75 protein-coding genes and 1 other annotated feature are annotated in these 86,092 nt (G+C 34.5%); of the genes, 15 read left to right on the top strand and 60 right to left on the bottom strand.

Annotation, left to right across the window (positions count from 1 at the left end):
• On the top strand, positions 1-535 hold a 535-nt coding region (locus BTM19_RS11495; RefSeq protein ID WP_142378981.1), incomplete at its 5' end, for an LPXTG cell wall anchor domain-containing protein.
• A gap of 230 nt (positions 536-765) precedes the next feature.
• On the opposite strand, the gene mmuM is transcribed toward BTM19_RS11495, so the two are convergent.
• Positions 766-1,674, bottom strand: a complete 909-nt coding sequence (gene mmuM / locus BTM19_RS11490; protein ID WP_029377884.1) for a homocysteine S-methyltransferase — start codon at positions 1,672-1,674, stop codon at positions 766-768.
• Between the two features lie 9 nt (positions 1,675-1,683).
• The gene (locus BTM19_RS11485) at positions 1,684-3,012 is read right to left on the bottom strand and encodes an amino acid permease (RefSeq protein WP_037557097.1); all 1,329 of its coding nucleotides are present in this window, start codon (positions 3,010-3,012) and stop codon (positions 1,684-1,686) included.
• A gap of 275 nt (positions 3,013-3,287) precedes the next feature.
• On the opposite strand from BTM19_RS11485, the gene BTM19_RS11480 reads away from it, so the two are divergent.
• The 4 genes from BTM19_RS11480 (at position 3,288) to BTM19_RS11465 (ending at position 8,700) form a co-directional block, all read left to right on the top strand.
• Positions 3,288-4,532, top strand: a complete 1,245-nt coding sequence (locus tag BTM19_RS11480) for a Glu/Leu/Phe/Val family dehydrogenase (RefSeq protein ID WP_029377885.1) — start codon at positions 3,288-3,290, stop codon at positions 4,530-4,532.
• A 289-nt stretch (positions 4,533-4,821) separates the two neighbouring features.
• A complete protein-coding gene (locus BTM19_RS11475; RefSeq protein ID WP_029377886.1) occupies positions 4,822-5,766 on the top strand; it encodes an agmatinase family protein in 945 nt (314 codons plus the stop codon).
• Positions 5,767-5,783: 17 nt separating this feature from the next.
• On the top strand, positions 5,784-7,004 hold the full coding sequence (locus BTM19_RS11470) for an Nramp family divalent metal transporter (RefSeq protein ID WP_029377887.1): 1,221 nt from the start codon (positions 5,784-5,786) through the stop codon (positions 7,002-7,004).
• Positions 7,005-7,413: 409 nt separating this feature from the next.
• Positions 7,414-8,700 carry a condensation domain-containing protein gene (locus tag BTM19_RS11465; RefSeq protein ID WP_099265866.1) on the top strand — a complete coding sequence of 429 codons (1,287 nt, stop codon included), beginning with the start codon at positions 7,414-7,416 and terminating at the stop codon, positions 8,698-8,700.
• Positions 8,701-8,839: 139 nt separating this feature from the next.
• Here BTM19_RS11465 and BTM19_RS11460 read toward each other — a convergent pair whose 3' ends face one another.
• On the bottom strand, positions 8,840-9,319 hold the full coding sequence (locus BTM19_RS11460; protein WP_225489292.1) for an SRPBCC family protein: 480 nt from the start codon (positions 9,317-9,319) through the stop codon (positions 8,840-8,842).
• A 115-nt stretch (positions 9,320-9,434) separates the two neighbouring features.
• Positions 9,435-11,063, bottom strand: coding sequence for a ribulokinase (locus BTM19_RS11455; protein ID WP_029377890.1), 1,629 nt, complete (start codon positions 11,061-11,063; stop codon positions 9,435-9,437).
• A gap of 203 nt (positions 11,064-11,266) precedes the next feature.
• Here BTM19_RS11455 and BTM19_RS11450 point away from each other — a divergent pair, with 203 nt between their 5' ends.
• From BTM19_RS11450 to BTM19_RS11440, 3 genes are read left to right on the top strand one after another with little or no spacing between them, the layout of a single operon-like run.
• Entirely contained in the window at positions 11,267-12,340 is a 1,074-nt protein-coding gene (locus BTM19_RS11450) for an alcohol dehydrogenase catalytic domain-containing protein (RefSeq protein ID WP_029377891.1), read from the top strand.
• Positions 12,341-12,356: 16 nt separating this feature from the next.
• On the top strand, positions 12,357-13,595 hold the full coding sequence (locus BTM19_RS11445; protein ID WP_029377892.1) for an MFS transporter: 1,239 nt from the start codon (positions 12,357-12,359) through the stop codon (positions 13,593-13,595).
• 40 nt (positions 13,596-13,635) lie between these two features.
• Positions 13,636-14,424, top strand: a complete 789-nt coding sequence (locus BTM19_RS11440; protein WP_038678020.1) for a DeoR/GlpR family DNA-binding transcription regulator — start codon at positions 13,636-13,638, stop codon at positions 14,422-14,424.
• A 109-nt stretch (positions 14,425-14,533) separates the two neighbouring features.
• Here the strand turns inward: BTM19_RS11440 and BTM19_RS11435 are convergent, their stop codons facing one another.
• The 9 genes from BTM19_RS11435 to eda all read right to left on the bottom strand — a co-directional run bounded on the left by BTM19_RS11435 (position 14,534) and on the right by eda (position 24,405).
• The gene (locus BTM19_RS11435; RefSeq protein ID WP_029377894.1) at positions 14,534-16,255 is read right to left on the bottom strand and encodes an ABC transporter ATP-binding protein; all 1,722 of its coding nucleotides are present in this window, start codon (positions 16,253-16,255) and stop codon (positions 14,534-14,536) included.
• 439 nt (positions 16,256-16,694) lie between these two features.
• Positions 16,695-17,516 (bottom strand): SDR family oxidoreductase, encoded by an 822-nt coding sequence (locus BTM19_RS11430; protein WP_038678019.1) that lies wholly within the window; start codon positions 17,514-17,516, stop codon positions 16,695-16,697.
• Positions 17,516-18,547 carry a mannonate dehydratase gene (locus BTM19_RS11425; RefSeq protein WP_038678017.1) on the bottom strand — a complete coding sequence of 344 codons (1,032 nt, stop codon included), beginning with the start codon at positions 18,545-18,547 and terminating at the stop codon, positions 17,516-17,518. Before BTM19_RS11425 ends, BTM19_RS11430 begins: the two co-directional genes overlap by 1 nt.
• 2 nt (positions 18,548-18,549) lie before the next feature.
• The gene (gene uxaC / locus BTM19_RS11420) at positions 18,550-19,956 is read right to left on the bottom strand and encodes a glucuronate isomerase (RefSeq protein ID WP_029377897.1); all 1,407 of its coding nucleotides are present in this window, start codon (positions 19,954-19,956) and stop codon (positions 18,550-18,552) included.
• 17 nt (positions 19,957-19,973) lie between these two features.
• Positions 19,974-21,269, bottom strand: coding sequence for a TRAP transporter large permease (locus BTM19_RS11415; RefSeq protein WP_029377898.1), 1,296 nt, complete (start codon positions 21,267-21,269; stop codon positions 19,974-19,976).
• On the bottom strand, positions 21,266-21,775 hold the full coding sequence (locus BTM19_RS11410; RefSeq protein WP_029377899.1) for a TRAP transporter small permease: 510 nt from the start codon (positions 21,773-21,775) through the stop codon (positions 21,266-21,268). The genes BTM19_RS11415 and BTM19_RS11410 overlap by 4 nt, the downstream gene beginning before the upstream one ends.
• Positions 21,750-22,787: a TRAP transporter substrate-binding protein gene (locus BTM19_RS11405; protein WP_038678013.1), complete on the bottom strand. Its 1,038-nt coding sequence runs from the start codon at positions 22,785-22,787 to the stop codon at positions 21,750-21,752. The genes BTM19_RS11410 and BTM19_RS11405 overlap by 26 nt, the downstream gene beginning before the upstream one ends.
• A gap of 25 nt (positions 22,788-22,812) precedes the next feature.
• The gene (locus BTM19_RS11400) at positions 22,813-23,784 is read right to left on the bottom strand and encodes a sugar kinase (RefSeq protein WP_029377901.1); all 972 of its coding nucleotides are present in this window, start codon (positions 23,782-23,784) and stop codon (positions 22,813-22,815) included.
• A 3-nt stretch (positions 23,785-23,787) separates the two neighbouring features.
• Positions 23,788-24,405, bottom strand: a complete 618-nt coding sequence (gene eda / locus BTM19_RS11395) for a bifunctional 4-hydroxy-2-oxoglutarate aldolase/2-dehydro-3-deoxy-phosphogluconate aldolase (RefSeq protein ID WP_069796867.1) — start codon at positions 24,403-24,405, stop codon at positions 23,788-23,790.
• Between the two features lie 136 nt (positions 24,406-24,541).
• Here eda and BTM19_RS11390 point away from each other — a divergent pair, with 136 nt between their 5' ends.
• Positions 24,542-25,486, top strand: coding sequence for a LacI family DNA-binding transcriptional regulator (locus tag BTM19_RS11390; protein WP_029377903.1), 945 nt, complete (start codon positions 24,542-24,544; stop codon positions 25,484-25,486).
• 819 nt (positions 25,487-26,305) lie between these two features.
• Here the strand turns inward: BTM19_RS11390 and cidR are convergent.
• The 3 genes from cidR to isaB all read right to left on the bottom strand — a co-directional run bounded on the left by cidR (position 26,306) and on the right by isaB (position 29,323).
• Positions 26,306-27,181: a cidABC operon transcriptional activator CidR gene (cidR, locus tag BTM19_RS11385; protein ID WP_029377904.1), complete on the bottom strand. Its 876-nt coding sequence runs from the start codon at positions 27,179-27,181 to the stop codon at positions 26,306-26,308.
• A 72-nt stretch (positions 27,182-27,253) separates the two neighbouring features.
• Complete coding sequence (gene bla / locus BTM19_RS11380) at positions 27,254-28,114, bottom strand: class A beta-lactamase (RefSeq protein WP_029377905.1); 861 nt, start codon at positions 28,112-28,114, stop codon at positions 27,254-27,256.
• Positions 28,115-28,738: 624 nt separating this feature from the next.
• Complete coding sequence (isaB, locus tag BTM19_RS11375; RefSeq protein WP_038678004.1) at positions 28,739-29,323, bottom strand: immunodominant staphylococcal antigen IsaB family protein; 585 nt, start codon at positions 29,321-29,323, stop codon at positions 28,739-28,741.
• A 692-nt stretch (positions 29,324-30,015) separates the two neighbouring features.
• On the opposite strand from isaB, the gene BTM19_RS11370 reads away from it, so the two are divergent.
• Positions 30,016-31,407, top strand: a complete 1,392-nt coding sequence (locus BTM19_RS11370) for a GntT/GntP/DsdX family permease (protein ID WP_029377908.1) — start codon at positions 30,016-30,018, stop codon at positions 31,405-31,407.
• Between the two features lie 75 nt (positions 31,408-31,482).
• Here the strand turns inward: BTM19_RS11370 and BTM19_RS11365 are convergent, their stop codons facing one another.
• Entirely contained in the window at positions 31,483-32,562 is a 1,080-nt protein-coding gene (locus tag BTM19_RS11365; RefSeq protein ID WP_029377909.1) for an aldo/keto reductase, read from the bottom strand.
• Between the two features lie 221 nt (positions 32,563-32,783).
• On the opposite strand from BTM19_RS11365, the gene BTM19_RS11360 reads away from it, so the two are divergent.
• On the top strand, positions 32,784-33,089 hold the full coding sequence (locus BTM19_RS11360) for a monooxygenase (RefSeq protein WP_029377910.1): 306 nt from the start codon (positions 32,784-32,786) through the stop codon (positions 33,087-33,089).
• Between the two features lie 217 nt (positions 33,090-33,306).
• Here the strand turns inward: BTM19_RS11360 and BTM19_RS11355 are convergent, their stop codons facing one another.
• The 11 genes from BTM19_RS11355 to BTM19_RS11305 form a co-directional block, all read right to left on the bottom strand.
• Positions 33,307-34,146: a sialate O-acetylesterase gene (locus BTM19_RS11355; protein WP_058625832.1), complete on the bottom strand. Its 840-nt coding sequence runs from the start codon at positions 34,144-34,146 to the stop codon at positions 33,307-33,309.
• Positions 34,147-34,525: 379 nt separating this feature from the next.
• Positions 34,526-35,791, bottom strand: coding sequence for a DUF1958 domain-containing protein (locus tag BTM19_RS11350; protein WP_158227723.1), 1,266 nt, complete (start codon positions 35,789-35,791; stop codon positions 34,526-34,528).
• Between the two features lie 239 nt (positions 35,792-36,030).
• A complete protein-coding gene (locus BTM19_RS11345) occupies positions 36,031-36,984 on the bottom strand; it encodes an ornithine cyclodeaminase family protein (RefSeq protein ID WP_038677983.1) in 954 nt (317 codons plus the stop codon).
• Positions 36,985-36,993: 9 nt separating this feature from the next.
• A complete protein-coding gene (locus BTM19_RS11340) occupies positions 36,994-37,413 on the bottom strand; it encodes a hypothetical protein (protein ID WP_058625835.1) in 420 nt (139 codons plus the stop codon).
• A gap of 102 nt (positions 37,414-37,515) precedes the next feature.
• Positions 37,516-38,292, bottom strand: coding sequence for a 3-hydroxybutyrate dehydrogenase (locus BTM19_RS11335; RefSeq protein WP_069796844.1), 777 nt, complete (start codon positions 38,290-38,292; stop codon positions 37,516-37,518).
• 9 nt (positions 38,293-38,301) lie between these two features.
• Entirely contained in the window at positions 38,302-38,949 is a 648-nt protein-coding gene (locus tag BTM19_RS11330; RefSeq protein WP_038677977.1) for a 3-oxoacid CoA-transferase subunit B, read from the bottom strand.
• Positions 38,942-39,646: a CoA transferase subunit A gene (locus tag BTM19_RS11325; protein ID WP_029377917.1), complete on the bottom strand. Its 705-nt coding sequence runs from the start codon at positions 39,644-39,646 to the stop codon at positions 38,942-38,944. Before BTM19_RS11325 ends, BTM19_RS11330 begins: the two co-directional genes overlap by 8 nt.
• Before the next feature lie 175 nt (positions 39,647-39,821).
• On the bottom strand, positions 39,822-40,775 hold the full coding sequence (locus BTM19_RS11320; RefSeq protein WP_037557100.1) for an accessory Sec system protein Asp2: 954 nt from the start codon (positions 40,773-40,775) through the stop codon (positions 39,822-39,824).
• Position 40,776: 1 nt separating this feature from the next.
• Positions 40,777-43,122 carry a CDP-glycerol glycerophosphotransferase family protein gene (locus BTM19_RS11315; RefSeq protein ID WP_038677975.1) on the bottom strand — a complete coding sequence of 782 codons (2,346 nt, stop codon included), beginning with the start codon at positions 43,120-43,122 and terminating at the stop codon, positions 40,777-40,779.
• Positions 43,123-43,503: 381 nt separating this feature from the next.
• Positions 43,504-44,007, bottom strand: coding sequence for a GNAT family N-acetyltransferase (locus BTM19_RS11310; RefSeq protein WP_029377920.1), 504 nt, complete (start codon positions 44,005-44,007; stop codon positions 43,504-43,506).
• Between the two features lie 24 nt (positions 44,008-44,031).
• Complete coding sequence (locus tag BTM19_RS11305) at positions 44,032-44,604, bottom strand: GNAT family N-acetyltransferase (RefSeq protein WP_069796837.1); 573 nt, start codon at positions 44,602-44,604, stop codon at positions 44,032-44,034.
• A 251-nt stretch (positions 44,605-44,855) separates the two neighbouring features.
• Between BTM19_RS11305 and BTM19_RS11300 the strand changes: the two genes are divergently transcribed.
• Complete coding sequence (locus tag BTM19_RS11300) at positions 44,856-45,311, top strand: hypothetical protein (RefSeq protein ID WP_038677971.1); 456 nt, start codon at positions 44,856-44,858, stop codon at positions 45,309-45,311.
• Between the two features lie 322 nt (positions 45,312-45,633).
• Here the strand turns inward: BTM19_RS11300 and BTM19_RS11295 are convergent, their stop codons facing one another.
• Positions 45,634-46,125 carry a kinase gene (locus BTM19_RS11295; RefSeq protein WP_081324839.1) on the bottom strand — a complete coding sequence of 164 codons (492 nt, stop codon included), beginning with the start codon at positions 46,123-46,125 and terminating at the stop codon, positions 45,634-45,636.
• A gap of 540 nt (positions 46,126-46,665) precedes the next feature.
• Positions 46,666-47,856 carry a glycine C-acetyltransferase gene (locus BTM19_RS11290; protein ID WP_029377923.1) on the bottom strand — a complete coding sequence of 397 codons (1,191 nt, stop codon included), beginning with the start codon at positions 47,854-47,856 and terminating at the stop codon, positions 46,666-46,668.
• Between the two features lie 192 nt (positions 47,857-48,048).
• On the opposite strand from BTM19_RS11290, the gene BTM19_RS11285 reads away from it, so the two are divergent.
• Positions 48,049-49,227 carry a M20 family metallopeptidase gene (locus BTM19_RS11285; RefSeq protein ID WP_038677967.1) on the top strand — a complete coding sequence of 393 codons (1,179 nt, stop codon included), beginning with the start codon at positions 48,049-48,051 and terminating at the stop codon, positions 49,225-49,227.
• 402 nt (positions 49,228-49,629) lie between these two features.
• Here BTM19_RS11285 and tuf read toward each other — a convergent pair whose 3' ends face one another.
• The 28 genes from tuf to BTM19_RS11140 all read right to left on the bottom strand — a co-directional run bounded on the left by tuf (position 49,630) and on the right by BTM19_RS11140 (position 81,188).
• Entirely contained in the window at positions 49,630-50,817 is a 1,188-nt protein-coding gene (gene tuf, locus BTM19_RS11280; RefSeq protein ID WP_029377925.1) for an elongation factor Tu, read from the bottom strand.
• 216 nt (positions 50,818-51,033) lie between these two features.
• Positions 51,034-53,124: an elongation factor G gene (fusA, locus tag BTM19_RS11275; RefSeq protein ID WP_029377926.1), complete on the bottom strand. Its 2,091-nt coding sequence runs from the start codon at positions 53,122-53,124 to the stop codon at positions 51,034-51,036.
• A gap of 119 nt (positions 53,125-53,243) precedes the next feature.
• The gene (rpsG, locus tag BTM19_RS11270) at positions 53,244-53,714 is read right to left on the bottom strand and encodes a 30S ribosomal protein S7 (protein ID WP_002484155.1); all 471 of its coding nucleotides are present in this window, start codon (positions 53,712-53,714) and stop codon (positions 53,244-53,246) included.
• Between the two features lie 70 nt (positions 53,715-53,784).
• The gene (rpsL, locus tag BTM19_RS11265; RefSeq protein ID WP_002484156.1) at positions 53,785-54,198 is read right to left on the bottom strand and encodes a 30S ribosomal protein S12; all 414 of its coding nucleotides are present in this window, start codon (positions 54,196-54,198) and stop codon (positions 53,785-53,787) included.
• Positions 54,199-54,292: 94 nt separating this feature from the next.
• Positions 54,293-54,547, bottom strand: coding sequence for a ribosomal L7Ae/L30e/S12e/Gadd45 family protein (locus BTM19_RS11260; RefSeq protein ID WP_038677964.1), 255 nt, complete (start codon positions 54,545-54,547; stop codon positions 54,293-54,295).
• A 233-nt stretch (positions 54,548-54,780) separates the two neighbouring features.
• On the bottom strand, positions 54,781-58,377 hold the full coding sequence (rpoC, locus tag BTM19_RS11255; RefSeq protein WP_162471898.1) for a DNA-directed RNA polymerase subunit beta': 3,597 nt from the start codon (positions 58,375-58,377) through the stop codon (positions 54,781-54,783).
• A gap of 169 nt (positions 58,378-58,546) precedes the next feature.
• Complete coding sequence (gene rpoB, locus BTM19_RS11250; RefSeq protein WP_029377929.1) at positions 58,547-62,098, bottom strand: DNA-directed RNA polymerase subunit beta; 3,552 nt, start codon at positions 62,096-62,098, stop codon at positions 58,547-58,549.
• A gap of 198 nt (positions 62,099-62,296) precedes the next feature.
• Positions 62,297-62,905, bottom strand: a complete 609-nt coding sequence (locus BTM19_RS11245) for a class I SAM-dependent methyltransferase (protein ID WP_058625506.1) — start codon at positions 62,903-62,905, stop codon at positions 62,297-62,299.
• A gap of 267 nt (positions 62,906-63,172) precedes the next feature.
• Entirely contained in the window at positions 63,173-63,541 is a 369-nt protein-coding gene (gene rplL, locus BTM19_RS11240; protein ID WP_038677959.1) for a 50S ribosomal protein L7/L12, read from the bottom strand.
• A 41-nt stretch (positions 63,542-63,582) separates the two neighbouring features.
• Positions 63,583-64,092: a 50S ribosomal protein L10 gene (gene rplJ, locus BTM19_RS11235; RefSeq protein WP_017723038.1), complete on the bottom strand. Its 510-nt coding sequence runs from the start codon at positions 64,090-64,092 to the stop codon at positions 63,583-63,585.
• 76 nt (positions 64,093-64,168) lie between these two features.
• Positions 64,169-64,317, bottom strand: a sequence feature (ribosomal protein L10 leader region).
• An 88-nt stretch (positions 64,318-64,405) separates the two neighbouring features.
• Entirely contained in the window at positions 64,406-65,101 is a 696-nt protein-coding gene (gene rplA, locus BTM19_RS11225) for a 50S ribosomal protein L1 (protein ID WP_017723039.1), read from the bottom strand.
• A 229-nt stretch (positions 65,102-65,330) separates the two neighbouring features.
• Positions 65,331-65,753 carry a 50S ribosomal protein L11 gene (gene rplK, locus BTM19_RS11220; RefSeq protein WP_017723040.1) on the bottom strand — a complete coding sequence of 141 codons (423 nt, stop codon included), beginning with the start codon at positions 65,751-65,753 and terminating at the stop codon, positions 65,331-65,333.
• Between the two features lie 374 nt (positions 65,754-66,127).
• Complete coding sequence (gene nusG, locus BTM19_RS11215; protein ID WP_029377932.1) at positions 66,128-66,676, bottom strand: transcription termination/antitermination protein NusG; 549 nt, start codon at positions 66,674-66,676, stop codon at positions 66,128-66,130.
• Between the two features lie 14 nt (positions 66,677-66,690).
• On the bottom strand, positions 66,691-66,870 hold the full coding sequence (gene secE / locus BTM19_RS11210) for a preprotein translocase subunit SecE (protein ID WP_002484168.1): 180 nt from the start codon (positions 66,868-66,870) through the stop codon (positions 66,691-66,693).
• Positions 66,871-67,000: 130 nt separating this feature from the next.
• A complete protein-coding gene (gene rpmG, locus BTM19_RS11205) occupies positions 67,001-67,144 on the bottom strand; it encodes a 50S ribosomal protein L33 (protein ID WP_080661263.1) in 144 nt (47 codons plus the stop codon).
• A gap of 113 nt (positions 67,145-67,257) precedes the next feature.
• Positions 67,258-67,833 carry a sigma-70 family RNA polymerase sigma factor gene (locus BTM19_RS11200; RefSeq protein WP_029377933.1) on the bottom strand — a complete coding sequence of 192 codons (576 nt, stop codon included), beginning with the start codon at positions 67,831-67,833 and terminating at the stop codon, positions 67,258-67,260.
• A gap of 72 nt (positions 67,834-67,905) precedes the next feature.
• Complete coding sequence (locus BTM19_RS11195) at positions 67,906-68,430, bottom strand: NYN domain-containing protein (protein WP_029377934.1); 525 nt, start codon at positions 68,428-68,430, stop codon at positions 67,906-67,908.
• Positions 68,427-69,176 carry a 23S rRNA (guanosine(2251)-2'-O)-methyltransferase RlmB gene (gene rlmB / locus BTM19_RS11190; protein ID WP_029377935.1) on the bottom strand — a complete coding sequence of 250 codons (750 nt, stop codon included), beginning with the start codon at positions 69,174-69,176 and terminating at the stop codon, positions 68,427-68,429. The genes BTM19_RS11195 and rlmB overlap by 4 nt, the downstream gene beginning before the upstream one ends.
• A 7-nt stretch (positions 69,177-69,183) precedes the next feature.
• On the bottom strand, positions 69,184-69,531 hold the full coding sequence (locus BTM19_RS11185; protein ID WP_162471897.1) for a Mini-ribonuclease 3: 348 nt from the start codon (positions 69,529-69,531) through the stop codon (positions 69,184-69,186).
• A 40-nt stretch (positions 69,532-69,571) separates the two neighbouring features.
• A complete protein-coding gene (gene cysS / locus BTM19_RS11180) occupies positions 69,572-70,972 on the bottom strand; it encodes a cysteine--tRNA ligase (protein WP_038677953.1) in 1,401 nt (466 codons plus the stop codon).
• The gene (cysE, locus tag BTM19_RS11175; protein WP_037557109.1) at positions 70,956-71,606 is read right to left on the bottom strand and encodes a serine O-acetyltransferase; all 651 of its coding nucleotides are present in this window, start codon (positions 71,604-71,606) and stop codon (positions 70,956-70,958) included. The genes cysS and cysE overlap by 17 nt, the downstream gene beginning before the upstream one ends.
• Before the next feature lie 343 nt (positions 71,607-71,949).
• Positions 71,950-73,404, bottom strand: coding sequence for a glutamate--tRNA ligase (gene gltX, locus BTM19_RS11170; protein ID WP_099265864.1), 1,455 nt, complete (start codon positions 73,402-73,404; stop codon positions 71,950-71,952).
• Between the two features lie 423 nt (positions 73,405-73,827).
• On the bottom strand, positions 73,828-74,886 hold the full coding sequence (locus BTM19_RS11165) for a PIN/TRAM domain-containing protein (protein WP_029377940.1): 1,059 nt from the start codon (positions 74,884-74,886) through the stop codon (positions 73,828-73,830).
• An 80-nt stretch (positions 74,887-74,966) separates the two neighbouring features.
• Positions 74,967-76,337, bottom strand: a complete 1,371-nt coding sequence (radA, locus tag BTM19_RS11160) for a DNA repair protein RadA (protein WP_029377941.1) — start codon at positions 76,335-76,337, stop codon at positions 74,967-74,969.
• 342 nt (positions 76,338-76,679) lie between these two features.
• The gene (locus tag BTM19_RS11155) at positions 76,680-79,142 is read right to left on the bottom strand and encodes an ATP-dependent Clp protease ATP-binding subunit (protein ID WP_029377942.1); all 2,463 of its coding nucleotides are present in this window, start codon (positions 79,140-79,142) and stop codon (positions 76,680-76,682) included.
• A 13-nt stretch (positions 79,143-79,155) separates the two neighbouring features.
• Entirely contained in the window at positions 79,156-80,166 is a 1,011-nt protein-coding gene (locus tag BTM19_RS11150; RefSeq protein ID WP_058625503.1) for a protein arginine kinase, read from the bottom strand.
• Positions 80,159-80,710, bottom strand: coding sequence for a UvrB/UvrC motif-containing protein (locus tag BTM19_RS11145; protein WP_029377944.1), 552 nt, complete (start codon positions 80,708-80,710; stop codon positions 80,159-80,161). Before BTM19_RS11145 ends, BTM19_RS11150 begins: the two co-directional genes overlap by 8 nt.
• A 16-nt stretch (positions 80,711-80,726) precedes the next feature.
• Positions 80,727-81,188 (bottom strand): CtsR family transcriptional regulator, encoded by a 462-nt coding sequence (locus tag BTM19_RS11140; protein WP_029377945.1) that lies wholly within the window; start codon positions 81,186-81,188, stop codon positions 80,727-80,729.
• A gap of 156 nt (positions 81,189-81,344) precedes the next feature.
• Here BTM19_RS11140 and BTM19_RS11135 point away from each other — a divergent pair, with 156 nt between their 5' ends.
• Positions 81,345-82,559, top strand: coding sequence for a NupC/NupG family nucleoside CNT transporter (locus BTM19_RS11135; protein WP_029377946.1), 1,215 nt, complete (start codon positions 81,345-81,347; stop codon positions 82,557-82,559).
• Between the two features lie 381 nt (positions 82,560-82,940).
• Here the strand turns inward: BTM19_RS11135 and pdxT are convergent, their stop codons facing one another.
• Both pdxT and pdxS read right to left on the bottom strand, forming a co-directional pair.
• Positions 82,941-83,522 carry a pyridoxal 5'-phosphate synthase glutaminase subunit PdxT gene (gene pdxT / locus BTM19_RS11130; protein WP_029377947.1) on the bottom strand — a complete coding sequence of 194 codons (582 nt, stop codon included), beginning with the start codon at positions 83,520-83,522 and terminating at the stop codon, positions 82,941-82,943.
• Position 83,523: 1 nt separating this feature from the next.
• The gene (gene pdxS, locus BTM19_RS11125) at positions 83,524-84,411 is read right to left on the bottom strand and encodes a pyridoxal 5'-phosphate synthase lyase subunit PdxS (protein WP_029377948.1); all 888 of its coding nucleotides are present in this window, start codon (positions 84,409-84,411) and stop codon (positions 83,524-83,526) included.
• Between the two features lie 97 nt (positions 84,412-84,508).
• On the opposite strand from pdxS, the gene pdxR reads away from it, so the two are divergent.
• The gene (gene pdxR, locus BTM19_RS11120) at positions 84,509-85,882 is read left to right on the top strand and encodes a MocR-like pyridoxine biosynthesis transcription factor PdxR (protein WP_029377949.1); all 1,374 of its coding nucleotides are present in this window, start codon (positions 84,509-84,511) and stop codon (positions 85,880-85,882) included.
• The last annotated feature ends 210 nt before the right edge of the window (positions 85,883-86,092 follow it).

Below are 86,092 nucleotides of genomic sequence, written 5' to 3'. Positions count from 1 at the left end.
CCCTGAGCCAACGCCGGATCCTGAACCAACGCCGGATCCTGAACCAACACCTGATCCTGAGCCAACTCCGGACCCTGAACCAACTCCGGAACCTGAACCAATGCCGGACCCTGAACCAATACCTGATCCTGAGCCAACTCCGGATCCTGAGCCAACACCGGAACCAGAACCAACTCCGGATCCTGAGCCAACTTCGGATACTGAACCAAATATAGACCCATCATCTAAGGATAATGAAATTCAATTTTCATCTAATAATCGCAATAATGTGGTTAAACTTGAATCACAAGAAGATACAAACTTAAATATAAAAGCTATCAATGCTAGTACGGCGGTAAAATCTAGTCAAATCGCAACAGATACAGAAGCAGTAAATTCACTTGCAAAAACAAATACTTCACAGCATACAAATGAAAAGAAACAATTACCTAATACTGGTGAAAAAGAACGCAGTACAACTATGTGGAGTAGCTTCTTACTATTATTAGGATCTACACTACTCTTTTTTAGAAAAAAGAAACAAGAAGAAAAATAAAACTTCTCTATAAACAAAAACTAGAATGACTTATTTACTGCCATTAAGTGCATTTTAAAACCTAAATGTATTGAACTTTACAATTTTTATGAGTTATATCTAAAATTAATAGCTGAATCAACTTAAATAGTTTTGTTAGCACCTTAGTTACCGCTTCGTATTAAAATACGCTTCAAGAAATAACCTAAAAAGTTATTTTCTTGAAGCGTATTTTTTCATAAATATTATAATTAAACTGATAAATTTAATTTATCGTGAATATTTTCAATGTCTTCTGGTGTCGTTTGACAGCAACCACCAATTATTTTAACATTATGCTTTAACCAATCTGGTATTTGTTCAATAATTAAGTGGCTATCCCCCATACTCTCCCACTGTTTTGTTTCCGCATTGTATTTTGCGCCACCATTAGGATAAAGTGCAATTGTCTGTGGCAAATCAGCAAGTCCTTTAACTATAGCTTGATTTATACCCTCTACAGATGAACAATTAATACCAAAAACCGGAATTTCTTTTTTATAATTTTTGATAAACTCACATAAGTATTCAAATTTAGTACCATCAGATAAATCACCTGAATCATCTACCGTTACAGATAACCAAAATGTCTGGTCTTTATAATGTGGCACAATATACTCAATAATAGCTTTAACCTCATCAAAGTTAGGCACCGTTTCAAAAACAAAATCATGTATCCCTCTTGTAATCAATGCATCTATACGGGCACGATGAAATTCAAAATAGTCCTCGTTGCTTAATTGATAATCACCTGTGTACTCAGAACCATCACTTAAATATGCACCATAAGGTCCTAAACTACCAACGATTACTTGCGTAGCAATGCTCGAATCCATGATTTGATCAACTGCCGTAGTAAATAATTGTTCTATTTCAACATTTTTTAGTCCAATATCTGAAAAAGTTTGATAACTTGCTTGATATGTACTCGTAAGTAATATATCTGCGCCTGCATCTGTAAATGATTGATGCGCTTCTTTTATTTTAACTGGATTATTTTTTAATACTTCACTCGACCATAATGATGAATTTAAATTACATCCAGCTTGTTCCAATGTTGTTGCTAATCCACCATCTAACACTAGTGGTGATTGACTTTCTAACTTTTCTAGTAACCTCATTTATTTGCCTCATTTCTTGTGATACTTAATAAAATAGTATAATAATGCTATCGCTGCAAAAGGCACACCGAAATAAAGCGCTGGTGCTTGATTAGAGTCAAAAACCATACCGATACACGATACTAAGCACAAAATAAATCCAATAATAGGTACCGATTGATGTATTTTCAAACTATGATCGACTCTTTTAGCATTAAAGTAAGAAACACATATACTCATCCAAACAATTACTACGGCTAATCCAGCAATAGAAACAAGTACTACATATAGCGAATCCGCTGCATAAATACTTGAAAATAAAGCTAACAAACCACCTATCATACTAAATAACGTTGCATTTACAGGCATACGATATTTATTTAAATGTCCAAACCATTTAGGAAACACACCTTCGTTTGATAAACTCCATATCATCCTGCTTGCAGCATATAACCCTGAATTGGCTGCAGATAATAAAGCAGTAATAATCACTAAATTCATAATGTCTCCAGCATATGGGATTCCCATTTTTTGAAAAATCACCACGAAAGGACTTTCTAGTGATTTCCCTTGATAACTAGGAATTAATATCGAGATAATAACCATCGTTCCGATAAAAAAGATAATAAGTCTCCATAAAGTTGCGCGTATCGCCTTAGGAATAACTTGTTTAGGATTTTCAGTTTCACCAGCTGCAATTCCTATTAACTCCGTTCCACTAAAAGCATAATTCACAGCCAACATTGTTAAAAATACTGCCCCTATACCATTAGGAAAAGTCGGATTAGTGTATCTCTGTGTAATTGTATTTATGCCTTCATATCCATTGTAATGGATTATACCTAAGATGACGCAAATACCTAAAATAATAAATACAATAATCGTAATCACTTTTACCATCGAAAAATAAAATTCAACTTCTGCATAAAACCTTGTCGATATGATATTAAAGATCAATACCAATATAATCGCACTAGCAGCAAATATGTATTCTGGTATTTCAGGAAACCACCTTTGCATCAAAATACCTACTGCAGTAAATTCAGATCCTAATGCTACCGTCCACGTTAACCAATAAAACCATGCAACAATGTACCCCACAGAAGGGTGAATATATTTACTGGCATATGTATGAAAGCCCCCTGTTACAGGATGTTTAATAGCTAATTGCCCTAAACAAAGCATGACTAAGTATACGAGAATTGAACCTACTAAGTAAGACAATACAGTTCCCAGTGGACCTGCTTGCTGTAGTGTATATCCAGAACTTAAAAATAAACCTGTACCAATGACACCGCCAAAACTTAATAACATAAGGTGACGTTGTTTCATAGCACGTTTGAATGTCGTTTGTTCCATTTTATGTGCTCCTAATCTTTAAGTGCTAAATATATAATTTTTTATATTATTATTCATTCTATTGATTTCTGAAAATTTAGTCAATATAAAGTTACAAAATATACTACTCAAAATTTACCGCTATTTGTGCATATAGCAGTAAATTAGATAAAAAAGTAAGCGCTATCTTTTTTAACTGAATTTTCTAACTTTTATAAAAATTCAGTTTTTAGTATTGATTTTCATTCTTCACAGCCTTAACATGAAATATAAGTAACAGATAAAGGAGATATGTAATGACAGAACATAATGATTTAGTAACTTCAACACAAGAAATTACGAAAGAAGCTTTACATAAATTAGGTTTTGACGATGGCATGTATGAACTTATCAAAGAACCTTTAAGATTTTTAGAAGTACGTATCCCTATCCGTATGGATGACGGTACGGTTAAAACATTTACTGGTTATCGTGCACAGCACAATCATGCTGTCGGTCCTACTAAAGGTGGCATCCGTTTCCATCCCGATGTAAATAAAGAGGAAGTTAAAGCGTTATCTATGTGGATGACTTTAAAATGCGGCATCACCAACCTACCATTTGGTGGTGGTAAAGGCGGCATCATTTGTGATCCTAGACAAATGAGCAATCAAGAGTTAGAACGTTTATCTCGTGGTTATGTTAAAGCCATTTCACAATTTGTTGGTCCTGAGAGTGATATTCCGGCACCGGATGTTTATACTAATCCACAAATTATGTCTTGGATGATGGATGAATATAGTAAGATTAACCGTTCCAATGCTTTTGCATTTATTACGGGCAAACCTCTTTCTTTAGGCGGTTCACAAGGACGTAACCGTGCCACTGCGCTAGGTGCAGTCATCACAATTGAAGAAGCAACAAAGCGTAGAAATATTGATATTAAAGGGTCTCGTGTTGCGATTCAAGGCTTTGGTAATGCTGGAAGCTTTATCGCAAAAATCCTACATGATATGGGCGCTAAAATTGTAGCCATATCTGAAAGTTTTAAAGCGTTACATGATCCGAATGGTTTAGATGTTGATCATTTAGTTGAACTTAAAGAGCAGCATGGTAGAGTCACAAATTTATTTGATGATGCTATACCTAAAGAACAATTATTTGAGGTTGATTGTGATATCTTAGTACCTGCCGCACTATCTAATCAAATCACTGAGGATAATGCGCATCAAATCAAAGCAAAAATTATAGCTGAAGCAGCTAATGGACCGACAACTCCAGAAGCGACACGTATTTTAACTGAGCGTGACGTCTTGATTATTCCTGATGTCTTAGCTAGTGCTGGTGGCGTAACCGTCTCTTACTTTGAATGGGTACAAAATAATCAAGGTTACTATTGGCCTGAAGCTGAAGTTAATATGAAGCTACGTGAAAAAATGGTAGAAGCGTTTAATACAATATATGACTTAGCAGAAGATAGAAAAATGGATATGCGTTTAGCTGCTTATGTCTTAGGAATCAAGCGTACTGCTGAAGCATCACGTTTCCGCGGTTGGGCTTAATGCTTAATACGTATCACGCAAGTTTATAAATCATTTAAATAGAGATTGCTTATAACATCCACTAGCGTTAAATGACGCTAGTGGATGTTTTATTTTATCACTAACCTACCACTAAATATGCACTACTTAATCTCTTGAAATTAGCTTTCTATCTTAAAAATCATTATTATAACAGTGTATATCATATAGCTAATACTTCCACCTTCTAAAAATTCGAATTTTCAGATTTATTTGAAATACAAAATAATAATCTATATACTTATTTACAATAAAGGGGATGATATACATTATGAAAAATAATATCTACGGTAATGTTCCATGTTTTTTAAATAGTAAGAACCTAACTCAAAAAAACACTTTAGACACAGATGTCATCGTTTATGGTGCGCCGTTTGAAGGTGAAAGTACTTGGGGTGATTATACTGGTGTTGAATTAGGCCCAAAACAAATACGTGTTTGTTCGGCACGTTACAGTCAATATTTACCCGAGTTAAATCATATTGATATCAGTGAACACTTAACTATTGGAGATGTCGGCGATGTTCCATTTGTAGCACACGACAATAAACAAAGCTATGATAATATTGCTAATTTCACTAAACCTCTTTGGGAAAGCGGAAAATTCTTAGTAGGGTTTGGCGGTGAACACGGTGTTACATATCCTATCCTTAAATCTTTAACAGAAACTGGTAAAAAAGTAGGCATCATACATTTAGACGCCCACTATGATAATATGCCGGACTATGAAGGTGAACCTTATGCACGTAATACACCTTTTATGCATCTTTACAATACCGATGGCATACGAAATGAAAGTATTATTCACACAGGTATTCACGGACCTCGAAACCAACCTGCTACAGGTCGTTATGCTCAACAAGCTGGGGCTGTTACTTTAACAATTAATGATATTCGTGAAGCTCAGGATTTAAAAAAATATGCACACGATATTTATGAACAAGCGAGTCAAGATGTTGATGTTGTGTATTTAACAATTTGCAGTGATGTATTAGACTTTGCATTTAATCCAGGAGGACCAGTAGATGGTAACGGCATCACCTCTTATGAATTATTAACAATGATTCATGAATTTGGTAAATTAGGTCTTTGTGGCATGGATTATGTAGAAGTATATCCAATGATGGATGCCAACCAAAACTCAGCTCACTTTGTCTCTACAGCAGTACTATATGTGCTTGCTGGCCACGTCGCTTATTTAAATCAATCAAAATAATTTGAGGAGTGGTTTAATTGCTAAAAGGTGCTAAGAAAGTTTTACGTTCGCTTGGTCCAGGAATGATTATTACTGCCTCTTTTATTGGTCCAGGTACTGTGACGACCATGACTCAAAGTGGCGCAGGATTTGGATATAGTTTACTTTGGGCGGTAGTATTTTCCATCATCGCCACAATCGTACTGCAAGAGATGATTATTCGTTTATCTCTTGTCACCCGTGAAGGTTTGGGTGAGGCCATCCAAGACTTATTTAAACATAAAATTGGTAAGCTGATTATAGTTTGGTTCACTTTAATTGCTGTCACCATTGGTTGTGCAGCATATATCAGTGGTGACTTGATTGGCACCTCACTCGGAGCTTCATATTTACTGAATTTACCTGAACATTGGGTAGCGCCCGTAATTGGGATCATTATATTACTAATCGGCTTATTTGGTAACTATCGTTTTTTAGAAAAAATAATGATTTTACTCATGGTTATTATGGGCATTATATTCATTACTACTATGATTGTTATTAAGCCAGATGTTATAGGTATCTTAAAAGGGGTTTTTGTTCCTACAATACCAAATGGTTCAATCCTAACTGTCATTGCACTTATTGGTACAACGGTTGTACCCTACAATTTCTTCATTCATTCTACTGCAGTCCATGAAAGATTTGGTCACATAAAAGAACTAAAATTTGCCCGTTGGGATACAATTATTTCCATCTCAGTTGGTGGTGTTATTTCCGCAGCGATATTAATCTCTGCTGCCACTTTAATCCAAGGTAAAGAGATCACAAGTGTGATCCAACTCGCAGGGCCACTGGAACCCGTGTTAGGTGATGCGGCTCCAATCGCAATCAGTGTAGGTTTATTTGCTGCAGGTCTATCATCAGCTATCGCTTCACCCACAGGCGCTGCTGCTACTATCAGTAGCCTACTTGGCTGGCAAGGTGGTATGAAAAGTAAAAAGTACAAAGCAGTATTTACCATTATCATAATTATAGGTATTATCACTTCAGCCTTAGGCTTTGAACCTCTTCAAGTATTACTCATTGCTCAAGCCTTAAATGGTATTATCTTACCTATTGTTGCTATTTTAATTTTTATTATTATTAATAAGAAAAACTTAATGGGTCACTTTGCAAATACCATTTGGCTTAATATTATTGGGGGCATCGTAGTTTTAGTCGTAAGCTTTTTAGGCATTTATAGTTTGATAGATGCTATTAATACTTTTATGTCATAATCTTTTATCATTTAGTTCCATAGCCTAATTGTCTCTCGCCTCCCTATATAAAACTTTTCAAGCTACTAATCATCTGTATTCATAGGAGATTAGTAGCTCTTTTATTTTTTAGGGTAAATTATAACTTCTCTATTTTCTTTCTCTCTTATTACAAAAAATTGTTACAATAACTTCATTTTTCTACATTCATATTTATAAATAGTAAAGCAAAATAACATTTTAATAATAATTAAATTGACTGCTTAAGTCATAAGGTCAAAACACTATGTTAACTTTGTAGCACTATAAATAACATAGTAATACAAATATTTTTATTCAATAAAATATTGTGACACAAACTTATTTTTAATTGTTTTTAATAATATTTATGTTAATATTTATACTAACTATATAATAAGGGAGATAAATAATGAAGAAATATAAGATGTCTACAGTTCAAGATGAATTTATTCGTATTGAAGAACGTCACGAAAATACAAGTATTAATAATATAGCTGGTATTATTCATATAAAGAAACAACTTAACTACCAACAAATTAACGACGCCTTCAATAAAGTGATTGAACAACACGACACACTTAGAATTAGATTCACTAAAGAAGATAGCGAATATAGGCAGTATGTTGCTGACTATGAGGAGCAACATTTTGAATTCTTAAATTTTCACGATGATCAAGTGAACTATGATAAGTGGCTTAAAAATAATACGAATAGAAATTTATTTATCTCAGATGAAAACTTGTACCATGTAAAAGTAGTAAAATGTCCGGATGGGCATATGGGAATTTTTATAATATTACACCACTTGATAATCGATATTTGGGGAATTACTATCATTATAGATAATTTTGTAAAAAAATTAATAGGTAAAAAGAACGAAATGATATCAAATTCAACTTACTTAGAAATAATTACAAATGAACAAGATTATAAATCATCTAAAAGATTTATTAAGGATCAAGCTTTTCGGCTTAAAAAAACTAAATATTTTGAAAATAACTCTCTTTTTGAAGATAACAGATTAAATAGTATAGTTGGAGAAAGACTTCGCATTGATTTATCAGATAAATTAAGTGCAAAAATCAATCATTTTTGTACTAAAAATGCAATTAGTGTAAGTAACCTTTTTACAGCAATCATGCATATTATTAAACATAAAAAAACACGCGCAAAAACCACGTCAATTGGAATGGTGATACATAATAGAAATGGTCAAAATGAAAAACAATCAACTGGATTGTTTGCAAAATACTTACCAATGATAGTCGAAATAAATAATGACTTATCTATAACAGACTTTTTATACATAGTAAAATTGGAAAGTCTTAATTTATTAAAATACAGACACTATCCATTTAGATATATTGTTAAAAATTGTAAAAATAGAAAAGGATTAAAAGATTGTTTTATTTCCTTTCAAAATGCAAAATATGATGCAGAATTTATAAAAGATGGGTTTACTGATGAGTGGTTGAGCAATGGTACAAATGTCGCTCCACTGGGTATAAACATTTGTAATAGAAGTAACAAAAATAATTTAGAGTTTGATTATGCCTATCAAACAGATGTATTGGATAAAGCGGGAATCTATCGCTTACACGAAACAATTCTAAATGTATTTAATAAAATATCAGAAAATCCCGAACAAAAAATTAGTGAAATGAATATAAGTTTAGAGGAAGTCTTAATACATTAATAACTTCTATAGGAAGATGATAGAAAATGTAACTTCGAATTACATAAAATAGTTAACTAAAAGACATATTAAACCCCTCACTACTTTCATTACGTAGCGAGAGGTTTATATACATATGATAATAGCTTTACGTCTAATTTTAATCTAGTATTTGCTTTAGTTTTTCAAACATTTCATTATATCCTTCTTCTGTTTGCTTTTTAGCAGCTTCCTTTGTTTGTTCATATGATTGCTTATTAATTGTGTCATTTAAGGAAACTTTTAAACCTTGATTAAATTTAACTTGTGTTTCATTTTCTAAACCTATAAATTCAACAGTTATGATATCTTCTAAATCACTAAATTGAGGCATTTTAAATGAATACATCAATTTATATGGTTCTACAATATCCATATATGTACCTGTCGCTCTATATGTTTCACCCCTTCTTTCATCAACTATCTCCCAATCACCATTAATTTCAAACTGATTCTGTGCGACTTTATTTGTTTCTTTAGAGGTATACAACCATTGTTTAAAAATCTTTGGTTCTGTCCACGCCTCAAACACTTTTTCAACCGAAGCGTTCACTTTAAATTCTATATCTAAATTTACAATTTCCCATTCCACAACAGTCATCCCCTTAGCATTATGAGTTACTATATCATTTCCCCTTTTTATACCTATAAATCACAAATACCTAGTATTTTCAGTTGCATAGTTAACTATTTCAAATTGTATTAGAACTATAAATTTACATCAATGCACTAACATTACGCATAATACGTGCTTTTTTGTAACCATGTAAATCATGCAATTCTTTATAAGCGCTGAATAATTTTTTATAAATACGTGCTTGTTGAGGGTCTGGTTCTACTTGATAAAGTACTGGTTCTTTCATCGCTTCTATAGCTGAATTGAAATCAGAATGCGCACCTCCACAAATAGCACCTAAGATTGCTGCACCGATGGCTGGTGCATATTCACTATCAATTACAGTAATCTTCTTATTCAATATATTGGCATAGATTTCCATGAGCAAACCATTCTTTTTAGGAATACCCCCACAAGCAAATACATGATCAACTTCCATTTGCCATCCTTGGTATTGCTGCATAATCATTTTTGCACCAAACGCAGTTGCTTCTAAATATGCACGATAAATTTCCTCATGTCTTGTCTGCAAAGTCATACCAAAGAGGCTACCTTTTAAGTTACTATCACTTAATACGCTACGATTACCGTTATGCCAATCTAGAGCAATAAGGCCACTTTCTCCTGGATAAAGTTGGGCAGCCTTTTCATTAAGTAAATCAAATATGGAAATACCACGTGATTCTGCTGCTTTAACATAATCATAAGGCGCTTGCTTCGCGACATATTCAAATAAATCACCCACTGCCGTTTGACCCGCCTCATAAGCATACAAGTCCGGAATGATGGCTCCTTTAACTGATCCAGAAATACCAGGCACTTTATGTTGTTCTTTATTAAGCATTAAATGACATGTGCTAGTCCCCATAACCATAGTCATTTCTTTATCTTTTTCTGAACCAATACCTAATAAACTTGCATGTGCATCAATGATAAACGGACTGACTTGTGTATCTGGAGACAAACCTAGTTTTTCTGCCATCTCCTTGCATAAAGTACCTACACTATCACCTATACTGACTACTGGTGCATCAACCTTTGTACGTACAATATCTGATAAATCTGAGTCTACTTTATCAAATAAATCATAATGAAATCCTGTCTCTGCTTCCCAAAATGATTTGAAACCCAAACCACAATTAGACCTTACATTTTGACCAGTAAGTCGATTTACAATCCAGTCGCCTGCTTCCATAATATTTGCTGTAACAGCCATAACTTCAGGCGCTTTATTGTTAACTTCCATGATTTTAGGAATCATCCATTCACTACTAACGTTAAATCCGTAGTAACCCAACCATCTATTTTTACCTTCTAATGCCGTCTTAAATAATAAATCTGCTTCATCTTGTGCGCCATGGTGTTTCCACAACTTTACATAAGCATGCGGATTATCTTGAAAACCTGATTTATTGTGTATGGGTTCCATTTGTTCATCTACAAATATAACTGTTGAAGATGTAAAATCAATACCTATACCAACGATTTCAGATACTGAAATATTGGCTTTTTCAATAATGGTAGGAATACCTATCTCAATAATTTCCATATAATCATTGGCATTTTGGAGAGCAAAGTTTTGGGGGAGTTTTTCTCCACCTAATTCACCTTCTATAGTGCCATGTGTATAGTTTCTTATATATTGCTCTTCAATTTCCCCATTTTCAGTATTAATCAAAAATGCTCTGCCTGAACCTGTACCAAAATCAATACCTATGCTGTAAGTCATTGTGTAATCCCCCATTCAATTCTCTATAAGAAAACGCTTTCTTAAAGCATAATTAAGTTTAAAGTAAAAATCAACATAAAAAATCATAAAACAACAAACAACTGCATAATAGAACAAAATTAGTTTGACAAATACAAGTGTAAGCGTTTACTATTGGCGATATAAACATATATAAACAAATATTATCAAGGAGATGCGCAAATATGAAAATTCAATCGAATGCTTTCCGATTAACTGAACCTGGTCAATTCGAACAGGCTACACTTATTCATGACTATGATGAAAGAGATATTATTATTAGACCAACTAAAGCAAGTGTCTGTCATGCAGATTTACGCTATTACACAGGTAATCGTCGTCCCGAAGCACTCGCAAAAAAATTACCTATGGCACTCTTTCATGAAGGAATTGGCATCGTTGAAGATTCCAAGCATCCTGATTTTATCCAAGGTGACAAAGTTGTAATTGTTCCAAACATTCCATCTTACCTACGTAAACAAACTTTTGCACCTTCTCCCTATCAAGATAATTATGATGAGCATGCTTTATTTATGGGAAGCGGCTTTGATGGTATATGCCAAGATCAACTTGTTGTACCTGGAGATAATGTAGTTAAAGTACCTGATACTTTAGATGAAGACGTCGCTTTGTTAGCAGAGTTATGTTCTGTGTCATTATTCCCTATCAATCAACTTGAACATATAACTACAGATAATTCTCCTCAAGTTGCCATATTCGGTGATGGTCCAGTTGGTTACTTAGCAGCTACAGCATTACATTATATTTATGGTATTAAACAAGAACAATTGTTAGTGTTTGGAGCTATCGCAGAAAAATTAGCTGCTTTTGAGAATTTTGCAACGACGCATTTAGTGTTTGACTATGATTTCAAACAACATCGTGGTGTACATACTGTCTTTGAATGTGCTGGAGGTAAATTCTCTGAATCCGCCATTAACCAAGCCATAGACTTAATTGATAGACAAGGTCATATTGTATTAATGGGTGTCACTGAAGATCGTGTTGGTATTAATACGAGAGATGTGCTTGAAAAAGGGTTAACATTTTCAGGGAGTTCTCGTAGTACAAAACGTGAATTCGAACAGCTTATAGATGCTTTTAGTAACAAACAATACCAAAAAGCATTAAGAAAGTTAATCCCTGATACTTATTATGATATTTATGACACAAATGATTTAAAAATAGCGTTAGATGATACAACCGCACACAAAGGATGGAAGAAAACTTATTTACAATATCATTGGAAAAATGACTAAAAAGGGTGGTTTATAAATGAATAATTCAAGTTCTATTCTAGGCATGCCTCGACAAATCATTTGGGGCTATATTGGTATCATCGTCTTTATGATGGGCGATGGCTTAGAGATTGGTTGGCTAAGTCCTTGGTTACATGGACATGGTTTCTCAGTACAAGAAACAAGCTTACTCTTCTCTGCATACGGTGTAACAGTTGCTGTAGCAAGCTGGCTCAGTGGTGTGTTTGCAGAAGCACTCGGTGGTAAACGTACCATGTTGTTAGGCTTAATCTTTTATATTATCGGTACAATTTTCTTTGTTGGCTTTGCAATTCCATCTCAAAACTTAGCACTAATGTTGCCAGCATATGCATTAAGAGGTTTGGGTTATCCCTTATTTGCTTATTCATTCTTAGTATGGATATCATATCGTTCCGAACAAAAGACCCTCGGTGCAGCTGTAGGTTGGTTCTGGTTTGTCTTCACAGGTGGTTTAAACGTTCTTGGTGCACTCTATTCTATTTGGGCAATCGAATATTTAGGACATATAAATACACTATGGAGCTCATTAATATGGGTTATTCTAGGTGCTTTCTTTACTATAATATTAAATAAAGACACACTACCTTCAAACCAAGGTAGTGCTTTAGAAAAACTTAAAGAAGTATTTAAAGGTGTTACCATTGTTGGCGAAGAACCAAAAGTGTTATTGGGTGGTATTGTTCGTGTAATTAATACTACGGCACAATTCGCTTTCCCAGTCTTTTTACCTATCTATTTATCATCTTTTGGTATCCCTACCTCTAAATGGTTGGCGGTATGGTCCACTATTTTTGTTGGTAATATCTTGTTCAACCTTATCTTCGGTGTTGTTGGAGACAAGATTGGTTGGCGTAATACCGTAATGTATTTCGGTGGTATTGGAAGCGGTATTTCGGTACTATTGATGGGCTATGTCCCTATTTGGACAGATGGCAATTTAGCCTTATTAACAATAGTTGGTTTCTGCTGGGGGGCATTTATTGCAGCCTATGTACCACTTTCTGCATTAATACCATCGCTTGTTAAAAAAGATAAGGGTGCGGCTTTATCCGTGCTTAATTTAGGTGCTGGTTTACCTGTATTTGTCGGTCCAATGATTGTTTATCTATTCATTGGTAGTATAGATGCAATTGGTGTCATTTGGGTCCTCGCCATTTTATACTTTATCAGTACGTTCCTAACTTACTTTATTAAAATGCCAAAACATATGCAAAATGATGAATATACCGCATAATTAACAATAGCTAAACAATATAATTAGGAGGTAGTCGTCGATGTTACCAGCAGAACGAGAACAGCATATTATTACATTTTTGAAAGCTAATAAAAAAGCCACAATACACACGTTAGCTAAAGAATTCAATGTCCACGAAGCAACGATTCGTCGTGACTTAAATAAATTAGAACAGTACAACCACATCAAGCGGACACATGGTGGTGTCGTTTTAAATGACACTGAGGTGTGGGATGAATTAAATTTTGATGATCGTGAAACAAGTTATTATTATGAGAAAGTAGCTATAGGTCAAAAAGCTGCCGAATTCATTGAAGCGAACGACACATTGTTTATTGATTCTGGATCGACGACATTACATTTTGCGCGTGCACTTGCACAAAAAAGCAATTTAACAATTATTACAAATGATATACATATTGCTTCTATTTTAAAATCAACATCTAACCAAGTAATCGTTACTGGTGGCACTTTGTATAAAGATAATTACTTGTTAAATGGCATGATGACAAACGAAGCAATTAAACAATTTAACCCTTCTAAATTATTTCTCGCAACACCTGCAATTGATTTAGAAAAAGGGATTACGCATTTTAATGACACACTGGCTTCAACAAAAATACAAATGGTTAAACAAGCCAAAGAAATTTATGTACTTACCGACAGTTCTAAATTTGATAAAGTGTCTCTCCATCATGTTTGTCCAAATGACGCAATTGATGTATTGATAACGGACCAAACTAACTCAAAAATTGATTGGCAAAGTTATCATAATTGTTTTAATCAAATTATTACTGTAACTGTAAACACACAATCTGAATCACCTTAATGTCATTCCCAATATATAAACACCATTTACTATTTGTGAGAACAATAAAGCGTGCATCATTAGGTACTAAACCTAGTGGTGCACGCTTTTTATTTAATTCACTTTAAAATTAAAAAGTTTCAGCTTCCGCAAATTGTGATGTGTAAAGTTGTTTATATGGACCGTCCTGTTGCATGAGGGTTTCATGACTTCCTTCTTCCAAAATTTGGCCATCCTTTATAAATATTATGCGATCTACATCTTTAATCGTTGATAACCTGTGCGCAATAATTAAAGATGTTCGATCTTCTGAAAGTTTCTTAAATGCTTTTTGAATTTTATTTTCTGTTTCAATATCTAGTGCACTTGTTGCTTCATCTAAAATAATAATCGATGGATCTTTCAAAAACATTCTCGCAATCGATATACGTTGTTTTTGTCCACCGGATAATTTTGTACCTCGTTCTCCTACGAGCGTATCAAGTCCAAATGGTAATTCGCTTATAAATGTTTCAAGTTGCGCGTTACGGATGGCATTCCATATCTGTGTTTCATCGGCATCTAAATGGCCATAAACAATATTATCTCTTAGTGTACCAGAGAATAAGAAAACATCTTGTTGGACGACTCCAATTCCTGAACGTAATGATGCTAATTGGATAGAGCGAATACTTTGTCCATCTATTAAAATATCACCTTTATCTACTTCATAAAAACGTGGTAATAACGAACTAATTGTAGTCTTACCACTACCGCTCGGACCGACTAATGCGATCTTCTCACCTTGATGAATCGTTAAATTCATATGATTTAAAATAGGTGTCTCTCCATAGCCAAATGACACATCTTTATACTCAATCGTCTTAGGCTTTGCCGGCATCTTAGTAGCATGTGGATCATCTTGTATTTCGGGGTCTAATGATAAGATTTCTCTAAAATTATTGAATCCTGCAATAGCTTTTGGAAATAATTCGATAATCATGTTAATTTGTTCTAAAGGTTTAAACAATACATTCGTAATCATAATAAATGCTATGATGCCGCCGTAACTTAAGTCCCCATGTAATACGAAATAACTACCTACGATTAACACGATAACTAGCGTTAATTTTTGAGCGATATGACTAATCGTAATATTCCATGACATGTAATTATAAGCCTTTAATTTCGTAGCTCTAAAATTATCATTAATACCATTGAATTTCTGTTGTTCATGACGCTCATTAGTAAATGCTTGAACTAATCTAATACCCCCAACATTATCTGCTATCAATTCATTAAAGCGAGACACATTCGCGAATAGCCCTTTAAACGCTCGAGACATTTTTTGACTGAAATATATAGCTAGTATAAAAACAATTGGCACAACACAAAATGTAATAAGCGCTAATTTCACATCAATCGTCAACATAATTACAAAAGCACCGATTAAAGTCATAATCGAAAGGAATATATCTTCTGGCCCATGATGGGCTGCTTCGCCAATGTCCATTAAATCATTGGTTAGTCGTCCTATTAATTTCCCAGACTTTTGATTATCAAAATACTTAAAATTTAATTTTTGAATATGACCGTATAAATCATTACGCATATCTCGCTCTATATTAGTGCCTAACTTATGCCCCCAGTAGGTAACAACAAATTTAAGCACCGATTCAATAGCAAAAACACCTAGTAATAGTAATCCAAAGATCACAATAAGATTCCAATTATTCGTTGGTAATAGACGATCTATGTATATACTCGTTATGAGTGGAAAGATTAACTCTAATAATCCAACAACTATGGCAGAACCAAAATCTATAAAAAATAATCCTTTATATGGCTTATAATATTTCAAAAATGATTTCACAACATCCCACCCAATCTATAATTTTTAAATGCGCATATGCCATTCATTATGGATTAAGTGATAATTATTATCAATGTTTTTCATAATTAAACTACATTCATTTTGTAATAATGATAGCTACTTACTCTCACTTTCAATATTTTATTAAATCTAAGATACTACATACTTTTACAATAAAAATAAGAGTGGATCAGAAACCAATTTTGTTTACATTGATTTCGTATCACACTCTCTCCATAATAATTACCCATTAATACATTTGTTACAATATTTACTTCGCCATTTTTGACAATGATAATATATGTGGTTAAAGGTATAAAACAATACAACATAACGATTTTGGTTCATTACTGAAACTGGTGTAAGCCATGCAGTCATTTGCTTATTTTCTCCTTCGACCTGTCAATTTACTGATGCCTCAATCAGTTACGAACCCTTTCTAAACTCCAGAATATGATGAGAATCCACCATCGACAGGTACAACTATACCAGTAACAAATCCACTCATATCATGATCCATTAACCAATAAAGTGTACCTAAAATTTCTTCAGGTTCGCCAAAACGATTCATTGGTGTTTGAGATAAAATTTTCGAAGCACGTTCAGAATATGAGCCATCTTCATTACGCAATAGCGCTTTATTTTGGTTTGTTTCAAAGAAACCTGGTGCAATTGCGTTTACACGAATACGACCTGCAAAGTAAGTGCTTAACCACTGTGTAAAGTTACTCACTGATGCTTTAGCACCACTATATGCTGGAATCTTCGTTAATGGTGTAAAAGCATTCATAGATGATATGTTAATAATCGTTCCTGTTTCAACTTCTACCACGTCTTCACCAAATACTTGTGATGGTAAGAATGTACCTGTGTAGTTTAATTTAAACACTTTATCTACGCCTTCTTCAGTTAAATCGAAGAATGTTTTGTCACCGTCTTCATCATACATTTCATCATTCGTTGTAGCATTTGGATTATTACCACCTGCGCCATTAATAAGTACTGAAATTTTTCCAAATTTATCGTTAAACGTTTGTTTGGCTTGTTGCAACGACGATTTATCTAATACGTTAGCTACCATTGCGACGGTTTGTGTTCTTTCTTTATCAATTTCATTTTGTAAGTCTACAATTTTCTCTTCGGAACGTCCTAAAATCCCCACATTCGCACCTTTTTCTACAAGTGCTTTCACAAATGTTGAACCTATTACGCCTGTTGCTCCTGTAATAACGACATTAATGTCTTTAAATTGTGCAGTCATTATTTACTCACTCCTTCAATTAAACCATTAATATATGTTGCCCCTAATGCTCTATCGAACAATCCATAGCCTGCTTTCCCTGTTTCTCCCCAAATCATACGTCCATGATCTGGTCTGATTGTGCCTTTATAGTCTATATCTCTTAATGCTTCTACAACTGCTTTCATATCTACAGATCCATTTTTAGATAAGTGACCTGTTTCAACGAATGAAAATTCATCTAAGCGTTTCACATTACGCATATGCACAAAATGAATATGCTCACCAAATTCACGAATCATAGTTGGCAAATCATTCTCAGCTAATGATCCCAAAGATCCAGTACAGAAGCAGATACCGTTATGTTTATTATCATTTATTGCTAGTAATTGTCTGTAACTGTCATTGTTCTTGATAATACGAGGAATACCAAAAATTGACCATGGTGGATCATCCGGATGAATCGCTAAATCAATATCGTGCTCAATTGCAGTTGGTAAGACTGCGTCTAAGAAATACTTTAAGTTTGCCCACAATTGTTCATCTGACATTTCACGATATGTGGTAATGAGTTGATTCATCTCTGCTCTCGAATAACTTTCGTCCCATCCTGGTAAATTCAAATCTGTTGTTAAAGGATCGACGTCTTTCAACTGATCGTGTTTATAAATTAACGTGTTAGATCCATCATCAAGTTCGTAATCTAGCTGTGAACGTGTCCAATCAAATACAGGCATAAAATTATATGTGACTGTTTTAACGCCATTAGCAGCTAAATTTTTCAATGATGTTTTATAATTTTCAATTAAAGCGTCGCGTTCCGTCGTCCCCATTTTAATTTTTTCACTGACTGGAAGACTTTCTACTACTTCAAATTTTAAGCCTTCCGCTTCAATAGATTGTTTTAGCTGTGAAATTCTTTCGAATGTCCAAACTTCACCAACTGGTATATCGTAAATCGCCGTAACAATATGTTTCATATCTGGAATTTGTTTAATATTTTTTAAAGTTACGGGGTCATCTTCCCCGTACCAACGAAATGATAATTCCATAATTATTCCTCCTTAACTCCTTCAATTTTGAATAAATTAACTGCATTGTTATAACAAATGTCTCTCACCATTTGATCAATGGTTGAGGGTGATAATGCAATTTCTCCTTTTTCAATCTTTTCTCCCAAGAAATTACACAATATTCTTCTAAAATACTCGTGACGTGTATAAGAAATCATGCTACGAGAGTCTGTTAGCATGCCGACAAATTTAGACAATAAACCAACGTTGGCATAATCTACTAGGTGGCGTTCCATGCCTTCTTTCGTATCATTAAACCACCATGCTGCACCTAACTGTACTTTGTGCTTACTATTGGAAAAGTTACCGGCAGTCGCTTGAACCATTAAATGATCATTTCCATTGTTAGGGTAAATAATAGTGTCTGAAAGTGCTTGGTGTTGCTCAAGATGGTCTAACATAGCATTTAATCTCTTCGCGCTGAGTTGTTCTCCAACACTATCGAAACCACTGTCTGGACCCACTTTGTCATACATATTTGTATTATTATTTCTTGTAGGACCTAAGTGGAATTGAACTACCCAATTCAATTCGTGATAGACTTTACTAATCTCTGTTAAAATATAGCCTGCTAATTCATATTGTTCTGTTTCTGAAACACTTTGACCACTTACTAATGTTTCAAATATCGTATTAGCTTCTTCAGACGAAGCGGTCATTAATGGTGTTTTTTCAAAACTTTGATCCGAACTTCTAGCGCCTTGTCTATCAAAGTAATGTACGCGTGCTTTCAATGCTTCGATATAATTATTTAAGCTATTAACGTCACAATCAGTCGCTTCATCCAATTTAGTTATTTTTTCTTGTACTGTTGTACTACTTAAAAACACATAGCTATCAGGTCTGAATGTAGGACACACCTTAAATGTTACATTTTTATCTTCATTTAATAATTGATGATATTTCAAATCGTCACATGGATCATCTGTCGTACATACAACTTTCACATTACTTTGCTTTATTAAATTCTGTGGTGTGTGTGATGTCTTAGCTAATTTACGGTTTAATGATTTATAAAGTTTTTTTATATTTACTTTATCTAAATCAGTACCCTCATTAAAATAACGTTTTAATTCAAGCGCACACCAATGGTACATCGGATTAACGATTGAATATGGCAACATATGCATAAATGCTTGGAACTTATCAAAGTCATCTGCATTACCAGTGATATATGCTTCTTCAATACCGTAAGCCCTCATTAACCGCCATTTATAATGATCTCCCCCTAACCAAAGCTGCGTAATATTCTCATAATTTTTGTTTTCATAAATTTCTTTAGGGTCTAAATGACAATGGAAATCGTAAATAGGTAAATCTTTCGCCTTCTCATATAACTTCACTGCTGTTTTATTGTTTAATAAAAAATCATCGGTAATTAATGACATAATATTTTGCTCCTTTTCTATAATCCTAATAATTTAGGAAGGAATAATGATAGTTCTGGGATAAATGTTATACATAGCATCAAGATAATTAATGCAATGAAATATGGTACTAAATATTTAAATACTGCTTCTACACGCACACCACCAACACTTGCACCAACAAATAATGCACTACCTACTGGCGGAGTGATATTACCAATACATAAGTTAAAAGCGATAATAATTCCAAAATGAATTGGGTCTAAGCCTAAAACCTCTGAAATTGGTAAAAATATCGGCGTAAATATTAATACAGCTGGTGTGATGTCCATAAATGTACCAATCATCAATAAAATGACATTTATTAAAAGTAATAAAATGATTGGATTATCCGTCATAGAAATAATGCCATTTGAAATTGTTTCAGGTAATCCCGTATAACTCATGACAAGCGAGAACAATGCAGAAGCAGTAATTAAGAACAAAATCATTCCACTTATTTCTGCAGTCTCTTTTATCACATTAGGAATTTGTTTCAATGATAAACTTTTATAAATAAGCGATAATACGGTCGAATAAAGTACAGCTACAGCTGCACCCTCAGTCGCAGTAAACACACCTGAAACGATACCGCCAATAACAACGACAATTAATAACAAACTAGGCAAAGCATCTAATGTTAAAAATATTTTATCTCTCCAACCAATACTTTCGGATACTTTATATCCTTGTTTTTTTGCCATAATAAAAGCTACAACCATACATGCAATGCCCCACAAAATGCCTGGTATATAACCAGCTATAAATAATGCAGCAATCGATGTACCGCCACTCACAAGCGAGTATACAATGAGCAATGAACTCGGTGGAATCAATAAACCTGATGGTGCTGAGGCAATATTCGCAGCTGCCGAGTATTCTTTTTTATATCCTTGTTTTTCTTCCATGGGTCCCATGATGCGCCCCATTGCTGCTGCGGCTGCTACGCTTGATCCTGAAATTGACCCGAACAACATGTTACCAACAATATTGGTATGCGCTAATGACCCAGGTAAACGACCTACAAGCACTTTCGCAAAGTTAACTAACCTAAATGCGATTCCACCATTGTTCATTATGATACCTGCCAAAACGAATAGTGGTATGGCGAGCATCGTAAAATCGTCAATTCCTGTGACCATTCGTTGCGCTGCCGTCACTATGGTCACATCAAATGGTAAAATCATTAACAACGTGATGAGCGAACTCAAGATAATTGCTAGTGCAATAGGCAAACCGAATAATAAGAAGAAGAAAAAAGTTATAAACAATACTAATCCTGCCAGGATTGTCATATATGCTCACCTCTATCTTCCTTATTAGCTTCTTGGACGGTCGCTAATTCTTGTTTATCTAACAGGTTATATATGGCATAAAAAATAATAAACAAACCAGAAATAGGAAGTGCACTATACATCACAGCCATTGATAAACCAGTTGAAGGTGCGATTTGCAACCATGTCAGTTTAACTACCTCATAACCGCCCCAAATCATAAGAACCAGTGCTACAATGATTAAAATAATATCCGAAATTTTTTCCATCATTAATTGTATTTTCTGTGGTAGTTTTTCACGGATAAATAATATAGCTATATGCTGTTTGATGCCGAACACATAACTTGCACTTAGTAATCCAAACCAAATTAATAAAAATCTTACTATCTCTTCACTTACAGTACTTGGACTATTAAATATAAAGCGTGTCAGCACTTGGTAAATCGACAGGATAACCATTACGAAAAGCGCAATACCAGCTAAAGTTAGCAATAATTTATCAATGATCACCTTTGCTTTCTTCATAGCGTTGTTCCTCCTTTTCGATTAAATTATAATCCGCTTTAGTGTCGGGATTCTTTTTAAATTCATCTTGTAAAGGTTTTGAAGACGCTTTGAATGATGATTTATCTATGTCATGGAATTTCACACCCATTTTTTCTTTAGCTGTTTTCTTACTGTCCTCAATTGCGTTATCCCAAATCGTTTCATGCTTGTCAGTTGAATAAGCCGCTGCATCTTTCAACCACTGTTGTTGTTCTTTAGAAAAACTATCATAGGTCTCTTTATTCATTATTAATATATCTGGAACTATGGCATGCTCGGTATAGTAATAATGTTTAGCAATTTCTCCATGATTATTACTTGTTAATGCCGTTTCGTTATTCTCTCCAGCATCAATCACGCCTGATTGCATTGCAGTGTATACCTCTCCAAAATCCATAGGTGTAGGCGTGCCACCAAGAGATTTAATTAGATCGACACTCGTCTTACTAGGTTGCACACGCGTTTTCACCCCTTTTAAATCTTTGCTTTTTTCAATTTTTTTATCTTTTGTATAGAGATTACGCATACCTGCATCGTAATAAGTAATACCTAAAAATCCTTTATCTGCAGTTGATTTAAAAAAGGCATCCTGTACAGATTTTTTTTGCATCACATGTCGATAACTATCTTGCGACTCAAATAAATAAGGCATATTAAATAAAGAATAAGTCGGTGAAAAACTCTCCAATGCCCCAGCTGAAACCTTAGTCATCTGTATTGCGTTTGTTTGTGTCATTTCTATAGCTTCACGTTCACTACCTAATTGGCCATTCGGATATATATTAACTTTTATCTGTCCATGGGATTCTTTTTCTAATCTATCTTTAAAGATCACAAGTGATTTGTGTACTGGATGTTCGGTTGGCTGATTATGCGCTAACATAATCTCCTTTTTCTTACTTTCTGCGTTACCTTTAGAATCTGATAACACAATAACTGACATGCCAGCTAAAAAGAATGCGCTTACAAACAGAGCTAAAAATTTTTTCATGTTTTCGCTCCTTTTAGTTTAGACTTTAACGTTTCAATTCACCAAAATGCGACGACAGATTATGAACTGCACTTTCTTCTATATTCAATGCATCATCATTGGTCGTATGTTGTATCACTGAGCATTTTGTAGCAAAATCAGTTATAGCATCTAATGGCCATCCCATTGCTAGACCATGTATAAAACCAGCCATAAATGCATCACCAGCTCCAATACGGTTAAGTACGGTATATGAATATGCTTTACCACTTATAAATTTTTCGCCAGCTAATGCAATTCCTTGCAATGTACTTTGCTCAATATCTCGATTACTGGAAGCCATTAAATCTATATCAAATCGCTTTTGAATTGTCTTGGCACAAGTTTCAATGTCATCATTTTCGCCATTTGTCTCTAATAAGTGCGTAGCGTCTTTCTTCCCAAAGAACAATACATCTACAAGTGGTAATACAGATTGAATTACCGGTAATGCTTCTGCTTTTGTCCACAAATTGCTACGGAAATTAATATCAAACACAATTTTAGTACCTTGAGCTTTTAAGTCTGTAAGTACTGATACAATTTGCTCCCGTATAGTCTTATTAACAGCTAATGTAATGCCTGTGAAGATAAAGTAATCACCACTTTGTGTATCTAAGCCGTCGACAACTGCGTTTCCGTGCTCCGCAAATGTAGAATGCTCACGATCATATATAACCTTACCGCTTCTATAACCAAAACTTTCTTCCATGTAATATGTGCCTATTCTACCTTGCTGTTGTTTCACGAATTTAGTACCTACACGTGTTTGATACATTTTTTGCAATGCTATGTGACTCAGTGCATGTTGTGGTAACACCGTTAACATCTCTGTTTTGTGTCCAAATTCTGCTAGTGTGATGAGCGCATTTAATTCTGCGCCGCCGACATTGACATCAAATGTATGTGTATCTTTAAGCTGCTCATAATTAGGCGGAGTATAGCGTAGTAACACTTCACCAAATCCAAATACCGTCATAAATTATCCCTCGCTTTTTAATTCAGCTACATAATCCATTAAACCTGCTTTACCTTGTTGTTGATAAATTTTTGTAATTTCACTTCCGATACCGACTGCAAAGCTACCTGCGTCTAACCATTCTTGATGATTATCTTTACCAACACCTCCTGTAGGAACAATTTCAATTTGAGGTAGAGGCCCTTTAAAATCTTTTATAGATTTAGGAGAAAATTGTGTCGCAGGAAACAGTTTTAATACTTTGCAACCATATCGTAAAGATTCGACCATTTCTTTAACAGTCATGCATCCAGGAATATAAGGTACATCATATAGATTAGCCAATTTCGCCGTTTCTTTATCAAAAGATGGACTTACTATAAATTTAGCACCATTTAAAATAGCGTTACGTGCAGAGACGCTATCTAACACTGTACCAGCACCAATAAGCGCGTCTTCTCTCTTTGATAACTCACCAATAATATCAATGCCATTCGGAGTTGTTAACGTTACTTCGATAACATTTAGCCCCTTATTTATGATTGTATGCGCAATATCTAAAAATGATTCAGCATCATCAGTACGCATCACCGCAATATGTTGTTCCTGTTGAATTGTCTTCATTGTTTCTACGGAATTCATCCTGTCATCCCCTTTTTAAAATAGTTTAGCTACAAAATAACAACGTTGTTATTAATGTCCAAAAAAATATTGTAATGCTTGTCTCTATGGTATAATTAATTCTATCTTAAATCAATCTATTTCAAGGAGAAGTTTTATGGCTGTGACTTTAAAAGATGTTGCCGAAGCCTGTGGTGTCAGCTATTCCACAGTCAGTAAAGCATTAAAAAATTCCCAATTAGTTAAACCAAAAACAAAACAAATGATTCAACAAAAGGCCGTTGAGATGAATTATATCCCAAATCATTCCGCAAGAGCTCTCGTTTCTAAAAAAAGTGGCACAATTGGATTAATCTGGCCATCTGTAGATCGTGTTGCTGTAACACATCTCATTACAGAAATTAATTTAGCCATTAAATCATTAGGTTATGTCATGTTTGTGTCAATCGATGATGTCGCTGCTGCTTCAAAAAAATTTGTTGAGTTTGGCTGCGACGGTATTGTTATTTTTGATGAAGGCGATGACACTAACCTACCTCCAGAAATATATAACAATGTGCCTGTGGTAGCTTATGGTGTAGACCGTACAATTCCTTATCCAATCGTTAACGTAAATCATGCTGAAGCAATGGTCCTAGCAATAAAAGGATTGCTCGCTAAAGGCATCGATACAATAGACTATATTGGCGACATCAATACAACAGATGCTCGTCAAATTGCTAAAAAAGAAGCCATCATAAATTACTGTAAAACCAACAATGTTACCTACCGGATTATCGATTCTAACGGGTTGAATGCAATGGACGCTGAAGCTGCGGTTAAACAATTTTTAAATAATAACACCCTCTCACCGGGAGTTATTTGCGGAAGTTATGATATTACTGTAGGTACAATTAATGCTATGGATTCACGTCAACAACCTATAATTTATTCTTATGACAATATTCCACAAATAAAAAAATTAGATTATCCCGTTCAAGCTATAGGTGTACCAACTGCTGAAATTGCACAGCAAATTGTCACAACTTTAGATCAAGTCATCAAAGGTGAGCCTACGGAGTCTGCATATCATCTACATCCTTCTACAAGTGATGAAAACTGATTAATATATCGCTATATAGTATAAACAAAGCGCCCAAGACTACATGGACAGTGTAGACTTGGGCGAAATTGTTTGAGAGATATTTATCTAGAGGGTTAATGCATTTTTATGACCTCAAACGAAATGAATATTTCGTTCAATGTATTATAGTTTCGTCTGGTAATTGTTTTTAAAAATCTGATAAGTGACTTCATAAATGCGTATGTCATCTTATCGATTTACAACAGCCAGTATAACAATATGTTTTGTTAAATACAGTTAATATAACGTATATTAGGTTCATTCTTTCGTCTACGATGTGGCGTCCTGTGTCGAAATGATGCTTTACCAATGGCGTTGGATGGGGTATTTTTAACGTTCATGACTGGGAGAAGTTAATTTAACATTGGTTTTATTTATCATTTCGATTATTATGTCTACATTCTTATAAGTAATACATCATTCATCTGTTTAAGGCTTACAAATAACAACCATATTAGGTTATGCCACAACGACTCTGTGCAGCAATAACGTATTACCCAGGCAATACATAATTTCAGACACTTTTAATTTGATTAATAAGTTATGAACCCCAGTTAATAAAACGCTTTCTATTAAACTGCTGTTGTATCTTAGGTGTACGATAAAATAAATACATTATGAAATACTTATCAATAAATCATTATGAATGATTTATTTTGCGAGTACTCATAACCCTCTACAACTCTATTATAGTATGGTAATTAACATGATTAAAATACATAGTTGGAATATTTAACATTCCCTGTTGGAATACTTAGTGCTAGCTAAGTGCATTAATTAGCCATTACCAATCAACATTTATTTATACTCTGTTAAAAATTGAATCCATTCATGTGTCACATGATTCATATAGCTATCTTTTTTCCAAACCAATCCTAAATTCCATGCAGCATCAGCCCCCGTAATTTCAATGCCAACAACACCATCATTTAAAATGCGAACAATACTCTCAGGCAAAATACTCACACCAATTCCATCTCGAATCATATTTTCAATAAAAGTTATTTGTGACATTTTCGCTACTGTTTTTGGATGAAAGCCAACTTTCCTACAACTTTCGATAATTTGGTCTTTTAAGTAATAATCATCATGAAACATGATAAATTTTTCGCTCTTTAAATCTCCTAAATAGACAGACGATTGTTTTGCTAACTTAGCATTTTTGTCGACCACTAGTAATAACTTTTCATTATATAAAGGTACTGCATGGTAAATGTCACCATCTACAGGCAACGTAGTAATACCAACGTCAATTTCGTCGCTGTTCAAGTATGATTCAACAGCTTTTCCGCCGCCTTCTATCACTTCATACGTAACATTTGGATATTTATTATGAAATTCATTTAAACTTTCTGTAAATAAACGGACATTCATAATAGCAGAAATACCAACACGAATATGTCCACGTTCTAAATTTGTGACATCACCCATTTCTAACGACAAATCATCCAGTACAGCCAAAGCTTCAACGCACTTATCATAAAATATTTGACCAATATCTGTCAGTATAATATGTTTTTTTCGTCTATCGAACAAAGTTATATTAAACTCATCTTCTATGCTTTTGATATTCTTACTAATTGTAGATTGTGCGATATAAAGATGTTCCGATGCCTGTGTCATACCGCCATTTTTTACAACTTCCACAAAATACTTCATTTGCTTAATTTCCATTTTAAACTCCTCTATACCCCTTTGTTTAATGATTATTAGTGATTGATTTGATTTCTCGATAGAACAAAGTTATCATTTCAATTTTTTAATCGCTTCTTTCGCTGCTGCTGCAATAATTTTGTCATCAGGTTTCGCGTTTTTTTGATCTTGATTCGTATAAATTGCTAAAATAATTGGCTTTGCATGTTTGTCCGTATATATGAATGCTAAATCATTGCGTGTTCCATAAGTTAAACCTTGGCCACTCTTATCTCCGACAGTATAATGTTTTGGCACGCCAGCTTTAATCAAACTATCACCTGTTTCATTTTCAATCATAACTTGTTTTAATAACGCTTGATTTTCTTTATCCATTTGCTTGCTAGTTAATAATTTATTCAAGCTTGTTGCTGCTGCTTTAGGCGTTGTAGTATCAGCAATTTTAGTTGGATCGTAATCATTTAAATCTGGTTCTAACCTTTGTGGTTTTGAAATATAATCTCCTAGACTTTTAAGTTCTTTGTTAAATCCCTCAATGCCACCAATTTCATTTATGATCTTATTATTTGCAGTATTATCACTTTGGAGCATCGATGCCTGCACTAAACTTTTCAATGACATTGTTTTACCTATATATTTTTCGGTAACTGGAGAATATGCAACAATGTCTTGTTCATTTATTTTTATTTTTTTATTAAGTTTATTGTTAGGCGTATTATTAAGTAAAATCCCGCTCGCAATCGCTTTATATGTAGAGGCAAATGCAAATCTTTCATCTGCGTTATGTTGGTACACTTTACCATTATCAGTATTCATTCCGTACACACCTATAGTGACATTATTCTCTTGTTCGATATGTTCAATCTCACTCGCAGATGCGACATTATTATGCGTTAAATGTGTTAATATCACTGTAAATAGACTCGCCATAATAGCTAGAACTATTTTTTTCATAAGAAACATCATCCCCTTATTTATTTAAAATATTTTTATTAAACTTTTTTATAATTATAACTGTAAACTTAACTAATGAAAATCAACATTACAATGAAGTGAGACAAAAGTCTAATTTAATTTAAAAGCCTTCTTCGAAACACACCCTAAAATCAAAAGGTGTAAAGGTTTATCTAAGATAAAGGTCATGTATAAGAACCAATTACTTAATATACTGATTATAAGCGCTTGCGCTCATGTATAAGTCCCACTAACCCTTAAAAGCGGAACACCTGAGTATACACTCATGTGTAAGAGCCACTAACTTTACAAATTAAGAAGTGCCTCTTTAGTGAAGTGGCATTAATGATTACCTGAGCTTGCGCTCATGTATAAGTCCCACTAACCCTTAAAAGCGGAACACTTGAGTATACACTCATGTGTAAGAGCCACTAACTTTACAAATTAAGAAGTGCCTCTTTAGTGAAGTGGGATTAATGATTACCTGAGCTTGCGCTCATGTATAAGTCCCACTAACCCAATAAATTGTGAAGTGGGACTTTAAAATAATTAAGACTGAGACAATTAATTTTGTCCCAGCCTCTCTACTCATGATTTTTAAATTATTATTGCTGTTAAATTATTCTATTGACCAATTGTGATTTCCATTAAATTGTCGTTTTGGTCAAAGAAAGCTGTATAGAAGCCATCATTTGTTTCATATTTTACAAATGTACCATCTTTATTACCTAATTTTCCTTCATCAATAATTTCATTAGAATTGTGTGCATCTTTGAAAGTTTCTTTAGAAACTGAGTCTGGTTTTGTGAAGAATGTTATTTGAACTACTTCATTATCGCTATTAAAGGATACAGAAGTATCATAAACTTTTTTAACGTGGTCAAACTCTTTCTTAGCATCTGTATCTACTTTATAACCGTTAATTGAAACATTGTCATATTTTAAAGCACGTACAAAGTCATAATCTTGAGTGAATGACGGGTCGTATGTTGTGTAACCTTCGTAGTTATACCATGGTGTTTCAGCTTTTAGTTCTGCTTTACTTTCAGTATTTGCACCGCTAGAACCACCTTCACCATGTCCCCATTTTTGCTCTTGCTCAGCTGCTTGTGCACTTGGACTATTTGTCGTAATATATGCTGCTGAAGAACCTACTACCAGCGTTGAAACAACGACAGTTGCTGAAAGTATCTTCCCTATTTTACGCATAATAAATCACTCCTTTAAATTTATGTCCTTTTTTGCCAAACAACAATCTTTCATAACTATTGAATCTCTATTTGATATAGATAACCTTATTTATCAAAGTACACATTATAACAACTTTCATTTATCTCAAATCTAGCAACACTATTTACATTACCTGGTGATTCTCCCTCTGCAAAAACTTCATCTACTGGAATGATACATCATGTGTTGTGTATCCATTATTTTTGTACCAACATGGTATTTCAGATTTTAGATTAAATGCCCCCTCATCACTCCCCATGTTTGACTTGCTTTTTTGCTTTTGCTTCTGATTTTCTTTCTGGATTGTTACTCGTTAAATGCACAAGAGATTGTCTAGAAACAGAACTAACGTTAAGCCTACTATTGTTCATCACCTGATTAAATAACGAATATAATCACTCCTCCATTTTTATAGAACCTATCCACAAAAGTGTAATTATTCACTTTCATCATACACCTACTATTTTTAATTGCAAGATAATATTAAATATTTAATAAATTAGTTTTTTTATTTCTGCAAGTATTATGAAAACGGTTTATTGTAATTGCTTTTGATTTGTTTTAAAATGTTTCTCATGACTGAAATTAATTTTCTTAAAAAACTTTTAATGTACGATGTATATAACAGAGACATAAATTAATTTTGTCATATTCAAAGGGGGAAACATTCAATGACAACTCAAGATTATCAACTATTAATTATAACTGTAATCAGTATTGTGTTACTGATTTTTTTAATCACTTCTAAATTAAAATTCCATCCACTACTAGCGCTGTTGCTTACAGCCATATTTGTCGGATTCACTTCGGGGTTAGGCATTGATAAAATTGTCGAATCTATAGAAGCAGGTGCCGGTTCTACACTTGGGGAAACTGGGGTAACTATTGCTCTGGGAGCAATGCTCGGCAAGATACTATCCGACTCTGGTGCAAGTGATAAGATTGCTTCATCTATACTTCACAACGCTTCTTATAAAAAATTACCTTGGATGATGGCACTGGCTGCATTTATCATTGGTATTCCAATGTTTTTCGAAGTCGGATTAATAATGTTATTACCACTGATTTTTACAATTGCTAAAAAATTAGAAGACGAAAATAAAATTAAAGGGTCTGCGTATGTTGCAATCGGTGTACCCGTTATCGCAGCATTAGCAACTATGCATGGTATGGTACCACCGCATCCGGGTCCTCTTATTTCTGTAAATCAATTTAATGCTAACATAGGTTTAACGATGATTTTTGGTATTATATGTGCTATTCCAACTATTATCATCGCTGGCCCTTTATATGCAAAATTTATTACACCTAGATTATCCGTAAAGCCAAATCAAGATTTGCTAAACCAATATACATCAGAAAATGATAACAAAGATGAACAAACGAAATCAGTACCAACTATCTTAGCTTTTTCAACTATTTTAGTACCTGTCATCATGATGTTATTACATGCAATTGCAGGTGTCTTCTTTGGAGAAAAAACATTACAATATAAAATTTTTGAATTTTTAGGAAGTCCGATTATTGCAATGTTTATTGGTGTGCTCTATGCCATAACCGTACTTGGTTATTTTAACAAACAGGATACACAAAAAATTCGTGATGCATTAGGTAGTAGTTTAAAACCTATTGCAGGAATCATACTTATTATCGCTGGCGGTGGCGCATTTGGCCAAGTCTTGGAAGACTCAGGGGTAGGTACTGCTATTGTACATCTAGCACATAGCTTTTCATTATCTCCATTACTCATGGGTTGGGTAGTTGCTGCACTATTATCCATTTCAACAGGTTCCGCAACAGTGGGTATAGTTGGTGCAACTAACTTAATCTTCCCACTTGTTCAAGCAGATCCTAATATAAACAAAGAATTATTAACAATTTCAATTGGATCAGGTTCATTATTCTTCAATTATGTGAACCATGGTGGATTCTGGTTAGTCAAAGAGTCCTTTGGTATGTCCATGGGTGAAACATTTAAAACTATAACCGTAGTACAGTCGATTGTCGGTATTTGTGGTTTAATCATGGTATTACTATTAAATGCAATTCTAGGTATTTTTTAAGAAAAAAAAGGAGCTATTCCTCAAATTTGGAATAACTCCTTTTTTGTCTTTTTATTATTTTCAACAACACTATATTTATAATAGCGTATCTTTATTAGACATTAATTGATTATAACCATCCAAATAAACTTTTTCTGATTCTGAGGCTTTATCATAAGAATTCATAGCACGATGCCAAAGAGGATATATAGGTTCTGGAATAGTTAAATCAGTAATTGCGGCTGTTTCTTGACTAGTTAATTCTAAATTGTATGAAGCAATATTATCTTGTAGTTGTTCTTTCGTTCTAGCAGCTAAAACAAGAGAGTCGACATTTGGACGCTCTCTAAGCCATGCAAGTGTGACTTGAGCTACTGAAACACGATGTTGGACAGCAATTTCTTGTAAGGTATCTATGAGATTATAAAATAACGCTTTATCTTTGATATACGGTTCTGCCCAACCATCACCTTGTCTTGTGCCAGGCTCACCAGACTGTTGTCTATTAATCTTACCTGTTAACAATCCTTCTCCTAAAGGTGACCAAATACTGTTACCTACACCTAATTCTTTGCCCGCAGGTAATAACTCATATTCTGCTTCTCTTGATTCAGGCGTGTAATAAATCTGTTGTGCGATTGGTGGTGCCATATGATTTGCTACTGCTAGGGTATGTGTCTTTGCTAATGCCCAACCACTATAATTAGATACACCCCAATAACGAATCTTCCCCTTTTTAATCAAATCATTCATCACTTCTATCGTCTCTTCTACAGGCGCTTGGCCATCCCATAAATGCGTATAATATAAATCAATATAATCTGTGTTCAAACGTTTTAAAGAGGCATCAATTGAGCTTTCTATGTTCACTCTACCTGCACCACCATCATTTGGATTATCTGTTAATTGAAAGCCTGTCTTACTGCTGATAACCATCTGTTCACGTTTATCTCTAATCGCTTTACCCAATGCAATTTCCGCATCACCTTTAGCGTATAAATTAGCAGTATCGAATTGGTTGATACCTTGATTTAACGCATAATCTATCATATAGTCAGTCAACGCTTGAGACATACCGCCTGCATTTTCAAAACCGTTTGTACCTGCGAACGGAATACTGCCAAGCGCATATTTCGATACTGATAAGCCTGAATTACCTAACAATGTATAATCCATAATTATCCTCCTTATTAATATAGTTGTACTCACTTTCCCTTAAAAGTAAATTTCAATCAAAATAACTTTCATAAAAAAATACAAACTATATTATCATAGCTATTTAATATTTCTATTTTTCATGAAATATACGACAAAATTAAACTTTTGTTGGTACACGTCATTACTAATTCTAGTTATGATGAATTTATAGTTAATTTAATTTCGAAAGGATGTTTTTAATGGTAACAATTTTACAGGTAGACTTTCCTTTAGAGGGGCCATTCGGTAATGAAATGGCTGAACAATTTGAAGATTTAGCAACATCCATTAATCATGAACCAGGATTTTTATGGAAGATTTGGACTGAGAATGAGTCAGAACAAGAAGCAGGAGGTATTTACGCATTCGATAATAAAACTAACGCAAGGAAGTATTTAGACATGCATAGCCAACGTATACAATCTATGGGTGTCCCTTATGTAAATGCCAAGATATTCGATGTTAATGAAGATCTCACACAAATAACTAAAGGTCGATTAGACTAAAGCTTAAAAAATAAAAACCCCTTCAATGCCACACCGGTAAAAGTGTGCTTTAAAGGGGTTCTGTTATGTGATTTTAATTCAAGTTAGTTCACGACTCGTCTCATCATATTAAATCATTCCACTTATACACTATTACAGTCTAATAAAACTATAAAAGTATAGAAGTTAAATCGTATCTATTAACAAGCAGCAAAGTTATTTCCTGGGTAATTCAAGCTTACTGTAATTCCCCCATACCTTCTATAAACTTCTCATAAGTAATTTCATTTTTGGAGAACTGAGCAACAAGCATATACATTTGCTCGTTTTTCGTATGTTCTTGTTTATATAATAGTGTGTCAGCTTGTGTTTCTGCTGATAATGGATGAATAACGTGCTCACATTTTGAAAATGCTTGATAGTAACGCATACCAAAGCGACGTTGGGAAACTGCATTGATGTGAATGGCATCTGAATTAGAAGTTAACCCTGCTGCCGTAACATAATAGCAATTGTCTTTTTCTTCAGCCGTTTGCTGTAATGCCTCATTAATTTCCTTATATTCTATGGCACTTTGACCAAATGCTGACTTCCCTAAGAAATCGGGGAGCAAACCTAACACAAATGGTACTTCATGTATATTTAATGTTGTTCTAAAATGATCAATAAGCCCGCTTAATTTTGAAGCATATGTTTGATATTGTTGATTTAAACTATCGCTCTCACCTTGATGCCATAATATGCCAATAATTTCACTCGTTTCTTGTGCAAATTGCGCTTCAGTAATAGCATGTCTAGCAAGTACACCTTCTGGATTCCAATCATCTATAGAGGTTCCACCATCTGCACAAGGAATCAAGCCTATCGATTCATTAGGATGAGCATCTAACCACAGCTTAGCAAATGAGGCAGCTGGTCCAACGCCAGCTACAGAACGATCACTATGTATAGGCTCGTCCATCATTTGCCATCTACCATTTTTAAGAACCATAATACGCTCATCTAAAATAGGCGAAACATCTTCCAAGTAACCTCGTCCTGCCATATTCGACTGTCCTATTAACAATATTGATTTCATATTAAAACTTCCTAACTTAGTTACGTATTTGTTATAAATATCATACTATATTCATGCAGTTAAGAAAATTAATTGCTTTGTATTTCAGTGTAATATCAACATCTTATGCTTACTACATTTTTAATTCTGGTAATTTATTTATATGAACTTATCGGAGAAGGTAATTATTACAAAAACATTCGTTACTGGAACAATAAGATTAATAAGTACAAAAATTAACATTCAAACTTCAAAATTACATAAACGTGGTGCTAATTATGCTAAATTCTACAACCAAGATGGCTCCATAATTTATCCTTCCTAGAAGCAAATTATGGAGCTAATTATATAATAAAAATAGTAAAGACTCCTAAATTTTAACTCTAGGAGTCTTTTACTATTACGATAGATCTGAGTTTTTTCTATTGCTAATAATTATATATAAAACAGATATTACACACAGCGCAATTAATAAAAACCATCCATATTGGCTTACCATATAGACATAATTCTGTTTAAGCGGCGTCACCATAACACTTGGTTGTTTCATATCACTTGTGAGATATTGTCGCTTGGTATCCGAAACTAATAATTGATTGTTTTTAACTTCAAACTTAATTTGTTGTCCTTTTTCTACTACGTCACGTAAAGGTGTCTCGACGTTATACCATTTACCATTGATATATTGTTTACCTTTAGGCATAACTTCTTTATATTCAAACTGATTATATACCTTATCTAATAGCGCATTACCGATAACATGTCGTTTGTACTCTGAATCATCAACGTCCCAATGCCCTACTCCCATAACAACTTGTACGAGTCCAAAGTTCCCCCTATCTATTGTAGCAGTATAGTTGTATGCTGCTTTATCACTAGATCCAGTCTTCAACCCGTTTGTACCTTTATATTCATGAACATCGCCTTCCAATGAATGATGATACGTATGGAAATGTTCTTCATATGGAGTATTGGGTTTACTAGTGTATGTAATATGTTTTGTAAAAGACGTTAAATATGGGTATGTATTTTTTAAATAAAAAGCCAGTTTGGCAAAATCTCGTGGTGTCGATGAATTATCCTCATCTAAGTTACTACCTGGTGGTAAATATTCATTTCCGACACTACGATTTTCAGCACCAAATGGATTGGTAAAATGTGTGTGTTCCATCCTGAGCTTTTTAGCTTTTTGATTCATCATTGTTACAAATTTACCTGTATCAGGTTCTACCTGTTGCATGAGCATACGTGTTGCAACATTAGAACTAGGTACAATCAGTAAATTAATGAGTTCTTTAATAGTATAATGCGTTCCCTTATGCATAATATTATTGCTTAGCAAAGGATGGTGACTAAAACGTTCATCATCTGCAGTCACGGTAACCGATTTATCCATAGATAGCGTACCATCTTGAATTCTTTCTAACACAATTGATAAGGTCATTAGTTTCGACATGCTTGCAGGCCGCCATGGTTTATCAATATGCTCTTCCCATAATATTCTACCCGTATGACTGTCTGCTATAATGCTACCTTTGGGTTGATAAAAATCACTCACGTTATTACCATGTGCTCTTGTTACATCAATAGACGACTCTGCAAATACATAACTAGGTTGCGATATCACTAAAATTAAAATGAATAATAAAAATAATGTTTTTTTCACTTTAGCCTCCTTCATAGATATAAAATATTTACTATAATATACTACGTTTCATTAAAGTTTAGTATATTGTTTTTTTACACTTTATTGATAATTTTTGAATTCTTTACATAATCTAAATAGGTAAAAGTGCTTTTTGTTAGAAGGTGCACTTACGATATCTTGAAATTCAGTAAACTATTCAATACATTAAAATGAGCTAAGACAATAATGTTTGCCTTAGCTCATTTCTTAAACTTTAATTATGATTTTATGACTTTTTGATAAAAGTAATTTGCTACCACAATATCTACAATAGCAACACCTACAGATTTAAATATCGTGATTTCGTCTTCAGACACGCGCCCAGCTAACTTTGAAGCAACGATATGTCCGAGTTCACCATATAGGTAATCTTGTGCAAACACACCTTCTGATACTGGATTGATTAAGTCTCCCGTTTCTTCCATTGCTGCTTCTACTGCTTCAACAACGACTTTGTCTGCATCTTCAACTGCGTTGGATGGCAATTCTTGCATGTCTGGTTTAAATGAGCCAACCGCATTCACGTGCACCCCATGTGCTAATCGTTGTTTGAACACATGCGTTTTTGAATTAGTCGCTGTTACGATAATATCTGAACCTGCTATAGCTGTATCAACATCATCACAAACAACTAACTTTAAATGCTCATGGTCTTGTTGAACCTTTTTAGAAAAGTTTACTGCTTTATCATAAGTACGATTATAAAATTGTATACGCTCAATATCTCTAACAGCTAACACCGCTTCAATAAGTCCTTGTGCTTGGTCACCCGTACCGATGACACAAAGTGTTTTCGCATTTTCTCGCGCAAGATACTGTGTAGCCACGCCAGAAATAGCACCTGTCCTAATCTTAGTTAAATACGAGCCTTCTAAAACAGCTAACGTCTCACCTGTTTCATAATCCGATAGAATTACAGAGCCGACAATAGTATTTTTGCCGATTTTTGTATTATTAGGAGCTACTGTGACAGTCTTAAGGCCTACAATCTTTAACTCATCTGAAAGTGCTGGCATGACGAGATAACGATTATCTTCGTTAAAAGGTAATGAATAACGTAATGGCGTATCAGTCTTTCCTTCAGAATATGCTTTTAGTGATTCAGCCACTTCATCAATAATCTCTTTCATATCTAACAATTTTGCCTGTTCCTGTGCATCTATATAACGCATAAGCCACCTCTACTCTGTATAATTTTCTTCATATATGTCAGTTTTAGATTCAATGAAATGCTCGAAAAATAACAATAGTGTGTATGTAGCTGCAATGGTAAGTATCGCTATCAATAATCTCTTCCCTTCTATAAGTAAAAAACTAATGCCTAATCCAAGCACAAGACAAAATGCAATCATATTTTTAACAAAAATAATCCAATAATCGACTTTGATGCCAATCCATGTACGAACATTAACATCTTCGGTTTTTATACCATATAAAGTAATTTTCAAATTTTTAATAGTTGTATAAATAAATGATAAAATCATCAATGCAAGGATTATTTTTCTAAATAAGTGGTTATCCATAAAATTAGACATAATAGCACAACTCGCAGAAAAAATAATCGTAAACCAATTTGTATCATTTGCCTCTGGATTTTTCATCAAATTCTTACCTCCAATTAAACGTTACACTGTTAACTTTAACGTAACATATTTTAATTGGAAATTATCATAGATTTAAAATTAATTTGTTTTAATTTTAAATTATTGTACTGTGTAGCCTCCATCTATAAGAATTGCTTGTCCTGTTACACTTTTACCGCTATCGCTACATAGGAATAAAGCATAATCTGCAATATCGTTGATATCTAACAAACGTTTTTGTGGAATCAATGGATACAATACCTCTTCTAACACTTGATCTACTTCTACGCCTCTATCTTTTGCTAAATCTGCCATTTGATTACGTACTAAGGGTGTGTCTATATAACCGGGACAAATTGCATTGACTGTTATACCTGCAGTCGCTGTTTCTAATGCCGATACTTTTGTTAAACCGATGATTCCATGTTTCGCACTATTATATGCCGCTTTCCCTGCAAAACCTATCACACCATTGATCGAAGCCATGTTTAAAATACGACCAAATTTTTGTTGTTTCATAATAGGCAAAGCATATTTAGTTCCGATAAAGCTCCCTGTTAACATGATATCTATCATCTGTCTAAATTTTTCTGTAGGAAATGACTCAATACTTTCAACATGTTGCAAACCAGCATTATTGAACAAGATATCTAACCGTCCATAATAAGAGACAGTTTCCTCAATCATTGATTTCATAGCCGTTTCGTCTGTAACATCCACTTGTATAGCTATGCAGTCATAGCCTTGTGCTTTCAATTTATCTCTTTCTTCAATGAGCTGATCTTGATTTAAATCAGCTAATACTACTTTTGCTCCATTTTCCAAAAATACTTTGGCAATACCTAACCCTATACCACTAGCTGCACCTGTAATAATCGTCACTTTATCTTTTACCAATTGTGTCACCTACTTTAATTCATTTTCAAAATGTGCCTCGGTACTAGCTTCTACTTGTTCCAATGTTGTACCAGGTTGTAATTCAATCAGTTTCATAACACCATTCTCAAACTTAAATACAGCTAAATCAGTAATTAATGTATTCACCACACCGGCACCTGTCAGTGGTAGTTCACACTGTGACTTAATCTTAGAGTCTCCATGTTTATTCATGTGGTCCATAATGACGACGACCTTTTTTGCACCGACGACTAAATCCATTGCGCCTCCCATTCCTTTTACTAACTTTCCAGGAATCATATAATTTGCTAGGTCTCCTGATTCCGAAACTTCCATACCACCAAGAATGGCTAAGTCAATATGACCTCCGCGGATCATGGCAAACGATTCTGAATTATCAAAATAAGATGCCCCTTTTGCAGCAGTTACTGTCTCTTTCCCTGCATTAATTAAATCCGGATCAATTTCTGCTTCTGTAGGATACGGACCAATACCGAGCAATCCATTTTCTGATTGAAAATAAACATTCTTTACGTGATCATTAATTTCATTTGCTACTAATGTAGGCATCCCAATACCTAAGTTAATGACCATATCACTTTTAATTTCTTGTGCTGCACGTTGAATAATCTTTTGTCGTTGTAATTGCTTATCCATGGTTAGCCTCCTTAAACGTACGTTTCTCAATCCTTTTTTCAAAATGAGACCCTAAATAAATGTAATCAACATACACTCCAGACATGTGGACCTCATCTGGATCAATTTCACCTACTTCAACTAATTCTTCGACCTCAACTACAGTCGTTGCGGCTGCCATCGCACATAGAGGGTTAAAATTTCGTGCCGTCTTTTCAAAGACGAGATTTCCAAAAGTATCTGCTTTATGTGCTTTCACAATACCAAAATCACCTTTAATTGCACGTTCCATTAAATATGTTTCACCATCAAAATCGCGTGTCTCCTTACCTTCAGCAATTCTTGTACCAACACCTGTTTTAGTATAAAATGCAGGGATTCCTGCCCCACCAGCACGCAATTTTTCTGCTAGTGTTCCTTGAGGGGTTAATTCAACATCTAATTCTCCACTAATCAGTTGCTGTTCAAAAATTTTATTTTCCCCAACATAAGAGCTAATCATTTTATCAATTTGTTTATGCTCTAGTAAACGACCTAAACCAAAATCATCGACGCCACAATTATTACTAACTACCGTTAATCCCTTCGTACCTTTGTCACGAATCGCTTCAATACTATGTTCTGGAATACCACACAATCCAAAACCTCCTGCAAGTACTGTCATACCATCCTCTAAACCTTCAAAAGCTTTATGTATTTCTTTAATTACTTTCGACATATATTAACCTCACTTCTAAGTTTACTTTTAATACCTAGTACTAAAGCAATTATACGTGAAATTTTAAGTGAAGTCTTTTATTTATGTTTACGCTTACATTTACGTGCATATTATTGATCTAATAAAAAAGAGAAACTGTAGTAATTCTACAATTCCTCCTATAATTTATAAATTTTTATCTACCTAATAATAGACCATTTAACAGCATAAGTTGTTCTGGTACACTGTTGCGTGAAACGTCGGGGTGATTCACAACCATATCGTCATCTAAATTAATTTTATTAATTAACTGATTATCAATACGGTTTGTTTCATCAAAATAATATTTAACATTATCGCAACAAATCACATATTTTTTGGCATCGTTTGATTGCTTCAAATGTTGCTCAATTGAAGGGACTAAATCTTCCTTTCTTAATCCTTTCATAAAACGTCTATCATTTTGAGCTAAATTGCCGCCTATATTAACGATTGGATCAACGGCCACTGTCTTAAAGTCTAATGCTGCACCATGATATAGCGCGCCCGTTCCACCCTTAGACCCACCGTAAAGTACCACGTTCTCATCTTCGACACCTAAATTACTCGCTGCATATCTGATTGCGTCTTGAACATCTTCTTCATACTCTGGATAATTTGTCGTACTAATATAATGAGATCCGTGAGAAACATTTAAGTCCATAATACGCATCGTATAAACGTTTTTCACTAAACTTCTTTCAATACCATCAAAAAATTTAGGAAACATACGCTTAGGCATTAATGCACTATCATACTCTTGTAGATTAGGCATACAAGTGAAAATAACTAACAATTTCTTAGGTACATTTTCATTTACTTTTCTGCCTTCCGGTTCATCCAACGTATAGAAGAGATCTCGAAATTGTTTCAAATCTTTTCTTTGAAATAGCTCTTTGACATGTTTTCTTTTATAAAATTTAGAAATAGTCCCTTGATGAAAATAAAGAATATAATCATTTTTCAATAACGTCTTATATTGTTCATGAAGCTCAGGATTTTTTCTTACCATTTCTAAATAATTTAAGTTACTTTCCGTATCTATCAATATTCTTTTATCATTATTAAAGTCAATTGGCTCATTGATTCTATAAATCATTTCTGTACTCATTTTATTTATCCATCCCATTACTATTAGTTTCTTCAAAAACAGTGTTTAAGATTTGTTGCGAACTTTCTTTACTATCTTTTGAAATCAGTCGGTTCACGATTTTTGAATAGTCCATATAATTCATACCTTTAAGTTGCAACGCGAGCTTTTCTTCATCTAAAGAAACAATTGGGAAGTGTCCTAATTCAAAAATATTAAAATAGAAGCCAATATCCTTCTGATACATTTCTACATCTTCTTGTAATAACAGAATAGGCTTATTTAAATGTGCAAAATCAAAGATAGTTGATGAATAATCAGTAATCATCGTTTCACAAAGAATATATAATTCTTGAATATCTACAAATTCATTATAAAAACAATGTATTCTAGTATCTAAACTATTATATTTACTTCTAAGCATGCCTTCGTTTGGATGTAATTTAACAATGATTTCATATTCTTTAGGAAGATATTCTAATAATTTCACTAAATCAACACTGGTTAAATTTTCTCTTTCTTTTTTTCTCCATGTTGGGCAGAACAAAATATATTTCTTATCTTCATTCGTTGTAAATAAATATTTTCGCTGTAATTTCTTCCGTTCTTCGTCAGTTACTTGGTTGAGTAAATATTCATTTCTAGGAGCACCGTAGTCTAATATTTGCAGGTTTTCATTATCTTTTAAATTAAATGCCGATTCAAGTAACATCGTATTCATTTTTGAAGATGTTAATAAATAATCCCACTTTTTCATACGTGGTCTGAATTGTTTTAATTGATCTCTTCGTTCTTTTTCGTCTTCTAAATCATTCACCATTTTTTTCAACGGGAAGCCATGCCAAGTTTGTACAAACACTTGATCCGGATGCTTATATACTTTATCCCATGAATTACTATTCATAAAGACATATTTACATTGCCTAAATTTATTTTTGTAGTCCTCAGTTCCAAAGCGTATAGGTTTAAAACCGTAGTTTCTAATTTCAATGTCTACTAAAGAATTAGCTGAACTAACAAAAATATTTTTTTGTGGATAGTTTTTTTGAATACTAAGTGCGATATATTTAGGATCCCCACTAAAATTATTACCGTGGAACGATTCAATAAATACATTACTCTCTTTTGGTTCTATATTATCTAATATTTTCTTACTAAGTCTTTCTTTACGATTATTATAATATTTTTTAAACCCTTCGAAGAAAATATTATTTTTTAACACCTTACTTAAAAAAGGTTTCTCTTTTAAATCTTTATATAAAACCCTACCACTATCTAATTTTTCAATTTTATTTTTAGGTTGAAGACGTACTCTTTTTCTATATTTTGTTGGAACAAGAGGACGTTTGTTTTGAGACGCTTTTTTAAATTGTTTTAAATATTGGTTACTATATTCACTATCAAGAAATTCTGTATTTAAATTTTCAACATCTGTTAGTCTATTTTCTTTTGAATATTTATTATTTAGCATTGAAAGTAATAATTTACTATCCTTAGAAAGATTTTTTTCTAAAAATTGAATACCATAGTATTTGTCATAAACTTCTCTAAGTACACCATCATTACCTGGGTATATAAGCGCTCTATTGCCTCTAGCTAGCGTTTCTAAAATTGAATAACCTAACGTTTCATAAGGCGATGAGGAAATATAAATATAATTTAATGGTTCTTTCTCATTAATATGTATATTGTCTTGTAAGTTGTAGTAATTCACGAGATTCTTATATAATGCTTCTGATGGACCATAACCAACAATATAAAGTTGAATATCATCTCTTTCAGTATTTTTAATAATATAATTCACCAATTTGATGACATATGAAATATCTTTGATGCCATCTTCAAAGCGTGCTTTTATTAAAAGATTTCTTTTCGTATTTATCGGTTCTTTTTTAATTTTAATATGTTCTGCATTAACGTATTTGTTAAATACTGATTTATAGTTATATTTACAAATAAACCTCTGTTTAATACCTTCTGTACTAACTCTTACCCCATCTATAGCCTCTAAGCAAAGGTCTATCGAATCATCTATATATTCCATCGGTCCATGTATTTCTCCAATGACCTTAGTTGATTTATTAATCGCTTTGACGTCTTTGGCATAATGGAATAAATCTTCTCTTGTGATAATCAACACATCACATTTAGATAATAGTTTTATATCTCTAAATTTATATATCTTTAAATTTTCATTGTCAATATCTTCATGAATATACAAACGTGTAGTAGCATCTTGATCAAAGTCTAAATTGTTAAAGTAATTAACTGTATATCCTTGCTTTAAAAAGGATTTGATCAAATTAATATTACTTCTTGAAGTTCCGCCTTTAGCAAAAATATTAAATCCCAAAATATTGATATTCATAAACGCATCCTCCATTCAATTATTATTTCGCCCTTATGAACATTTCACTCTTATAATAAAAAACTACCGAAAAAGTCATTTAGGTTATATTATACTGTATCATTTTATTAAAATCTATATATTTTTCAATAAATATACATTTTCTTTAAGATTAAAAGATTATTGTGAACAAGAATTATAATTTATTAGATTCTAATTAAACTCTATTTTTTTATTTGAAAATTTAGATGAGTTCGTTAATAATTTAGTTTTTTTACAAATTGCAGTACCCCCATATACTTTCTAACAGTTAAAACGACAAAAACACCGGCAAAAGTCCTAAGACTCTTGCCGGTGTTATTACAACTATATCATTAAATTATGCTATACATTTTATACTTATTAGGCAATTTCAATTTGGAAACGACGTATCACTGTTCCATCATCTAGTGTTGAAGCTTCGATTTCTTCTCCACCGTTGTGTTGAATGACTGCCGCTGAGGCATCATTTTCCTTATCGCATGTTATCAATGCTTCTTGCACACCAATTCTTGATAAATAATCTAAAGATTTTTTCAATAATTTATTACCAAAACCTTTGCCACGGTGTTTCTTTCGGATGCCGTAGCCAACATGGCCACCAACTGTTTTAAGTTGCTCATTTAAATTATGACGAATGTTTGCAGCACCAATAATCTCATCATCATCGATTAAAAATAGCGTCGTATTATCTACTGATGCGTCATGTGATTTATTATCTGCTAATTCATGTACTAAATCTTCAAAGTTATTATACTTTGTAATATTAGTGATTTCAGGTACCACTTTCTCATCGTGATCAATCCACTCTCTCATATAATCACAATACATCATTTCGTCTTGCATTGTTAACTCTCTAAACTCCATGTTGACACTCCTTCCTTTCTCGGTTTATGTTTTTAATATTTCATCATGTGTATTTAGATAATAAACGTAATGATCTGTCCATTGACCATTTTCAAATATAAATCCCTTACGGACACATTCATATTGGAATCCTACTTTTTCAATTAAATTCACAGACCTCGGGTTATCGATATTGATATGAGCCTCAACTCTATGAAATTTGAGTGTATCGCGGCATTGTTTAATCAATTCTGTTAATGCTTCATAAGCAAATCCTTGATGCCAATGTTGGTTATGAATAAAATAGCCAATCTCCGCCCACTGAAAATTACCACGACTTAAATTTTTAATATTAAGCATGCCTAAATGATTATGTGCTTTATCAAAGATGCCAAAGATGTATAAATCATCCGATTTAATTGCCTCTTGATGTCTAGTTACTAGAGCTGCAAACCATGGTTCGGTAGCATCTGACATATCTAATTGACCCTTGTCATGTTTATATTGAGATGGTTTTCTATTTACAAAACCTCGTAACCATGATTCATAATCATTTTCTTCCAACGGTCTAATGATAAGACGTTGTGTTGTGAAATGCAACCATAAATTTTTATCCATTAACTAGCCCCTTATAACACGTTTATTTAACACAAATATACGATTCAAACAGGTGAAATGATAGTTATTTTTTATCATCATAAATTGAATTTACTACAGTATTATTAATATATTACCTTTTTACTGTGCGTTAAAACTTTCTTTAAAGGGTATATAAGTTAATGAAAGCGCCATCAACATTAGATATAGTATTTTCAAGTATTTACTTAACATATGCCAATAAAGATTTGATATCTTAGGAGGTTGTTATAATGAATAAAACAGACACTTCAAAAATTTTCTTTATGTTTTTCGGTATTTTGTCATGGTTGTCAGCGATGATTCTATTTATTTTACCTACACTTCCGCCTTACCAAGATTACATTAAAACTCAAGGTGGTATGGCAATAGGATGGATTATTTTGTTACTTGTGTTTATCACACTATTTTACATTGCCATTTTAATTCTAGATATTTATAGTCCGATTGCTACACAAGTGGTTCAATTTGTATTATTAACAGTCGTTATTGTCTGTGCTATACCATCAATAACAGCATTTATCTTAGCATCCTTTGTTATTAATATTAGTATCGTGGAAATATTTATTCCAATCATACTTGTAATCTTAGCAAGTATGCTGCATATTTTATGGTTTGCAATTCCTTTTATGCAAAATAAAGAAAACCGAGATAAAACTAAGCCTAAAACAAATCCATTTAAACAATAATAACCTCTAAAGAACTACTGCTATAAAGAACCACTTCTATAAAGAACCACTTCTAAATTTATTTAGTTAGTGGTTCTTACACATGAGCTTTTGCTCAAGTGTTCCGCTCTCGCAGATTAAAAGTATTTATGCATACCTTTTTCTTTTATAATACACGCAATAAATTAACTATTTTAAGGTATGGATCATATAACTCATGCCTATATTATTTTCAGGATTTGCATCCTTGTCAAAAAGTAATTAACACAACTAAATGATTTTATTATAAGTAAATTCATATAATTGCCTTTTTTAGTAGATTAAGTTGTCAAAATGCATTGAATTATAACACGCCTATATCCTTAAATATCATATTTATAATATAATCTTCAGTCATTGATTCAGTAATATATTTTTCTCCTTGTACATTTAGCGTATCTTCCGGAACAAACCACTTAGACATTGCCGTTTCATCAAAGTCTGTTTGTTGTTTAGTATAATGTCTACGGACTGTTTCTTGAAATGGAAGATCAAAATAATATACGTGCACATTGGCGTTAGAGTTTTTAAAAAGTTCATTGAGCATCGTTCCATACTTATGTCTATTTAAAATACCTTCTAATATGACATAGTCACAATGATTTATACCATAATCTACGATTTCTTTTATTAATTGAATTGCTAAATTACCAGGTCGATCATGAACGTTGAGCATCTGTCTGCGTACTTCATCTTGACCTATTAACATCACACCTTCTCCTAAATGCTGTTGTATACGTTTAGCAATGGTTGATTTACCACTACCAGAATTTCCTCTAATAATAATAAGGTGCACCGTTATTTTCACCTCTCTAAAGAACCACTTCTATAAAGAAGCACTTCTAAATTTATTTAGTTAGTGGTTCTTACACATGAGCTTTTGCTCAGGTGTTCCGCTCTCGTTAGTTAGTAGTTCTTACACATGAGCTTTTGCTCAAGTGTTCCGCTCTCGTTAGTTAGTGGTTCTTACTCATGAGCTTTTGCTCAAGTGTTCCGCTCTCGTTAGTTAGTGGTTCTTACACATGAGCTTTTGCTCAGGTGTTCCGCTCTCGTTAGTTAGTGGTTCTTACACATGAGCTTTTGCTCGAGTGTTCCGCTCTCGTTAGTTAGTGGTTCTTACACATGAGCTTTTGCTCAAGTGTTCCGCTCTCGTTAGTTAGTGGTTCTTACACATGAGCTTTTGCTCAAGTGTTCCACTTAATCTCATATCGTTACATTTATTTGGTTATTATATATTAATATAAAACGAGACAGCATTCTAAGTTCTACAACTAGAATACTGCCTGTTTTCATTAATACAATCAAGCACATATCCCATATGTCGCTTGTTCGATTACTATTTAATTGTGCCTAGTTCTTTCCCAACTTTTTCAAAAGCTGCCAAAGCTTGATCTAACATTTCTTTTGTATGAGCTGCTGTAGGCATATTACGTACACGTCCAGTACCTTTAGGAACTGTTGGGAAGACGATTGATTTCACATAAACGCCTTCATCTTTTAAGCGACTACTAAACGCTTGTGTTTCCTTTTCATCACCGATAATTACAGGTGTAATTGGTGATTCTGAGTTACCAATATCAAAACCTAATTTTTGTAAGCCTTCTTTTAAATAATTACCGTTTTCCCAAAGTTTATCATGCAATTCTGTAGATGCCATTAATTTCTTCACGGCCTCTGTAATCGCTTTTGTATCGCCAGGAGCTAATGATGTTGAGAATAAAAATGGTCTAGATTGTGCTTTTAACCAATCAATTAAAGATTGCGTACCTGCTACATAACCACCCACAACACCTATTGCTTTTGATAACGTACCAATTTGAAAATCAATCTTATCTTGTAATCCGAAGTGCTTAACTGTTCCCGCACCTTTACCCATTACGCCTGAACCATGTGCATCATCGACATAAGTAATCAGACCAAATTCTTCGGCGATTTCTACGATTTCTGGTAACTTAGCTACGTCACCGTCCATGCTAAATACGCCATCAGTAATATACATTACTTTATTATATTGACCAGATTCTACAGCTTCTTTCGCTTTTGCTCGTAAATCTTCCATATCTGAATGGTTTACACGAATAATTTTCGCTTTAGATAAACGGCAACCATCAATAATAGAAGCATGGTTTAATTCATCTGAAAGAATTGCGTCATTTTTGTTCATAACCGCTGAAATAGCTGCCATATTACAATTGAATCCTGATTGATACGCAACGGCTGCTTCAGTTCCTTTGAATTCTGCAAGTGTTTGTTCTAATTCATCATGCACGTCTAAGGTACCATTGATTGAACGTACCGCACCAGCACCAACGCCATGTGAATCGATTGCATCTTTTGCTGCTTGCTTTAAGTCTTCGTCTGTTGCTAGTCCTAAATAGTTGTTTGAAGATAGATTTACATAAGTTTTCCCGTTAATAGTAATTTCAGGGCCATTTGCACCTTCAATTGTGTCTATTTCATTATATAATCCGTTATCTTTCAAATATTGAATATTTTCATCTAAAAAGCCATGTAGTGACTGAACCACTGCAAGTCCCCCTTTGAATTATCTTAGTTTTTCAAATTAATCATAACCTATTTTAATAAAAGTGGAAAGTATTATAAGCACACGTCACAATGCAACTCTCACAACATAAATTACCAAATATCAATTGTACCTACAGTTGTGCATTATTAAGTGGTATAATAGTGAAAAATGTTCAAGGAAGAAGGGTTGAAGTTGTTTGATTGGTTTCAACTAGCACAACAAAAAGAAAGTAGGATGGTACAAGTTCGACGTTACCTCCACCAATACCCCGAATTATCATTTGAGGAATATCACACACATGACTTTATACTAAATCAATTAAGTCAATTATCGTGCGAAATTCGTACTCCTGTAGGGCGTAATGGTATCGTAGCTACATTTAAAGGCCATGGTGATGGGCCTACTGTTGCGCTTCGTGCAGACTTTGATGCACTACCAATAGATGAATTAACAGAAGTAGACTATAAATCTAAAAATCCTGGTGTTATGCATGCATGTGGTCATGATGGTCATACGGCCATTTTATTAGGTGTTGCAGAAATCATTGAAAATCACTTATCCTTTTTAAATGGTGATGTCGTATTAATCTTTCAATATGGTGAAGAAATTATGCCTGGTGGCTCTCAAGAGATGATTGATGATGGCTGTCTACAAGACGTTGATAAGATATACGGAAATCATTTATGGTCTGGATATCCCACGGGTACTATTTATTCACGTCCTGGTGCATTAATGGCTTCTCCTGATGAGTTTAGGATTACAATCCAAGGTAAAGGTGGACATGGTGCTAAACCGCAAGAAACGATAGATCCTGTCGTAATTATGGCAGAATTCATTATGAGCGCACAAAAAATTGTTTCTCGTACGATTGACCCTGTAAAACAAGCTGTAATTAGTTTTGGCATGGTACAAGCAGGTTCTGCGGATAACATTATTCCAGATTCTGCATTTTGTAAAGGGACTGTACGTACATTTGATACAGAAATTCAAGCTCATGTTATGACTAAAATGGAGAAATTACTTCAAGGCTTAGCCGTGGCTAATGACATAACGTATGACTTCGACTATATTAAAGGATATTTACCTGTACACAACCATCAAGATAACTATGAAATAGTTAAACAGGCCGCTAATGACATGAACTTAAGATTCAATGAATCAGACCTAATGATGATTGGAGAAGACTTCTCGCACTATTTAAAAGTACGTCCAGGCGCATTCTTTTTAACTGGGTGTGGTAACCCTGAAATTGATGCTATACATCCACATCATAGCCCATGTTTTAATATTGATGAACAAGCGATGAAATACGCAACAAGCGAATTTTTAAAAATATTAGAACTCGAAAAAGTAATTATTAAAGCACCTTAGTCATTTTATGACTTAGGTGCTTTTATGCATGAGCTTTTGCTCAGGCGAACCTCTATTTACCTTAGTCATTTTATGACTTTAAAGACTGACTTATTCAGCAAAACTGAATTAGTCAGTCTTATGCATTTGCATAAGCAAATGTATACCTTTATATAATAAAAGAGGCACAAGAACCAAATTGTCGCTTTGTGCCTTTCCTCTATTTACCTTAGTCATTTTATGACTTTAAAGACTGACTTATTCAGCAAAACTGGATTAGTCAGTCTTATGCATTTGCATAAGTAAATGTATACCTTTATATAATACAAAGAAGCACAAGATTCCAACTGGAACCTTGTGCTTTTTCATAAAAAAAGCCCCCGAAGGAGGCTTTAAAAAATCTATCAAAGATAGAAAATTATATTATTCGTTGATTACAGTAACAACGCCTGATCCAACAGTACGTCCACCTTCACGGATAGAGAAACGAGTACCGTCTTCAATAGCGATTGGAGAAATCAATTCAACGTTCATTTCTACGTTATCGCCAGGCATAACCATTTCAGTACCTTCTGGTAAAGTAACAACACCTGTTACGTCAGTAGTACGGAAATAGAATTGTGGGCGGTAGTTAGTGAAGAATGGTGTATGACGACCACCTTCATCTTTTGATAAAACATAAACGTCAGCTTTGAATTTAGTATGTGGTGTAATAGTACCAGGAGCAGCTAAAACTTGACCACGTTGGATATCATCACGTGAAACACCACGTAATAATGCACCAATGTTGTCACCAGCTTCAGCGTAGTCTAATAATTTACGGAACATTTCTACACCAGTAACTGTTGTTTTGCTTGACTCTTCTTGCATACCGATGATTTCGATTTCTTCACCGACTTTGATTTGACCACGTTCAACACGGCCTGTAGCAACAGTACCACGACCAGTGATTGAGAATACGTCCTCAACTGGCATCATGAATGGTTTGTCAGAATCACGTTCTGGAGTTGGGATGAAATCATCAACTGCTTGCATTAAGTCTAAGATTTTTTGCTCATAGTCAGCGTCGCCTTCAAGAGCTTTTAATGCTGAACCAGAGATTACAGGTACATCGTCACCTGGGAAGTCATATTCGCTTAATAAGTCACGAACTTCCATTTCTACTAATTCTAATAATTCTTCATCGTCAACCATGTCAACTTTGTTTAAGAATACAACTAATGCTGGAACACCAACGTTACGTGATAAAAGAATGTGCTCACGAGTTTGTGGCATTGGGCCATCAGCAGCAGATACTACTAAGATAGCTCCGTCCATTTGTGCAGCACCAGTGATCATGTTTTTAACATAGTCAGCGTGACCTGGGCAGTCAACGTGCGCATAGTGACGTTTTTCAGTAGTGTACTCAATGTGAGAAGTATTAATAGTAATACCACGTTCTTTTTCTTCTGGAGCGTTGTCAATCATGTCATATGATTGTGCTACAGAGTCACCATTTTTTGCTAATACAGTTGCGATAGCAGCTGTTAAAGTAGTTTTACCATGGTCAACGTGACCAATAGTACCAATATTGGCATGTTCTTTTGAGCGGTCAAATTTTTCTTTAGCCATTATAAAATCTCTCCTATTCGTTAGAAAATTATTTTTAATTTATCTCTCATGACAGTTTCTCACCATCATGAGAAGATGGGTTGTAATTTGGAAATAAAGGACCATACAGTACCTTTATAATGCATTTTTCCCAAAAAATCAATTGATAAAACAATAAGCTACTTAATTAAGCTTTATGTGTATTGTACAGACAGTTGTCGCACAAAACAAGTTTAATTATTCGGCTTTATTGCCACTGTTTTTCTTAACAATTTCTTCAGCAATTGATTTTGGAACTTCAGCATAGTGATCAAAGTACATTGTATAAGTACCACGACCTTGAGTGTTAGAACGTAATGAAGTTGCATAACCGAACATTTCTGAAAGTGGTACAAAAGCATTTACAACTTGTGCATTACCACGAGGTTCCATACCATCAACACGTCCACGACGAGATGTTACGTCACCCATGATGTCACCCATGTACTCTTCAGGCATTTCAATTGTAACTTTCATCATTGGTTCTAAGATAACTGGATCACATTTTTTAGCAGCTTCTTTAAGCGCTAATGATGCGGCAATTTTGAAGGCCATTTCAGATGAATCGACATCATGGTATGAACCATCAAATAATTTAGCTTTAACATCAATTAAAGGATAACCAGCTAGTACACCGTTTTCCATTGAATCTTTAAGACCTGCTTCAACTGATGGAATGTATTCACGAGGAACTACACCACCAACGATAGCGTTTTCGAATTCGAAACCGCCACCTGTTTCATTAGGTGTGAATTCAATTTTAACGTCACCATATTGACCACGACCACCTGATTGACGAGCAAATTTACCTTGAACTTGAGCTGAAGCTTTAAATGTTTCACGGTATGAAACCATTGGAGCACCAACGTTACATTCAACGTTAAATTCTTTCTTCATACGGTCTACTAAGATATCTAAGTGAAGTTCACCCATACCACCGATAATAACTTGTCCAGTTTCATCGTCTGTGTGTGCATGGAATGTTGGATCTTCTTCTTGTAACTTAACTAAAGCTGTAGTCATTTTGTCTTGGTCTGCTTTAGATTTAGGTTCAACTGATAAGTGAATAACTGGTTCTGGGAAATCCATAGATTCCAAGATAATGTCATTCTTCTCACCACATAAAGTATCACCAGTACCAGTATCTTTAAGACCTACCGCAGCTGCGATATCTCCTGAATATACTGTGTTTAACTCTTGACGAGAGTTAGCGTGCATTTGTAGTAAACGACCTACACGTTCACGTTTGTTCTTCGTAGAGTTTTTAACGTATGAACCTGATGTTAACGTACCTGAGTAAACACGGAAGAATGTTAATTTACCAACATAAGGGTCAGTCATTACTTTGAACGCTAAAGCAGCGAACTCAGCATTGTCATCAGCTTTTGCGATAACTTCTTCTTCTGGGTTGTCAGCACGGTGACCAACGATTGGTTTTACGTCTAACGGTGATGGTAAGTAATCAATTACTGCGTTAAGCATTAATTGAACACCTTTGTTTTTGAAAGCTGTACCAACAAGAACTGGATAGAATTCAATGTTGTTTGTAGCTTCACGGATAGCATCTTTTAATTCAGAGACAGAAATCTCTTCATCAGCAAGATATTTTTCCATTAATTCATCATTAGTTTCAGCTACTGCTTCAATTAATGTTGAACGAGCTTCTTCAGCTCTTTCTTTATGATCTTCAGGAATTTCAATTTCTTCAATTTCAGTTCCTAAGTCATTGTTGTATTTGAAACATTTCATTTCAACTAAGTCGATGATTGCTTCAAATTCGTCTTCCGCACCAATTGGTAATTGGATTGGTTGTGCGTTTGCTTGTAAACGGTCATGGATAGTGCTTACTGCGTATTCGAAGTTAGCTCCTAATTTGTCCATTTTGTTTACGAAAACAATACGAGGTACGCTATAAGTTGTTGCCTGGCGCCAAACTGTTTCAGTTTGAGGTTCAACACCTGATTGAGCGTCTAGTACTGTTACTGCACCATCAAGTACACGTAATGAACGTTCAACTTCTACAGTGAAGTCTACGTGTCCAGGTGTATCGATGATGTTTACACGGTGGTCATCCCACTGTGCTGTTGTTGCGGCAGATGTGATAGTGATACCACGATCTTGCTCCTGTTCCATCCAGTCCATTTGTGAAGCACCTTCGTGTGTTTCACCAATTTTATGGATACGTCCAGTATAGTAAAGAATACGTTCAGTCGTAGTTGTTTTACCAGCATCGATGTGAGCCATGATACCGATATTACGTGTTCTATCTAAACTAAAATCTCTAGCCATGTATTTTTCTCCTTCCAGTATAACTGCGAATAAATACTATAAATATGGCGATGCCCTAAACACGTACCTGCGATAGTAATCTATCAATATGGAACATGTTCAGGGAAACAGCTACTATCCTACCAACGGTAGTGAGCGAATGCTTTGTTAGCTTCAGCCATTTTGTGTGTGTCTTCACGTTTCTTAACTGCGCCACCAGTGTTGTTAGCAGCATCTAAGATTTCGTTAGCTAAACGTTCTTCCATAGTTTTTTCACCACGAAGACGTGAATAGTTAACTAACCAACGAAGACCTAATGTAGTACGACGTTCTGGACGAACTTCTACTGGTACTTGATAGTTAGAGCCACCAACACGGCGAGCTTTAACCTCTAATACTGGCATAATGTTATCGATAGCTTCTTCAAATACTTCAACTGCTTCACGACCACTACGTTCTTTAACTAAGTCGAATGCAGAATAAAGAATTCTTTGTGCTGTTCCACGTTTACCGTCTAACATAATTTTGTTAATCAATTTTGTAACTAATTTAGAGTTGTGAATTGGATCTGGTAATACGTCTCTTTTTGGTACTGATCCTTTACGAGGCATAATATAAATCCTCCCTTCCGATTATAATATAATTCTTTAGTTTATAGCGAAAATTTACGCAATCTTAAACTTATTTTTTAGGTTTTTTAGTTCCGTATAATGAACGGCCTTGTCTACGTCCATCAACACCTGAAGTATCAAGTGCACCACGTACAATATGGTAACGCACACCAGGTAAGTCTTTTACACGTCCACCACGTACAAGTACAACACTGTGTTCTTGTAAGTTATGTCCGATACCAGGAATGTACGCATTGATTTCAATGTTGTTAGACAAACGAACACGAGCATATTTACGTAACGCGGAGTTAGGTTTTTTAGGTGTCATTGTTCCTACACGAGTACAAACACCACGTTTTTGTGGAGAATTTAAGTCAGTAAATTTTTTCTTTTTACTGTTAAAGTTTCTATTTAATGCTGGTGAATCAGATTTTTTAGATTTACTTTGTCTAGGTTTACGTACCAATTGGTTAATAGTTGGCATTGAATGTTCCTCCTCTCTTCTTTTATAATCCCACACATCCAGGTGGTTCATTTTAAGGGTAAATAAAATTTAGTAAGAATGATTCTTACTAATCTCATTTTACTAATGCAACAATAGTTGCACTAACATTTATACCTACATATTCTCCTAAAGCTTTTTTGCTTTTGAAAAATGAGACAGGCATGTGTTTGTGATTGATTTGGCTTAACACGCGAGTCATAAGATGAATCTCAACGTCTTCAGCAATAATCAATGATGTAACTTGATCTTTATTCAAAGCTTTGAGCGTTTGTTTAAGACCAATGACATGATGTTGTTTGTTAAAGCGTGCAACTTTTTCATTAGACATCAAAATATCCTCCAAAGTTCTGCTTGCATCAACCTTAATAATAATAACACTTTCAATACTACTGAGTCAACTTTTATTCGAACTTTTCAATAAAAATTTTTTGAACTTCAGAAGTCGGATAGAGACCACAATTTTAAATATGGTTTCATTGCTCTACTTCTATGGTCAATAATATTAAAGAGCCCGAGATATCAATTAACACCTCGGACTCTTAGCTTATTAAATACTAAATATTATATTTCAGTAGTTTGAACTTCTTCAACAATTTCAGTATCTGGTGTTGCTTTGTTGTATTCAACGTCTCTATAACGTCTCATACCAGTACCAGCTGGAATCAATTTACCGATAATAACGTTCTCTTTAAGTCCGAGTAAGTTATCACGTTTACCTTTGATTGCTGCATCTGTAAGTACACGAGTTGTTTCTTGGAATGAAGCCGCTGATAAGAAGCTTTCAGTTTCAAGAGAAGCTTTCGTAATACCTAGTAAGACAGGTTTAGCTGTTGCAGGACGTTTACGTTCTTTAAACGCTTCACGGTTAGCATCAGTAAAGCTATGAATATCTACTAATGAACCAGGTAATAACTTAGTATCTCCTGCTTCAATGATACGTACTTTACGTAGCATTTGTCTTACCATAACTTCAACGTGTTTATCGTCGATTTCTACACCTTGCATACGGTAAACTTTTTGAACTTCTTTTAATAGATAGCTTTCTGTAGCATTTAAACCTGATACAGATAAATAATTCTTAGGTTCGATTGAACCTTCAGTAAGTACTTCTCCACGTTCAACACCTTGTCCAACTTCTACTTTCAATCTTGAAGTACCAGAAGCTAGATAAGATTTCGTTTCGTTAGCACCTTTTATTACGATTTCTTGTTGACGGTCTTTAGCAAGTTTGATGTCATCAACGACACCTTCGATTTCAGTAATCACGGCTTGACCTTTAGGATTACGTGCTTCGAAAATTTCTTGGATACGAGGAAGACCTTGTGTGATATCGCTACCTGCTACACCACCTGTATGGAATGTACGCATTGTAAGCTGTGTACCTGGTTCACCAATTGATTGGGCAGCAATTGTACCAACTGCTTCACCAACTTCAACTTTTTCACCAGTCGCAAGGTTTTTACCGTAACATTTTTCACATACACCATGACGTGTATTACATGTAAATGCTGAACGGATATACATTTCCTCTATACCTGCATCTGTGATTTTCTTAGCGATTTCTGGCGTAACTAATTGATCTGGGTTAACAATGACCTCATCTGTTTCTGGATGACGGATTGTTTCTTTAGAATAACGACCTTCAATACGTTCGATGAATGGTTCAATCATTTCTGTACCTTCTTTGATATCAGAAACAAGTAAGCCACGGTCAGTACCACAATCTTCTTCACGGACGATAACATCTTGAGCCACATCAACAAGACGACGTGTAAGGTAACCTGAATCGGCAGTCTTAAGCGCTGTATCGGCAAGACCTTTACGCGCACCATGAGTAGAGATGAAGTATTCTAATACCGTTAAACCTTCACGGAATGATGAAGTGATTGGTAATTCAATAATCTCACCAGATGGCGCGGCCATAAGTCCACGCATACCAGCCAACTGTGTAAAGTTAGATGCGTTACCACGGGCACCAGAGTCACTCATCATGAAGATTGGGTTTGTTTCTTCGAGTGATCCCATTAGTTCGTTTTGAATTTGGTCTTTTGCATCAGTCCAAATTTCAATTACAGCATTGTAACGTTCAAAATCAGTGATTAAACCACGATTGAATTGTTTCGTTACTTTATCAACTAATTTTTCATGTTCATCAAGGATATCTTGTTTATCTGGTAATACCACGATATCAGATACACCAACAGTAATACCTGCTTTAGATGAGAACTTGAATCCTAAGTCTTTCATTCTATCTAACATCATTGACGTATCAGTGATGCTGAAACGGTTAAATACTTCAGCAATAACATTTCCTAAGAAATTCTTATTGAATGGTTTGATTAATTCTTGCTCATCAAAGTAAGCTTTTAATCCACCTTCACCAATTTCAGTTGGCGCAATGAAGTATCTTTCCGGCGTTTTATTTTCTAAATTCGTTTGTGTTGGTTCATTAATATATGCAAATGAATCTGGAATGATTTCATTGAATATTACTTTACCAACAGAAGTTAGCAAGATTTTTTTGTTTTGCTCTTCAGTAAATGTTGGATTGTTGAATGATGATGCATGTACACCAATACGTGTATGCAAGTGAACATAACCATTTGCATAAGCTTTGAGTACTTCATTTGTATCATTGTAAATCGTACCAGTATTCACAGCATCTTTACGCTCAAGAGTTAGGTAATAGTTACCTAATACCATATCTTGTGATGGCGTAACAACTGGTTTACCATCTTTAGGGTTCAAGATGTTTTGCGCAGCTAACATTAACATACGCGCTTCAGCTTGTGCTTCTTTAGATAATGGTACGTGAACAGCCATTTGGTCACCATCAAAGTCAGCGTTGTAAGCTGTTGTAGCAAGTGGATGTAAACGAATCGCACGACCTTCAACTAATGTAGGTTCGAATGCTTGGATACCCAGTCTGTGAAGTGTAGGTGCACGGTTTAAAAGAACTGGATGTTCTTTAATTACGTCTTCTAATACGTCCCATACTTCGTCATCCATACGCTCAATTTTACTTTTCGCATTTTTAATGTTTGTTGCAATTTCACGTTGTACTAATTCTTTCATTATGAATGGTTTGAACAACTCAAGTGCCATTTCTTTAGGCAGACCACATTGATACATCTTCAAGCTTGGTCCAACTGCAATAACTGAACGACCTGAGTAGTCAACACGTTTACCTAATAAGTTTTGACGGAAACGACCTTGTTTACCTTTTAACATATGTGAAAGTGATTTTAATGGGCGGTTACCTGGTCCAGTAACTGGACGGCCACGACGACCATTATCAATAAGTGCATCAACAGCTTCTTGTAACATACGTTTTTCGTTTTGAACGATGATGCCAGGAGCACCTAAGTCTAACAAACGTTTTAAACGGTTATTACGGTTGATAACACGACGATACAAATCATTTAAATCACTTGTTGCGAAACGGCCACCATCTAATTGAACCATTGGTCTGATTTCAGGTGGAATAATAGGAAGTACGTCTAAAATCATCCAAGCTGGATTATTACCAGAATGTCTAAATGATTCAACAACTTCTAAACGTTTAATCGCACGTGTAAGTCTTTGACCAGTAGCTGATTCTAACTCATCACGTAAATGTTTAAGTTCAGCATCTAAGTCTATTTCTTCAAGTAATTCTTTAATACCTTCAGCACCCATTTTAGCAGTAAATTTGCCTGGGAATTTATCGTAGTACTCTCTAAATTCTGCTTCAGATAACAATGTCTTTTTCTCTAAACCAGTTGGACCTGGATTTACAACAACGTATGAAGCAAAGTAAATAACTTCTTCTAACGCTCTTGGTGACATGTCTAATAATAGACCCATACGACTTGGAATACCTTTGAAGTACCAAATGTGAGATACAGGTGCAGCTAATTCAATATGCCCCATTCTTTCACGGCGCACTTTAGATTTAGTCACTTCTACGCCACATCTGTCACAAACCATACCCTTATAGCGTACGCGTTTGTATTTACCACAACTACATTCCCAGTCTTTCGTAGGTCCAAATATTCTTTCACAGAATAGACCATCTTTTTCTGGTTTTAAAGTACGATAGTTAATTGTTTCTGGCTTTTTAACCTCACCAAAAGACCATGAACGGATTTTTTCGGGTGAAGCAAGTCCTATTTTCATATAATGGAAATTATTTACATCAATCAAGGAGCCTACCTCCTTCAATTTAGATTAGCTGTGCAAATTGATTGATTGCTCTATATCAATAATAGAATAACCAATGTAGAGACTTAGTCCATTATTGAACTTTATCTCTACAAGGCTTATTCGTTTATAAACTTAAATGCAATTAGTCTGTAACTTCTTTTTGTGATTGCGGTGCATCTTTTTGTTGAAGATCCACTTTACGCTCAACGACATCATCATCTTCATTGTCTTGCATGTCAATTTCATTGTCATGCTCGTCCATGATTTTAACGTCTAGACCTAAACTTTGTAATTCTTTCATCAATACTCGGAATGATTCTGGAACACCAGGTTTAGTGATGTTTTCACCTTTAACAATAGATTCGTATGTCTTAACACGACCTACTGTGTCATCTGATTTATAAGTTAAAATTTCTTGAAGTGTATATGCAGCACCGTATGCTTCAAGTGCCCATACTTCCATCTCACCGAAACGTTGTCCACCGAATTGTGCTTTACCACCAAGCGGTTGTTGCGTTACTAATGAGTATGGTCCAGTTGAACGCGCATGTAATTTATCGTCAACCATGTGTGCTAGTTTCAACATGTACATTACGCCGACTGAAATTCTGTTATCGAATGGTTCACCAGTACGACCATCGTATAATACGGTTTTACCGTCACGAGCCATACCAGCTTCTTCAATTGTTGACCATACGTCTTCATCACTCGCACCATCAAATACTGGTGATGCAACATGGATACCTAAGTTTTTAGCAGCCATACCTAAGTGTAGCTCTAATACTTGTCCGATATTCATACGTGATGGTACACCTAGAGGGTTTAACATGATATCAATCGGTGTACCGTCTGGTAGATACGGCATGTCTTCTTCAGGAACAAGTTTTGAAATTACACCCTTGTTACCATGACGACCACACATCTTATCTCCTACGTGGATTTTACGTTTTTGAACGATATAAACACGAACTAATTGGTTAACACCTGGAGATAACGTATCATCTCCTTCTTCACGGTTAAAGACTTTAACATCTAGAACAATACCACCTGCACCATGAGGTACGCGTAATGATGTATCGCGAACTTCACGTGCTTTTTCACCAAAGATTGCGTGTAATAAACGTTCTTCTGCAGTTAATTCTGTTACACCTTTAGGCGTTACTTTACCTACTAAGATATCTCCATCATTAACCTCAGCGCCGACGTATACAATACCACGGTCATCTAAGTTTTTAAGCGCACTATCTGAAACGTTTGGAATATCACGTGTGATTTCTTCAGGCCCTAGTTTAGTATCACGTGCTTCTGATTCATACTCTTCAATATGAATAGAAGTATATACGTCATCTTTAACTAGGCGTTCACTCATAATCACGGCATCCTCATAGTTGTAACCGTCCCAAGTCATGAAACCAACAACTACGTTTCTACCTAATGCCATTTCACCAAGTTCCATAGAAGGACCATCAGCTAAAATTTCGCCTCTTGTCACTACGTCACCAGGAGAAACGATAGGTCTTTGGTTATAACATGTACCAGTGTTTGAACGTTTGAACTTAGCTAATGGATAGCGATCTAATTCGCCTTCGTATTCTTGACCATCTTCCTCAATAAGTTGACGAACAAGAACTTCATTAGATTCAACGTGCTCAACACGGCCTTTACGTTTTGCAACAATTGCCGCACCTGAGTCACGTGCTGCCACGTGCTCCATACCTGTACCAACAAATGGTGATTCAGGGTTCATCAATGGCACTGCTTGACGTTGCATGTTTGCACCCATCAATGCACGGTTAGAGTCATCATTTTCTAAGAAAGGAATACATGCTGTCGCAGCAGAAACAACTTGTTTTGGTGAAACGTCCATGTAATCCATTTTTTCTTTAGCCATAACTGTGTTATTACCACGGAAACGACAAACAACTTCATCATCTAAGAAACGACCATTTTCATCTAATTTAGAGTTGGCTTGTGCTACCACATAACTATCCTCTTCATCAGCTGTTAAGTAATCGATTTGCTCAGTAATGCTGTTTGTTTCAAGGTCTACTTTACGATAAGGTGTTTCAATGAAACCAAATTCATTCACACGTGCATAACTAGACAATGAGTTGATAAGTCCAATGTTTGGACCTTCAGGCGTTTCGATTGGACACATACGGCCATAGTGAGAATAGTGAACGTCACGTACTTCCATTTGAGCACGTTCACGTGTTAAACCACCAGGTCCTAGAGCAGATAAACGACGTTTGTGCGTTAACTCTGCTAATGGGTTAGCTTGGTCCATGAATTGTGATAATTGTGAACTACCAAAGAATTCTTTAATAGATGCAATAACAGGACGTATATTGATTAATTGTTGTGGCGTTACAGAATCTGTGTCTTGAATAGACATTCTTTCACGTACCACACGCTCCATTCTTGATAAACCAATACGGAATTGATTTTGTAACAATTCACCTACTGAACGTAGACGACGGTTACCAAGGTGGTCAATATCATCTGTGAAACCAATACCACTTAATAAGTTAAAGAAGTATGACATTGATGAAATAATGTCTGCTGGCGTAATACATTTCACTTCTGAATCAGGGAATGCATTACCAATCACTGTTGTTGTACGTCCTTCTTCATCATTAGGGACATAAACTTTAATCGATTGAATCTCAACAGGTTCATCAATTACTGTACCTTCTAATTCAAAGACTTCACTGTTAGCATTTGATTCTAATACGTCCATGATTTCATCTAAATTACGACGATCAAGTACAGTACCTTCTTCAGCTACAATTTCACCTGTTTCAGAATTAACAATTGGTTCAGCTAATTTTTGATTAAATAAGCGATGTTTTAAATGAAGTTTTTTGTTTGCTTTATAACGACCTACACTTGCTAAGTCATAACGTTTCGGATCGAAGAAACGTGAGTATAAAAGACTCTTAGCATTTTCAACTGTAGGTGGTTCACCAGGGCGCAAACGCTCATAGATTTCTAATAGCGCTTGATCTGTGTTTTCTGTACCATCTTTTTCTAACGTATTACGTAAATATTCATTATCACCTAAAAGATCAACAATTTCTTGATCAGTTGAGAAACCTAAAGCACGTAATAATACTGTTAATGGTAACTTTCTAGTTCTATCAATACGTACATATACAACATCTTTAGCATCAGTTTCATATTCTAACCATGCACCACGGTTTGGAATAATTGTTGCGTCAAAGTTTGTACGGCCGTTTTTATCTAGTTTTTCATTGAAGTATACGGATGGTGAACGAACTAATTGTGATACGATAACACGTTCAGCACCGTTAATTACGAATGTGCCTGTATCTGTCATTAATGGGAAATCGCCCATAAACACTTCTTGTTCTTTTACTTCGCCAGTTTCTTTGATAATTAAACGCACTTTAACACGTAGAGGTGCAGAATACGTTGTATCACGGTTTTTTGATTCTTCTAAATCATATTTCGGTTCTCCGAGTCTATAATCTACAAACTCTAAAGATAGATTGCCTGTGAAATCTTCAATCGGTGAAATGTCTCTAAACATTTCTAATAAACCTTCTTCTAAGAACCAATCGTAAGACTTAGTTTGAATCTCAATTAAATTCGGTAATTCTAATACCTCTGAAATTCTCGCATAGTTTCTACGTTTACGATGTCTTCCATATTGGACAAATTGACCTGCCAAACAGATTCACCCCTCAAAAATTGCGTGTTTACTTTTAGTAAATCACCAAATATAATTAGACAAAAAGAAAACGGTAGCATACTTATGACACCATTTTCTATTTCAACTTATATACATTGTTAATTTATACGTAAAAGTACACACTTATTGAACATAATTTTTTACATTCTATTACTATATCAGAATACAGCTACTTAATCAACCTTTTACACTTCTTAAAATGTAATAGCCTTTGCTTTTTTCTAATACTTCAACGTTATCGAATGTGTCTTGCATTTTTTTCTTTGCGGATGGCATACCTTGCTTTTTTTGAATTACTACAAAAAGTTCACCATCAAGTTTCAATTTAACATAAGCGTCTTCCAAAATGCGATGTACAACTTCCTTTCCTGCTCTAATCGGTGGATTAGTAAGGACAAAGTCATACGTGTTGTCTTCCACTTGTGATAAACCATCACTTTCTTTAACTTCAACATTCTCTATACGGTTTCTTTTTTTATTTTTTCTTGATAAATTTAGTGCGCGTTGATTTACATCAACCATTGTCACTTCGTGGTGTGGGGAAACTTTCGCAATCATCAAACCGATAGGGCCATAGCCACATCCAACATCTATGATATTTTTTGTAGGACCAGGGGGATATGTTTTCAAAAAAGTTTTTACCAGTAAATCAGAGCCAAAATCTATTTTCCCTTTTGAAAATACACCAGCATCTGTTACAAGTTCTAAATCATGGTTATCGTAGGAGTACGTAAAAAGCGCTTCTTTACTTTCTACTTCAGGATTTTCATCATAATAATGACTCATGACTACACCTCTTTTAATCTAATTCGTCTTAGATTAATAATATACCCAAATATTTTAAATTTCGACTTCAAAGCCTTTATTTAAATATTGAAAATAGGCAATAGATAAAATAAGATAAAACCCCGTTATAGTAATAACGGGGTTTTCATTTCTCAAAGATTTCAGATAGCTCATGATACACTTAATGTTAACGTACCAAAGTAGTTAATGTATTAAGCTACAAGAACTATCTTCCATATATAATTATCAACTGTTAGCCAACAGAAATTATTTTAATTCTACTGTAGCGCCAGCTTCTTCTAATGTTTCTTTAAGTTTTTCAGCTTCTTCTTTAGGTAAAGCTTCTTTAACTACTTTAGGAGCTCCGTCAACTAATTCTTTAGCATCTTTTAATCCTAAGCCAGTAGCTTCTTTAACAGCTTTAACGACTTTGATTTTTGATGATCCAGCTGAAGTTAATTCAACATCGAAATCAGTTTTTTCAGCTTCAGCGTCTGCGCCACCAGCTGCACCTGCTGCTGCTACTGGAGCTGCTGCAGTTACACCAAATTCTTCTTCAATTGCTTTTACTAAGTCGTTTAATTCTAAAACTGACATTTCTTTAATCGCTTCAATGATTTGTTCTTGATTAGCCATTTTTAATATTCCTCCATTAATTTTAATTAGTTTATGCGCAATTATTCAGCGCTTTCTTCTTTAGATTCTTTCTCTTCTCCAACAGCTTTAACCGCATAAGCGAAGTTGCGTACTGGAGCTTGTAATACTGATAATAGCATAGAAACAAGACCGTCGTGTGATGGTAATGTACCAACAGTGTTAACTTCTTCTGCAGAAATAACGTTGCCTTCCATAACACCTGTTTTAATTTCTAATGCTTGATGTTCTTTTGCAAATCCTGCGATAACTTTTGCTGGAGCAACAACATCTTCTGTTGAAGTAGCAACTGCAGTAGGACCTACTAAGAATTCATCTAAACCGTCGATACCAGCTTTTTCTGCTGCACGGCGAACCATAGTGTTTTTGTAAACTTTGTACTCAACACCAGCTTCACGTAATTGTGAACGTAATTCAGTTACTTCAGCAACGCTTAGACCACGATAGTCAACGATAACTGTAGATACTGAGTTTTTAAGTTGTTCAGCAATAATATCAACTTCTTGTTTTTTTGCATCGATGATAGCAGACATTTAGACACCTCCATAGATTTTAGTTTGGTGCTTTTAATTTTGAAGTAATCATTAACGAATCGTATTCGCTTTGCATTACTCAATAAAAAAAGCACTTTCTACCCGTGGCAAAAAGTGCTTGAAAGATCTAAATTCTTCACGTTCAAGTCAATTTTAGCCTCGGTAGGATTAAAATTTTAAGTTATTACTAACTCCTACTGTCTTAGGTAAAATAATACATTAACCAATATAACTAAATTAATGTACTATGTCAATATTTTTTTAAAGGCTGAAAGCATAAACTTTCAGCCTAAGTAACTTTTATTTTAATAGATTAAAGTTTGATGCTTGAAGTATCAACTTTAACTCCAGGACCCATTGTTGTAGTTACAGCAATAGATTTGAAGTACGTACCTTTAGCTGAAGCAGGTTTTGCTTTAGTTAATACGTCTTGTAAAGCTCTGAAGTTTTCAACAAGTTTGTCTGTATCAAATGATGTTTTACCAATTGATGCGTGAACAATACCTGATTTCTCAGCACGGTATTCTACTTTACCAGCTTTGATTTCTTCAACTGCTTTTTTAACGTCCATAGTTACTGTTCCAGTTTTAGGGTTTGGCATTAAACCTTTAGGTCCTAATACACGACCAAGTTTACCAACTTCACCCATCATGTCTGGTGTAGCTACTACTACGTCAAAATCAAACCAACCTTGTTGGATTTTTTCTACATATTCGCCTTCGCCAACGAAATCTGCACCTGCTGCTTCTGCTTCAGCTGCTTTTTCTCCTTTAGCGAACACTAATACACGTTGTGATTTACCAGTACCGTTTGGTAGCACTACTGCTCCACGGATTTGTTGGTCATTTTTACGTGTATCAATACCTAAACGGAATGCTACTTCAACTGATGCGTCAAAGTTAGCAATGTTTGTTTCTTTAGCTAGTTCAACAGCTTCTTGTACATCGTAATGTTTTAAGCGATCGATTTTGCTAGCTGCTTCTTGATATCTTTTGCTTTTTTTAGCCATTTCATGTTCCTCCTTTAGTGGTTTTAGCGGAATTTCCTCCCACATTTACTTGCTTTCACAAGTTAAGAGCAGATAACAGTGAGGTATAAATTATGTTTTATCTTAGAATTAAATTCCTTAATAAATGACATTTCCCCTCATATTACGACAATATTGAACGCTGTCATCATGTTTGTCATTTCTGTCATCTGCTTCTATCGTCAATCTATATATTCATTAATGTTTTTTATTATTGAACTGTGATTCCCATACTACGAGCAGTACCTTCAATGATACGAACTGCCGCTTCTTCGTCTGAAGCGTTTAAATCTTGCATTTTTTGGTTCGCAATTTCACGTACTTGATCTTTAGTTACTGTAGCAACTTTGTTTTTATTAGGTTCACCTGAACCTTTTTCAACGCCTGCTGCTTTTTTAAGTAATACTGGAGCCGGTGGTGTTTTTGTAATAAATGTAAATGAACGGTCTTCATAAACACTGATTTCTACCGGAATGATTAAACCTGCGTCTTCTTGTGTACGTGCGTTGAATTCCTTACAGAATCCCATAATGTTCACACCCGCTTGACCTAATGCTGGACCAACTGGTGGTGCTGGATTTGCTTTCCCTGCAGGAATTTGTAATTTAACTACTTTTTCTACTTTTTTAGCCACGATGTGCACCTCCTTGATATCGTGATGTGGTCACAGGACTGAGTTTTGTCCTCCCACTCTTCTACATTTCGTGACGAAATGAACGCTCTATGAGCGCGACCACAGTATTATAACATTAATTCATTACGTAAAGCAATGGTAAAATGTAAGTTTTTTTATAGAACCCCTTATCATTTTAATGATTAGGGGTTCTTAATGCATGAGCTTTTGCTCAAGCGTTCCTCTAATTTTATCATTTTAATGATTAGGGGTTCTTAATGCATGAGCTTTTGCTCAAGCGTTCCTCTAATTTCATCATTTTAATGATTAGGGGTTCTTAATGCATGTAAAGTAATACTTCTTGCTTTAGCAAGTCTAGTATTACTTATATACCATTATAATTTTTCTACTTGATCAAATTCCACTTCTACTGGTGTCTCTCTACCAAACATGTCTACAAGAACAGTAAGTTTGAATTTATCGGTTTCAATTTCTTGAATTTCTCCAACTTGGTTAGCGAATGGACCTGATTTAATTCTCACTTGCTCACCTAATTCAACTTGGACATCGATTGTTTTCTCTTTCATGCCCATTTGTTTAAGAATGAAACGCGCTTCTTCAGGAAGTAGTGGATTAGGTTTTGATCCAGCACCAGCCGAACCAACAAATCCTGTTACACCAGGTGTATTTCTTACTATATACCATGATTCATCAGTCATAACTAATTCGACTAACACATAACCAGGGAAAGTTTTTTTACTTAATGTTTTGGCTTTGCCATCTTTAACTTGTGTCTCTTCTTCTTCTGGTATAACAACTCTGAATATTTTTTCGGTCATATTCATAGATTCAACACGTTTTTCTAAATTCTTTTTAACTTTATTCTCATAACCAGAATAAGTATGCACAGCATACCAACGCTTTGCGCCGACTTCTTCAGACATGTCGTCACTCCTATCTATTTAATTAATTCTATAATTCTACCAATTCCTAAGTCTAAGGCATAGAAGAACACTAAGAAAAATACTACTGTAGCTACAACAATGACTGTGTATTTAAATAATTCTTCTTTCGTTGGCCAACTTGTCTTTTCCATTTCTGATTTTACGCCTTGGAAGAAATTTTCTTTTTTAGCCATTTATAAGACCTCCGTATATTTCGTTATTCCTTATTTGCTTATTCCATACAACAAATCAAGCAAATACAATACTCTCAACTTAAATGGAAGGGCATATTTACTCAATCGTGAACTTTCATATGTCGTTATATTATTTTGATTCCTTGTGCATCGTATGTGCATTACATCTCGAACAAAACTTTTTTAATGTTAATCTAGATGTAAGATTACTTTGTTTGGGAACGTTATAATTTCTACTACCACATACGTCACAAGTTAATGGTACTTTTTTCATTAGACTTCCCCTTACTCATTATAATACCAATCTACTATACATAACATCTGAGTCAATTGTCAATCTTCAAACGCATACCTATTCACGCCATTCAATCCTTCGAATCGCCCTAATTAATAACCATCTATATGATGTCTTAGTTTTATTTTACAACGATGTATCGCGTTGTAAACTACTTTCTTCGGAACAGCTAATAATTCTGCAATTTCTTTTGGCTTATAATCTTTTAACAAGTAAATGACGACCACTTGTTCTAACTTAGTTAAGTTTAACACACATTGTTGGATATATTCTCCCACTTCTATAGCTAGGATGTGCTTGTCGACGGGATATTCCATCTTACTATTATTGTAAGACACGATAAACTCATTAATCAATAACGTTTGTCTTTCGTAACCATAAAATTTCTTACGAATATAGTCATTTTTTACATTCTTAATGACACGATTTACATAATGTTCAATTGGTATAGTATCTTTAAAATCAAAATGTTTAAACGCTTGAAAAAGTTTAATCAGCACCTCTTGGCACAAATCTTCTTGATCATTCGGATGAATAGAAAAGTGTTTTAACCTTTTACGAATTAAAGGCGTTAGTGCTATAAATATTTTAGGTAGTTCTTGCTTTTCAAAAATATTTTGTTCTACATTTTTCGAGGGTGTATTGTCATGGTTGTGTGGCTCTAACATAGCAACTTCCTTTCTTCAAAAGTAAAGATAGGATACAGCTACTATGCTTCAAAAATCAAGTGGACAATAATGTTATTGATGATTATCTCCACGTCGCAGTTTTTCAAATTCTTCTAAAATCTCATTTGAAAGTTCTATTCTTGTTCGTGGTTTTTGTTCATTAAAGCCATCAAGTTTTTTAGATACAGACACTTCATTTTCTCTTAAGTCTCTCCACATTTCTCTTGAAGACACACGATATGCTCCAGCGCCAAATATCGCATGTTGCTCACTCATATCACTCGTGACAACTGTAATGTGTCTAGTATGTTTATCATATAAGTCATACACATAGCGTTCGATATAGCTATCTGCTGTTTCTTTTTCTTTTGTAAATATCGTTTTAACACCATGATACATGTATTCAGAATGGGCGCCCGATTGCTCATAAGCATCAAATACACAGACGACTTCATCTGCTATCACTGCATTGTAATTCGCTATTGTTGTAAGTAACTGTTCGCGTGCTTCCTCAAGGTTATCTTGTGCAATACGGCTCAGCTCCTGTGAATGACCAATCATATTATATCCATCAATGATTAAGTATCTATCCTTCATGCCTTATCTCCAATGTTGTTGCGTTTACGAAACACCTCGTACATCATTAAACTTGCCGCTACTGAAGCATTCAAACTATTCACATGTCCAACCATCGGAATGTTGATGTAAAAATCACACTTATCTTTTACTAGACGACTCATTCCTTGGCCTTCACTACCAATAACGATTGCTAACGGCATTGCTACATCCATTTCTCTATAGTCTGTAGAGTTGTTTGCTTCTGTACCTACGACCCAATAGCCGTTATCTTTTAATGTTTCAATTGTATTAGCTAAGTTTGTCACTCTCATAACTGGTATATGCTCAATTGCACCTGTAGATGCTTTAGCAACCGTTTGCGTTAACGCTACTGAACGTCTCTTAGGTATGATGACGCCATCAACGCCTGATGCATCAGCTGTTCTCAAGATAGAACCTAAATTATGTGGGTCCTCTAAACCATCTAATATCAATACTGTAGATAGTTTATCTTGCGCTTTTTGCTTTTCTAAAAACGCATCAAAATCCGCATATTCATATGGCGCGATATAAGCTGCTATTCCTTGATGAGGAGAATCAGATAATCCATCAATTTTCGATTTCGGTACTGATTGAACTATGATTTTTCTACTATTTGCTTTTTTTAAAATTTCATTAATTTGGCCTTTTTTAATAGTATCTTGAATTAAAATTTTATTAATTGTATGTCCTGAAACGATTGCTTCTTTCACAGCATGTCGCCCAACGATCACGATCTCTTCCATAATATCACTACCTTTCGTTTACATTCTGTACGACACTTTCCAATAAAGCCGTCAAACGTTTTTGTTCTTTTTCTAAATATAAATAGCCAATGACCGCTTCTAGTCCCGAACTTTTTCTATATGTTTGTATATCTGTATTTTTAGCTTTGGTATAACTTTTAGCATTTCTACCGCGACGAACAATATCTAATTCATCTTCAGTAAACCAATTGTTTTCCATTAAAAATTCAAGCGTTTGTGCCTGACTTTTGGCAGAGACATAGCGTTTTGCTTCTTGATGCAGCCGATTAGGTTTTGCTTTTAATTTTAGCACGATATATTCTCTTACGTGTTGGTCTAAAACTGCATCACCCATATAGGCAAGTGTTAGTGGATTTAGTAGTTTATTATCAATATTAGCCACGTTTAAATCTCACACCTTGAGCCGTGTCTTCTAGTATAATATTTTGTGCTTTTAATTGGTCGCGAATTTCATCAGCGCGTGCAAAATCTTTTTCTTTCCGTGCATTGTTTCTTTCTTCAATTAAAGCTTCAACTTGCTCATCTAACAATTCGTCACTTGCCTTATCTTTTAACGGAATGCCAAGTACATCGCTAAATACTTGGTACACTTCTTTAAAACGTGTTAGGACTTTTACAGAAGTAGTGTTTTCTAACACATATTTATTAGCTAATTTCGCTAAATCATACCAAGCTGTAATGGCATTTGCAGTATTAAAGTCATCGTTCATTACAGTTTCAAACTGCTTTAAAATATTGTCGATTTCAGTAAGGTATGCAGATTGATCTTCCACATCTGTGGCAATTGCTTCACGTTCTTCAATAGCTTGATAACTATTACGCACACGTTCCAAACCACTTTTCGCTGCTTCAACAAGTTCCATATTATAGTTGATTGGACTTCTATAATGCACACTAATCATGAAAAAGCGTAGAACGTCTGGGTCAATTTGTTTAATAATGTCATGCACTAATACAAAGTTACCTAACGATTTACTCATCTTTTCATTATCTATATTAATGAATCCGTTATGCATCCAATAATTAGCGAAAGGTGCATGATTATGTGCTTCTGACTGCGCAATTTCATTTTCATGGTGAGGGAATTGTAAGTCTGTTCCGCCTGCGTGAATATCAATCGTCGCACCCAGTTCATGATATGCCATAACTGAACATTCAATGTGCCAGCCTGGTCTACCTTCTCCAAACGGACTGTCCCAGCTAATTTCACCTGGTTTCGCTTTCTTCCACAATGTGAAATCTAACGCATCTTCTTTCTGTTCACCTTGTTCAATACGTGCGCCCACTTTTAGGTCGTTAAGTGACTGATGACTTAATTTGCCGTAATCTTCAAATTTACGTGTTCTAAAGTAAACATCGCCACCACTTTCATATGCATTACCTTCATCTACAAGTTCTTTTATAAATTTAATAATATCGTCCATATGATTCATTACTCGTGGATTAGATGTCGCTTTTTTTACATTTAAAGCACCTACATCTTCATAAAATGCTTTAATGTAACGATCCGCAATCGTTTCAACTGATTCGTCTAACTCCTTAGAACGCTTGATTAATTTATCATCTACATCAGTGAAGTTAGATACATAAACAACTTCATAGCCTTGATATTCAAAATATCTTCTTACTACGTCATAGTTTATTGCTGGTCTTGCATTACCAATATGGATGTAATTGTATACAGTTGGTCCACAAACATACATTTTAACTTTACCAGGTTCAATAGGCTCGAACGTTTCTTTTTGACGTGTTAATGTATTATATAATGTAATCATCTTGAATCTCTCCATTTCTTGTTTTCTCAAGTTGTTTTTCTAACTCTTTTAATTGCTCGTAAATTGGGTCAGGTAGATTACGATGGTCAAACGTTTTCCCTATACGTCTACCATCTTGTTTTACGATATGTCCTGGTATACCTACTACTGTCGAATAACTTGGCACTGAATTTAACACTACTGAGTTAGCCCCAATATTCACATTAGCATTAATCGTTATGTTTCCAAGTACTTTTGCTCCTGCAGCAATCAATACATTATCACCTATATCTGGGTGACGTTTACCTCTTTCTTTACCCGTTCCACCTAATGTAACACCTTGATAAATCGTTACGTTATCACCAATGCGACATGTCTCTCCAATGACTACACCCATACCATGATCAATAAACAAACGTCTACCGATTTGGGCTCCTGGATGTATCTCAATACCTGTAAAAAAACGTGTAACTTGAGAAATTAGTCTTGCCAAAACATACTTTTTCTTTTTATACAGTTCATGTGCAATCAAATGACTCCATACTGCATGTACACCTGCATAAGATGTAATCACTTCTAACGTAGTACGTGCAGCTGGGTCTTGTTCAAACACCATATTTACATCATCTTTAATTCTTTTCAAAAATTTAAACAAGGTTGCTACCTCCTTATTAAAAAAGCACCCCTAACTAAAATTGTTAGAGGCGCTTTTGCTTTAGCACGGTTCCACTCTTATTTTAAACAAAGCCACTGGTTTAAATACATTCGCATTAATCGAAACTCAAACGACTTTTGTTTACTCTTTAAAGTTTATTTAATTCATTTGTACAAAGGTGCATTCAGTAATTTCAGTGATGTGCTTGCAGCAACCGCACACTCTCTATACACTTCCATTACATACTAATCCTTAGTCATTTTCAATGTTAATAATAGGTTGTTTGATGTAATTTTTCAAGTATTATCAATTTAACACGATCTTTACATGCTACAACTTTATTTTAAACATATTTTTTTAAACGAGATAACACTTTTTCTCTACCTAAAACTTCAATAGTATTTGGTAGTTCAGGACCATGCATTTGGCCAGTTACAGCTACACGGATAGGCATAAATAATTGTTTACCTTTAATTCCTGTCTCTTTTTGAACTTCTTTGATTGTTTTTTTAATTTCAGCCGCTTCAAATGGCTCAAGTACTTCTAATTTACCGTATAAATGATTCATAAGTTCAGGTACTTGTTCACCGTTAATCACTTCTTGCTCATCATCACCTAAAATTTGTTCATCGCGGAAGAATAGTTCTGATAAAGGTACAATTTCTCCAGCATAACTCATTTCTTTTTGGTAAAGCGCAACAAGCTTACGTCCCCAATCTAAATCTTCATCAGTTGGATTCTCAGGAATTAACTCTGCTTTAATAAGATGTGGCAACGCTAATTCAAATACCGTTTCACTATCTTTTTGTTTCATATACTGGTTATTAATCCAAGCTAGTTTTTGTTTATCAAAAAATGCCGGTGACTTAGATAAGCGTTTTTCGTCAAAAATCTTAATAAATTCTTCTGGAGAATAAATTTCATCTTCACCTTCTGGTGACCAACCTAATAGCGTAATAAAGTTAAATAGCGCTTCTGGCAAATAACCTAAATCGCGATATTGTTCGATGAATTGTAAAATTTGTCCATCACGTTTACTTAATTTTTTACGTTCTTCATTGACTATAAGTGACATATGAGCAAATCTAGGTGCTTTCCACCCAAATGTTTCATAAATCATCAATTGTTTTGGTGTATTAGAAATATGGTCGTCTCCACGAATCACGTCAGAAATCTCCATATAATAATCATCTATTGCTACGGCAAAGTTATAAGTAGGTACGCCGTCTTTCTTAACGATGACCCAGTCACCCATATTATTTGAATCAAATGAAATTTCACCTTTTACCATGTCATCAAATGAGAATGTTGTATCTTTAGGTACACGGAAACGTATAGATGGTTGACGACCTTCAGCTTCGAACTGTTGACGTTCTTCTTCTGTTAAATGCGCGTGTTTACCACCATAGCGTGGCATTTCACCGCGTGCAATTTGTTGTTCGCGTTCTTCTTCTAATTCGTCTTCTGTCATGTAACATTTATAGGCTTTATCTTCATCTAGTAATTGCTGAATTAATGGGTTATAAATTTCTGCACGTTCTGACTGACGATAAGGTCCATAACCTTTATCTTTATCTACAGATTCATCCCATTCTATGCCTAACCATTTTAAGTTATCAAATTGTGATGATTCTCCATCAACTAAGTTACGTTTACTATCCGTATCTTCAATACGAATTACAAAATCTCCATCATAATGTTTAGCAAATAAATAGTTAAATAATGCAGTTCTTGCATTACCGATATGCAAATAGCCTGTTGGACTTGGTGCATATCTCACTCTTACACGATCACTCATTATGTTCACTCCCGTTTTTAATGTTTGTTTTATTGGTTAAGTTAATATTCAGGTTACACAAATCCACACAGTAAATAGGCTGAACGTGTGTTAACTCATCTACGTGTAGTTCACCAAGAAAATAACGCTCAACTATTAATTAAGTTCATGATTATCGCTTGTTAATCATATCATAGCTTAGTATTTTTCAAAGTATTCTAAGCTGAAAAAGTACTTTGCATAATTTTATCCAAACGAATAAACAATCCACTTTTATAGAAATATAATTTCGCTATCTATTGTAGCACTTTAGCTAGTAATATGATATCACTGTGCTTAAATTATCTTATAGTTCCCCTTAATTTTTCAAGGTATTTAAAAAAGGTTTCATGTGAAACTGTAACTGTAGGCGCTACAATTTCAAATGAAACCTTTCCTTATAAATCAATTTATTTTTTTCGCAAAAATAATTCGACCTGAAGATGTTTGTAATAAACTAATTACTTCTAAATCGATATGTTCACCTATATGTTTTTTAGCGTTATCTACTACAACCATCGTACCATCATCTAAATAACCTACTGCTTGACCAGATTCTTTCCCCATTTTAGTAAGCAACAGATTAAAGCGATCACCTTGGTGTACTGAGGGTTTAATTGCTTCAGATAAATCATTAACATTTAACGCTTGTATTCCTTGAACATGACACACTTTATTGAGATTAAAATCCGTTGTTATAATATGTGCTCTATAATGTTGCGCTAATTTAATCAACATCGCATCGATATCGCTATGAGACTTAGTCGGGTGAATAATTCTCGTTGGATGGTCGGTATCATATAATTCATTTAATATATCTAGACCTCTTTGACCTTTTTCACGCTTCACACTATCGTTCGCATCTGCAACGACTTGGAGTTCATTAATAACACCTTGAGGAATTAGTATTTCTCCATCAATAAAGCCACACTCGATAATATCTAATATGCGCCCATCGATAATGGCGCTTGTATCAATAATTTTAGGTACTGCATTACGTGCATTGATAGACATTGAACGCGCCATATTTTCTGGTAAAAATAGCAACATTTCATCACGCTTTCGCAAACCAAATTGAAAGCCGAAATAACCTAAAATAATCGTAACTATAATTGGTACAAAATGATTAATGACATTATTGCCGATAATTTGAAAAATAAAAGATATCATAACAGAAATTAGTAAACCTATCATTAGTCCAATTGTAGCAAATAATATTTCTACTGCACTTTGACGCATAATCGTTTGTTCTAATTCTTTTAAAGCATATGTTGCTTTTTTAATAAACCAACCAAAGATTAAAAAGAATATAATAATCCCTAGCAGCCCATTGAAATAAGTATTTGTTAATAGGGGTACATGATTTAGGCCAGCGTCATTGACTATTTCTGGTAATAGATACACACCTATACTTGCACCCAAGATAATGTAGCACAAAATAACAATGAGTCTTATAATGTTCACAGGTTAACTCACCTTCCTTTAGAAAGTTAATCAGGCCAAATATTTTATATACTTAGCCTAAATAGCTTTGTATTTTTTAATTACTGTTTTGTTAGTGCATATTTTAATGCTTCATGGACATTCTTAACACCAATAACCTTAATGTCCTTTGGAAATTGCCATCCACCAATATTTGATTCTGGAATAATTACGCGCTTAAACCCTAATTTTTCCGCTTCTTGTACACGTTGCTCTATACGCGAAACACGCCTAACTTCCCCTGTAAGTCCTACTTCTCCAATAAAGCAGTCTAAACCATCAACTGTTAAATCTTTAAAACTTGAAGCCGTCGCAACAACAATACCTAAATCTACTGCAGGTTCTGTTAAACGTACACCACCGGCTACTTTAATATAAGCATCCTGTTGTTGTAGTAAATAATTCTCTTTCTTTTCTAGCACTGCCATGAGCAAACTCAATCGATTATGATCGATACCTGTCGCCATACGTCTTGGATTATTAAATGTAGTTGGCGTCACTAACGCTTGTACTTCTATAAGTAATGGTCTCGTGCCTTCCATCGTAGAAACAATGGTTGACCCAGGTACATTAGTCGAACGTTCTTCAAGGAACATTTCCGACGGGTTTTTTACTCCTTTTAATCCAGTTTGTTGCATTTCAAAGATACCCATCTCATTCGTAGAGCCAAAACGGTTTTTAACTGCTCTTAAAATACGATACGCATGATGCTCGTCGCCTTCAAAGTATAGAACTGTATCCACCATGTGTTCAAGTAAACGCGGGCCAGCTATTTGTCCTTCTTTCGTAACATGTCCCACTATAAATGTAGCTATATTCAATTGTTTAGCTATATTCATTAAACTTTGCGTACTTTCTCTAACTTGCGACACAGAACCTGGTGCCGAACTAATTTCCGGATGAAAAATAGTTTGGATTGAGTCTACTACAAGTAAATCTGGTTTGAGTTGCTTAACTGTTTCATGTATAACTTCTAAATCTGTTTCAGCAAACACATTTAATTGACTTGAGTCCTCGTCTAACCTTTCTGCTCTTAATTTCGTTTGATTTAACGACTCCTCACCTGTAATATACAGCACATTTTTAGATTGTGATAATGCTGCACAAATTTGTAAGAGTAATGTAGATTTACCAATACCTGGATCGCCACCTATCAATACAAGCGAACCATTTACTATACCGCCGCCAAGCACTCTATTAAATTCTTCAGAGTTTGTTTTTACTCGTGGCGTCGTTTCATGTTTTATGTCATTTAATTTTTGCACTTTAGAAATATTGTCTCGACTGCGTACGCCATGTTTTGGACTCGCGGCCTTTTGTTCGACTATTTCTTCCATTTGATTCCAGCCACCACAATTTGGGCATTTCCCCATCCACTTTGGAGACTGGTAGCCACAGGCCATACATTCAAAAATTACTTTCTTTTTAGCCAAAACAGCACCTCCATCTTTCATTGAACAAATCTATTTTAAACCTCTGTCTGTTTAAAAACAAATTTTATTCATAATCAAGTAATTTAACCGAATAATATTCTTATATAGTTATTTAAAATTCTTAATAAGTTTAAGTTTTTCATCTTTAGCAAAAGCTATTTTTATAAAATATCATGCTTATGTATAGAGTGCCACTGATAATATATTTTGACTTTTTAAATATTACTCGTTTGTTAAGGTAAATACTACTCTATTGTCTATATATTATAAAAAAACAAAGCAGCACTCCCCAAATATGCATCTACATATTTGAGAAGTACTGCTTTAATTTATACTTAAGTTTTATGATTCAGTTGTTTCTTTATCTTTAGTTGTTTCTTTTCTATCTTGAATATCATACTTGAACTCTTTACCATCATGATTAATTATTACTTCTTTACCTTCAACTTGATTGCCTTCTAGAATCAATTCACTTAAGTTATCTTCAACTGTTTTTTGAATTGCACGAATTAATGGTCTAGCACCATATTCAGGGTCATAACCCTCTTCGGCAATTTTTTCTTTAGCTGCTTCTGTAACTTTAATGTTAATATCTTGTTCAGAAAGGCGTTCTGTTAATTTATCCACCATCATAGTCACAATTTCTTTCAATTCTTCTTTAGAAAGTTTGTGGAATACGATAATGTCATCGACACGGTTTAAGAATTCTGGACGGAATGCGTTTTTCAATTCTTTCATCATTGTCTTACGGATTGATTCATAATCTTGTCCTTCAGATGCGCCTCCAAAACCAGCGAAACGTTGGTCTTGTAATTCTTGTGCGCCTACGTTAGATGTCATAATAATAACTGTATTACGGAAATCTACGCGACGACCTTTTGTATCTGTTAAGTGACCATCGTCTAATACTTGTAATAGAATATTGAACACATCAGGATGTGCTTTTTCAATCTCATCAAATAAAATCACTGAGTAAGGTTTACGTCTTACTTTTTCAGTCAATTGGCCACCATCATCATGACCTACGTAGCCTGGAGGGGCACCTACTAAACGACTGACAGCGTGTTTTTCCATAAATTCACTCATATCAACACGAATCATTGCGTCATCTTCACCGAACATAGACTCAGCTAAGGCACGAGCTAACTCAGTTTTACCTACACCCGTTGGTCCTAAGAAGATAAAGCTACCAATAGGACGTTTAGGATCTTTCAATCCAGCTCTAGCACGTCTAACTGCTTTACTAATAGATGTAACGGCATCTTTTTGGCCGATTACTCTATTATGAAGTGTATCTTCTAAGTTAAGCAGACGGTCAGATTCAGTTTCATTAATTTTAGTTAATGGAATACCTGTCCAACCAGCGATAACTTCACCAATATCTTCTTCTGATAGAGAGGTATTATCACCGTTTTGAGCATTTTTCCAGTTGTTATTAGCTTCTTCATATTGTTTTTCTAATTTAGTTTGTTTATCACGCAAGTTAGCTGCATTTTCAAACTCTTGGGCGTGGACAGCTGCATCTTTTTCATTTTTAACTTGTTCTATCTGCTGTTCAATTTCTTTTAAGTTTGGTGGTGTTGTATGACTCTTAAGTCTCACTTTAGAACTTGCTTCATCAATTAAGTCTATCGCTTTATCTGGTAAGAAACGATCTGAAATATAACGGTGACTTAATTTAGCTGCTGATTCTAAAGCTTGATCTGAAATGTTAATACGGTGATGCGCTTCATAACGATCACGCAATCCTTTTAAAATTTCAATTGTATCTTCAACATTTGGTTCACCAACTTGAACAGGTTGGAAACGACGTTCAAGCGCTGCATCTTTTTCAATGTTTTTACGGTATTCATCTAAAGTAGTTGCACCGATACATTGTAATTCTCCACGAGCTAATGCTGGTTTAAGAATGTTAGATGCATCAATAGCACCTTCTGCACCACCTGCACCTACTAGGGTGTGCAATTCGTCGATGAATAATACTACATTTCCAGCTTGATGAATTTCTTCCATTACTTTTTTCAAGCGCTCTTCAAACTCACCACGATATTTTGTTCCGGCAACAACTGTCCCCATATCTAATGACATTACACGTTTACCTTTAAGCGTTTCAGGTACTTCGTTATTAACAATTGCTTGTGCTAAGCCTTCAGCAATAGCAGTTTTACCTACACCTGGTTCACCAATTAATACAGGGTTATTCTTAGTACGACGACTTAATACTTCAATGACTCTAGTAATCTCTTTTTCTCTACCAATGACAGGATCTAAAGTACCGTCTTTTGCGATAACTGTTAAGTCGCGAGCTAGACTGTCTAACGTTGGTGTGTTGTTAGATTTATTAGCTTGCGCATTTTTATTACTTGTTTCAGGGCTACCTAAAGCTTTAACAACTTGCGCACGTGCTTTTGTGATATTTAAATCTAAATTTGCAAACACACGAGCTGCGACTCCTTCATTTTCTCTGATTAATCCAAGTAAGATATGTTCTGTTCCTACAAAGTTATGGTGTAATTTTCTAGCTTCATCCATTGATAATTCAATTACTTTTTTTGCACGAGGGGTATAGTGTAATGCGCCCATTTGTTCTTGACCGTGGCCGATTAATTTTTCTACTTCCTCAACTACTTTTTCTTCAGTAATATCAAACGTTTCTAATACTTTAGCTGCAATACCTTCAGGTTCTTTCATTAGACCTAAAAGTAAATGTTCAGTTCCAATATTCGAATGATTTAAGCGTATTGCTTCTTCCTGAGCATGTGCTAGTACGCGTTGAGCACGTTCTGTTAGTCTACCAAATAGCATATAGTATGACCTCCTAATTTATATGTTCTCTTAATATATCTGCTCTTTTTTCATTAACTGCTCTATCATCTTCATCGTCTAGTAAGAATGGCGATTGTATTGCAACCATTAACTCATTAAACTTAAAGTCTCCTAATTCAATATAGCCTAAATCTAAACCAAGTTTCACTTCACTTAATCTTAGTGAAGCTTCCTCCATAGATATCAGTCTACTATATTTTAATATTCCTAACGAACGATATACTCTGTCTAATGTTTCTATATGATTGTGTCGGTTTAGTCGTTCGCGGATTTGCATTTCTTCATTAATAATTTGCTGCACTACCTCTGATAAACTTTCAATGATTTCTTCTTCTGTTTTGCCTAAAGTAAGTTGGTTTGAAATTTGGTATATATGGCCATAAACTTGAGATCCTTCTCCATAAATACCTCTAATTGTAAAACCAAAACGATTAATTGTTTGGGCAATGCGATTCATACGTTTCATTATTGTCAAGCCAGGTAAATGTAACATGACACTGGCACGCATTCCTGTCCCAATATTAGTGGGGCAAGTTGTCAAATAACCTAGAGTTTCATCAAAACTTACATCTAATTCACTATCAAGTTGATCATCAATCTCTGAAGCTTTTTCGTATAATGATGATAGCGATAAATCATTACCCATGGCTTGAATGCGTATATGATCTTCTTCATTAACCATAATGCTTAAAGATTCATCTTCATTGAGTAATACGGCAGAAGCAGGTTGTCTTATTAATTCAGGACTTATAAGATGTTTCGCGACAAGTTTGTATTTACTTTGTTGATCCATTGAATCCAAACGTTGTACAGACAAGTCAGGAAGCGCATCTTGTACGTCATTAATTATTCGAAAACCATCTTGTTCTGACAAAAACATTAATGGGTGAACATGATTTTCTAAATTTCTTGCTAGTCTTATTCTCGAAGACATCACAATCGGACTTTCTTCTCTATCACGCATCCATTCACTCATGTATGCACTAATATCATTTTTACTCATCATGCTTCACCTCGCCATCTTCTTTCAATGCTTTAATTTCATCACGAACAACGGCGGCTTCTTCAAAGTTTTGTTCTTCTATCAGTTGTTTTAAATACGAACTTTTTTCTTCTATTTGTTTTTTTAATGCTAATTTTCTGTGTGAAGAATGCGGTGTTTTTCCTACATGTTCAATTTGACCACCTTGCACACGTCGCACAATATCGATAATGTCATCTTTGAATGTAGCATAGCAATCTGAACAGCCAAATTTACCAACATGTGCGATATCTTTTAATGTCATATGACAAGTAGGACATCGTTTTTCTTCTTTAAAAGCAATTTCATCAAAATCGATACCGTGTTTAGCTGCTAAGTGTTGTAAGATTTGTTTCACTACAAATGCGCCTTCAATATCATCTTGTGACTGAATTTGCTGATTTTGGGTCCATGGGTTACCACCTTGTGCACACGTGGAACAAACCCATTTTTCATTTATACCATCTTGACCTTTCACTGCCAATTTCACTTCTGCTTCATTCAAATGACAATTCTCGCACAGCACGACGAAACACCTCACTTTAATAATAATTTATAACATGCAATAACCGTTTTATAATATTTGCTCGAATGATATCTCTCGATAATACATCCATTTTTAATGTCTCTCTGTCTATAACGGCGTATATCATTTTTGCTTCACGTTCATTAATGTAATTTTTATCCAATAAGCCATCTACAATGTAATAAGCTTGCTGTTGTGAAATAGATGGACCAACTAATTGAAGTAAATGATTAATGTAACCTGTTTCATCTCTGTTTTCAATTTTGGTGATTCGAATATATCCGCCACCACCTCTTTTACTTTCAATCTCATAGCCATGCTCATTTGTAAAACGTGTTTTGATTACATAATTAAGCTGGGAAGGCACACAGTCAAAGCGCTGCGCAATATTGGCACGTTGAATTTCTACAACGTCTTCATTGGTGTCTTCAAATAACTTTTTAATGTATTGTTCTATGATGTCAGACATGTTGTGCATGATTATCACCTCTTTTGACCTTCTTTGACTATATTATATGACCAACTTTGACCTTTTTCAACCAATATGTTTTAAAAATTTTTAATTAAAGATGTAAGTGCTATCTAATTTATTGTATTATAGGAGTTAAGAAAAATTAAAAGGGATGAATGACTTATGCATATTATTATTGGATTAATTGGGATAGCAGTGTTTCTTGCATTGGCGTTTCTATTTAGCTCAGATAGAAAAAATATTCGTTGGCAATATGTCGGTTTACTACTTGTCATACAACTAGTATTCGCATTTATTTTACTTAAAACTAAATTTGGTATTACAGTTATTGGTGGCATATCAGACGGATTTAATTATTTATTAGCAAAAGCAGCAGAAGGTGTGAACTTTGTGTTTGGTGGATTTGAATTTGTAGATCCTAAGAACCCCCCCTTCTTCTTTAATGTATTATTACCAATTGTGTTCATTTCAGCTTTAATTGGTATTCTACAATATACAAGAATCTTACCTTGGATTATCAATGTTTTAGGTTTAGCCATTTCAAAAATTAATGGTATGGGCCGCTTAGAATCATATAACGCTGTAGCAGCTGCAATTTTAGGGCAATCAGAAGTGTTTATTTCATTGAAAAAGGAATTAGCACATATTCCTAAACAACGATTATATACATTAACAGCTTCTGCAATGTCTACAGTATCAGCTTCTATTATCGGTGCTTATTTCACATTAATTGAACCACGTTTTGTAGTTACAGCAGTTGTTTTAAATCTATTTGGTGGTTTCATCATTGCTTCTATTATCAATCCTTATAAAATTGATGCAAAAGAAGATAAACTTATCGTTGATGAAAGCGAATCAGGTAAACAATCATTTTTCGAAATGTTAGGTGAATATATCTTAGACGGTTTTAAAGTTGCAGTCATCGTAGGTGCAATGTTAATTGGTTATATTGCTATTATTGCTTTACTTAATGGTGTTGTTAGTGCAATCTTCACTGGTTTATCTGGCGGCAGTATCACTTGGGACTTCCAAACGCTTATTGGATTTGTCTTTGCACCATTTGCATTTTTAGTTGGTGTGCCTTGGAACGATGCAGTACAAGCTGGATCTATCATGGCTACTAAATTACTATCAAACGAATTTGTTGCAATGCAAAGTTTAAGTCAGATTAAAGATATGAGTGCTCATGCTAAAGGTGTTATTTCAGTCTTCGTAGTATCATTTGCAAACTTTAGTTCTATCGGTATTATTTCTGGAGCAATTAAATCACTTAACAATGAAAAAGGTGATATCGTAGCTCGTTTTGGACTAAAATTATTATTTGGTGCTACACTTGTTTCATTTATTTCAGCAGCTATTGCCGGATTCTTTATTTAAAAAATATAACTTGGGTATAGATATTCTTAAATATTAAAATGCTTATTCGTTTAATTTAAGAACATTTTAAATAATATCAACTATTTCTATTACAAAATAAAATCTTGGTACATATCGAAAACAAACTATATAAAGCACACTTCTATACAAAAGAAGTGTGCTTTTTTACTACTTGTTAAATTGTTAATGCCATATTATACATAATTACAAGTAGTAGATATCAACTACATATATTCTCTAATTTATGCGATTTGCAAAATATCAATAACTAATATATAAAGTAAAATAAGACACTTCATGTTATAAAATAACTACTCATTATTTTTAACGAAGTGCCTTATTAATGAAATTCTTACGAGATATATTCTAGTGAAGTTTTATCTATAATACCTTTTCTGTCATCATAGTAGGTTTTACAATTTCTTCTATAAAATACTGTGTTACTCTATAATCATCAGTTAATTCTGGATGGAAGGATACGCCTAAGTAATGTCCTTCTTGTACTGCTACAATTTTTTCGCCAACTGTACTTAACACTGATACCTCACCGTGTGTCGCTTCAATATGCGGCGCTCTAATAAACACACCTTCAATATCTTCTGCGATACCTTGTACATTTAATTCACTTTCAAAACTATCCACTTGTCTGCCAAATGAGTTTCTTTGAACTGTGATGTCTAATTTATCCAAATAACCTTCTTCGCCAACAATATGCTTAGCCATAACTATTAATCCAGCACACGTTCCGAACATAGGTAATGTAGATTGCTTTAGTGCTTCTTTAAAGCCGTATAAATTCATTAATCGACGTAATGTAGTAGATTCACCACCAGGTAAAATGAGGCCATCAATGTCATCTAATTGTTCTGTACGCTTAATTGCTATACCTTCATGGCCACTAAGTTCAATATGACGTATATGTTCTCTTACTGCGCCTTGCAGTGCTAGTACACCAATTTTCATATTACCATCCACGCTCTTGCATACGTTCTTCTAAAGTTAATTCATTGATGTCTAAACCTTTCATAGCTGTACCTAAATCTTTTGCTAAACGCCCAATTAATTCATAGTCTTGGTAATGAGTTGTAGCTTGCACAATAGCTTTAGCGAATTTTTCAGGGTCTTCTGATTTAAAAATACCAGAGCCTACGAATACACCATCAGCACCTAATTCCATCATTAATGCTGCATCTTGAGGTGTAGCTACACCACCAGCTGCAAAGTTAACAACAGGAAGTTTACCATTCTCTTTAATATTTTTTAGCACTTCAAACGGCGCTCCAATATTTTTAGCTTCAGTCATAATTTCGTCATCATTCATCACTGTTAATCTTTTTACTTCTGCATTAACTTGACGCATGTGTCTAACAGCTTCTACAATATTTCCTGTACCCGGCTCACCTTTTGTACGTAGCATTGCTGCACCTTCACCGATACGTCTTGCAGCTTCTCCTAAGTTACGGCAACCACATACAAACGGTACTGTAAACGTATCTTTTAATAGATGATATTCTTCATCTGCAGGTGTTAACACCTCTGATTCATCAATATAGTCTACGCCCATTGATTCAAGTACACGCGCTTCAGTAATATGACCTATACGTCCTTTTGCCATTACCGGAATAGAAACAGCGTTCATAACTTCTTCTACAATTTTAGGATTAGCCATACGAGCAACGCCACCAGCAGCTCTAATATCAGAAGGTACACGTTCTAGAGCCATTACTGCAACTGCTCCAGCTTCCTCTGCTATTTTAGCTTGCTCAGCATTGACAACGTCCATAATCACGCCGCCTTTTTGCATTTCTGCCATTCCTCTTTTAACTCTCTCTGATCCAGTTACTTTAGACATTTGTTTTTCCCCTTTACTTAGTTGATTAAATTCATTTTAAGAGATAAACTGGTATTTAAAAAGGTTCAATTTCAATTTAATTTCGGAGGTCAGTTCCATGTCTAAATCACATCTTTATATCGATTTATATGAAAATTTGAAAAACCAAATTATTGAAGGTCAATATAAATCAGGAGATAAATTTCCATCTAAACGCGTATTAGGTCAACATCTTTCTGTTAGCAATACAACGATTGAACATGCATATCAGTTTCTACTTGATGAAGGATATATATACTCGAAACCACGCTCTGGTTATTTCGTTTCAGATATTGAAACATTACCTATAATCAATAGGAAAACACAATTTAATACAGATACATATTTGTCATCACAACATAAGCACTCAGGTGATTATTACGAATTTGCATTCAATTTATCGGAGATTGATACTGATTACTTCCCCATCCAACAATTTAGAAAATATGCGCGAGATGCTTTTGAAATAAACCAATTACAACTACTTCAACACGCAAATCCAAAAGGCGAGTGGTCTTTAAGACAAGAAATTGCTCACTATTTATTCAATAGTCGTGGTGTATCTTGTCATCCTGAACAAATTATTATTGGCTCATCAACTGAACAATTAATTAACTTACTAACGGATATCTTAAACAAAGCACAATTCCTTATCGAAAATCCAAGTTATCCTCCTATTAAACAAGTATTAGAAAAAAGACAAATTCCTTATATGCAAGTTCCAGTAAATCAAACTGGTCTTGAAATAGACTATTTAAAGACTGCAATTCATAACATCGCCTATGTGACACCCTCACATCAATTTCCTACTGGCTATGTAATGAATTTAAAAAAGCGTACCCAACTTATAACATGGGCACACGAACGTGATGATAGATATATTATTGAAGATGATTATGATTCTGAATTTCGCTATTTTGGCAAACCGATTCCTGCATTACAAAGTTTAGATACCAAAGACAAAGTGATTTATATTAGTACATTTTCTAAATCACTATTTCCTAGTTGCAGAATTGCGTATCTTGTTTTACCTAAAAAGCTACTTAATAGGTATGAGAATTTAGAACATAAAGAAGGTAATACAGTACCTGCGCACTTACAAAAAATTGTGGCAAGTTTTATGGAATCAGGGAGTTTTGAAAGACATTTAAATAAAATGAGAAAACTATATAGTCGCAAATTAAAATTTATTATTGAAGCACTCAAACCTTATGAAGATCAATTAGAAATAGAAGGTGCATTAGCTGGTATGCACTTTAATTTAACAGTTAAAAATGGACTTTCTATAAAAGAATGTCTAAAAAATGCAGAAAAGAATAGATTAAAAATAACACCGTTTAATCAATATGATGCTACACAACACACTGTAAAATTCATATTAGGATTTGGTGGCATTCCTTTTTCAGATCTTGAAGCACATACAAATGCACTAATAGACAGTTTATGCATTTAAAGTACCATACTCAACAAATTGAGTATGGTACTTATGCATGAGCTTTTGCTCATGTATTCCACTTTTCCTACTCTTGCGGAACGTAAGTCTGCTACCTTCGGCGCTAAAGAGCTTTCTTGCCGTGAGACAAGCGCTCGCATCTTTTCTCACTTGCACGCTCTCCTTACTCACTTACCACTCGTAAGCTCGTTTCGTCGCTCGTTTAGTTCG

This window comes from Staphylococcus xylosus, assembly GCF_002732165.1.
GTDB classification, from domain to species: Bacteria; Bacillota; Bacilli; order Staphylococcales; family Staphylococcaceae; genus Staphylococcus; species Staphylococcus xylosus.
The sequence above is the reverse complement of the archived record's forward strand: the minus strand, read 5'-3'. Positions and strand labels throughout refer to the sequence as shown.

Excerpts from the sequence above, each read along its gene's own strand:
- mmuM (WP_029377884.1), bottom strand. The coding sequence starts at position 1,674 with ATGAGGTTACTAGAAAAGTTAGAAAGTCAATCACCACTAGTGTTAGAT.
- BTM19_RS11485 (WP_037557097.1), bottom strand. The coding sequence starts at position 3,012 with ATGGAACAAACGACATTCAAACGTGCTATGAAACAACGTCACCTTATG.
- BTM19_RS11480 (WP_029377885.1), top strand. The coding sequence starts at position 3,288 with ATGACAGAACATAATGATTTAGTAACTTCAACACAAGAAATTACGAAA.
- BTM19_RS11475 (WP_029377886.1), top strand. The coding sequence starts at position 4,822 with ATGAAAAATAATATCTACGGTAATGTTCCATGTTTTTTAAATAGTAAG.
- BTM19_RS11465 (WP_099265866.1), top strand. The coding sequence starts at position 7,414 with ATGAAGAAATATAAGATGTCTACAGTTCAAGATGAATTTATTCGTATT.
- BTM19_RS11460 (WP_225489292.1), bottom strand. The coding sequence starts at position 9,319 with ATGACTGTTGTGGAATGGGAAATTGTAAATTTAGATATAGAATTTAAA.
- BTM19_RS11455 (WP_029377890.1), bottom strand. The coding sequence starts at position 11,063 with ATGACTTACAGCATAGGTATTGATTTTGGTACAGGTTCAGGCAGAGCA.
- BTM19_RS11450 (WP_029377891.1), top strand. The coding sequence starts at position 11,267 with ATGAAAATTCAATCGAATGCTTTCCGATTAACTGAACCTGGTCAATTC.
- BTM19_RS11445 (WP_029377892.1), top strand. The coding sequence starts at position 12,357 with ATGAATAATTCAAGTTCTATTCTAGGCATGCCTCGACAAATCATTTGG.
- BTM19_RS11440 (WP_038678020.1), top strand. The coding sequence starts at position 13,636 with ATGTTACCAGCAGAACGAGAACAGCATATTATTACATTTTTGAAAGCT.
- BTM19_RS11430 (WP_038678019.1), bottom strand. The coding sequence starts at position 17,516 with ATGACTGCACAATTTAAAGACATTAATGTCGTTATTACAGGAGCAACA.
- BTM19_RS11425 (WP_038678017.1), bottom strand. The coding sequence starts at position 18,547 with ATGGAATTATCATTTCGTTGGTACGGGGAAGATGACCCCGTAACTTTA.
- uxaC (WP_029377897.1), bottom strand. The coding sequence starts at position 19,956 with ATGTCATTAATTACCGATGATTTTTTATTAAACAATAAAACAGCAGTG.
- BTM19_RS11415 (WP_029377898.1), bottom strand. The coding sequence starts at position 21,269 with ATGACAATCCTGGCAGGATTAGTATTGTTTATAACTTTTTTCTTCTTC.
- BTM19_RS11410 (WP_029377899.1), bottom strand. The coding sequence starts at position 21,775 with ATGAAGAAAGCAAAGGTGATCATTGATAAATTATTGCTAACTTTAGCT.
- BTM19_RS11405 (WP_038678013.1), bottom strand. The coding sequence starts at position 22,787 with ATGAAAAAATTTTTAGCTCTGTTTGTAAGCGCATTCTTTTTAGCTGGC.
- BTM19_RS11400 (WP_029377901.1), bottom strand. The coding sequence starts at position 23,784 with ATGACGGTATTTGGATTTGGTGAAGTGTTACTACGCTATACTCCGCCT.
- eda (WP_069796867.1), bottom strand. The coding sequence starts at position 24,405 with ATGAATTCCGTAGAAACAATGAAGACAATTCAACAGGAACAACATATT.
- BTM19_RS11390 (WP_029377903.1), top strand. The coding sequence starts at position 24,542 with ATGGCTGTGACTTTAAAAGATGTTGCCGAAGCCTGTGGTGTCAGCTAT.
- cidR (WP_029377904.1), bottom strand. The coding sequence starts at position 27,181 with ATGGAAATTAAGCAAATGAAGTATTTTGTGGAAGTTGTAAAAAATGGC.
- bla (WP_029377905.1), bottom strand. The coding sequence starts at position 28,114 with ATGAAAAAAATAGTTCTAGCTATTATGGCGAGTCTATTTACAGTGATA.
- isaB (WP_038678004.1), bottom strand. The coding sequence starts at position 29,323 with ATGCGTAAAATAGGGAAGATACTTTCAGCAACTGTCGTTGTTTCAACG.
- BTM19_RS11370 (WP_029377908.1), top strand. The coding sequence starts at position 30,016 with ATGACAACTCAAGATTATCAACTATTAATTATAACTGTAATCAGTATT.
- BTM19_RS11365 (WP_029377909.1), bottom strand. The coding sequence starts at position 32,562 with ATGGATTATACATTGTTAGGTAATTCAGGCTTATCAGTATCGAAATAT.
- BTM19_RS11360 (WP_029377910.1), top strand. The coding sequence starts at position 32,784 with ATGGTAACAATTTTACAGGTAGACTTTCCTTTAGAGGGGCCATTCGGT.
- BTM19_RS11355 (WP_058625832.1), bottom strand. The coding sequence starts at position 34,146 with ATGAAATCAATATTGTTAATAGGACAGTCGAATATGGCAGGACGAGGT.
- BTM19_RS11345 (WP_038677983.1), bottom strand. The coding sequence starts at position 36,984 with ATGCGTTATATAGATGCACAGGAACAGGCAAAATTGTTAGATATGAAA.
- BTM19_RS11340 (WP_058625835.1), bottom strand. The coding sequence starts at position 37,413 with ATGAAAAATCCAGAGGCAAATGATACAAATTGGTTTACGATTATTTTT.
- BTM19_RS11330 (WP_038677977.1), bottom strand. The coding sequence starts at position 38,949 with ATGGATAAGCAATTACAACGACAAAAGATTATTCAACGTGCAGCACAA.
- BTM19_RS11325 (WP_029377917.1), bottom strand. The coding sequence starts at position 39,646 with ATGTCGAAAGTAATTAAAGAAATACATAAAGCTTTTGAAGGTTTAGAG.
- BTM19_RS11320 (WP_037557100.1), bottom strand. The coding sequence starts at position 40,775 with ATGAGTACAGAAATGATTTATAGAATCAATGAGCCAATTGACTTTAAT.
- BTM19_RS11315 (WP_038677975.1), bottom strand. The coding sequence starts at position 43,122 with ATGAATATCAATATTTTGGGATTTAATATTTTTGCTAAAGGCGGAACT.
- BTM19_RS11310 (WP_029377920.1), bottom strand. The coding sequence starts at position 44,007 with ATGGAGTTTAGAGAGTTAACAATGCAAGACGAAATGATGTATTGTGAT.
- BTM19_RS11305 (WP_069796837.1), bottom strand. The coding sequence starts at position 44,604 with ATGGATAAAAATTTATGGTTGCATTTCACAACACAACGTCTTATCATT.
- BTM19_RS11300 (WP_038677971.1), top strand. The coding sequence starts at position 44,856 with ATGAATAAAACAGACACTTCAAAAATTTTCTTTATGTTTTTCGGTATT.
- tuf (WP_029377925.1), bottom strand. The coding sequence starts at position 50,817 with ATGGCTAAAGAAAAATTTGACCGCTCAAAAGAACATGCCAATATTGGT.
- fusA (WP_029377926.1), bottom strand. The coding sequence starts at position 53,124 with ATGGCTAGAGATTTTAGTTTAGATAGAACACGTAATATCGGTATCATG.
- rpsG (WP_002484155.1), bottom strand. The coding sequence starts at position 53,714 with ATGCCTCGTAAAGGATCAGTACCAAAAAGAGACGTATTACCAGATCCA.
- rpsL (WP_002484156.1), bottom strand. The coding sequence starts at position 54,198 with ATGCCAACTATTAACCAATTGGTACGTAAACCTAGACAAAGTAAATCT.
- BTM19_RS11260 (WP_038677964.1), bottom strand. The coding sequence starts at position 54,547 with ATGTCTAATGAAAAAGTTGCACGCTTTAACAAACAACATCATGTCATT.
- rpoC (WP_162471898.1), bottom strand. The coding sequence starts at position 58,377 with ATGAAAATAGGACTTGCTTCACCCGAAAAAATCCGTTCATGGTCTTTT.
- BTM19_RS11245 (WP_058625506.1), bottom strand. The coding sequence starts at position 62,905 with ATGAGTCATTATTATGATGAAAATCCTGAAGTAGAAAGTAAAGAAGCG.
- rplL (WP_038677959.1), bottom strand. The coding sequence starts at position 63,541 with ATGGCTAATCAAGAACAAATCATTGAAGCGATTAAAGAAATGTCAGTT.
- rplJ (WP_017723038.1), bottom strand. The coding sequence starts at position 64,092 with ATGTCTGCTATCATCGATGCAAAAAAACAAGAAGTTGATATTATTGCT.
- rplA (WP_017723039.1), bottom strand. The coding sequence starts at position 65,101 with ATGGCTAAAAAAAGCAAAAGATATCAAGAAGCAGCTAGCAAAATCGAT.
- nusG (WP_029377932.1), bottom strand. The coding sequence starts at position 66,676 with ATGTCTGAAGAAGTCGGCGCAAAGCGTTGGTATGCTGTGCATACTTAT.
- secE (WP_002484168.1), bottom strand. The coding sequence starts at position 66,870 with ATGGCTAAAAAAGAAAATTTCTTCCAAGGCGTAAAATCAGAAATGGAA.
- rpmG (WP_080661263.1), bottom strand. The coding sequence starts at position 67,144 with ATGAAAAAAGTACCATTAACTTGTGACGTATGTGGTAGTAGAAATTAT.
- BTM19_RS11200 (WP_029377933.1), bottom strand. The coding sequence starts at position 67,833 with ATGTTAGAGCCACACAACCATGACAATACACCCTCGAAAAATGTAGAA.
- BTM19_RS11195 (WP_029377934.1), bottom strand. The coding sequence starts at position 68,430 with ATGAAGGATAGATACTTAATCATTGATGGATATAATATGATTGGTCAT.
- rlmB (WP_029377935.1), bottom strand. The coding sequence starts at position 69,176 with ATGGAAGAGATCGTGATCGTTGGGCGACATGCTGTGAAAGAAGCAATC.
- BTM19_RS11185 (WP_162471897.1), bottom strand. The coding sequence starts at position 69,531 with ATGGGTGATGCAGTTTTAGACCAACACGTAAGAGAATATATCGTGCTA.
- cysS (WP_038677953.1), bottom strand. The coding sequence starts at position 70,972 with ATGATTACATTATATAATACATTAACACGTCAAAAAGAAACGTTCGAG.
- gltX (WP_099265864.1), bottom strand. The coding sequence starts at position 73,404 with ATGAGTGATCGTGTAAGAGTGAGATATGCACCAAGTCCAACAGGCTAT.
- BTM19_RS11155 (WP_029377942.1), bottom strand. The coding sequence starts at position 79,142 with ATGCTATTTGGTAGACTAACAGAACGTGCTCAACGCGTACTAGCACAT.
- BTM19_RS11150 (WP_058625503.1), bottom strand. The coding sequence starts at position 80,166 with ATGAGTAAAAATGATATTAGTGCATACATGAGTGAATGGATGCGTGAT.
- BTM19_RS11140 (WP_029377945.1), bottom strand. The coding sequence starts at position 81,188 with ATGCACAACATGTCTGACATCATAGAACAATACATTAAAAAGTTATTT.
- BTM19_RS11135 (WP_029377946.1), top strand. The coding sequence starts at position 81,345 with ATGCATATTATTATTGGATTAATTGGGATAGCAGTGTTTCTTGCATTG.
- pdxT (WP_029377947.1), bottom strand. The coding sequence starts at position 83,522 with ATGAAAATTGGTGTACTAGCACTGCAAGGCGCAGTAAGAGAACATATA.
- pdxS (WP_029377948.1), bottom strand. The coding sequence starts at position 84,411 with ATGTCTAAAGTAACTGGATCAGAGAGAGTTAAAAGAGGAATGGCAGAA.
- pdxR (WP_029377949.1), top strand. The coding sequence starts at position 84,509 with ATGTCTAAATCACATCTTTATATCGATTTATATGAAAATTTGAAAAAC.